Annotated in this window: 103 protein-coding genes, 2 tRNA genes and 2 pseudogenes (1 of these 107 cut by a window edge); 73 read left to right on the top strand and 34 right to left on the bottom strand. The window is 71.6% G+C overall.

From position 1 onward, the window contains the following. From ABZ956_RS04785 to ABZ956_RS04770, 4 genes are all read left to right on the top strand, one after another. Positions 1 to 58 (top strand) — tRNA-Leu (locus tag ABZ956_RS04785); it begins 29 nt to the left of the window's first position. Positions 59 to 308: 250 nt separating this feature from the next. Further along, positions 309 to 1,706 (top strand): DUF2252 domain-containing protein, encoded by a 1,398-nt coding sequence (locus tag ABZ956_RS04780; protein ID WP_361886991.1) that lies wholly within the window; start codon positions 309 to 311, stop codon positions 1,704 to 1,706. 132 nt (positions 1,707 to 1,838) lie between these two features. After that, a complete protein-coding gene (locus tag ABZ956_RS04775) occupies positions 1,839 to 2,648 on the top strand; it encodes a hypothetical protein (RefSeq protein WP_361886988.1) in 810 nt (269 codons plus the stop codon). 10 nt (positions 2,649 to 2,658) lie between these two features. Continuing rightward, positions 2,659 to 3,003: a rhodanese-like domain-containing protein gene (locus tag ABZ956_RS04770; RefSeq protein ID WP_361886985.1), complete on the top strand. Its 345-nt coding sequence runs from the start codon at positions 2,659 to 2,661 to the stop codon at positions 3,001 to 3,003. Positions 3,004 to 3,041: 38 nt separating this feature from the next. On the opposite strand, the gene ABZ956_RS04765 is transcribed toward ABZ956_RS04770, so the two are convergent. From ABZ956_RS04765 to paaA, 6 genes are all read right to left on the bottom strand, one after another. Then, entirely contained in the window at positions 3,042 to 4,175 is a 1,134-nt protein-coding gene (locus ABZ956_RS04765; RefSeq protein WP_361886982.1) for an acyl-CoA dehydrogenase family protein, read from the bottom strand. Between the two features lie 113 nt (positions 4,176 to 4,288). Next, positions 4,289 to 5,380 (bottom strand): 1,2-phenylacetyl-CoA epoxidase subunit PaaE, encoded by a 1,092-nt coding sequence (paaE, locus tag ABZ956_RS04760; protein ID WP_361886979.1) that lies wholly within the window; start codon positions 5,378 to 5,380, stop codon positions 4,289 to 4,291. Continuing rightward, the gene (gene paaD / locus ABZ956_RS04755; RefSeq protein ID WP_361886976.1) at positions 5,380 to 5,877 is read right to left on the bottom strand and encodes a 1,2-phenylacetyl-CoA epoxidase subunit PaaD; all 498 of its coding nucleotides are present in this window, start codon (positions 5,875 to 5,877) and stop codon (positions 5,380 to 5,382) included. The genes paaE and paaD overlap by 1 nt, the downstream gene beginning before the upstream one ends. After that, positions 5,871 to 6,572: a 1,2-phenylacetyl-CoA epoxidase subunit PaaC gene (paaC, locus tag ABZ956_RS04750; RefSeq protein WP_361886973.1), complete on the bottom strand. Its 702-nt coding sequence runs from the start codon at positions 6,570 to 6,572 to the stop codon at positions 5,871 to 5,873. Before paaC ends, paaD begins: the two co-directional genes overlap by 7 nt. After that, positions 6,569 to 6,856 (bottom strand): 1,2-phenylacetyl-CoA epoxidase subunit PaaB, encoded by a 288-nt coding sequence (gene paaB / locus ABZ956_RS04745; protein ID WP_361886970.1) that lies wholly within the window; start codon positions 6,854 to 6,856, stop codon positions 6,569 to 6,571. The genes paaC and paaB overlap by 4 nt, the downstream gene beginning before the upstream one ends. Continuing rightward, a complete protein-coding gene (paaA, locus tag ABZ956_RS04740) occupies positions 6,853 to 7,803 on the bottom strand; it encodes a 1,2-phenylacetyl-CoA epoxidase subunit PaaA (RefSeq protein ID WP_361886967.1) in 951 nt (316 codons plus the stop codon). The genes paaB and paaA overlap by 4 nt, the downstream gene beginning before the upstream one ends. A gap of 198 nt (positions 7,804 to 8,001) precedes the next feature. Between paaA and ABZ956_RS04735 the strand changes: the two genes are divergently transcribed. Genes ABZ956_RS04735 through ABZ956_RS04725 form a run of 3 tightly spaced genes read left to right on the top strand, consistent with a single transcriptional unit; the run spans position 8,002 to position 10,672 of the window. Further along, complete coding sequence (locus tag ABZ956_RS04735) at positions 8,002 to 8,679, top strand: DUF5819 family protein (RefSeq protein ID WP_361886964.1); 678 nt, start codon at positions 8,002 to 8,004, stop codon at positions 8,677 to 8,679. Then, entirely contained in the window at positions 8,676 to 9,905 is a 1,230-nt protein-coding gene (locus ABZ956_RS04730; protein ID WP_361886961.1) for an HTTM domain-containing protein, read from the top strand. Before ABZ956_RS04735 ends, ABZ956_RS04730 begins: the two co-directional genes overlap by 4 nt. A gap of 5 nt (positions 9,906 to 9,910) precedes the next feature. Then, positions 9,911 to 10,672, top strand: a complete 762-nt coding sequence (locus ABZ956_RS04725) for a TrmH family RNA methyltransferase (RefSeq protein ID WP_361886958.1) — start codon at positions 9,911 to 9,913, stop codon at positions 10,670 to 10,672. 5 nt (positions 10,673 to 10,677) lie between these two features. Here the strand turns inward: ABZ956_RS04725 and paaN are convergent, their stop codons facing one another. After that, on the bottom strand, positions 10,678 to 12,384 hold the full coding sequence (gene paaN / locus ABZ956_RS04720) for a phenylacetic acid degradation protein PaaN (protein ID WP_361886956.1): 1,707 nt from the start codon (positions 12,382 to 12,384) through the stop codon (positions 10,678 to 10,680). A 174-nt stretch (positions 12,385 to 12,558) separates the two neighbouring features. On the opposite strand from paaN, the gene ABZ956_RS04715 reads away from it, so the two are divergent. Together ABZ956_RS04715 and ABZ956_RS04710 are read left to right on the top strand one after the other, a co-directional pair. Further along, positions 12,559 to 14,082, top strand: coding sequence for a 3-hydroxyacyl-CoA dehydrogenase (locus ABZ956_RS04715; protein ID WP_361886953.1), 1,524 nt, complete (start codon positions 12,559 to 12,561; stop codon positions 14,080 to 14,082). Positions 14,083 to 14,084: 2 nt separating this feature from the next. Continuing rightward, positions 14,085 to 14,678 carry a TetR/AcrR family transcriptional regulator gene (locus ABZ956_RS04710; protein ID WP_361886950.1) on the top strand — a complete coding sequence of 198 codons (594 nt, stop codon included), beginning with the start codon at positions 14,085 to 14,087 and terminating at the stop codon, positions 14,676 to 14,678. Positions 14,679 to 14,731: 53 nt separating this feature from the next. Here the strand turns inward: ABZ956_RS04710 and ABZ956_RS04705 are convergent, their stop codons facing one another. Further along, positions 14,732 to 15,238 (bottom strand): Lrp/AsnC family transcriptional regulator, encoded by a 507-nt coding sequence (locus ABZ956_RS04705; RefSeq protein ID WP_361886947.1) that lies wholly within the window; start codon positions 15,236 to 15,238, stop codon positions 14,732 to 14,734. Positions 15,239 to 15,408: 170 nt separating this feature from the next. Between ABZ956_RS04705 and pdhA (ABZ956_RS04700) the strand changes: the two genes are divergently transcribed. The 9 genes from pdhA (ABZ956_RS04700) to ABZ956_RS04660 all read left to right on the top strand — a co-directional run bounded on the left by pdhA (ABZ956_RS04700) (position 15,409) and on the right by ABZ956_RS04660 (position 26,035). After that, positions 15,409 to 16,578 (top strand): pyruvate dehydrogenase (acetyl-transferring) E1 component subunit alpha, encoded by a 1,170-nt coding sequence (gene pdhA / locus ABZ956_RS04700; RefSeq protein WP_361886944.1) that lies wholly within the window; start codon positions 15,409 to 15,411, stop codon positions 16,576 to 16,578. Next, complete coding sequence (locus tag ABZ956_RS04695; protein WP_361886941.1) at positions 16,575 to 17,627, top strand: alpha-ketoacid dehydrogenase subunit beta; 1,053 nt, start codon at positions 16,575 to 16,577, stop codon at positions 17,625 to 17,627. The genes pdhA (ABZ956_RS04700) and ABZ956_RS04695 overlap by 4 nt, the downstream gene beginning before the upstream one ends. Continuing rightward, positions 17,627 to 19,117: a dihydrolipoamide acetyltransferase family protein gene (locus ABZ956_RS04690; protein WP_361886938.1), complete on the top strand. Its 1,491-nt coding sequence runs from the start codon at positions 17,627 to 17,629 to the stop codon at positions 19,115 to 19,117. Before ABZ956_RS04695 ends, ABZ956_RS04690 begins: the two co-directional genes overlap by 1 nt. Positions 19,118 to 19,154: 37 nt before the next feature. After that, the gene (locus tag ABZ956_RS04685) at positions 19,155 to 20,054 is read left to right on the top strand and encodes an NTP transferase domain-containing protein (RefSeq protein WP_361886935.1); all 900 of its coding nucleotides are present in this window, start codon (positions 19,155 to 19,157) and stop codon (positions 20,052 to 20,054) included. A 599-nt stretch (positions 20,055 to 20,653) separates the two neighbouring features. Next, on the top strand, positions 20,654 to 22,183 hold the full coding sequence (locus ABZ956_RS04680) for a molybdopterin molybdotransferase MoeA (protein WP_361888008.1): 1,530 nt from the start codon (positions 20,654 to 20,656) through the stop codon (positions 22,181 to 22,183). A 127-nt stretch (positions 22,184 to 22,310) separates the two neighbouring features. Further along, positions 22,311 to 23,384, top strand: coding sequence for a potassium channel family protein (locus tag ABZ956_RS04675; RefSeq protein WP_361886932.1), 1,074 nt, complete (start codon positions 22,311 to 22,313; stop codon positions 23,382 to 23,384). Positions 23,385 to 23,442: 58 nt separating this feature from the next. After that, on the top strand, positions 23,443 to 24,423 hold the full coding sequence (locus ABZ956_RS04670; RefSeq protein WP_361886929.1) for an NAD(P)H-quinone oxidoreductase: 981 nt from the start codon (positions 23,443 to 23,445) through the stop codon (positions 24,421 to 24,423). 252 nt (positions 24,424 to 24,675) lie between these two features. Then, positions 24,676 to 25,152, top strand: coding sequence for a hypothetical protein (locus ABZ956_RS04665; protein WP_361886926.1), 477 nt, complete (start codon positions 24,676 to 24,678; stop codon positions 25,150 to 25,152). 322 nt (positions 25,153 to 25,474) lie between these two features. Continuing rightward, on the top strand, positions 25,475 to 26,035 hold the full coding sequence (locus ABZ956_RS04660; protein WP_361886923.1) for a bacterial proteasome activator family protein: 561 nt from the start codon (positions 25,475 to 25,477) through the stop codon (positions 26,033 to 26,035). A gap of 91 nt (positions 26,036 to 26,126) precedes the next feature. Here the strand turns inward: ABZ956_RS04660 and ABZ956_RS04655 are convergent, their stop codons facing one another. Next, entirely contained in the window at positions 26,127 to 27,836 is a 1,710-nt protein-coding gene (locus ABZ956_RS04655; protein WP_361886920.1) for a protein kinase, read from the bottom strand. Between the two features lie 322 nt (positions 27,837 to 28,158). Here ABZ956_RS04655 and ABZ956_RS04650 point away from each other — a divergent pair, with 322 nt between their 5' ends. Continuing rightward, positions 28,159 to 29,763 (top strand): protein kinase, encoded by a 1,605-nt coding sequence (locus ABZ956_RS04650; protein ID WP_361886917.1) that lies wholly within the window; start codon positions 28,159 to 28,161, stop codon positions 29,761 to 29,763. 37 nt (positions 29,764 to 29,800) lie between these two features. On the opposite strand, the gene ABZ956_RS04645 is transcribed toward ABZ956_RS04650, so the two are convergent. The 3 genes from ABZ956_RS04645 to ABZ956_RS04635 form a co-directional block, all read right to left on the bottom strand. Then, complete coding sequence (locus ABZ956_RS04645; protein ID WP_361886914.1) at positions 29,801 to 30,937, bottom strand: phosphotransferase; 1,137 nt, start codon at positions 30,935 to 30,937, stop codon at positions 29,801 to 29,803. Between the two features lie 15 nt (positions 30,938 to 30,952). After that, positions 30,953 to 31,405 carry a pyridoxamine 5'-phosphate oxidase family protein gene (locus ABZ956_RS04640; RefSeq protein WP_361886912.1) on the bottom strand — a complete coding sequence of 151 codons (453 nt, stop codon included), beginning with the start codon at positions 31,403 to 31,405 and terminating at the stop codon, positions 30,953 to 30,955. Positions 31,406 to 31,496: 91 nt separating this feature from the next. Further along, entirely contained in the window at positions 31,497 to 32,156 is a 660-nt protein-coding gene (locus ABZ956_RS04635; protein WP_361886909.1) for a response regulator transcription factor, read from the bottom strand. Positions 32,157 to 32,516: 360 nt separating this feature from the next. Between ABZ956_RS04635 and pdhA (ABZ956_RS04630) the strand changes: the two genes are divergently transcribed. From pdhA (ABZ956_RS04630) to ABZ956_RS04605, 6 genes are all read left to right on the top strand, one after another. Then, positions 32,517 to 33,659 carry a pyruvate dehydrogenase (acetyl-transferring) E1 component subunit alpha gene (pdhA, locus tag ABZ956_RS04630; RefSeq protein ID WP_361886906.1) on the top strand — a complete coding sequence of 381 codons (1,143 nt, stop codon included), beginning with the start codon at positions 32,517 to 32,519 and terminating at the stop codon, positions 33,657 to 33,659. Between the two features lie 2 nt (positions 33,660 to 33,661). Then, entirely contained in the window at positions 33,662 to 34,642 is a 981-nt protein-coding gene (locus tag ABZ956_RS04625) for an alpha-ketoacid dehydrogenase subunit beta (protein WP_361886903.1), read from the top strand. Positions 34,643 to 34,664: 22 nt separating this feature from the next. Beyond that, entirely contained in the window at positions 34,665 to 36,176 is a 1,512-nt protein-coding gene (locus ABZ956_RS04620; RefSeq protein ID WP_361886900.1) for a dihydrolipoamide acetyltransferase family protein, read from the top strand. A gap of 239 nt (positions 36,177 to 36,415) precedes the next feature. After that, the gene (locus ABZ956_RS04615) at positions 36,416 to 37,216 is read left to right on the top strand and encodes a helix-turn-helix transcriptional regulator (protein ID WP_361886898.1); all 801 of its coding nucleotides are present in this window, start codon (positions 36,416 to 36,418) and stop codon (positions 37,214 to 37,216) included. A gap of 83 nt (positions 37,217 to 37,299) precedes the next feature. Beyond that, entirely contained in the window at positions 37,300 to 37,971 is a 672-nt protein-coding gene (locus ABZ956_RS04610; protein WP_361886895.1) for a GntR family transcriptional regulator, read from the top strand. Next, positions 37,968 to 39,296 (top strand): MFS transporter, encoded by a 1,329-nt coding sequence (locus ABZ956_RS04605; RefSeq protein ID WP_361886892.1) that lies wholly within the window; start codon positions 37,968 to 37,970, stop codon positions 39,294 to 39,296. The genes ABZ956_RS04610 and ABZ956_RS04605 overlap by 4 nt, the downstream gene beginning before the upstream one ends. On the opposite strand, the gene ABZ956_RS04600 is transcribed toward ABZ956_RS04605, so the two are convergent. Next, positions 39,286 to 40,116: a maleylpyruvate isomerase family mycothiol-dependent enzyme gene (locus tag ABZ956_RS04600; RefSeq protein ID WP_361886889.1), complete on the bottom strand. Its 831-nt coding sequence runs from the start codon at positions 40,114 to 40,116 to the stop codon at positions 39,286 to 39,288. The genes ABZ956_RS04605 and ABZ956_RS04600 overlap by 11 nt on opposite strands. A 149-nt stretch (positions 40,117 to 40,265) precedes the next feature. Between ABZ956_RS04600 and ABZ956_RS04595 the strand changes: the two genes are divergently transcribed. After that, positions 40,266 to 41,045 (top strand): carbon-nitrogen family hydrolase, encoded by a 780-nt coding sequence (locus ABZ956_RS04595; RefSeq protein WP_361886886.1) that lies wholly within the window; start codon positions 40,266 to 40,268, stop codon positions 41,043 to 41,045. A gap of 62 nt (positions 41,046 to 41,107) precedes the next feature. Then, positions 41,108 to 42,913, top strand: coding sequence for an NHL domain-containing thioredoxin family protein (locus tag ABZ956_RS04590; RefSeq protein WP_361886883.1), 1,806 nt, complete (start codon positions 41,108 to 41,110; stop codon positions 42,911 to 42,913). 30 nt (positions 42,914 to 42,943) lie between these two features. On the opposite strand, the gene ABZ956_RS04585 is transcribed toward ABZ956_RS04590, so the two are convergent. The 4 genes from ABZ956_RS04585 to ABZ956_RS04570 all read right to left on the bottom strand — a co-directional run bounded on the left by ABZ956_RS04585 (position 42,944) and on the right by ABZ956_RS04570 (position 47,161). Further along, the gene (locus ABZ956_RS04585) at positions 42,944 to 43,168 is read right to left on the bottom strand and encodes a DUF6458 family protein (protein WP_361886881.1); all 225 of its coding nucleotides are present in this window, start codon (positions 43,166 to 43,168) and stop codon (positions 42,944 to 42,946) included. A gap of 92 nt (positions 43,169 to 43,260) precedes the next feature. After that, positions 43,261 to 43,896 (bottom strand): DUF4232 domain-containing protein, encoded by a 636-nt coding sequence (locus ABZ956_RS04580; RefSeq protein ID WP_361886878.1) that lies wholly within the window; start codon positions 43,894 to 43,896, stop codon positions 43,261 to 43,263. A 53-nt stretch (positions 43,897 to 43,949) separates the two neighbouring features. Then, complete coding sequence (locus ABZ956_RS04575; RefSeq protein ID WP_361886875.1) at positions 43,950 to 45,248, bottom strand: M18 family aminopeptidase; 1,299 nt, start codon at positions 45,246 to 45,248, stop codon at positions 43,950 to 43,952. 86 nt (positions 45,249 to 45,334) lie between these two features. Further along, positions 45,335 to 47,161: an acyl-CoA dehydrogenase gene (locus tag ABZ956_RS04570; RefSeq protein ID WP_361886872.1), complete on the bottom strand. Its 1,827-nt coding sequence runs from the start codon at positions 47,159 to 47,161 to the stop codon at positions 45,335 to 45,337. Between the two features lie 130 nt (positions 47,162 to 47,291). Between ABZ956_RS04570 and ABZ956_RS04565 the strand changes: the two genes are divergently transcribed. Next, on the top strand, positions 47,292 to 47,744 hold the full coding sequence (locus ABZ956_RS04565; protein WP_361886869.1) for an SseB family protein: 453 nt from the start codon (positions 47,292 to 47,294) through the stop codon (positions 47,742 to 47,744). A 14-nt stretch (positions 47,745 to 47,758) separates the two neighbouring features. Here ABZ956_RS04565 and ABZ956_RS04560 read toward each other — a convergent pair whose 3' ends face one another. Then, positions 47,759 to 48,664 carry a trypsin-like peptidase domain-containing protein gene (locus tag ABZ956_RS04560; RefSeq protein WP_361886867.1) on the bottom strand — a complete coding sequence of 302 codons (906 nt, stop codon included), beginning with the start codon at positions 48,662 to 48,664 and terminating at the stop codon, positions 47,759 to 47,761. Between the two features lie 118 nt (positions 48,665 to 48,782). Here ABZ956_RS04560 and ABZ956_RS04555 point away from each other — a divergent pair, with 118 nt between their 5' ends. Then, positions 48,783 to 49,736, top strand: a complete 954-nt coding sequence (locus ABZ956_RS04555) for a pirin family protein (protein WP_361886864.1) — start codon at positions 48,783 to 48,785, stop codon at positions 49,734 to 49,736. Positions 49,737 to 49,754: 18 nt separating this feature from the next. On the opposite strand, the gene ABZ956_RS04550 is transcribed toward ABZ956_RS04555, so the two are convergent. Beyond that, positions 49,755 to 51,881: a SpoIIE family protein phosphatase gene (locus ABZ956_RS04550; RefSeq protein ID WP_361886861.1), complete on the bottom strand. Its 2,127-nt coding sequence runs from the start codon at positions 51,879 to 51,881 to the stop codon at positions 49,755 to 49,757. Positions 51,882 to 52,051: 170 nt separating this feature from the next. Between ABZ956_RS04550 and aspS the strand changes: the two genes are divergently transcribed. Continuing rightward, a complete protein-coding gene (gene aspS / locus ABZ956_RS04545; RefSeq protein WP_361888005.1) occupies positions 52,052 to 53,839 on the top strand; it encodes an aspartate--tRNA ligase in 1,788 nt (595 codons plus the stop codon). A gap of 66 nt (positions 53,840 to 53,905) precedes the next feature. Here aspS and ABZ956_RS04540 read toward each other — a convergent pair whose 3' ends face one another. Together ABZ956_RS04540 and metG are read right to left on the bottom strand one after the other, a co-directional pair. Next, positions 53,906 to 54,283: a DNA-binding response regulator gene (locus ABZ956_RS04540; protein WP_361886858.1), complete on the bottom strand. Its 378-nt coding sequence runs from the start codon at positions 54,281 to 54,283 to the stop codon at positions 53,906 to 53,908. Positions 54,284 to 54,426: 143 nt separating this feature from the next. Beyond that, the gene (gene metG, locus ABZ956_RS04535; protein WP_361886855.1) at positions 54,427 to 56,148 is read right to left on the bottom strand and encodes a methionine--tRNA ligase; all 1,722 of its coding nucleotides are present in this window, start codon (positions 56,146 to 56,148) and stop codon (positions 54,427 to 54,429) included. 221 nt (positions 56,149 to 56,369) lie between these two features. Here metG and ABZ956_RS04530 point away from each other — a divergent pair, with 221 nt between their 5' ends. From ABZ956_RS04530 to ABZ956_RS04485, 10 genes are all read left to right on the top strand, one after another. Further along, on the top strand, positions 56,370 to 57,185 hold the full coding sequence (locus ABZ956_RS04530; RefSeq protein ID WP_361886852.1) for a helix-turn-helix transcriptional regulator: 816 nt from the start codon (positions 56,370 to 56,372) through the stop codon (positions 57,183 to 57,185). Next, positions 57,182 to 57,484, top strand: a complete 303-nt coding sequence (locus ABZ956_RS04525) for a DUF397 domain-containing protein (RefSeq protein WP_361886849.1) — start codon at positions 57,182 to 57,184, stop codon at positions 57,482 to 57,484. Before ABZ956_RS04530 ends, ABZ956_RS04525 begins: the two co-directional genes overlap by 4 nt. A gap of 122 nt (positions 57,485 to 57,606) precedes the next feature. After that, positions 57,607 to 58,107: a DUF1203 domain-containing protein gene (locus ABZ956_RS04520; protein WP_361886846.1), complete on the top strand. Its 501-nt coding sequence runs from the start codon at positions 57,607 to 57,609 to the stop codon at positions 58,105 to 58,107. Positions 58,108 to 58,194: 87 nt separating this feature from the next. Then, positions 58,195 to 58,650 carry an RICIN domain-containing protein gene (locus ABZ956_RS04515; protein WP_361886843.1) on the top strand — a complete coding sequence of 152 codons (456 nt, stop codon included), beginning with the start codon at positions 58,195 to 58,197 and terminating at the stop codon, positions 58,648 to 58,650. Positions 58,651 to 58,995: 345 nt separating this feature from the next. Then, positions 58,996 to 59,532 carry a ricin-type beta-trefoil lectin domain protein gene (locus tag ABZ956_RS04510; RefSeq protein WP_361886840.1) on the top strand — a complete coding sequence of 179 codons (537 nt, stop codon included), beginning with the start codon at positions 58,996 to 58,998 and terminating at the stop codon, positions 59,530 to 59,532. A 264-nt stretch (positions 59,533 to 59,796) separates the two neighbouring features. Continuing rightward, positions 59,797 to 60,690, top strand: coding sequence for a hypothetical protein (locus ABZ956_RS04505; protein ID WP_361886837.1), 894 nt, complete (start codon positions 59,797 to 59,799; stop codon positions 60,688 to 60,690). Positions 60,691 to 60,749: 59 nt separating this feature from the next. Then, positions 60,750 to 61,328 carry a Uma2 family endonuclease gene (locus ABZ956_RS04500; RefSeq protein WP_361886834.1) on the top strand — a complete coding sequence of 193 codons (579 nt, stop codon included), beginning with the start codon at positions 60,750 to 60,752 and terminating at the stop codon, positions 61,326 to 61,328. Between the two features lie 29 nt (positions 61,329 to 61,357). After that, entirely contained in the window at positions 61,358 to 61,513 is a 156-nt protein-coding gene (locus tag ABZ956_RS04495; protein ID WP_361886831.1) for a hypothetical protein, read from the top strand. 101 nt (positions 61,514 to 61,614) lie between these two features. Beyond that, complete coding sequence (locus ABZ956_RS04490) at positions 61,615 to 62,268, top strand: response regulator transcription factor (protein ID WP_361888002.1); 654 nt, start codon at positions 61,615 to 61,617, stop codon at positions 62,266 to 62,268. Beyond that, the gene (locus ABZ956_RS04485) at positions 62,265 to 63,311 is read left to right on the top strand and encodes a HAMP domain-containing sensor histidine kinase (protein ID WP_361886829.1); all 1,047 of its coding nucleotides are present in this window, start codon (positions 62,265 to 62,267) and stop codon (positions 63,309 to 63,311) included. The genes ABZ956_RS04490 and ABZ956_RS04485 overlap by 4 nt, the downstream gene beginning before the upstream one ends. On the opposite strand, the gene ABZ956_RS04480 is transcribed toward ABZ956_RS04485, so the two are convergent. Together ABZ956_RS04480 and ABZ956_RS04475 are read right to left on the bottom strand one after the other, a co-directional pair. After that, positions 63,253 to 64,839 (bottom strand): VWA domain-containing protein, encoded by a 1,587-nt coding sequence (locus ABZ956_RS04480; RefSeq protein ID WP_361886826.1) that lies wholly within the window; start codon positions 64,837 to 64,839, stop codon positions 63,253 to 63,255. The two genes, ABZ956_RS04485 and ABZ956_RS04480, sit on opposite strands and share 59 nt — an antisense overlap. A gap of 152 nt (positions 64,840 to 64,991) precedes the next feature. Then, positions 64,992 to 66,374, bottom strand: coding sequence for a carotenoid oxygenase family protein (locus tag ABZ956_RS04475; protein ID WP_361886823.1), 1,383 nt, complete (start codon positions 66,372 to 66,374; stop codon positions 64,992 to 64,994). Positions 66,375 to 66,706: 332 nt separating this feature from the next. On the opposite strand from ABZ956_RS04475, the gene ABZ956_RS04470 reads away from it, so the two are divergent. Continuing rightward, positions 66,707 to 68,032 carry an alpha/beta hydrolase-fold protein gene (locus tag ABZ956_RS04470; protein ID WP_361886820.1) on the top strand — a complete coding sequence of 442 codons (1,326 nt, stop codon included), beginning with the start codon at positions 66,707 to 66,709 and terminating at the stop codon, positions 68,030 to 68,032. A 21-nt stretch (positions 68,033 to 68,053) separates the two neighbouring features. On the opposite strand, the gene ABZ956_RS04465 is transcribed toward ABZ956_RS04470, so the two are convergent. Next, positions 68,054 to 69,046: a ScbA/BarX family gamma-butyrolactone biosynthesis protein gene (locus tag ABZ956_RS04465; RefSeq protein WP_361886817.1), complete on the bottom strand. Its 993-nt coding sequence runs from the start codon at positions 69,044 to 69,046 to the stop codon at positions 68,054 to 68,056. A 144-nt stretch (positions 69,047 to 69,190) separates the two neighbouring features. Between ABZ956_RS04465 and ABZ956_RS04460 the strand changes: the two genes are divergently transcribed. The 4 genes from ABZ956_RS04460 to ABZ956_RS04445 all read left to right on the top strand — a co-directional run bounded on the left by ABZ956_RS04460 (position 69,191) and on the right by ABZ956_RS04445 (position 73,026). After that, positions 69,191 to 70,432, top strand: a complete 1,242-nt coding sequence (locus ABZ956_RS04460; RefSeq protein WP_361886814.1) for a cytochrome P450 — start codon at positions 69,191 to 69,193, stop codon at positions 70,430 to 70,432. Between the two features lie 167 nt (positions 70,433 to 70,599). Continuing rightward, positions 70,600 to 71,268: a ScbR family autoregulator-binding transcription factor gene (locus ABZ956_RS04455; protein ID WP_361886811.1), complete on the top strand. Its 669-nt coding sequence runs from the start codon at positions 70,600 to 70,602 to the stop codon at positions 71,266 to 71,268. 127 nt (positions 71,269 to 71,395) lie between these two features. Then, entirely contained in the window at positions 71,396 to 72,172 is a 777-nt protein-coding gene (locus ABZ956_RS04450) for an SDR family oxidoreductase (protein ID WP_361886808.1), read from the top strand. After that, positions 72,169 to 73,026 carry an NAD(P)H-binding protein gene (locus ABZ956_RS04445; RefSeq protein WP_361886806.1) on the top strand — a complete coding sequence of 286 codons (858 nt, stop codon included), beginning with the start codon at positions 72,169 to 72,171 and terminating at the stop codon, positions 73,024 to 73,026. The genes ABZ956_RS04450 and ABZ956_RS04445 overlap by 4 nt, the downstream gene beginning before the upstream one ends. 233 nt (positions 73,027 to 73,259) lie before the next feature. Here the strand turns inward: ABZ956_RS04445 and ABZ956_RS04440 are convergent, their stop codons facing one another. Beyond that, entirely contained in the window at positions 73,260 to 73,835 is a 576-nt protein-coding gene (locus tag ABZ956_RS04440) for a TetR/AcrR family transcriptional regulator (protein ID WP_361886804.1), read from the bottom strand. A 376-nt stretch (positions 73,836 to 74,211) separates the two neighbouring features. Here ABZ956_RS04440 and ABZ956_RS04435 point away from each other — a divergent pair, with 376 nt between their 5' ends. The 3 genes and pseudogenes from ABZ956_RS04435 to ABZ956_RS04425 all read left to right on the top strand — a co-directional run. After that, entirely contained in the window at positions 74,212 to 74,523 is a 312-nt protein-coding gene (locus tag ABZ956_RS04435) for a hypothetical protein (protein WP_361886802.1), read from the top strand. Positions 74,524 to 74,657: 134 nt separating this feature from the next. Then, positions 74,658 to 75,044, top strand: a pseudogene (locus ABZ956_RS04430) (rodlin); the annotation flags it as partial. Positions 75,045 to 75,348: 304 nt separating this feature from the next. Further along, a pseudogene (locus ABZ956_RS04425) lies at positions 75,349 to 75,750 on the top strand (rodlin); the annotation flags it as partial. A gap of 132 nt (positions 75,751 to 75,882) precedes the next feature. Here the strand turns inward: ABZ956_RS04425 and ABZ956_RS04420 are convergent. After that, entirely contained in the window at positions 75,883 to 76,149 is a 267-nt protein-coding gene (locus tag ABZ956_RS04420; RefSeq protein ID WP_361886801.1) for a hypothetical protein, read from the bottom strand. A gap of 154 nt (positions 76,150 to 76,303) precedes the next feature. After that, entirely contained in the window at positions 76,304 to 76,699 is a 396-nt protein-coding gene (locus tag ABZ956_RS04415) for a helix-turn-helix transcriptional regulator (protein WP_361886799.1), read from the bottom strand. A 213-nt stretch (positions 76,700 to 76,912) separates the two neighbouring features. On the opposite strand from ABZ956_RS04415, the gene ABZ956_RS04410 reads away from it, so the two are divergent. From ABZ956_RS04410 to ABZ956_RS04315, 20 genes are all read left to right on the top strand, one after another. Beyond that, on the top strand, positions 76,913 to 77,128 hold the full coding sequence (locus ABZ956_RS04410) for a hypothetical protein (RefSeq protein WP_361886797.1): 216 nt from the start codon (positions 76,913 to 76,915) through the stop codon (positions 77,126 to 77,128). Positions 77,129 to 77,171: 43 nt separating this feature from the next. Next, on the top strand, positions 77,172 to 77,390 hold the full coding sequence (locus tag ABZ956_RS04405; RefSeq protein ID WP_361886796.1) for a hypothetical protein: 219 nt from the start codon (positions 77,172 to 77,174) through the stop codon (positions 77,388 to 77,390). 98 nt (positions 77,391 to 77,488) lie between these two features. Continuing rightward, on the top strand, positions 77,489 to 79,600 hold the full coding sequence (locus tag ABZ956_RS04400) for a hypothetical protein (protein ID WP_361886793.1): 2,112 nt from the start codon (positions 77,489 to 77,491) through the stop codon (positions 79,598 to 79,600). A gap of 20 nt (positions 79,601 to 79,620) precedes the next feature. Next, the gene (locus tag ABZ956_RS04395) at positions 79,621 to 80,259 is read left to right on the top strand and encodes a hypothetical protein (RefSeq protein ID WP_361886790.1); all 639 of its coding nucleotides are present in this window, start codon (positions 79,621 to 79,623) and stop codon (positions 80,257 to 80,259) included. Between the two features lie 49 nt (positions 80,260 to 80,308). Further along, positions 80,309 to 81,064 carry a nucleotidyl transferase AbiEii/AbiGii toxin family protein gene (locus ABZ956_RS04390; protein ID WP_361886787.1) on the top strand — a complete coding sequence of 252 codons (756 nt, stop codon included), beginning with the start codon at positions 80,309 to 80,311 and terminating at the stop codon, positions 81,062 to 81,064. Between the two features lie 193 nt (positions 81,065 to 81,257). Further along, positions 81,258 to 82,325, top strand: coding sequence for a glucose-1-phosphate thymidylyltransferase (locus ABZ956_RS04385; protein ID WP_361886784.1), 1,068 nt, complete (start codon positions 81,258 to 81,260; stop codon positions 82,323 to 82,325). Next, entirely contained in the window at positions 82,322 to 83,305 is a 984-nt protein-coding gene (gene rfbB, locus ABZ956_RS04380) for a dTDP-glucose 4,6-dehydratase (RefSeq protein WP_361886781.1), read from the top strand. The genes ABZ956_RS04385 and rfbB overlap by 4 nt, the downstream gene beginning before the upstream one ends. Further along, positions 83,302 to 84,588 carry a nucleotide disphospho-sugar-binding domain-containing protein gene (locus ABZ956_RS04375; RefSeq protein ID WP_361886778.1) on the top strand — a complete coding sequence of 429 codons (1,287 nt, stop codon included), beginning with the start codon at positions 83,302 to 83,304 and terminating at the stop codon, positions 84,586 to 84,588. The genes rfbB and ABZ956_RS04375 overlap by 4 nt, the downstream gene beginning before the upstream one ends. A 32-nt stretch (positions 84,589 to 84,620) precedes the next feature. Continuing rightward, complete coding sequence (locus ABZ956_RS04370; protein WP_361886775.1) at positions 84,621 to 85,394, top strand: NAD-dependent epimerase/dehydratase family protein; 774 nt, start codon at positions 84,621 to 84,623, stop codon at positions 85,392 to 85,394. Between the two features lie 107 nt (positions 85,395 to 85,501). Continuing rightward, positions 85,502 to 86,845 (top strand): NDP-hexose 2,3-dehydratase family protein, encoded by a 1,344-nt coding sequence (locus tag ABZ956_RS04365; RefSeq protein ID WP_361888000.1) that lies wholly within the window; start codon positions 85,502 to 85,504, stop codon positions 86,843 to 86,845. A gap of 8 nt (positions 86,846 to 86,853) precedes the next feature. After that, complete coding sequence (locus tag ABZ956_RS04360) at positions 86,854 to 87,852, top strand: Gfo/Idh/MocA family oxidoreductase (protein ID WP_361887998.1); 999 nt, start codon at positions 86,854 to 86,856, stop codon at positions 87,850 to 87,852. Positions 87,853 to 87,864: 12 nt separating this feature from the next. Then, entirely contained in the window at positions 87,865 to 88,374 is a 510-nt protein-coding gene (locus tag ABZ956_RS04355) for a hypothetical protein (protein WP_361886773.1), read from the top strand. Positions 88,375 to 89,148: 774 nt separating this feature from the next. Next, entirely contained in the window at positions 89,149 to 89,289 is a 141-nt protein-coding gene (locus ABZ956_RS04350; protein WP_361886770.1) for a plantaricin C family lantibiotic, read from the top strand. Between the two features lie 40 nt (positions 89,290 to 89,329). Further along, positions 89,330 to 89,488, top strand: a complete 159-nt coding sequence (locus ABZ956_RS04345) for a class II lanthipeptide, LchA2/BrtA2 family (RefSeq protein WP_177338093.1) — start codon at positions 89,330 to 89,332, stop codon at positions 89,486 to 89,488. Positions 89,489 to 89,777: 289 nt separating this feature from the next. Then, a complete protein-coding gene (locus ABZ956_RS04340) occupies positions 89,778 to 92,651 on the top strand; it encodes a type 2 lanthipeptide synthetase LanM family protein (protein WP_361886767.1) in 2,874 nt (957 codons plus the stop codon). A gap of 1 nt (position 92,652) precedes the next feature. Continuing rightward, positions 92,653 to 94,836, top strand: a complete 2,184-nt coding sequence (locus ABZ956_RS04335) for a peptidase domain-containing ABC transporter (protein WP_361886764.1) — start codon at positions 92,653 to 92,655, stop codon at positions 94,834 to 94,836. A 2-nt stretch (positions 94,837 to 94,838) separates the two neighbouring features. Continuing rightward, on the top strand, positions 94,839 to 97,628 hold the full coding sequence (lanM, locus tag ABZ956_RS04330; protein ID WP_361886762.1) for a type 2 lanthipeptide synthetase LanM: 2,790 nt from the start codon (positions 94,839 to 94,841) through the stop codon (positions 97,626 to 97,628). A gap of 21 nt (positions 97,629 to 97,649) precedes the next feature. Further along, the gene (locus ABZ956_RS04325; RefSeq protein WP_361886759.1) at positions 97,650 to 98,603 is read left to right on the top strand and encodes an LLM class flavin-dependent oxidoreductase; all 954 of its coding nucleotides are present in this window, start codon (positions 97,650 to 97,652) and stop codon (positions 98,601 to 98,603) included. A 247-nt stretch (positions 98,604 to 98,850) separates the two neighbouring features. Beyond that, on the top strand, positions 98,851 to 99,765 hold the full coding sequence (locus ABZ956_RS04320; protein ID WP_361886756.1) for an ATP-binding cassette domain-containing protein: 915 nt from the start codon (positions 98,851 to 98,853) through the stop codon (positions 99,763 to 99,765). 2 nt (positions 99,766 to 99,767) lie between these two features. Further along, on the top strand, positions 99,768 to 100,538 hold the full coding sequence (locus tag ABZ956_RS04315; protein WP_361886753.1) for an ABC transporter permease subunit: 771 nt from the start codon (positions 99,768 to 99,770) through the stop codon (positions 100,536 to 100,538). Between the two features lie 60 nt (positions 100,539 to 100,598). Here ABZ956_RS04315 and ABZ956_RS04310 read toward each other — a convergent pair whose 3' ends face one another. Further along, complete coding sequence (locus ABZ956_RS04310; protein ID WP_361886751.1) at positions 100,599 to 101,930, bottom strand: helix-turn-helix transcriptional regulator; 1,332 nt, start codon at positions 101,928 to 101,930, stop codon at positions 100,599 to 100,601. 206 nt (positions 101,931 to 102,136) lie between these two features. Between ABZ956_RS04310 and ABZ956_RS04305 the strand changes: the two genes are divergently transcribed. Next, a complete protein-coding gene (locus tag ABZ956_RS04305; protein ID WP_361886748.1) occupies positions 102,137 to 102,796 on the top strand; it encodes a DUF4232 domain-containing protein in 660 nt (219 codons plus the stop codon). A 26-nt stretch (positions 102,797 to 102,822) separates the two neighbouring features. Here ABZ956_RS04305 and ABZ956_RS04300 read toward each other — a convergent pair whose 3' ends face one another. From ABZ956_RS04300 to ABZ956_RS04290, 3 genes are all read right to left on the bottom strand, one after another. After that, positions 102,823 to 104,499 (bottom strand): serine/threonine-protein kinase, encoded by a 1,677-nt coding sequence (locus ABZ956_RS04300; RefSeq protein WP_361886746.1) that lies wholly within the window; start codon positions 104,497 to 104,499, stop codon positions 102,823 to 102,825. A 100-nt stretch (positions 104,500 to 104,599) separates the two neighbouring features. After that, the gene (locus tag ABZ956_RS04295; protein WP_361886743.1) at positions 104,600 to 105,355 is read right to left on the bottom strand and encodes a CPBP family intramembrane glutamic endopeptidase; all 756 of its coding nucleotides are present in this window, start codon (positions 105,353 to 105,355) and stop codon (positions 104,600 to 104,602) included. 65 nt (positions 105,356 to 105,420) lie between these two features. After that, a tRNA-Gly gene (locus ABZ956_RS04290) sits at positions 105,421 to 105,491 on the bottom strand. A gap of 266 nt (positions 105,492 to 105,757) precedes the next feature. Between ABZ956_RS04290 and ABZ956_RS04285 the strand changes: the two genes are divergently transcribed. The 3 genes from ABZ956_RS04285 to ABZ956_RS04275 all read left to right on the top strand — a co-directional run bounded on the left by ABZ956_RS04285 (position 105,758) and on the right by ABZ956_RS04275 (position 107,123). Continuing rightward, positions 105,758 to 105,940: a hypothetical protein gene (locus ABZ956_RS04285; RefSeq protein WP_361886740.1), complete on the top strand. Its 183-nt coding sequence runs from the start codon at positions 105,758 to 105,760 to the stop codon at positions 105,938 to 105,940. Between the two features lie 84 nt (positions 105,941 to 106,024). Further along, positions 106,025 to 106,600, top strand: a complete 576-nt coding sequence (gene dcd, locus ABZ956_RS04280) for a dCTP deaminase (protein WP_361886738.1) — start codon at positions 106,025 to 106,027, stop codon at positions 106,598 to 106,600. A 25-nt stretch (positions 106,601 to 106,625) separates the two neighbouring features. Next, positions 106,626 to 107,123, top strand: a complete 498-nt coding sequence (locus ABZ956_RS04275) for a phosphoribosyltransferase (protein ID WP_361886735.1) — start codon at positions 106,626 to 106,628, stop codon at positions 107,121 to 107,123. A 76-nt stretch (positions 107,124 to 107,199) separates the two neighbouring features. Here the strand turns inward: ABZ956_RS04275 and ABZ956_RS04270 are convergent, their stop codons facing one another. The 3 genes from ABZ956_RS04270 to ABZ956_RS04260 form a co-directional block, all read right to left on the bottom strand. Then, positions 107,200 to 108,114 carry a Yip1 family protein gene (locus ABZ956_RS04270; RefSeq protein WP_361887995.1) on the bottom strand — a complete coding sequence of 305 codons (915 nt, stop codon included), beginning with the start codon at positions 108,112 to 108,114 and terminating at the stop codon, positions 107,200 to 107,202. 146 nt (positions 108,115 to 108,260) lie between these two features. After that, positions 108,261 to 108,764: a MarR family winged helix-turn-helix transcriptional regulator gene (locus ABZ956_RS04265; RefSeq protein ID WP_361886732.1), complete on the bottom strand. Its 504-nt coding sequence runs from the start codon at positions 108,762 to 108,764 to the stop codon at positions 108,261 to 108,263. A gap of 115 nt (positions 108,765 to 108,879) precedes the next feature. After that, a complete protein-coding gene (locus tag ABZ956_RS04260) occupies positions 108,880 to 111,150 on the bottom strand; it encodes a (Fe-S)-binding protein (RefSeq protein WP_361886729.1) in 2,271 nt (756 codons plus the stop codon). A gap of 308 nt (positions 111,151 to 111,458) precedes the next feature. Here ABZ956_RS04260 and dnaK point away from each other — a divergent pair. After that, a partial coding sequence (gene dnaK, locus ABZ956_RS04255; protein ID WP_361886726.1) for a molecular chaperone DnaK occupies positions 111,459 to 112,663 on the top strand: 1,205 nt, incomplete at its 3' end.

Below are 112,663 nucleotides of genomic sequence, written 5' to 3'. Positions count from 1 at the left end.
GGATTCAGGTTCCAGTGCCCGAAAGGGCGTGGGGGTTCAACTCCCCCCTCGCGCACCATCGCTCCCCAGGTCTTCGGACCTGGGGAGCTTTGTTTTTTCCGGTTGTACGTCCGGGCTGTGCGCCCGTGCCCGCTGCTCCCCGCCGGTTTCGCGGGCGTGTTCCGCGTGCGGCGTCTCACTTCTCGCGCCGTTCGCGCTGTGAGATGCGGCACCCGCGCCTCCTGCGCGCCGGGGGAGGCGACGGTACGGTCAGGCGCAGTTGACGCCCGCGCGAGGCCGCGCCGTGGTGAAGGGGAGGTGGCGCCGCGATGTCGCGACTGCCGTACGTACCGGGATTCGCCCGGCCGGTGGCCGAGGGGGAGAGCCGCAGGGCCGGCAAGGCCGCCGGGAAGGTGTTGCGGGAGCGGGTGCCGCGGTCCGCGCACGCGGACTGGAAGGCCGGGGCCGGCCGCCCCGGCGCGGTGGAATCGGTCGAGGCCGCGAATGCCGGCCGGCTGCCCGAGCTGACGCCGATCCGTATCGGCCGCATGGCGGCCTCCCCCTTCGCCTTCCTGCGCGGCTCGGCCGCTCTGATGGGCTACGACCTGGTGGACTCGCCCGTCACCGGCCTGGGCGCCCAGCTCTGCGGCGACGCGCACGCCGCCAACTTCGGCCTGTACGGCGATGCCCGCGGCGAGCTCGTCATCGACCTGAACGACTTCGACGAGACCCTCCACGGGCCGTGGGAGTGGGACGTGAAGCGGCTCGCCGCCTCGCTGGTGCTGGCCGGGCGGGAGGCGGGGGCGGACGAGGCCGGCTGCCGTGCCGCCGCGCGCGACGCGGTGGGCGCCTACCGGCACACGATGCGGCTGCTGGCCCGTATGCCGGCGGCCGCGGCGTGGAACGCCATCGCCGACGAGGAGCTCGTCTCCCACGCCGACGCCCACCAGCTGGTGGGCACGCTGGAGCGGGTCGCGGAGAAGGCCCGGCGGAACACGAGCGCGCGCTTCGCGGCGAAGGCGACCGAGCGGGACGGCCGGGGCGGCCGGCGGTTCGTGGACGCCCCGCCCGTGCTGCGCCGGGTGCCCGAGCGGGAGGCGGCGGCGGTGGCCCACGCGCTCGGCGAGTACCTGACCACGCTGCCCGTGGACCTGCTGCCGCTGCTGGCCCGGCACGAGATACAGGACGTGGCGTTCCGGGTGGTGGGCACGGGCAGCGTGGGGCTGCGCTCCTACGTGGTGCTGCTGCTCGACCACCGGGGCGAGGCGCTGGTGCTGCAGGTGAAGGAGGCGCGGCCCTCGGTCCTGCTGCCGTACGCGCGGAAGGCGGGCTTCACGGCGGAGGCCGCCGGGCACGAGGGGCGGCGTGTGGTGCTCGGGCAGAAGTCGATGCAGGTCGTCAGCGATGTGCTGCTGGGCTGGACGACGGTCGAGGGGCGGCCGTACCAGGTGCGGCAGTTCCGCAACCGCAAGGGCAGCGTCGACCCGGCGGCGCTGGCCCCCGGCGAGATCGACGACTACGGGCGGATGACGGGCGCGCTGCTGGCCCGGGCGCACGCGCACAGCGCGGATCCGCTGGTGATAGCCGGCTACTGCGGCAAGGGGGAGGAGCTGGACGAGGCCGTCGCCTCCTTCGCCATGGCCTACGCGGACCGCACGGAGGCGGATCACGCGGAGCTGGTCGCGGCGGTGCGCGGCGGGCGGCTGGCGGCGGAGACGGGGGTGTGAGCGGGGGGTTACCGGTCGCGGGGCAGGGCTTGGGCGCTGGAGGGGACTTTGCTGCCGGAAGGGCCGGAATTCGCCCCTCCGGTGATCGGGGAGCGTGCCTCGGGCCATCGGCCCACCTCGTACGCTGGGCGGGTGACGAATGCGGAAGCCGAACAGAGCCAGGCCGAGGATCCCGCCGCCGAGCGGCTCGCGCAGGCCGTGCGGACGGCGGAGCAGGCGCTGATCGAGTTCGAGATCGCGGTGGAGACCTTCCGGGTGGAGGTCGAGAACTTCTCCCGGCTGCACCACCAGCGCCTCGGCCCGATGTATGCCCGCCTCGACGAGCTGGAGGCGCTGATCGCGGAGGCGGTCGCGGCGCGCTCGGGCGACCCCGAGGACCTGCGGCGGGCCCGGGAGGCCCGGGGGCTGGTGCAGCCGATGCCGGAGGTGGAGCAGCTGTTCGGCGGCTGGATGGACGGCGAGGGCCTCTCCCCCGAGGCGACGGCGATGCTGACCGAGCGGCCGGTGCAGCCGCCCAAGCGGGTGCGGCCCAGCGACGAGGCCCGGCGCGCGTTCCGTGAGCTGGTCCGCAAGGCCCACCCCGACCTGGCGCACGACGAGGCCGACCGGCAGCGGCGCGAGGCGTTCATCGTGCGGGTGAACGCCGCGTACGGCGAGGGCAACGAGGCGCTGCTGCGGGAGCTGGCCGAGGAGTGGGCGGCGGGTCCGCTGCCCGCGCAGCGGCGCCCGAGCCGTGGCGAGGAGCTGTACGAACGGCTGGAGTGGCTGGCCGCGCGCAAGGAGCTGCTGGCGGCGGTGGCGGCCGAGCTGGAGGCGTCCGCGATCGGCGCGATGATCAAAATGGCGCCGGACGACCCGGACGGGCTGCTGGCGGAGATCGCCGACGGGCTGGTGGCGCAGATCGCCGAGCGGGAGGCCCGGCTGGCCTCGCTGGTCGGGTAGCGTCGGGGACATGTTTGGTTCCAGTGTCCCCACGGTCGGTGTCGATGCTCTCTCGGCCGATGATTTCCTGCTGGACGTCCGCGAGGACGACGAGTGGCAGGCAGGGCATGCCGAGGGCGCGCTGCACATCCCGATGAGCGATTTCGTGGCGCGCTTCGGTGACCTGCAGGAGAAGGCCCCCGAGGGCGGCCGGATCAACGTCATCTGCCGCTCCGGCGGCCGTTCGGCGCAGGTCACCGCGTATCTCATGCAGCAGGGCCTGGACGCGGTGAACGTCGCCGGCGGCATGCAGGACTGGGCCGCCGCGGGCCGCCCGGTCGTGACGGCCGACGGCGCCACGGGCACGGTCATCTAGCCTGCCGGCCGACTGCATGGGGGGCCTTGCCACAGGCCTCAGCTGAGCGGGTGGGCGGCCAGCAGGTCGCCCAGGGCCTCCTCGTGGGCGGCGGCCGGGCCCAGGGAGAGCTCCAGCTGCTTGGCCCAGGCGTGGTAGCGGTGCAGGGGGTAGTCGGTGTCCGCGCCGAAGCCGCCGTGCAGGTGCTGTGCGGTCTGCACGACGCGGCGCACTCCTTCCGAGGCCCAGATCTTGGCGACGGCGATGTCGGCGGCCGCCGGGAGCGCGCCGGGCGCGCCGGACTCGATGCGCCAGGCGGCCTGCCAGAGGGCGGCCTCCATCGCCTGAAGGTCGATGTAGCGGTCGGCGGCCTGGACCGCGACCGCCTGGAAGGTGGCGATGGGGTGGCCGAACTGCTCGCGCTTGCTCGCGTACGCGCTGGTCATCCGGGCGGCGGCCGTGCCGAGGCCGAGCGCCATGGCGCAGGTGCCGGTCGTCAGGACGCTGCGCAGCCACTCCCAGGCGCCCTCCGCGGTGATGACGTCGTCGCCGTCGACGCGCACGGAGTCCAGGCTGATCTCGGCGTAGCGCTCGCCGTTGGTGGAGACCTGGTCGGCGAGGGCGGTGCCGGGCAGGCCGGGGGGTAACAGGGCGAGCACGGTGCGGCCCGTGGCGGTGTGGGCGGGCAGCAGGACGCGGTCGGCGCCGCGCGCCCAGGGGACGGCGGTCTGGACGCCGTCGAGGAGCCAGTGTCCGTCGCTGTCGGGGCGGGCGGTGACGGCCAGTTCGGCCGCGTCATGCCCGGTGCGGCCACTGGAGGCCACGGTGACGACGAGCTCGCCCCGGCCGATCAGGGGCAGCAGCCGCCGCGTGGCGGGTGCGCCGTACTCGCGCAGGGTGAGGGCGGCGGCGCCCGTCTCCAGGAGCGGGACGCGGGCGAGGACCTGTCCGGCCTCGCGGAGCAGCAGGCACAGGGCGATCGGGCCGAGCCCCGCGCCGCCGTGCTCGGCCGGGAGCGGCAGGCTCAGCAGGTCGGCCTCGGCGAGCCGCCGCCACAGAGCGCGGTCGATGTCGTCGGCGACCGCACCCGGGACCAGGGCGGGGCTGGGCACTTCATCGGGAGCCACCCCGCTGAAGACGGCCCGGGCCGCCTCGACCACGGCCTGCTGTTCCTCGGTGAAGGTGAAGTCCACTGCCGCCCCTCTCGCCCGCTGCGCGCCCGTCCTATCTGACGAACCGTCAAGTTAAGGCAGCAGGCCGCGATTGGGAACAGGAGAACGGGCCGGGGAGCGGGAAGCGGGGGGAATCAGCGGTCGAAGTCCAGCTCCACCTTCTCCGTGACCGGATGCGACTGGCAGGCCAGCACATACCCGGCGTCCAGCTCCTCCTGCTCCAGGGCGAAGTTGCGGTCCATGCGCACCTCGCCCGAGACCAGATAGGCCCGGCACGTCCCGCACACCCCGCCCTTGCAGGCGTAGGGCGCGTCGGCCCGGTTGCGCAGCACCGTCTCCAGCAGCGACTCCCCGTCCCGCACCGGCCAGCTGCCGCCCCGGCCGTCCAGCTTCGCGGTCACCGTGCTGTGCGCGGGCGCCGCGGCCCTCGCGGCGGGGGCCTGTGCGCCGGGCGGGGCCTCCTCCACATGGAAGATCTCCTGGTGGATCCGGTCCCGGGTGACCCCGAGCCCGCGCAGCGCCCGCTCGGCGCCCCGCACCAGCCCGAAGGGCCCGCACAGGAACCAGCCGTCGATCGCCTCCACCGGCACCAGCGCGGGCAGCAGCCGGGCCAGCCGCTCCTCGTCCAGCCGCCCGGAGGCGGGGCCGGCCTGCTGCTCCTCACGGGAGAGGGTCTGTATGAGCTGGAACCGGTCCGGATAGCGGTCCTTGAGGTCGGCGACCTCGTCCAGGAACATCGTCGAGGCGCTGGTGCGGTCGCTGCGGATCAGACAGAACCGCGCCTGCGGCTCGCGTGCCAGCAGGGTCGAGACGATGGACAGCACCGGGGTGATGCCGCTGCCTCCGACGATGGCCGCGAAGTGCCCCGGGCGGGGCTCCAGCACGAACCTCCCGGCCGGCGCCATCACCTCCACCGTGTCCCCTGTGGCCAGCTCCTTGAGGGCATAGGTGGAGAACACCCCGCCGTCCACCAGCCGCACCGCCACCCGCAGCGTCCTCGGCCCGTCCGCGCCCGGTCCCGGTGCCTGTCCGCAGATGGAGTACGTGCGGCGTATCTCGGCCCCGTCCACGGTGCGGCGCAGGGCGAGGTGCTGGCCGGGTGCGTGGCGGAAGGTGTCGCGCAGCTCGGCGGGCACCGCGAGGGTGACGGCGACCGAGTCGTCGGTGAGCGGTTCGACGGCTGCCACCCGCAGGGGGTGGAAGGCGCCATGGTGGGCCGCTGCCATCACAACTCCTTGAAGTGGTCGAACGGTTCGCGGCATGCCTCGCAGCGGCGCAGCGCCTTGCAGGCGGTGGAGGAGAAGCGGCTCAGGAGCGTGGTGTCGGTGGAGCCGCAGTGGGGGCAGCGGATGCCCAGGCCGACCATGACCGGGCCGCCTCCGCCCGCCGGCCCCGGCGGCGCTATGCCGAACTCCTCCAGCTTGCGCCGCCCTTCGGCGGTGATGTCGTCCGTGGACCAGGCCGGGGCGAGGACCGTGCGCACCTCGACCTCGGGGATGCCGCGCTCGCGCAGCACCCGCTCGATGTCCGCCGACATCGCCTCTATCGCCGGGCAGCCGGTGTAGGTGGGGGTCAGCTCCACCTCCACATGGCCGGGGCCGGTGATGTGCAGGGCGCGCAGCACGCCCAGCTCGGCCAGGGTCAGGACCGGCAGCTCGGGGTCGGGGACGGCTCCGGCCAGGGCGCGGAGTTCCTCTTCGAGGGGGGTGGGCGCGCTCACCATGTCGCCCCCGGGTGGCTGCGGTGCAGATGCTGCATTTCCGCGAGCATCCGGCCGAACGGCTCGGTGTGGATGCCCTGCCGGCCCGCGCCGGCCGTCCACGCGCCCGCCTGTGGGCCGGCGGGGAGGGTCAGTGTGGCGCGCTCGACGACGTCCGTGACCCCGGTCAGCCAGCCGTCGCGCAGTGCGGCCCAGTCCACGGGCACGCCCTCGACCGGCTCGAACAGCTCGCCCGTGTACCGCCACAGGGCGTCCAGGCCGCGCTGCATCCGGGCGTGGCTCTCGTGCGTCCCGTCGCCGAGCCGCAGCGTCCAGTGCTCGGCGTGGTCGCGGTGGTAGGCGACCTCCTTGACGGCCTTGGCCGCCAGGGGGGCCAGCGGGTCGTCCGTGGCGGCCAGCTGTCCGTACAGCAGGTGTTGGTAGACGGAGAAGTACAGCTGCCGGGCCATGATGTGGGCGAAGTCGCCGTTGGGCTGCTCGACGAGCTGGACGTTGCGGAAGGCGCGCTCCTCGCGGAGGAAGGCCAGCTCGTCCTCGTCGCCGACGAGGGAGAGCAGGGTGCGTGCCTGGCCGAGGAGGTCCAGGGCGATGTTGGCGAGGGCGACGTCTTCCTCGAGCACGGGCGCGTGGCCGGCCCACTCGCCGAGCCGGTGGGAGAGCACCAGCGCGTCGTCGCCGAGAGCCAGTGCGGCGGTCACAGGTGCCGCACCCCCTCGGGGATGTCGTAGAAGGTGGGGTGCCGGTAGGGCTTGTCGGCGGCGGGATCGAAGAAGGGGTCCTTCTCGTCGGGCGAGGAGGCGGTGACCGCGGTGGAGGGCACCACCCAGATCGAGACGCCCTCGGAACGCCGGGTGTAGAGATCGCGGGCGTTGCGCAGGGCCATCTCCGCGTCCGGTGCGTGCAGGCTGCCGGCGTGGGTGTGCGACAGGCCCCGCCTGCTGCGCACGAACACCTCCCACAGCGGCCAGTCGGTGCCGGTCATGCCTTCGCCTCCCCATGCCTGGCCGCGTAAGCGGCGGCTGCCTCGCGCACCCAGGCGCCTTCCTCGTGCGCCTGGCGGCGCACGCTGATCCGCTGGTCGTTGCAGGGGCCGTTGCCCCGGAGCACCTCGTGGAACTCGTCCCAGTCGATGGCGCCGAAATCGTGGTGTCCGCGCTGCTCGTTCCACCGCAGGTCCGGGTCGGGGAGCGTCAGCCCCAGCGACTCGGCCTGGGGGACGCAGATGTCGACGAAGCGCTGGCGCAGCTCGTCGTTGGAGTGGCGCTTGATCTTCCAGGCCATGGACTGGGCGGAGTGCGCCGATTCGTCGTCGGGCGGGCCGAACATCATCAGGGAGGGCCACCACCAGCGGTCCACCGCGTCCTGCGCCATGGCGTGCTGGGCCTCGGTGCCCCTGCTCAGGGCCTGCAGGAGCTCATAGCCCTGGCGCTGGTGGAAGGACTCCTCCTTGCAGATGCGGATCATGGCGCGGGCGTAGGGCCCGTAGGAGCAGCGGCACAGCGGGACCTGGTTGGTGATGGCCGCGCCGTCCACGAGCCAGCCGATGGCGCCCACATCCGCCCAGGTGAGCGTGGGGTAGTTGAAGATCGAGGAATAGCGCTGGCGGCCCGCGTGCAGCTTGTCGAGCAGCTCGTCGCGGCTCGTGCCAAGGGTTTCGGCGGCGCTGTACAGGTACAGGCCGTGGCCCGCCTCGTCCTGGACCTTGGCCATGAGGATGGCCTTGCGCCGCAGCGAGGGCGCCCGAGTGATCCAGTTGGCCTCGGGCTGCATGCCGATGATCTCGGAGTGGGCGTGCTGGGCGATCTGGCGGACCAGGGTGGCGCGGTAGGCATCGGGCATCCAGTCGCGTGGCTCGATGCGCTCGTCGGCGGCCACGGCGGCTTCGAACACCGCCTCGGGTGTCCTTGCCTCCGGCGCAATCGTCGTCATGCCGTGCCCCCTCGCTTCTCCCGAATCTCCCTACCGACCGATCGTTCGGTTCAATGGTGGATCGGTGCCCGGGGCCTGTCAACCCTGTGGATAACCCGGGGGCGCTGTGCCGTGTGGGGCGGCGTCGGTACCGTTCGGGTGCACGCCGGACCCCCGGCGGCGAGACGGCATCGGTGCGGCAAGCGGAATCGGGGCGGTATGGAGAGGGACGACGGGCGCGAGAGGACCGGCGGCGACGCCGGACTGGAGGGGCTGTCCCTGCCGTCACGGATCGTCGTCGCGGCCGGCGTCGCGGTCGTGGGCCTGGCGGCGGCCGTACACCTGGGAATGATGTTCTTGCACGTCGCGCCGCCGAACACGGTCAGCAAGCAGCATGCGGCGGCGATCGACGACTACGTCTATCCGGAATACGAACAGAACTGGAAGTTCTTCGCCCCCAACCCCCTCCAGCAGAACATCGCCGTCCAGGCCCGTGCCGAGCTGCGCGGCCCCGACGGCCGGACGACCGTCACCCCCTGGACCGACCTCTCCGCCCGGGACGGCGCCGCCATCCTCCACAACCCGCTCCCCAGCCACACACGGCAGAACGAACTCCGCCGCGCCTGGGACTTCTACGCCAACACCCACGACGCCCGTGAGCAGCCCAACGGCCTGCGCGGCCGCCTCTCCGAGCAGTACATACGCCGCATCGTCGTCTCCCGGCTGGGCGCCGCGCAGGACGGCCGCCCGGTCGAGCGCGTGCAGGTGCGGTCCGTGACCACGGCCATCGCCCCGCCGCCGTGGAGCGACGAGAAGGCCGACACCAAGCCGGTGCACCGCGTGCTGAGCTGGTGGCCGGTCACCACCGCCGACGTCGCGGAGGTGAGCACCCGGTGATCAACTCCCTCACGCGGGGGCTCGCCCGCGCCACCGGCTCCTCACTCGGCCCGTACCAGACCGCCGTCATCCGCATCGGCCTCTCCTTCACCTGGCTGTGCTACCTGCTCCGCGAATGGCCCAACCGCCGTGAGCTCTACGGGCCCGACGCCCCCTGGAGCTGGGGGATGGCCCAGCAGCTGACCGCCGACAACCACGCCTTCACGGCGCTCCTGTGGACCGACAGCCCTGTGTGGTTCGAGGCCGTCTACGCGCTGGCCGTCATCTCCAGTGCCCTGCTGATGCTCGGGTGGCGCACACGGACCATGTCCGTGCTCTCCATGCTCGCGGTGCTGTCGCTGCAGAACCGCAGCGTCTTCATCGGCGACGGCGGCGACAACGTCATCCACCTGATGGCTCTCTACACCGTGCTCACACGCTGCGGCCAGGTCTGGTCCCTCGACGCCCGGCGCGCCGCCCGCCGGGCCGGCGGCCAGGACGACCGGGACGTGCCCGGCATCGTGCTGTGGACGGTCTGCGGCCTCGCGCTCGCCGCCGCGCAGGTGTTCGCCGGCACCGGCATGGCGTGGACGGACGAAGGGCCGCTGCCGGGCATCGGCTGGGCGACCGCGCTGTGGGGGCTGTGGCTGATCCACGGCCTGTGGTGGGCGGCGGGGCGCTACGCCCCCGGCGAGCCCCGGACAGTGCTGGACACGCTGGCCCATCTCGCCCACAACGCCGCCCTGTTGGTCATCATGGCGGAGGTCTGTCTGATCTACGCCACGGCCGGCTGGTACAAGATCCAGGGTTCGCGCTGGCAGGACGGCACCGCGCTGTACTACCCGATGCACATCGACTACTTCTCGCCGTGGCCCTGGCTCTCCCACGCCCTGGCCGCCAGCGGGATCATCGTGCTGCTGCTCAGCTACGGCACGGTGGCCGCGCAGGTCGCCTTCCCCTTCACGCTGCTGAACCGGCGGGTGAAGAACGTGCTGCTGGTGGTGATGATGGCCGAGCACGTGGGCATCGCGGTGCTGCTGGGACTGCCGTTCTTCTCGCTGGCGATGATCGTGGCCGACGCGGTGTTCCTGCCGACCTCCTTCCTGCAAAAGCTGGGGCGGGTGGTGAAGGTGAGGCGGAGTATTCCCCTGTCCCGCCCCTTCCCGAAGCCGGGGCTCCGCCCCGGACCCAGCTCCGCGAACGCCGGAAGCGCTGAGTCACTGCCCGAGGGGCGGATCGTAGGGTGAGGGGCATGACCCAGGACGACGCCGACGCCGCTGTACTGCGACGATGGGCCGCCGACGCACCCGACGCCGTGCTGCTCGACGGCTTTCACGCGCTCAAGCACGCCCTGCGCTTCGGGGCGGCCGTGGGCCCCGCCCTCACCAGTGACAAGACCTCCACCCTGGCGCTCGCGGCCGACCTGGCCGACGACCTGACGGACAGGCTCGACGATCTCCTGGTGGAGGTGCCCGCGCAGACGCTGCGCGGGCTGCTGCCCAGGGTGCACCCCACCGGGGTCGCCGCCCTGGCCGCCCGCCGCGACCGCCGGGCCAACCTCGACGCGCTGGCGCGCCTGCCCCGTACCTCGCCCGTCGTCGTCCTGGACAACCCCCGCAACCTCGGCAACGTCGGCGCCGTGATCCGTCTCGCCGCCGGATTCGGGGCCACCGGAGTGGTCACCACCGGCGACATCGACCCCTGGCACCCGAACGCCGTGCGGTCCGGCGCCGGGCTGCACTACGCCACGGCCGTCGAGCGGCTTCCCCTCGAGGAACTGCCGCCCGGGCCGCTGTACGTCCTCGACCCGGAGGGCGACGACATCCGGTCCGTGCCCGTCCCGGACGACGCGCTGATCGCCTTCGGCTCCGAGCGGCACGGCATCTCGCCTGAGCTGCGGGCCAGGGCGACCCGGCTGGTCGCCCTGCCCATGCGTCCCCAGGTCTCCAGTTACAACCTCGCCACCAGCGTCGCCATGACGCTCTTCCACTGGGGCGGCCCGGCTCCCGTCTGACGGGCTCAGGCCGGTCGGCGCACCTCCACCGTGCGGAAGCGGTTCGCGACGAACGCACCGTCGCACAGCACCGCGTTGGCCGCCGGGTTGCCGCCGGAGCCGTGGAAGTCGGAGAAGGCGGCCGTCTGGTTGACGTACACCCCGCCCGTCAGGTTGAGGGAGAGCTGGGCACACTCCTCCAGGCACGCCTCCTCGATCAGCTGCTCGACCTCTGCCGAGGTCGTGTAGGCACCGACCGTCATCGCGCCCTTCTCCCGCACCGTGCGGCGCAGCAGCTCCACGGCGTCGGCGGCCGAGTCGACGGCCACCGCGAACGCCACCGGTCCGAAGCACTCGGAGAGGTAGGCCGCTTCCGCGTCCGGCTTGGCTCCGTCGAGCTTGACGATCACGGGGGTGCGGACCGTGGCGCCGGGGAAGTCGGGGTTGGCCACGGAGCGGGAGGCCAGGGCGACCTCGCCCAGCTGTGCGGCGGCGTCGATACGGGCCTTGACCTGGTCGTTGACGATCGCGCCGAGCAGGGCGTTGGCCCGGGCGTCGTCGCCCAGCAGCTTGTCCACGGCGGTGGCCAGGTCGCTCACCACCTCGTCGTACGACTTGTGGCCGGCGTCGGTGGCGATGCCCTCGCGGGGGATCAGCAGGTTCTGCGGGGTGGTGCACATCTGGCCGCTGTACAGGGACAGGGAGAAAGCCAGGTTGGAGAGCATGCCCTTGTAATCGTCGGTCGAGTCGACGACGACCGTGTTGACCCCGGCCTTCTCGGTGAAGACCTCTGCCTGGCGGGCGTTGGCCTCCAGCCAGTCGCCGAAGGCCGTGGAGCCGGTGTAGTCGATGATGCGGATCTCCGGGCGCACCGCCAGGGCCTTGGCGATGCCCTCGTCCTGCCGCTCGGCGGCCAGGGCGACCAGGTCGGGGGAGAACCCGGCCTCGCTCAGCACCTCGCGCGCGATCCGAACGGTCAGCGCGAGCGGCAGCACCGCCCGGGGGTGGGGCTTGACCAGCACGGCGTTGCCGGTGGCGAGCGAGGCGAACAGGCCCGGGTAGCCGTTCCACGTGGGGAAGGTGTTGCAGCCGATGAGCAGCGAGACGCCGCGCGGTACGGCCGTGAACTCCTTGGTCAGCGCCAGGGGATCGCGCTTGCCCTGCGGCTTGACCCACTCCGCGGAGCCGGGGACGGCGGCCTGGGCGGCGTAGGCGTAGGCGACGGCCTCCAGGCCGCGGTCCTGGGCGTGCGGCCCGCCGGCCTGGAACGCCATCATGAACGCCTGACCACTGGTGTGCATGACCGTGTGGGCGATCTCGTGCGTCCGGGCGTTGATCCGGGCGAGGATCTCCAGACAGACCGCGGCCCGGGCCCGCGCTCCGGCCTTGCGCCACTCGGGCATGGCCGCGCGCAGGGCAGGCAGCAGGACATCGATGTCGGCGTGCGGATATTCGACGCCCAGCTCCAGGCCGTAGGGCGAGACCTCCGTGCCCGTCCAGCCGTCCGTGCCGGGCTGGTCCAGCTCGAAGCGCTTGCCGCGCAGGGCGTCGAAGGCCGCCTGGCCGCCGGCGGCGTCGAGGCTGCCGGGCACCCCCTGGCCGTCGCCGCCGTAGGCCTTCGGGTGCTCGGGGTACGGGGACCAGTAGGCGCGCGTACGGATGGCGTCCAGGGCCTGGTCGAGCGTGGGGAGATGCTTCTCGATCAACTGGGCGGTGGTGAGTGCGGCGGTCACGTCTGACCAACTCCTCGTCGAGCGGGGCTCTGACAGTGCGACTAGGGCGACAGGGATCGGGCGACAGCGTTCGGGGAGCCAGGAGCACTCCCGATGGATACAGTAACCGAACGATCGGTCGGGACAAGGGGGCCCGGCAAACCTGTGGACAACTCATCGGGGAGGATCACTGACATGACCCCAATCGACCCGGCACGCACCGTCGCCGTCGTCGGCACGGGCACCATGGGGCAGGGAATCGCCCAGGTCGCCCTGGTCGCCGGGCATCCCGTGCGGCTGTACGACGCCGCCCCCGGCCGGGCGGCGGAGGCGGCGCGGTCGATCGCCGCACGCCTCGGCCGGCTCGTGGACAAGGGCAGACTCGACGCGGCCGGCCGGGACGCGGCACTCGCCCGCCTGCGCCCTGCCGCACAGCTGACCGACCTCGCCGACTCCGCACTCGTCATCGAGGCGATTCTCGAGCAACTCACCGCCAAGCAGAAGCTGTTCGGTGAGCTGGAATCGGTCGTTCCCGACGACTGCGTACTCGCCACCAACACCTCCTCCCTGTCCGTGACCGCCGTCGCGGGCGCCCTCCGCCTGCCCGGCCGGTTCGTCGGCCTGCACTTCTTCAACCCCGCCCCACTCCTGCCGCTCGTGGAGGTCGTCCGGGGCCACGCCACGGACGCGGCGGTCGCCGAGCGCGCCCAGGCCACCGTGGCCGCCTGGGGCAAGACGCCCGTGAGCTGCGCCGACACCCCCGGTTTCCTCGTCAACCGCATCGCCCGGCCCTTCTACGCCGAGGCCTTCCGCGTGTACGAGGAGGGCGTCGCGGACCCCGCCACGATCGACGCCGTCCTGCGCGAGAGCGGCGGCTTCGCCATGGGCCCCTTCGAGCTGACCGACCTCATCGGCCAGGATGTGAACAACTCCGTCACCCGTTCGGTGTACGAGGCGTTTTTCCACCACCCGAAGTTCACGCCCTCGCTCGCCCAGCAGCGGCTCGTCGAGGCCGGCCTGCTCGGGCGGAAGACGGGCCGGGGGTGGTACGACCACGGCGAGGGCGCCGCCGCGCCCGTGCCGCACACGGCCGGGCCGTGCCGGGCGCCCGGGGCGGTCGGCTACCAGCTCAGGCTGTCCGGGCCCGCCGCCGTCCTGCCCGCGATGATCGAGGAAGCGGGCATCGAGGTGACCCGCGACAGCGGTGAGGGCACCTTCGACGGCTGCCTCGTACTGCCGGGCGGCACCCGGCTCGCCCTCGCCGACGGCCAGGGCCCCACCAACACCGCCTACCTGGGCCCGCGCATCGACTTCGACCTCGCCCTCGACTACCGCACCTGCACCCGCGTCGCCCTCGCGCCCTCCGCGACCGCGCCGAAGGAGGACGTCGAGGCGGCCATCGGGCTGTTCCAGGCCCTCGGCAAGAAGGTCAGCGTCATCGGGGACGCCCCCGGCATGATCGTCGCCCGGACGGTCGCCCTGCTCGCCGACTTCGCCGAGGACGCGGCCGGGCGCGGCGTGGCCAGCCGCGAGGACATCGACACCGCCATGCGCAAGGGCGTGAACTACCCCCTCGGCCCGCTGGAATGGAGCCGGGCCCTGGACACCGACTGGCTCGACCAGTTCCTGCGGAACATGGACCACGAGTACCCCGGCGGCCGCTACGCCGCCTGCCAGCCCCTCCGCCGTCGTGCGGCCGTCAAGGAGAGCCTGCTGTAATCATGACCATGGCCAAGCGCGACACCTACACGCCCGAATCGCTGCTCGCGGTCGCCGTCAAGGTGTTCAACGAGCGGGGCTACGACGGCACCTCCATGGAGCACCTCTCCAAGGCGGCCGGCATCTCCAAGTCCTCCATCTATCACCACGTCAAGGGCAAGGAAGAGCTGCTCCGGCTCGCCATAAGCCGTGCCCTGGACGAGCTCTTCGCCGTCCTGGACGAGCCCGGCGCCACCGACGGCAGGGCGATCGACCGGCTCGAGTACGTCACCCGCCGCACGGTCGAGGTGCTGATGGCCGAGCTGCCCTATGTGACGCTGCTGCTGCGCGTACGGGGCAACACGGATACCGAGCGCTGGGCGATGGAACGGCGTCGCGAGTTCGACCACCAGGTGGCCGAGCTGCTGAAGGAGGCCGCGGCGGACGGCGACCTCCGGGAGGACGTGGACATCCGGCTGGCGACCCGGCTGCTCTTCGGAATGATCAATTCCGTTGTGGAGTGGTACCGGCCGGAGCGCGGCGGGGCCGCCACCAGCGACGAGGTGGCCGACGCCGTGATCCACACGGCCTTCGCCGGCCTGCGCACGTACCGCTGACAGCGGTCTTCCGCACTCCGGCCGGGGTGCGGAAAACCGCTGTCCCCCGGACGCTACCGGCCCTCGTCGAGCGGGCGGTCCTCCTTGAGGTCCGTCTCCTCGAAGACCAGCAGCGTCCGGGTGCTGAGCACGTCGTCCATGGCCTGGATGCGGGTCAGGACGAGCTCCCGCAGGGCCCGGTTGTCCCTGGTGTGGACGAGCAGCAGGACGTCGAAATCCCCGCTCACCAGGGCCATGTGAGCCACCCCCGGCAGTTCCCGCAGCTCCTCGCGGACCGTGCGCCAGGAGTTCTGCACGATCTTCAGGGTGATGTAGGCCGAGGCGCCGTGCCCCGCCCGTTCCTGGTCGATCCGGGCGCCGAATCCCTTGATGACGCCGTCGTCGATGAGCCGGTTGATCCGGGCGTAGGCGTTGGCCCGTGAGACGTGCACACGTTCTGCCACCGACCGTATCGAGGCCCGCCCGTCGCTCTGCAGCATGCGCAGGATCGAGCGGTCGATGTCGTCGAGCGGGCGGGCGGCCGGTCTGCCGCCCGACGTGGCCATCTGTTCGTCCGGCATACCGCCATGCCTCCCCTTCATGGACGTCCTGTTCATATCTCAAGTTGTGGAGAACCGTTTGTCCACAGGCTCGGGCCGCCTGTAGCCAAAAAGTGCCATCGACCGAACAATCGGTAGGGAGAGCGCACGACGCTTTCCGGTCAAGCTCGTCCTAAGAGGAGGTGCTCGTCATGACGGTTCTGGAGCAGCCCGGCTCGTACCGGCCCAGCCCGCCCCCGGCCTGGCAACCCCGGACCGACCCCGCCCCGCTGCTGCCCGACGCGGAGCCGTACCGCCTGCTGGGTACCGACGCCGCCGACGGGCTCGACCCGGACCTCCTCAGGAGGCTGTACGGCCAGCTCGTGCGCGGCCGCCGCTACAACACCCAGGCCACCGCCCTCACCCGCCAGGGCCGGCTGGCCGTCTACCCCTCCTCCACCGGGCAGGAGGCCAGCGAGGTCGCCGCCGCGCTGGCGCTGGAGGAGCGCGACTGGCTCTTTCCCAGCTACCGCGACACCCTGGCCGCCGTGGTGCGGGGCCTGGACCCCGTGCAGGCCCTGACCCTGCTGCGCGGCGACTGGCACACCGGTTACGACCCGCACGAACACCGCGTCGCCCCCCTGTGCACCCCGCTGGCCACCCAGCTCCCCCACGCGGTCGGGCTGGCCCACGCCGCACGGCTCAAGGGCGACGACGTCGTCGCGCTCGCCATGGTCGGCGACGGGGGCACGAGCGAGGGCGACTTCCACGAGGCCCTCAACTTCGCCGCCGTGTGGCGGGCACCGGTCGTCTTCCTCGTGCAGAACAACGGCTTCGCCATCTCCGTCCCGCTCGCCAAGCAGACCGCCGCGCCCTCCCTCGCCCACAAGGCCGTCGGGTACGGCATGCCCGGCCGCCTTGTCGACGGCAACGACGCGGCAGCCGTCCACCAGGTCCTCACCGAGGCCGTGCGCCGGGCCCGGGCCGGCGGCGGGCCCACGCTGGTGGAGGCCGTCACCTACCGCGTCGACGCCCACACCAACGCCGACGACGCCACCCGCTACCGCAGCGACGCCGAGGTCGAGGCATGGCGCGCCCACGATCCGATCGCCCTGCTGGAGCGGGAGCTGACCGCACGCAAGCTGCTGGACGACGCGGCGATACGGGCCGAGCAGGAGGCCGCCGAGCGGATGGCCGCTGATCTGCGCGAGCGGATGAACCAGGACCCCGTGCTCGACCCGATGGAACTGTTCACACATGTTTACGCCGAACAGACTGCCCAACTGCGCGAGCAGGCAGCACAATTGCGTGCTGAGCTGACTGCCGCGGGGGAGCTCCCGGGCCCCCTGGAGGGCGGCCCCCAGGAAGGAAGGCAGCGATGACCACCGCGCCTGTCGAATCCGGTCCCAAGCCCGCCACCATGGCGCAGGCTCTCGGCCGGGCGCTGCGCGACGCCATGGCCGACGACCCGGCCGTCCACGTCCTCGGCGAGGACGTCGGCACGCTGGGCGGCGTCTTCCGGGTCACCGACGGCCTGGCCAAGGAGTTCGGCGAGGACCGCTGCACGGACACGCCGCTCGCCGAGGCGGGCATCCTCGGGACGGCCGTGGGCATGGCCATGTACGGGCTGCGGCCCGTGGTGGAGATGCAGTTCGACGCCTTCGCCTACCCCGCCTTCGAGCAGCTCATCAGCCACGTCTCGCGGATGCGCAACAGGACCCGCGGTGCGATGCCCATGCCGATCACCGTTCGCGTGCCCTACGGCGGTGGCATCGGCGGCGTCGAGCACCACAGCGACTCCTCCGAGGCCTACTACCTGGCCACCCCCGGCCTGCACGTCGTTGCCCCGGCGACCGTCGCCGACGCCTACGGGCTGCTGCGTGCCGCGATCGCCTCCGACGACCCGGTGATCTTCCTGGAGCCCAAGCGGCTGTACTGGTCCAAGGCGGGCTGGGACCCGGAGCGCCCCGAGCAGGTGCCGGGCATCGGCCGCGCGGTCGTCCGCAGGCCGGGCACGTCCGCGACGCTCATCACCTACGGACCGTCGGTGCCCGTCTGCATGGAGGCCGCCCAGGCGGCCACGGCCGAGGGCTGGGACCTGGAGGTCGTCGACCTGAGATCGCTGGTGCCGTTCGACGAGGAGACCGTCTGCGCGTCCGTACGGCGCACCGGGCGGGCCGTGGTCGTGCACGAGGCGACGGGCTTCGGCGGCCCGGGCGCGGAGATCGCGGCCCGGATCACCGAGCGCTGTTTCCACCATCTGGAGGCGCCTGTGCTGCGGGTCGCGGGGTTCGACATCCCGTACCCGCCGCCGATGCTGGAGAAGCACCACCTGCCGGGCGTGGACCGGGTCCTGGACGCGGTGGCGCGACTGCAGTGGGAAGCGGAATGGACCTCTGACGACAACCAATATGGAAGTGGTGCGCGCTGATGGCGGTGGTGCGCGAGTTCACGCTGCCCGACCTGGGCGAGGGGCTCACGGAGGCACAGGTCGTCCGCTGGCTGGTGAGCGTCGGCGACGTCGTCGCCGTCGACCAGCCGGTGGTCGAGGTCGAGACGGCGAAGGCGATGGTGGAGGTCCCCTGCCCCTACGGGGGCGTGGTGACCGCCCGCTTCGGCGAGGAGGGTGCGGAACTGCCGGTCGGCGCGCCGCTGCTGACGGTGGCGGTGGGCGAGTCCGGGGCCACCGGGGGCTCGGCGCCCGCCTCCGGGGGCGGTGGCTCGGCTGCGCGGTCGGGAGGGGGCTCCGGGGAGCGGGCCGGTTCCGGGGACGTGTCCGGGGACGCGTCCGGGGGTGGGGCTCAACGGGGTGCCGGTGCTGGTGCCGAGGCTGATTCCGGGGCTGATTCCGGTTCCGGGGGTGGGGGTGAGGGCTCGGGCAATGTGCTGGTCGGTTACGGGACGCAGGCGCCCTCGGCGCGGCGCCGCCGGGTCCGTCCCCCGGTCCGCGAGGTGGGTCAGCCCGCCGAGCGGACGCCCGTACCGGGCACTGTCGCGGTCATCTCCCCGCTCGTACGGCGCCTCGCGCGGGAGCGCGGCGTGGATCTCTCCCTGGTGCGCGGTACGGGGCCGGACGGGCTGATCACCCGTGCCGATGTCGAAGCGGCGGCCCACGAGACCCAGGAGGCACGGGCGGCGGCAGCCGTCGCCGGCACCGGCGCTCAGGCCGGCCAGACCGCCCGCCCCGCCGCCCGGGCCGGCCGCCGTGTGGCGGGAGGCCGGCGGGTGTCGGACGGTCTGCGCGTACCGCTGCGCGGGGTGCGCGGAGCCGTCGCGGAGAAACTCAGCCGCAGCCGCCGCGAGATCCCGGACGCCACGTGCTGGGTGGACGCGGACGCCACCGAGCTGATGGCCGCCCGCCGGGCGATGAACGCCTCCGGCGGGGCCAAGGTGTCGCTCCTCGCCCTGCTGGCACGGATCTGTACGGCGGCGCTCGCGAAGTACCCCGAGCTGAACGCGACGGTCGACACCGAGGCCCAGGAGATCGTCACGCTGCCGGACGTCCATCTGGGCTTCGCCGCCCAGACCGAGCGCGGCCTGGTCGTGCCCGTCGTGCGGGACGCCAACGCGCGCAACGCCGTCGAGCTGTCGGTCGAGATGGCCCGGCTCACCGAGGCCGCGCGGGCGGGCAAGCTCAGCCCGGCCGAGCTGACCGGTGGCACGTTCACCCTCAACAACTACGGGGTGTTCGGCGTCGACGGATCCACCCCGATCCTCAACCATCCCGAGGCCGCGATGCTCGGCGTCGGCCGAATATCGCCCAAGCCGTGGGTGCATGAGGGGGAGCTGGCCGTACGGCAGGTGGTGCAGCTGTCCTTCACCTTCGACCACCGGGTGTGCGACGGGGGCACGGCGGGCGGCTTCCTGCGCTACGTGGCCGACTGCGTCGAGCAGCCGGCGGTGCTGTTGCGGTCCCTCTGAACGATCGCGTCCGCGCCGGCCTCGCCATACTCGACGGGTGACGGTTTACGACGCGGTGGTACTGGCCGGGGGCGCGGCACGGCGGCTGGGCGGGGCGGACAAGCCCGCGGTGCGGGTCGGCGGGCGGTCGCTGCTCGACCGCGTGCTGGGTGCCTGCGGCGATGCGGGGCGGACGGTCGTGGTCGGCCCGCGCCGCCCCACGGTACGGCCGGTGACCTGGGCGCGCGAGGAGCCACCGGGGGGTGGGCCACTGGCCGGGCTGGCCGCCGGGTTGCGGCATGTCCGGGCCGAGCGGGTGCTCGTTCTCTCCGCCGATCTGCCGTTCTTGGGGGCTGACGTGGTGGGGGCGTTGCTGGCGGGGCTTGAGGGGTCCGAGGGGGCCGAGGGGACCGTTCCGTCTGACGGGGGGCCGGCGGGCGCTGGTGGCGTCGACGGGGTGGTGATCGTCGACGGCGACGGGCGGGAGCAGCCGCTCGTGGGGGCGTACCGCGTGGAGCCGCTGCTGCGCGAGCTGGGGCTGCTCGTCGCGGAGTACGGCACGCTCAGTGGTCTGCCGCTGCGCCTGCTCACCACCGAGCTGACGCTCGGCCGTCTGCACCACGACACCGCGTCCTTCGACTGCGACACCTGGGAGGACATCGGCACGGCCCGCGCGCGCATCAGGGACGATGGGAGCGTGCTGGATGAATGGATTGCCGCCGCCAAGGCCGAGCTGGGCGTCGAACTCGATGTCGACACGGCCGGCCTCCTCGACCTCGCGCGCGACGCCGCGCACGGCGTGGCGCGCCCTGCCGCGCCCCTGACGACCTTCCTGGTCGGGTACGCCGCCGCACAGCGCGGCGGCGGCCCGGAGGCGGTGGCCGAGGCGGCCCGCAAGGCGGTGGCGCTGGCCGCGCGCTGGGCCGAGGAAGCCCGGACGCCTGACGAGTCGTCATGAGGGGGAGGGAGCGGGGGCGGCCGGAGGGGGATCCGGGGCTGGATCCGGCGCTGGATCCGGAGCGGGACCCGGGGCTGGATCTTGGCTTGGATCTCGGCCTGGAGCTGTCGGCGGAGCCGTCGTCGGAGCGGGACGGTGACGCCGCGTTGGACCGGGCCACGGATGAGGCGCTGGCGTTGCTCGCCGATGAGCGGGGGGTGACCGTGCCGGCACCGGCGCCGGCCGTTCCGGGGCCGCCTGCGGCGGTGGCCGGGCGGGGGTACTTCTCGTTCGACTTCGTTCGGGACCCGTTTGAGGAGTGCGGCGCGGGGGCGGTTGGTTCGGCGGATGCGGGCGCGGGTGCGGATGCGGATGCGGACGGGGATCCGGACGCGGGGGCTTTGGGGGGCTCGGCTGGGGAGCTGGATGTTCCGTTCGCGGGGGTGCGGTTTTACGACACGATGCGGCGGGGGGAGGGGGAGTTTTCCCCAGTCCCGCCCCTTCCCGAAACCGGGGCTCTGCCCCGGACCCCGGTCCTCAAACGCCGGACGGGCTGGAATGGCGAACCCGGCGACGCCGAGGGGGCGGGCCCGGACGGGGAGCCCGGCGGAGAGGGCTCGCTGGACGGGCCTGGCGACGTGGACGGCGCCCGGTCGCTGAAAACCGCTGCGGCTGCGGCTGCGGCTGTCACTGGCCCGGCCGGCGGTTCGGGTTCGCGGGACTCTGCCGGTGGTGGTCGGGCCTCCTCTGCTGATACGGATCGGACGGGCGCCTCTGACGGTTCCGCCGGTGGTGGTGGCGGTGGCGGTGGTGCGGGTGCTTCCGGCAGTTCCGCCGGCTCCGCCGGTGCGGATACCCCCGCCAGCTCCGCCAGCGCCCGTCCCACCGGAGCCGGTTCCGCCGAACCCGGCCGCCCTCCGCGTGGTTCAGGTACCGATGCCCCGGGCACCCCCTGGCCCGTCGCCCGGCTCATCGCCGGCCGTGCGGCCGAGCCCCTGCCTCCCCGTATGCGGGCCCTCGACGAGGCCCTCGGGCATACGCTCGCCGGGCGGTTGACCGCGCTGACCGATCTGCCGTCCTTCGATACCTCCGCCATGGACGGTTGGGCCGTCGCCGGGCCCGGGCCCTGGCGGTTGCCCGAAGGGGACGACGCCGGCATCCTGGCCGGCTGTTCCGAGGTCGTGCCGTTGCACGACGGCGAGGCCGTGCGCATCGCCACCGGGGCTCGGGTACCGCCCGGCGCCACGGCCGTCCTGCGCACCGAGCACGGCACCGTACGCCCCCAGGGCGAGCTGTATGCGAGCCGGCACCTGACGCAGGGGCAGGACATCCGGCCCCGGGGGCAGGAGTGCCAGTCCGGCGACGGGCTGCTGGCCGCCGGGACGTTCGTGACCCCGGCCGTCCTCGGGCTGGCCGCCGCCACCGGGTACGACCAGCTGAAGGTCACGCCCCGGCCCCGGGCCGAGGTGCTCGTGCTCGGCGACGAGCTGTTGCGGGAGGGGCTGCCGCACGACGGGCGGATCCGGGACGCGCTCGGGCCCATGCTCGGGCCCTGGCTGCGGGCGCTCGGGGCCGAGGTGGCCGGGATCCGCCGACTGGGGGACGACGCGACCGCCTTGCGCGCCGCCCTGGAGGCATCCGACGCGGATCTGGTGCTCACCACCGGTGGCACCGCCGGGGGGCCGGTCGACCATGTGCACCCCACCCTGCGCCACCTCGGCGCGGAGTTGCTGGTCGACGGCGTCGCCGTCCGGCCTGGGCATCCGATGCTGCTCGCCCGCCTCACGCCCGGCCGGCACCTGGTCGGCCTCCCCGGCAACCCGTTGGCGGCCGTCGCCGGCCTGCTCACGCTCGCCGAGCCCCTGCTGCGGTCGCTCTCGGGCCGGGCGGCGCCCGAGCCGTACCGTGCCGTGCTCGGCGAGGACGCGCCCGGGCACCCCGCCGACACCCGGCTGGTCCCCGTCGCCCGTGAGGACGGCGGCCGGGTCCGGCCGCTCCGGTTCCACGGGCCCGCCATGCTGCGTGGCCTCGCGGCCGCCGACGCCCTGGCCGTCGTCCCGCCCGGCGGTACGGGCCGTGGCGGCGAGGTGGAGTTGTTGTGCCTGCCGTGGGCGGCGCAGGACGGTTTCCCGGGAGGCGACACCCGGTGATCCCGCCCAGCCCCCACGCTGTCCTCCGCCGCGCCCCGGCCGTCCTCCCGTCCACCCCGACCGCCCCGACCGATCCGCCCCGCCCGCCCCGGGCAGCCGCGCATGACGCCCTTCCCGGAGGCACCCCGTGATTCTTCCCAGCCACGACGCCGCCGCCCGCGACGCGCAGCACGAGGCCGACTTCCGGGTTTTGCTGCCGCGCTACACCGTGGCGCCGATACGCCAGGTCGGCCGGCGGATCCTCATCGCGCTGCTGGTCATGGTCGCCACGGTCCTCATCGTCTACGTGGACCGCGCCGGCTACCACGACAACGCCGACGGCACCGTCGACTTCCTCGACGCCGTCTACTACTCCACCGTCACCCTGTCCACCACCGGATACGGCGACATCGTCCCGTACAGCGACAGCGCCCGTCTGACCAATGTGCTGCTCGTGACGCCCCTCCGTGTCCTGTTCCTGATCATCCTGGTCGGCACCACCCTCGAGGTCCTCACCGAGCGCACCCGCGAGCAATGGCGTTTGACCCGTTGGAGGTCCACCTTGCGCGATCACACCGTCGTCGTCGGCTTCGGCACCAAGGGTCGCTCGGCCGTGCAGACCATCTGCGCGGCGTCCGGCAATCCGCGCGAGAAGGAGAAGGTCGTCGTCGTCGACCCCAACCCCAAGGTCGTCGAGTCGGCCACCGCGCACGGCTACGCGGGTGTCATCGGCGACGCCACCCGCAGCGATGTCCTGCTCCGTGCCGAGTTGCAGAAGGCCCGTCAGATCATCGTCGCCACCCAGCGCGACGACACCGCCGTGCTCGTCACGCTCACCGCCCGCCAGCTCAACCGCGGCGCGAAGATCGTCGCGGCGGTGCGGGAGGAGGAGAACGCCCCGCTGCTGCGGCAGTCCGGTGCCGACGCGGTCATCACGAGCGCCAGCGCCGCCGGCCGGCTGCTGGGGCTGTCCGTCCTCAGCCCCAGTGCCGGCACGGTCATGGAGGACCTCATCCAGCAGGGCAGCGGCCTCGACATCGTCGAACGGCCCGTGGTCAAGGCCGAGGTGGGGCGCGGCGTGCGCGACGTGGACGACCTGGTCGTGTCCGTGCTGCGCGGTCACCGGCTGCTCGGGTACGACGATCCGGAGGCGAGCCCCCTGAAGGCCACGGACCGGCTGATCACCATCGTCCGGGCGCGCCCGGCGGCCGCCGCGGAGTAGCCGGGCGCTACTCGTGCAGTAGCACGCGCGCTCGTACGCACGGGAGTAGCCTCGCGGCATGTATGCGATCACCATTCCCGTACCCGGCGGACCCGAGGCCCTGGTCTGGGACGAGGTCCCCGATCCCGTGCCCGGCGCGGGAGAGGTCCTGGTCGAGGTCGTGGCCAGTGGCGTCAACCGCGCCGACCTGCTGCAGCGGCAGGGTTTCTACGACCCGCCGCCCGGCGCCTCCCCCTACCCCGGTCTCGAGGTCTCCGGCCGCATCGGTGCGCTCGGCCCCGGTGTGAGCGGCTGGGCCGTCGGCGACGAAGTGTGCGCGCTGCTGGCCGGCGGCGGCTACGCGGAGAAAGTCTGCGTCCCGGTGGGGCAGTTGCTGCCCGTACCCGACGGCATGGACGTCGTCTCGGCAGCGGCGCTGCCGGAGGTGACCGCGACGGTCTGGTCGAACGTGTTCATGGTGGCCCACCTTCGGCCCGGTGAGACCTTCCTGGTGCACGGCGGCGGCAGCGGCATCGGCACCATGGCCGTGCAGCTCGCCAAGGCGGTCGGCGCGCGCGTGGCGGTCACGGCCGGCGGCGCCGACAAGCTGGAGCGCTGCCGCGAGCTGGGCGCGGACATCCTCGTCGACTACCGCGAGCAGGACTTCGTCGAGGAACTGCACAAGGTCACGGGCGGCGTCGGCGCCGACGTCATCCTCGACATCATCGGCGCGAAATACCTGGCCCGGAACCTCGATGCCCTCGCCGTCAACGGCCGGCTCGCCGTCATCGGCCTCCAGGGCGGCCGCAAGGGCGAACTCGACCTCGGCAAGCTGCTCACCAAGCGCGCCGCGGTCACGGCGACCTCGCTGCGCGCCCGGCCCCTCGAGGAGAAGGCGGCCATCGTCGCCGCCGTGCGCGAGCACGTCTGGCCGCTGATCGCCGGCGGGCGGGTACGGGCGGTCGTCGACCGCACCCTGCCGATGCGGGACGCGGCGACCGCCCACCGCGTCGTGGAGGACAGTGCCCACGTCGGCAAGGTCCTCCTCACCACCGGCTGATCACTCGGCGCGCACCTGCCGCCGACACACCTGCCGACACGCCTGTCGGCGAGCACTTGCCGGCGCGCACCTGCCGGCACCCCTGCTGAGCCGTCCGGCGACACGCCCGTCGATCCCTCCGCCGACACGCCCGCCGCCCCTCCCCGGCCACCCGCCACCGTCACCCGACCGGCCGCTCAGCGCGCCCGGCGGCAGGGGCCGTGTGAGGGTTGGGGTGTCCGTAGGGGGGTGACTCTTGCGGAGGGTGGCGACATGCGCAACGGATCGCGGACGGGGACCCTGCTCGGACTGGTCGTGTCGGCGGTGCTCATAGCCCCGTGGCCGGCGTGGGCCGAGGAGCCGGAGCCGACCTCTCCGGCGCCGTCGGTGCCCGTGACGGCCACGACGTCGACCACCGTCTTCCCCTCCTCGCCGCCGTCCCCCGGCGCCGGGCAGCTGGCCGGCACGGTGGCGGGCGAGGGGCGCCGGCACCCCGGCCGGCCGGAGTCGCCGCCGGCCGAGCCGCCCCGGTCCCGGCCGCGGCCCTCGCCCGGCGCGGGCGCGCCCGACGCGGCGGAGGCCGGCCAACCGGCGCAACCGGTCGTCCAGGCCCCGCCCTCGCGCACCCCCGGCTCCGAACAGGGCGCGGAACCCGCGGACCGCGTGATGCGCGTGCTCCCCCTGGGCACCGGGATGACCCTGACGGGCCTGGGGCTGGGATTCCTCGCCCTCCGCCTACGCCGCCGCTAGCGCCGCCCCCGCCGCCGTACGGCTCCCCCGGCGGCCCCGCGCCACGCCGCTCCCGCCGCCGTACGGTTTGCCCGCCGGCGCCCGCCCCCGCCGCCGTACGGCCCCACCCCCGCGCCCGGGCCCCCGGAGCTCGCCCCCTTCCGCCGTACAGCCCCGCCCCCCGCCCCACCCCCCACCCCCCACAGCCCCCGCCCCGCGCCCTCCGGCGCCCCCGGTAGGCGTACGCCCGGGCGTCGTGTGCGCCCCCGCGCGCCCCCACGGTGGATCAGGCGTGTACGGGGGCATCAACAGGGGGAAATCACATGTGCGAGAGAATGGCGGCATGGATATGCCGAGGAATGAACGGTCGCAGGAGAGCCCGCACGTCCTGGTCGTGGGACCGGACGGCATGGCTCTCGGCAGCGCCAGCCCCGGCGGCGGGGAGGGCGACGACGAGCCGCGCGAGGTCCCGGTGACGGAGATGGTGGAACAGCCCGCCAAGGTCATGCGCATCGGAAGCATGATCAAGCAGCTGCTCGAGGAAGTGCGCGCCGCGCCTCTGGACGAGGCGAGCAGGGTCCGGCTCAAGGAGATCCACCACAGCTCGGTCAAGGAGCTGGAGGACGGTCTCGCCCCGGAGCTGGTGGAGGAGCTGGAGCGCCTCTCCCTGCCCTTCACCGACGAGACGATCCCCACCGAGGCCGAACTGCGCATCGCACAGGCACAGTTGGTCGGCTGGCTGGAAGGGCTCTTCCACGGCATCCAGACCGCGCTGTTCGCCCAGCAGATGGCCGCCCGGGCCCAGTTGGAGCAGATGCGCCGGGCACTGCCCGCCGGCGTGATGAGCGACGACGAGCACGAGGGCCAGCAGCACGGCGGTGCCCGTTCGGGGCCCTATCTGTAAGCCGTAAGCCGTAAGTGTCCTGTACGGAGAAGGCCGGTTGTCGACTGCGACAACCGGCCTTCTCTGTCGTACGTCCACCCCACAAAACGCTTTACGAAGCCGCCTCGCCCGTCGAGACCGTCAGCACGAACTCGCCGTTCTTCGGGTCGAACGGGTCACCGGTCTCGGGCATCTGCGTCATCACGGTGCCCTTGCCCCAGGTGTTCTCGTTCACCGGGTCAACCCGGTACTTCCAGCCCGCGGCCTGCAGGCATTCCTTCACCGAGTCGATGTAGATGTACTTGAAGTCCGGCGCGCTCTTCTTCGACTTGTCCCGGTAGTTGTCGTAGGCCTTGGTGCACTTCTCGCGCGGGACGATCTTGGACTTGTCGCCTTCCTTGGCCTTCGCCTGCGTGCCGCCGGTGCCACCGCCCGTGCCGCCGCCCGTGGCGCCCGCGGTGACGCTGCCGCCGCCGCCCGGGGTGGCCACGGACGGGTTCGGCGAGGGCTTGCCGTCGGCCTCGTCCTTCGAGCCGCCGCCCTGCAGCGCGATGGCGGCGATGACGCCGATGACCGCGAGCACCGCGACGACGCCCGAGCCGATGATGACCGGCCTGTTGTTCTTGCCCGAGGACCCGGAAGACCCACCTGGCCCACCGTTGCCGCCCGAGGCGCCCACGGGCCCCGACGCGGCCGCGTACGGCGCCGCCGGGGTGCTGGGGCCGGCCTGGTACGCCGGAGCGGGCGTCTGGTAGCCCTGGGGGCCTGCGGGGCCCGTCTGGGCGTAGCCGCCGTTGTAGGGGTTCTGGTAGGGCGTCTGGACGCTCTGCGGGCCCGGGGCGGGGGTCTGGCCGTCGACCGGCGGGAAGACGGCGGAGCTGACGCCCGCGCCGCTGCGGGCCGGCGGGCCGCCCGAGATGATGATCGGCGAGGGTGCGGCCTGGGCCGTGCCCGCCACCCGGGCGCACTCGTCGCGCATGGCCTCGGCGCTCGGGAAACGCTCGTTCGGGTTCTTCTTCAGGGCGCGGGCGACCAGCGCGTCGACGGCCGGCGGGATCGATTTGTTGATCGTCGAGGGCGCGACCGGCTCTTCCTGGACGTGCGCGTAGGCGATGGCCAGCGGCGAGTCCGCGTCGAAGGGCAGCCGGCCGGTCAGCAGCTCGAAGAGCATGATGCCGACCGAATACAGGTCGGAACGGGCGTCGACGCCGCGCCCCAGCGCCTGCTCGGGGGAGAGGTACTGAGGGGTGCCGACGACCATGCCGGTCTGGGTCATCGAGGTGACGCCGGACTGCATGGCGCGGGCGATGCCGAAGTCCATGACCTTGACCACGTTGCGCTTGGTCATCATCACGTTGCCGGGCTTGATGTCGCGGTGGACCAGGCCCATCTCGTGGCTGACCTCGAGCGCCGCCAGCACATCGGCTGTGATCTTGAGCGCCTTGTCGGCGGGCATCGCGCCGTACTGGGCGACGTCCGCGTCGAGCACGGAGCGCAGCGGCTGGCCCTCGACGTACTCCATGACGATGTACGGCATCGTCGAGCCGTCGAGGTCGTCCTCGCCCGTGTCGAACACCGAGACGATGTTGGTGTGCGTGAGCTTCGCCACCGACTGGGCCTCGCGGCGGAAGCGCTCGCGGAAGGATGCCTCGCGGCCCAGCTCGGTGTGCAGGGTCTTGATCGCCACGTGGCGGTCGAGGACCGAGTCGTAGGCCAGGTGCACGGACGCCATGCCGCCCTCGCCGAGCAGGTCGCGCAGCTGGTAGCGGCCGCCGCCCACAGCTCGTCCCGCGTAGCGGCCCCGTGCGCCGTCCTGGCTCATGGTGTTACTTCCCCCTCGGCGCACTGCCTGGTGTGGCGACGACCCGGCCACAGGCCCGATCCGGCTGTTCTTCGACGTATCCCGGCCAAGTCTGCCCGAGGCACCGGGCACGTCAAGCCGCGTGCCCGTTCCGTGACCGGATGCGCGACAAGCCGTCACGGGATTTGCCTTGCTCGTACCGGTACGGGTTTGATAGCCGGTCCATCCCGGACCGGCGCACGGTGCAAAGCCTGTAGCGTGCCCTAGCGGAAGGCTGTTTCAGCGAGTTTCCCGCGCGATTCGCCTCCCACGCGAAGCGGACCAGACACGACGGCGAGGACTGATGGCACAGACTGCGAGCGCCCAGGGTCCATCCGACCCTGACGCCAACGGGGGCGGCATGCCCGATGTGCCTGAAATGTGGGGCAATGGCGGGCTGGTCGGGGACGGCCGCTACCGCCTGACCCACCGGCTGGGCCGCGGCGGCATGGCCGAGGTCTTCGCCGCGGAGGACGTGCGCCTGGGCCGGACGGTCGCGGTCAAGCTGCTGCGCGCCGACCTCGCCGAGGACCCGGTCTCCAAGGCCCGCTTCACCCGCGAGGCGCAGTCCGTCGCCGGCCTGAACCACCACGCCGTGGTCGCCGTGTACGACTCGGGCGAGGACACCGTCGGCCGCAACGTCGTGCCGTACATCGTCATGGAGTTGGTTGAAGGCCGCACTATTCGCGACCTGTTGCTCAACGCCGAGGCCCCGCCGCCCGAGCAGGCGCTGATCATCGTCTCGGGCGTGCTGGAGGCGCTGGCCTACAGCCACCAGCACGGCATCGTGCACCGTGACATCAAGCCCGCCAACGTGATCATCACGAACACGGGCGCGGTCAAGGTCATGGACTTCGGCATCGCCCGTGCCCTGCACGGCGCGGCGTCCACCATGACCCAGACCGGCATGGTCATGGGCACGCCGCAGTACCTCTCCCCCGAGCAGGCACTCGGCAAGACCGTCGACGCCCGCTCGGACCTCTACGCGACCGGCTGCCTGCTGTACGAACTGCTGGCGCTGCGTCCCCCGTTCACCGGTGAGACCCCGCTGTCGGTGGTCTACCAGCACGTCCAGGACACCCCCGTGGCGCCGTCCCAGGTGCTGGAGACGGTGCCGCCGGAGCTGGACGGGCTCGTCATGCGCTCCCTCGCCAAGGACCCGGACGACCGGTTCCAGAGCGCGGAGGAGATGCGCGGGCTGGTCCAGTACGCGCTGCAGATGCTGCACGACGCCGGCAGCCACACGGGCGTGTGGAACACCGGCCCGATCGACCACGCCAACGCCTCCACGCAGGTCCTGGGCGGCATGGGCGGCGGCATGGGCGCCACCACGGCCATGCAGCACCCGCAGCACGGCGACACCTCCCAGCAGCCGATCCTGCCCCGCCGCGGCGGTGGCGGGGACGACGGCGGCTTCGACGGCTACAACCGCGGCCGTGGCGGCCGGGGCGCGGGCGGCGGCAAGAGCCGGCTGGTGCTGTTCGCCGCGCTGGCGGCGATCGTCGCCACGGTGGGCATCGTGGTCGCGCTCAAGCTGGGCAACACCAGCAACGGCGCCGAGCAGAAGACCACGGACAAGCAGTCCACCAGCCCCAAGGCCCCCACCCCCAGCACCGGCAAGAGCCCGTCCAAGCACACGGGCCCCGTGCCGGGCCAGGGCGGCACCGCGGACAGTGACGACGACGACTACCCCGCGCCCGAGCGGCCGCGCGAGCCGTCCGACGACTACACCAGGCGCCCGTCCCACCAGCCGAGCCAGGGCACGTCGGGCCAGCCGACGCCGCCGCAGCCCTCGAACCAGCAGCCGAGCAACCCGGTGACGGACGACCCGAAGCCGCCGAGCCCGAACGCGCCGAGCCCCGGCGCCAACACCGGCGGTACCACCTCCCTGGGCACCACGGGCGGCTGACCCGCACCGGGCCGGGCGGCCCCGCCGCCGGCCCGGCTCAGTCGGTGAACGCGTCGCGCACGGACTCGTACGCGCCCGTCCACCACACCGCCAGCGCCGCCGACGCCGGGAAACCGGGGTCGGCGCGGTGGTCGCCCAGCTGGTAGCGCCAGCGCAGCATCCAGAAGTCGTTGAGCCGCTCCCACCACACGCGGTGCACGGCCGCGGCCAGCTCCGCCTCGTCCGCCCCCGCCGCACCGCGGTAGGCGCGGGCGTACGGTCGTATCTTCGCCAGGTCCAGCGTGCCGTCGGGCCGCAGGAAGAAGATCACCGCGGCCCGTACGGCCTCCTCGGCGCGGGGCTGGACGCCCAGGCGGTCCCAGTCGACGATCGCCGCCGGCTCACCGCCCCGGTAGAGCAGGTTGAGCGGGTGGAAGTCGCCGTGCACCCAGCCCCGGGCCGGGGTGGCGGCCGCGGGCGGCCGGCGGTGGGCGTGGCGCTCCAGCAGCGCCCGGCGCTCGACGAGGCGGTGTTCCGCCAGCTCGTCGAAGGAATCGCGGGGGCGCCTTCCCCTGGTTTCTCTGGTTCCCCTGGTCCCCCCGCTTCCCCCGGGCCCTCCCGTCCCCCCGGTCTCCTCGGTCCCCCCGCCGGTGCGGACCAGAGCCAGGAGCTCCTCGATGAGGGCGAAGGTGTCCTCGGGGCGGGCGGCGGTGTCCGAGGGCGCCCACGGGCCCGTAGCGGCCCCCTGGGGGCCCTTCATGACCTCTTCCAGGCATGTGTGCACATGGCCCAGCAGCCGGCCCAGACAGCGCGACTGGGCCACGGTGAGCTCGCCGCCGTCGCGGTGGCGGCCCTCGATCCAGGGGTGCAGGGCGTAGCAGCGGCCGCCCAGGACGGTGACGGTGCTGCCCTCGGCGGTGGGCACGGGCGGGGCCACGGGCAGGCCCAGGGCGCCCAGGCGGCGGGTGACGTCGTGCTGGCGCGCGATGGCGTCGTGATCGCCGTCGAGGTGGTGCTTGAGGAAGAAGCGGCCACGGGTGGTGGAGAGGCGGTAGCCGCGGTTGAGGAGCCCCTCGGTCAGCGTTTCGCAGGAGACGGGTTCGCCGGCGCGGTCGTAGCGGCGCAACAGTGTGCGCAGGGTGCCGATGTCAGGTCCGGTGTCGGGTGGGGCATCGGTGACAAGTGAGCGCGGCACGTCCCAAATGTTAATTCACGCGGAGTGCGCGGCTCGTCGCGCGGGTACGCCTTCGAGGTGGTGCAAGGTGATGAACTGAGGTTCTATGCACAGGTATTCGGGAATGAAGGGCGCGCCGTCCGCGGAATGCGGAGGGCGGCCGAAGAGCTCGAGTTCGGCGGGGCTCGGGCGAAACACGCGGGCCATGCCGACGAATTGCACGGTCCACACCGACTCGTCGCCCTCGCGCCGGTCGGCGAGGTTGTCGGCGCCGTAGGCCACCACGGTGCCGTCGCATGCCTGGGCGTAGCCGAAGCCGCCGTGCAGGCGGAGCAGGACGTGCGCGGGGGAGCCGGCGGGGCCGTCGACGACGATGTGCCGGGCCACGGTGACGAAGGGCAGGGCGCGCATGCTGACGGACACCCTTCCGTAGGGCGTACCGGCGAGCAGTTCGAGTGCCCGGAATTCGTCGTGCGGCGTCGTTGGCATGGGCACCACTCTGCCGTGCCGCCGTGCGCCGCCCTAGGGGCACCCGCCCCTGATGGGAGGGGCCGTAAGTCCCTAAGTCCCTGCCGCGGGCCTAGCGCTTCTCGGCCTGCAGGCGGGCGACGTAGGCGGCGGCCTGGGAGCGGCGCTCCATGCCCAGCTTGGAGAGCAGGCTGGAGACGTAGTTCTTGATGGTCTTCTCGGCGAGGTGCAGCCGCTCGCCGATGGCGCGGTTGGTCAGGCCCTCGCCGATCAGGTCGAGGATGCGGCGCTCCTGCTCGGTGAGGGAGGCGAGCCGGTCGTCGCCCTTGGAGTCCTTGCCGTCGCGCAGCCGCTCCAGCACCCGGGCGGTCGCCACGGGGTCCAGCAACGATTTGCCGGCCGCCACGTCCCGTACGGCCGAGAGCAGCTCATTGCCGCGAATGGCCTTGAGGACATACCCGGCCGCGCCCGCCATGATGGCGTCGAACAGCGCTTCGTCATCGGCGTAGGAGGTGAGCATCAGGCATTTGATGTTTTCGTCCTGCGAACGGATCTCACGGCATACTTCGACTCCGCTGCCATCCGGAAGCCGGACGTCCAGTACGGCCACGTCCGGACGGGTGGCGGGAATGCGCACGAGTGCGTCCGCGGCGGTACCGGCCTCGCCGACCACCTCGATGTCCTGCTCGACCGAGAGCAGCTCATGGACGCCGCGACGTACGACTTCATGGTCGTCAAGCAGAAATACCGTGATTTTTCGTTGTTCGCGCACGGTGCCAGTTTCACACATCAAGTCTTCCCCTGCTCTTGTCCTCCGGGATAACGTGCCCCCGTTCCGGCGGCCCGCAAGGCGCTGACCAGTGGATTGGCACCCGCATTGGCCGAGCTTTCTCGATTTACTTGGAAATCCAAGCAAAATCGCAGGTCAGGCGGGGTTTCGCAGGAATGCCGCCCACTGGGTAACGTGCATATTGCAGGCCATTCGCCGGGGCACCTGTCACGCCCGGTTCCGGCCTCGGCACACCCACCCCGTGTGCCGTCGGGGATCGAGCGAGCCTCTTTGCGCCTCACGGCGCAGGGAACCCCTCTGGCCGCCGGCGACCCCGGGGGCCGGACAGACGGAGGAGCACACGTGACCGTGGACAGCACTGCCGCGCGCAAGCCGCGGCGCAGCAGCAAGCGGGCCGGAGCCAAGAAGGCCGCCGGTGAGCCCGAACTCGTACAGCTGCTGACGCCGGAAGGCGAGCGGGTCGAGCACCCCGACTACTCCATCGACCTGTCGCCCGGGGAACTGCGGGGTCTGTACCGGGACATGGTCCTGACCCGCCGCTTCGACGGCGAGGCGACGACGCTGCAGCGCCAGGGCGAACTGGGCCTGTGGGCCTCGCTGCTGGGCCAGGAGGCCGCGCAGATCGGCTCCGGCCGGGCGACCCGCGACGACGACTACGTCTTCCCGACCTACCGCGAGCACGGCGTGGCCTGGTGCCGCGGGGTCGACCCGACGAACCTGCTGGGCATGTTCCGCGGCGTCAACCACGGTGGCTGGGATCCCAACGAGAACAACTTCCACCTGTACACGATCGTCATCGGCTCGCAGGCGCTGCACGCGACCGGCTACGCCATGGGCATCGCCAAGGACGGCGCCGACTCCGCCGTCATCGCCTACTTCGGCGATGGCGCCTCCAGCCAGGGCGACGTGGCCGAGGCCTTCACCTTCGCCGCCGTGTACAACGCGCCGGTCGTCTTCTTCTGCCAGAACAACCAGTGGGCGATCTCCGAGCCCACCGAGCGCCAGACCCGCGTCCCCCTCTACCAGCGCGCCCAGGGCTACGGCTTCCCCGGCGTGCGGGTCGACGGCAACGACGTGCTGGCCGTGCTCGCCGTGACCCGGGCCGCGCTGGAGCGCGCCCGCACCGGCGAGGGCCCGATGCTCGTCGAGGCGTTCACCTACCGCATGGGCGCCCACACCACCTCCGACGACCCCACGCGCTACCGCCTGGACGAGGAGCGGGAGCTGTGGGAGGCCAAGGACCCGATCCTGCGCCTGCGCGCCTACCTGGAGAAGCAGGGCCTGGCGGATGAGGAGTTCTTCGCCGCGCTGGAGAAGGAGAGCGACGCGCTCGCCAAGCGGGTACGGGACACCGTGCGCACCATGCCCGACCCCGACGACATGGCGATGTTCGAGCACACCTACGCCGACGGGCACGCGCTCGTCGACGAGGAGCGCGCGCAGTTCGCGGCGTACCAGGCTTCGTTCGCAGAGGAGACCAACTGACCATGAGCACCGAGAAGCTCACGATCGCCAAGGCGATCAACGCCTCCCTGCGCACCGCCCTGGAGACCGACCCCAAGGTCCTCGTCATGGGTGAGGACGTCGGCAAGCTCGGCGGCGTCTTCCGCGTCACCGACGGACTGCAGAAGGACTTCGGCGAGGAGCGGGTCATCGACACCCCGCTGGCCGAGTCCGGCATCGTCGGCACCGCCATCGGCCTGGCGCTGCGCGGCTACCGCCCGGTGGTGGAGATCCAGTTCGACGGGTTCGTCTTCCCGGCCTACGACCAGATCGTCACGCAGCTGGCGAAGATGCACGCCCGGGCGCTGGGCAAGATCAAGCTGCCCGTCGTCATCCGCATCCCCTACGGCGGCGCCATCGGCGCGGTCGAGCACCACAGCGAGTCCCCCGAGGCGCTGTTCGCGCACGTCGCGGGCCTGAAGGTGATCTCGCCGTCGAACGCCGCCGACGCGTACTGGATGATGCAGCAGGCCATCCAGAGCGACGACCCGGTCATCTACTTCGAGCCCAAGCGCCGCTACCACGACCGCGGCGAGGTCGACACGACCGCGATCCCGGGCCCGCTGCACGCCGCCCGCACGGTCCGCGAGGGCACCGACCTGACGCTGGTCGCCTACGGCCCGATGGTCAAGACGTGTCTGGAGGCCGCGGCGGCGGCCCAGGAGGAGGGCAAGTCCCTGGAGGTCCTGGACCTGCGCTCGGTCTCGCCCATCGACTTCGACGCGATCCAGCGGTCGGTGGAGAAGACCGGCCGCCTGGTCGTCGTCCACGAGGCCCCCGTGTTCTTCGGCTCGGGCGCCGAGATCGCCGCCCGGATCACCGAGCGCTGCTTCTACCACCTCGAGGCCCCCGTCCTGCGGGTCGGCGGCTACCACGCCCCCTACCCGCCGTCCCGGCTGGAGGACGAGTACCTGCCCGGCCTGGACCGGGTACTCGACTCCGTCGACCGCGCGCTGGCCTACTAGGGACCGAGGGAGAGTCGTGACGATGACAAGCACCGCCAGCACCGGCCAGCGGTTCCGCGAGTTCAAGATGCCCGACGTGGGCGAAGGACTCACCGAGGCCGAGATCCTCAAGTGGTACGTGAACGTCGGCGACACCGTCACCGACGGACAGGTGGTCTGCGAGGTCGAGACCGCCAAGGCGGCCGTCGAGCTGCCGATCCCCTTCGACGGCGTGGTGCACGAGCTGCGCTTCGGCGAGGGCACGACGGTCGACGTCGGCCAGGTGATCATTTCCGTGGACACCCAGCCCGGCGCGGGGCCCGCGGAGGAAGCCCCGGCCTCGACCGCCGCCCACGCGGAGCGGAGCGCGGCCTCGGCGCTCGCCGAGGAGGCCGAGCCGGAGCAGCAGGGCCGCCAGGCCGTGCTCGTCGGCTACGGCGCCGCCCCCTCCTCGACCAAGCGCCGCCCCCGCAAGACGACCCCGCAGGCCGGTACGGGCCAGGGCGTGCCGGCGCAGGCGGGCACCTGTGCCGCGGCGCCCCAGGCGTCCTTCGCCGCCGCCCTCCAGGGCGAGCTCAACGGGCACGCCGCCCCCGCCCCGGCCCCGGCCGTAGCCCCCGCGCCGGCCGTCGGCCCCGGCGCGCCGGCCGCCACCGGAGCCCGGCCGCTGGCCAAGCCCCCGGTGCGCAAGCTCGCCAAGGACCTCGGCATCGACCTGCGGGCCGTCGCCGCCACGGGTGCGGACGGTGTCATCACCCGTGAGGACGTGTATGCGGCGGCGAGCGCCACCGCAGCGCCCGAGCCGACGGCGGCGCCCGAGCAGCCGGCCCCGGCCGCCGCGCCCGCCTTCGCCGCACGCGAGACCCGCATCCCGGTCAAGGGCGTCCGCAAGGCCACCGCCCAGGCCATGGTGGCCAGCGCCTTCACCGCGCCGCACGTGACGGAGTTCGTCACCGTCGACGTCACGCGCACGATGAAGCTCGTCCAGAAGCTCAAGGACGACCCGGACATGGCGGGCCTGCGGGTCAACCCGCTGCTGCTGATCGCCAAGGCGCTGCTGGTGGCCGTCCGGCGCAACCCGGACGTCAACGCCGCCTGGGACGAGGAGAACCAGGAGATCGTCCGCAAGGACTACGTGAACCTGGGCATCGCCGCCGCCACCCCGCGCGGCCTGATCGTGCCGAACATCAAGGAGGCCCAGGCCAAGACGCTCCCCGAGCTGTCGCAGGCCCTGGCCGACCTGGTGGCCACCGCCCGCGAGGGCCGCACGAGCCCGGCGGACATGTCCGGCGGCACCCTCACGATCACCAACGTCGGGGTCTTCGGCGTCGACACCGGCACGCCCATCATCAACCCGGGCGAGTCCGCGATCCTGGCCGTCGGCGCGATCAAGCTCCAGCCGTGGGTCCACAAGGGCAAGGTCAAGCCCCGCCAGGTCACCACGCTGGCGCTCTCCTTCGACCACCGTCTGATCGACGGGGAGCTGGGCTCCCGCTTCCTCGCCGACATCGCGGCCGTCCTGGAGAACCCCCAGCGGCTGATCACCTGGGCGTAGCGCTCCGGCTACGCGGCCCGCACCCCCGTGACGGGCCGCGTAGGACGAAGGGCCCGGACGTCCCTCCTCACCCCCCTCCAGTGAGGAGAGAGCGACTGTCCGGGCCCTCTGTCTGTTGTACGGAGCGGCCTCGGGATACACCCCACCCCTGGTCGGGAGGTGGAATGGCCCGTGCTGCGCAATTTACTTAACATTGACCGACACTTGCAGTGTCGGAATTGGAGGCCGCGGTGGACCGCGTGGATGGCGAATCCATCAGCCGCCTGCTCCGTGCCTGGCGTGGCCGGATCGATGCCCGAACCGTCCCCGAGCTGCGGGGGCTCTTCCCGCGCCCAGGACGGCGGCTCTCCCAGGCGCATGTCGCCCGGATGACGGGCGTCAGCGAGGGCTGGTACCGCGCGCTGGAGGCCGGCCGGCGCCAGGACTTCTCCGAAAGCTTTCTGCTGAGGGTCGCGCAGGCCCTGCGGCTGAGCGAGGCCGAGACGCTCACCCTCTTCCTCGCCGTCTGCGGCCGCAGGCCCCCCGAGACGGGCCGGGACCACAGCGACCTGCCGCGCGGCGTCAAGGCGTTGCTGGAACAGCAGGTCTCCTACCCCGCCTACCTCTCCGACGTCGCCTGGAACGTGGTCGCGGCCAACTCCCTCATGGGCGAGTGGTTCCCCTGGGTGCGCCGCCCCCGGCCCAACCTCATGCGCTGGACGCTGCTGCACCCCGAGGCCCGCGAGCAGATGCTCGACTGGGAGGACAGCTGCGCCCGCATCTACCTCGCCATGCTCCGCGTCGCCGCCAACTCCAACCCCGGCAACGGGGAACTGCGCGCCCTCGTCGAGGAGATCCTCGACAGCGACGCGGACTGCCGGCGCATATGGGCCGAGGAGTTCGACGTGGTCGAGCACCGCGACGGCCATGTCTTCCGGCTGCGCCTGCCGTACCACGGCAGCGCCGAGATACGTGTGACGAGCCACGTCCTGCTGCCCATACAGCGGCCGGATCTGCGGTTCGTCTTCATCACCCCGGCAGACGGCTGGGCGGGCGTGTAGCCCGCAGCCGGCAGTACCGCCGCGATCGTCCGGATCGCGGACAGGGGCTCATCAGGCATCTGTCTTGTATCTATGCTGTGCGCATGCCATCCGCGCCCGCCGTCCCCTCCCTCCAGGGCAGAACGCCCGCCGCCGCCGAGCGTGTGTACGCACACGTCAAGGACGCCGTACTGCACCGGCGTTACGAGGGCGGCACCCTGCTGACCGAAGGCGACCTGGCCGAGGCCGTAGGGGTCTCCCGCACCCCCGTCCGCGAGGCGCTGCTGCGCCTGGAGGCGGAGGGGCTGCTCAAGCTCTACCCCAAGAAGGGCGCGCTCGTCCTCGCCGTGTCCGCGCAGGAGATCGCGGACGTCGTGGAGACGCGGCTGCTGGTGGAGAAGTACGCGGCCGGCAAGGCCGTGCCCGCCGCACCGGCGCTCCTGGCCCGGCTGGAGGAACTCGTCGACGACATGCGGCGGCAGGCCGCCGCCGGTGACCTCGCCGCGGTCTCCCGCAGCGACCGCGCCTTCCACGCCGAGATCGTGCGCAGCGCCGGCAACCAGATCCTCTCGGGCCTCTACGAACAGCTGCGCGACCGCCAGTTGCGCATGGGCGTGGCCGTGATGCACGCCCACCCCGACCGCATCGCCAAGAACATCGCCGAACACACCGAGATCCTGGAGGCCCTGCGCTCCGGGGACGCCGCGGCGGCGACCGACGTCGTCGACCGGCACGTCAGTTGGGTACGCAATCTGGCCCGGGGGGACACTCGATGAGCCCATGCTCCACGGCACTGCCCGGCGACCCTCCCGGCGGCCGCCGGGCGATCGGCGTCTGGGGGACCGGCGTCGCCGTGTACTTCGTCGCCATCATCTTCCGCACCAGCCTCGGCGTCGCCGGCATCGACGCCACCGAGCGCTTCCACATCGGCGCCTCGGCCCTGTCGACCTTCTCCATACTCCAACTGCTCGTCTACGCGGGCATGCAGATACCCGTCGGCCTGCTGGTCGACCGGCTGGGCACCAAGAAGGTGCTCGCCCTGGGCACCGTCCTGTTCACCACCGGCCAGTTCGGCTTCGCCCTCTCCCACTCCTACGGCATGGCCCTGGCCTGCCGCGCCCTGCTGGGCTGCGGCGACGCGATGACGTTCATCAGCGTGCTGCGCCTGGGCGCCCGCTGGTTCCCCGCCCGCAACGGCCCGATGATCGCGCAGGTCGCGGCCCTGTTCGGGATGGCGGGCAACCTCGTCTCGACCATCGTGCTGGCCCGGCTGCTCCAGCAGGCCGGCTGGACCCGGACGTTCGCGGGCAGCGCGCTTGCCGGCCTGCTCGTCCTCGTGCTGATGCTGGTCTTCCTCAAGGACCACCCCGCCGGCAGCGCGCCCGCCGCCGGCCCCCGCCCCGGCAGGGACTCCGCCCGGCGGCAGATCGCCCGGGCCTGGCGCGAACCTGGCACCCGGCTGGGGATGTGGGTCCACTTCACCACCCAGTTCCCCGCGATGGTCTTCCTCCTGCTGTGGGGCATGCCCTTCCTGGTCGAGGCGCAAGGACTCAGCCGCGGGACGGCCGGCTCCCTGCTGACGCTCGTCGTCCTGGTCAACATGGCCGTCGGGCTCGTCTACGGGCAGATCATCGGCCGCCATCACGACGCCCGGCTGCCGCTCGCGCTCGGCACGCTCGGGGCCACCGCCCTGCTGTGGGCCCTGGCCATCGGCTGGCCCGGGGCACACGCCCCCCTGTGGCTGCTCGTCACGCTCTGCGCGGTCCTGGGCGCCTGCGGCCCCGCCTCGATGATCGGCTTCGACTTCGCCCGCCCCGCCAACCCGCCCGAGCGGCAGGGCACCGCCTCCGGCATCGTCAACATGGGCGGCTTCATCGCCTCCATCACCACGCTGCTGGCCGTCGGCCTCCTGCTGGACGCCACGCACGACGACTACCGGGTGGCCTTCGCCTCCGTGTTCGTCCTGCAGGCGCTGGGGCTGTCACAGATCCTGCGCCTGCGGGGCCGCACCGAGCGGCGCGAACGGGAACGGATCGTCGCCTCCCGCGTGGCGAGCGTGCACGTACCGGTGCGCCCGGGCGGCGGCGGCCTCAGGGCGTGACCGCGAACTCCCGCAGGACCGCGTCCGCCAGCTCACGGTCGCCCTCGACCTTGATCCGGTCCGCGACCGCCTCGGGCCGCACCCGCCCGCACGCCAGGCGGGCGTACGTCTCCCAGTCCAGCGCGAACGTCACCGTGGGCCCCAGCGAGACGCTGCTGTCGAGCGTCCCCTTGCCCTGCGGCCCCACCCGCACGGTCCGCAGGAACTCCAGCGGCCCGTGCACGTCGAAGACCACCGTCGAACCCGGCCGCGCCCCCGCGTCCTGCGCCACCACCTTGGGCAGCGCGAGCAGCAGGAAGTCCCGGCTCAGGGCCGCGGCCGGCGAGTCGAGGTTGCCCGGCATGCCCAGGGCCCGGCGCAGGTCCTGCTCGTGCGTCCACACGTCGAACGCCCGCAGCGTCAGCATCCGCTCCAACGTCCGCTCGGCGGTGGTGCCCAGCGGCCAGCGCACCGGGGTCTGCGGGGAACGGTGCTCGTTGCGCAGCTGCCGCGAGCGCCGGATGATCGTGTAGTCGAGCTCCGAGCTCATCTCCAGCGCGGTGTGACAGCGCCGCACGTCGACCTGCACCTCGATGTAGCGCGAGAACTCGTCGGTGACGTGCCGCAGATCGCGCGGCAGCGTGTGGATCGGCCGTGGCTCGCCCAGCATTTCGCACTCCACCCCGATGATGTGCGAGACCACATCGCGCACCGACCAGCCCGGGCACTCGGTGGCGCGGTTCCAGTCGCTCTCGGCGAGGAGTCTCACCAACTCGTTGACGGATTCGATGGAGTGGGTCCAGGCGTCGATCGCCGGCTGAAGGCTGGGGTGGACTGTCACGGGCTGATCCCTCGGGCGTTGCTGGCGGCAGGGCGGATGCGTACGTGCGAGCGAGGCAAGTGCTGTCTGGGGCCTATGCCGTTAAGTTACGCTGCGGACGGTCGCCTCGGCAGAGGTTTCGTGTGAGGGATGCGGAGAGTGGTGGTACTGTGCGCGCCTCGTTGATCCAGTTCAGCGTGGACCCGGACGAGGGCGTCGACGCCCGGCGCGCCCGCGCGGCGCGGCTCGTGCGTGAACAGCGGGGCAGCGACCTCGTGATCCTGCCGGAGCTCTGGCCGGTCGGTGCCTTCGCCTACGAGTCCTTCGCCGCCGAGGCCGAGCCCCTGGACGGCCCCACCGCCGACGCCATGGCGCGGGCCGCCCGCGACGCGGGCGTCTGGCTGCACGCCGGCTCCATCGTCGAACGGGACCCCAGCGGCCCGATCTACAACACCTCCCTCGTCTTCTCCCCCTCCGGCGACCTCGCCCACACCTACCGCAAGATCCACCGCTTCGGCTTCGACCGGGGCGAGGCCGTCCTGATGGGCGCCGGCACCGAGCCCGTCACCGTGCGCCTGCCCGACACCACCCTGGGCCTGGCGACCTGCTACGACCTGCGCTTCCCCGAGCTGTTCCGCGCCCTCGTCGACGCCGGCGCACAGCTCTTCACCGTCCCCGCCGGCTGGCCGGCCCGGCGCCGCGAGCACTGGACGCTGCTGGCCCGGGCCCGGGCGGTGGAGAACCAGGCGTACGTCCTGGCCTGCGGCACCGCCGGCACGAACGGCGGCGTGGAACAGGCCGGCCACAGCATCGTCGTCGACCCCTGGGGCGAGGTCCTCGCCGAGGCCGGCCCGGACGAGCAGGTGCTGACCGTGGACCTGGACCTCGCACGCGTGGCCAAGACCCGCGAGGACTTCCCGGCCCTGAAGGACAGGGTGCTGGGACGTTAACGCCGTATGTCCGTTCCCGGCCGGGGGAATGCGACTGAGCGTGCGTGTTGTTGGATGGGGGCATGGCCCCTCGAGCACGTGTCCGCGCCCCCGAACTCATCGGCACCGGCGGCTGGCTGAACACCGGCGACAACGACCTCACCCTCGCTGACCTGCGAGGACGCATCGTCATCCTGGACTTCTGGACGTTCTGCTGTGTGAACTGCCTGCACGTCCTGGACGAGCTGCGCGAGCTCGAGGAGAAGCACCGCGACACCCTGGTGATCATCGGCGTGCACTCGCCGAAGTTCGTCCACGAGGCGGACCACCAGGCCGTCGTCGACGCCGTCGAGCGCTACGGCGTCCACCACCCCGTCCTCGACGACCCCGACCTCGCGACCTGGAAGCAGTACGCCGTCCGCGCCTGGCCCACGCTCGTCGTCATCGACCCCGAGGGCTACATCGTCGCCCAGCACGCCGGCGAGGGCCACGCCCACGCCCTGGCGACGCTCGTCGCCGAGCTCGAGGCCGAGCACGGGCCCAAGGGCACCCTGCGGCGCGGCGACGGGCCCTACGTCGCCCCCGAGCCCGTCGCCACCGACCTGCGCTTCCCCGGCAAGGCGCTGCGGCTGCCCTCCGGCAACCTCCTCGTCACCGACACCACCCGGCACCAGCTGGTCGAGCTGGAGGCCGACGGGGAGAGCGTCGTGCGCCGCGTGGGCAGCGGTGAGCGCGGCTTCACCGACACTCCCGCGAGCTTCAACGAGCCGCAGGGCCTCACCCTGCTGCCCGACGGCACGGTCGTCGTCGCCGACACCGTCAACCACGCCCTGCGCGTCTACGACCCGGCCACGGGCGCGGTCACGACCGTCGCCGGCACCGGCCGGCAGTGGATGCAGGGCTCGCCCACCTCCGGCCCGGCTTTCGACGTGGCGCTCTCCTCGCCCTGGGACGTGGCCTGGTTCGCGGACCGCGTGTGGATCGCCATGGCGGGCGTCCACCAGCTGTGGACGTACGACCCGGCGACCCGGACGGTCGAGGCGGCGGCCGGCACCACCAACGAGGGCCTGGTGGACGGGCCCGCGGCCGAGGCGTGGTTCGCCCAGCCGTCCGGCCTGGCCGCGACGGAGGACCGGCTGTGGCTGGCCGACGCCGAGACCTCGGCGCTGCGCTGGGTCGAGCGCGACGGCGACGTGTTCGCCGTCCGTACGGCCGTGGGCACCGGGCTCTTCGACTTCGGGCACCGCGACGGCGACGCCGCCCAGGCGCTGCTGCAGCACCCGCTCGGCGTCACCGTCCTGCCCGACGGCTCGGTGGCCGTCTGCGACACCTACAACCACGCGCTGCGCCGCTACGACCCGGCGACGGGCGAGGTGACCACGCTCGCCACCGACCTGCGCGAACCCTCGGACGCCGTCCTCGTGGACGACGACATCGTCGTGGTCGAGTCCGCCCGGCACCGGCTGACGCGGCTGCGGCTGCCGGAGGAGGCGGTACGGGTGGAGTCCGTGGCGCACCGCACGCGGCGCGAGGCGACGGACGTCGCGCCCGGGACGCTGCTGCTGGACGTGGTCTTCCAGGCCCCGGCCGGGCAGAAGCTGGACACCCGCTACGGTCCCTCCACGCGGCTGATCGTCAGCTCCACGCCGCCCGGCCTGCTCGCCCAGGGTGCGGGCCAGGGGACGGATCTGCGCCGGGAGCTGGTGCTGGCGGACGGGGAGAGCGAGGGTGTGCTGCACGTCTCCGCGATGGCCGCCTCCTGCGACGACGACCCGGCCAACGAGTACCCGGCCTGCCATGTGCACCAGCAGGACTGGGGTGTTCCGGTGCGGGTGGTGGCCGGCGGCGCCGGCCGGCTGCCGCTGGTGCTGGCGGGCTTCGACGGCTGAGCCGCCGGGCCGCGCGGGCCCGGCGGCCGCTCAGCGCACGTACCGGTGTTCCTCCTCGACGACGGGGGCCGCCGGGGGCGGCGGCTGCACCCTGCGCCGCTTGAAGATGCTCACGTAGGCGCACAGGCCGAGGATCCCGGCCGCCATCAGAATGAGGCCCACGAGGGTGAGGTTCATCCCCTGCACGTGCCAGTCGACCGCGAACGTGAGGATGCCTCCCGCCGCGATCAGAGCGATGCACCATCCCATGCCCATGGGGAAACGCCTCCCAAGGTGATCGGCCGTGCCGGGGGCCGTGGGCCCGCCGGCTGGGCATGGAGGCGGGTACCCCGGCCGGGGCCCGCGAATCACATGGCGGGCCTGGCGGTGTCGCCGCGGGGGACCACCCACTCCTGGGCGGTGGCCTCGTCGTACATCCAGTACGTCGTGCGGACCGTGTCGTCGACGTGCAGCTTGCCGTCCGGCAGGGCCGGCCGGGCGGGGGCGCCCGGGAGGGGATCGGGCTTGAGGCGGTCGGGGCCCTGGAAGGTGACCGAGAGCCGGGTGACGTCGCGGCCCTTGCCGCCGGCGGAGGTCAGGACCGCGGCGTAGGCGGACTTGCCGGGGCGGATCCCGATCCGGTCCTGGGGCGCGCTCTCCTCGACGGGGGCGACCGTGGCCTGGTCCTGGTCGAAGCGCAGGTACGGGAAGCCGTCGACGAGGCAGAGCTTGTCGGAGGTGTTGGTCGCCACCAGCAGGGTGTGCGGGGCAGGGGACTTCGCCGTCCTGACCTCGACCTTGAGGGCGCCGTCGCAGGGGTTCTCGGGCGAGGGGACGGCGGGCTCCGCGGCGGCGGACGCCGGTGCGCCGGAGGCCGGCGCGGCCTTGTCCGCCTTCTCGCCCTTGTCGGCGGCGGTGCCCTCACCGCCGCTGTCGCAGGCGGTGAGGGTCAGGGCGGCCACGGCGGCGAGCGCGGCGGCGATCCGCAGGTTACGGCTGGTCATGCTGGTTCCCCCGGTGGGACGTTCGCGTGGTGATGCGTCTCGGGGGGTGTATATCAGCCTTCCAGGAAGGCGGTCAGCGCGGAGGCCAGCAGGTAGGGGTCCTCGGCACCGCACAGCTCGCGCGCGGAGTGCATCGACAGGATCGCCACGCCGATGTCGACCGTGGTGATGCCGTGCCGGGCGGCGGTGATGGGGCCGATGGTGGTGCCGCAGGCCACCGCGTTGTTGGAGACGAAGTGCTGCATCGGCACGCCCGCCCGCTCGCAGGCGGCGGCGAACACGGCCCGCCCGCCGCCGTCGGTGGCGTAGCGCTGGTTGACGTTGACCTTGAGGATCGGGCCGCCGTTGGGCATCGGGTGGTGGCCGGGGTCGTGCCGCTCGGGGTAGTTGGGGTGCACGGCGTGACCGGTGTCGGAGGACAGGCAGACGGTGGCGGCGAAGGCGCGGGCGCGGTCCTCGTACGTACCGCCGCGGGCGAAGACGGAGCGCTCCAGGACGTTGCCGAGGAGGGGGCCCTCGGCGCCGGTGTCGGACTGGCTGCCGTTCTCCTCGTGGTCGAAGGCGGCCAGCACCGGGATGGCGGTGAGGTCGGTGGGGGAGGTGGACGCGGCGGCGGTGAGGGCGGCGAGACCGGCGTGCACGGACAGCAGGTTGTCCATGCGCGGGCCGGCCAGCAGCTCGCGGTCGCGCCCGAGGTAGGCGGGCGCCTCGACGCTGTGGACCATCAGGTCCCAGCCGCTGATCTCCCCGGCGTCCAGCCCGGCCTCCTGGGCGACGAAGCGGATCAGGTCGCCCTCGGCCACCTCGCCCAGGCCCCAGATGGGCGTCATGTGGCGCTGCTTGTCGAGCTTGAGGCCGTCCTGGTTGACGCCGCGGTCGAGGTGGACGGCCAGCTGCGGCACGCGCAGCAGCGGCCGGTCGACGTTGACGAGGTGGTGGCTGCCGTCCCGCAGGGTGACCCGCCCGGACAGGCCCAGGTCGCGGTCGAGCCAGGTGTTGAGCAGGGTGCCGCCGTAGAGCTCCACGGCCACCTGCCGCCAGCCGTGCGCCCCGGTGTCCGGCAGCGGCTTGACGCGCAGGTTGGGCGAGTCGGTGTGCGCCCCGATGACGCGGAACGGAGTGGCGGGGCCCGCGCCTTCGGGCACGTACCAGGCGATGACGGCACCGCCGCGCAGCACGTACTTGCCGCCGGCCTGCCCGTCCCAGGCGTCGGTCTCCGCGACCTGGCGGAAGCCGGCCTTCTCCAGCCGCTCGGCGGAGTTCGCCACCGCGTGGTACGGCGAGGGGCTGGCCGCGAGGAAGGTCATCAGGTCGTCGGTGTGGCCGCGGTCGAAGCGGTGCGCAGAGCTCATGGCCTCAGGATAAGGATCGGGGCAAGAGCCGGGCGGCCTTTCGGCGCCCGGCTCTTGCCCCTGTCGAACGGTGTGCTCGGGTCCGCTTAGAACGCGGCCTCGTCGAGCTCCATCAGGGAGTTGTCGACGGCCTCGGCGAGCGAGCGCTCGACGGAGACGCGCGGCAGGACGTCGGTCGTGAAGAACTTCGCCGCCGCGATCTTGCCGGTGTAGAACGCCTTGTCCTTGGGGGAGGCGTCGGCGAGCTTCTCGGCGGCCACGGCCGCGCCCTTGAGCAGCAGGTAGGCGACGACGACGTCACCGGAGGCCAGCAGCAGGCGGGTGGTGTTCAGGCCGACCTTGTAGATGTTCTTGACGTCCTCGCCGGTGGCGGTGAGATCGGTGATCATCTTGCCGACGATCGCCTCCAGGTCCACCGCGGCCTGGGCGAGAGCGCCGCGGGCGCCGGCCAGGTCCTCGCCGCCGGCCTCGGTGGCCAGGAACTTCTTGATCTCCTCGGAGAGGGTGTTCAGGGCCTGGCCCTGGTCGCGGACGATCTTCCGGAAGAAGAAGTCCTGGCCCTGGATCGCCGTGGTGCCCTCGTAGAGGGTGTCGATCTTCGCGTCGCGGATGTACTGCTCGATCGGGTATTCCTGCAGGTACCCGGAGCCGCCGAAGGTCTGGAGCGACTGGGCGAGCTGCTCGTAGGACTTCTCGGAGCCGTAGCCCTTGACGATCGGCAGGAGCAGGTCGTTGAGGCCGTGCAGCGCCTTGGAGTCCTCGCCCGCGGCCTCCTTGACCATGATCTCGTCCTGGATGGAGGCGGTGTAGAGCACCAGGGCGCGCATGCCCTCCGCGTACGCCTTCTGCGTCATCAGCGAGCGGCGCACGTCGGGGTGGTGGGTGATGGTGACCTTGGGCGCGGTCTTGTCCATGAAGTTGGCCAGGTCCGGGCCCTGCACGCGCTCCTTGGCGTACTCCAGCGCGTTGAGGTAGCCGGTGGAGAGGGTGGCGATCGCCTTCGTGCCGACCATCATGCGGGCGAACTCGATGATCATGAACATCTGGCGGATGCCGTCGTGCTTCTCGCCGATGAGCCAGCCCTTGGCGGGGTGCTTGTCGCCGAAGGTCATCTCGCACGTGTTGGAGGCCTTCAGGCCCATCTTGTGCTCGACGTTGGTGGCGTAGACGCCGTTGCGCTCGCCCAGCTCGCCGGTCTCGAAGTCGAACTCGTACTTCGGCACGAGGAAGAGGGACAGGCCCTTGGTGCCCGGGCCGGCGCCCTCGGGGCGGGCGAGGACGTAGTGGAGGATGTTCTCCGCCATGTCGTGCTCACCCGAGGTGATGAAGCGCTTCACGCCCTCGATGTGCCAGGAGCCGTCCTCCTGCTTGACGGCCTTCGTGCGGCCGGCGCCCACGTCCGAGCCGGCGTCCGGCTCGGTGAGCACCATGGTGGAGCCCCACTGCTTCTCCACCGCGATCTTCGCGATGTGCTTCTGCTGCTCGGTGCCCTCGTCGAAGAGGATGCCGGCGAAGGCCGGGCCCGAGGAGTACATCCAGATGGCCGGGTTGGAACCCAGGATGGACTCGGCGTAGGCCCAGATCAGCGAGCGCGGGGCGGTGGTGCCGCCGATCTCCTCCGGGATGCCCAGGCGCCACCACTCGGCGTCCATGTACGCCTGGTAGCTCTTCTTGAAGGTGTCCGGAACCGGGGCGGTGTTGGTCTCGGGGTCGAAGACCGGGGGGTTGCGGTCGGCGTCGGCGAAGGAGTCGGCCAGCTCGTTCTCCGAGAGGCGCGTGATCTCCGCCAGGATGTCCTTGGCGGTCTCGACGTCCATCTCCGCGAACGGACCGGAGCCGTACAGCTTGTCGCGGCCGAGAACCTCGAAGAGGTTGAACTCGATATCGCGGAGATTCGACTTGTAGTGGCCCATGACAGACGGCTCCGTAGGTGACGGGAGGGCGATCCTCTGTGCGTACCGGTCAGTAAGCTCCATGATGCTACCGGCCGGTAATAAGACGCAAGACCTGATCGCCCAACTGTGACTCGTTACTCTTCAGGGCATGTACGGCTACGACCAGAACGCGGCACAGCAGGGCTACGTCCCCCCGCAGCAGCAGGGCGGCTACGGCGAACAGCCGCTCTACCCCGAGCCGTCGCCCCCGTCCCTCGCGGACGCGGTCCGTGCGTTCACCACGGGCCAGATGTCCGCCGAGGACTTCCAGACGATCTTCTCCAACTCCAAGGTCTACTGCCCGCGCGGTGACAATCCCGGCTTCCTGGCCCTGCACAACACCCAGCAGCCGGTGATCCCGATGTTCACCTCGCTCAAGGAGCTGCGCCGGTACGCGGGCAAGGAGTCCAAGTACTTCGTGATCACGGGTGCCGAGGTCATAGACCTGCTGCCGACGGGCTACGGCTTCGTCCTGGACATGGAGGGCGACCACCGCATCGTCTTCGACGCGAAGTCGGTGGAGCAGATGGTCGACTTCGCCATGCGGCGGATGTACGGCTAGCCGGTGCCGGTGCCTCAGCGCGTCGTCGCGCGCCGGTAGAGCCGCTCGATCGCGTCCCCGAAGTACGGGCTGTACGAGGTCTCCTCGTCGCCGCCCTCGTCCTTGCCGCCCAGGACCCCCACGAGCGTGCCCAGGCCCGTGGCCGGGTCCACGTCCGTCAGGAACGGGCTGCCGCTCGTGCCGTTCGGCAGCCCCTCGCACGCGAAGCGCAGCTGGGTGCGGCTCTCGGACTCCGTGGCGTTCTCGCAGGCCACCGGCCGTTCTCCGGCGTTCGGGTAGCCCAGTACCCGGGCCGGCAGCGCCGCCGGGGAGCCGAAGCGGACGCGCTGCGCGCCGGTGACCCGCTCGAGCGGGGTGTTCCCGGTCGCGGGGCGGACCCGCAGGAACGCCACGTCGTGGTCCGGGTCCCGGTTCTCGGCCCATTCCGGGGCGACGTCGATCGAGGTCGGCACCCACACCCCGTACGGCGCCGTCCCGTCCTGGTAGCCGGGCACGAACGCCAGGTCCGTGCGGAAGCCGTCCATGTACACGCAGTGCGCGGCGGTGACGACCAGGTCCTGCCCGGGGCTGTGCACCACGCTCGCGGTGCAGCCGTGGGCCGGGGCGCCCTGGGCGGTGTAGAACAGCGGTCCCACGGCCGCCGAGGGGGCCGCCTCCGCCGCGACGGGCGGCCGCGAGGCACGCAGGGCCTCGGGGCGGCCGGCGCCGTCCGCCCGGCGCCCGGGGGCGGTCACGCTCCGCACGACCTCCGCCATGGCCTCCGCGGCGGCGTCGCCCACCTCCCGCGGCTCCTTGTAGTGCCCCGTCGCGTCGCCGTCCGCCAGCGGTGCGTCCGTGGCCAGGCCCCGGTTGGCCACGAGCAGGCCGGCGACGGCCAGGGCCAGCACGGACGCGAGGAGGGCGGCGTATTTCAGGCGCATTGATCAAGTGTCCACCCTGAGAGCGGAATGGTGTGTTCCGTGTCGGGGAATGGACTCGGCCTTGTGGGTTGTTCACTCTTCAACTAAATTGAACGCGGACAGACCGAGGAGGCTCACCATGCCCGCAGTGACCGTCGACAATCCGCTGACCCTGCCGCGCGTGGCCGCGCCCGCCGGTGGCACCCAGCGACCGGTGCTGCACGTCGGCACCGCTCCGGGCGGCTTCGAGGGCGAGGGCTTCCCGGTGCGCCGGGCCTTCGCGGGGATCGATTACACCCACCTCGACCCGTTCATCATGATGGATCAGATGGGTGAGGTGGAGTACGCGCCGGGCGAGCCGAAGGGCACCCCGTGGCACCCGCACCGCGGCTTCGAGACCGTCACCTACCTGATCGACGGAACGTTCGTCCACCGCGACTCCCACGGGGGCGGCGGCACCATCACCGACGGCGACACCCAGTGGATGACCGCGGGCTCCGGCCTGCTGCACATCGAGGCGCCGCCGGAGGCGCTCGTCGTCAGCGGCGGGCTCTTCCACGGCCTCCAGCTGTGGGTGAACCTGCCGAAGAAGGACAAGATGATGCCGCCGCGCTACCAGGACATCGGCGGCGGCAAGGTCACGCTGCTCACCTCGTCCGACGGCGGCGCGCTGCTGCGGCTGATCGCCGGCGACATCGACGGGCACCAGGGCCCGGGCATCACCCACACGCCCATCACGATGATGCACGTGTCCCTGAACCCCGGCGCCGAGCTCACCCTCCCCTGGCGCCCGGACTTCAACGCCCTGGCCTACGGGCTCGCCGGGCGCGGCACGGCGGGCGCCGGGCAGCGGCCGTTCCGCAGCGGGCAGACCGTGGTCTTCGGCGCCGGCGACGCGCTCACGCTCCGGGCGGACGCGACGCAGGAGTCCCGCAGCCCGAACTTCGAGGTCGTGCTGCTGGGCGGGCGGCCGATCCGGGAGCCGATGCGGCACTACGGGCCGTTCGTGATGAACACCCACGCCGAGCTGGCCCAGGCATTCGAGGACTTCCAGGCGGGCCGGCTGGGCACCGTTCCGGCCGATCACGCCTAGGCGCCGGGCGCCCGCGCGCTAGGTGATCGCCTCGAAGCCCGCGTCCGAGTCCGCCTCGTACAGCTCGAACCAGATGTTCTTGCCCTCGCCACGCGGGTCGACGCCCCACGCCCCGGCCAGGATCTCCATCAGGACCAGGCCGCGCCCGGAGGAGGCCATCTCCCCCGGGTGACGCCGGTGCGGCAGCTCGTCGCTGGCGTCGGCGACGTCGACGCGCACCCGGCGCCCGCCCGGGCGGCCCGATATCTCCGCGGTCAGCACCGCGTCGCCGTCGGTGTGGACCAGCACGTTGGTGACCATCTCGGAGACCATCAGCACCGCCGAGTCGGTCTGGTCCCCGTCGGGCCAGTCGTGCATGAGCTCGCGGATCTGCTGCCGGGCCTCCGCGATGCGCTCGGGCTCGGCCTGGGCGATGGTCAGGACCGTGCGCCGGGCCGGGCGGGCCGGGGCGGCGGGGGCGCCCAGCGCGGCGGGGGCGGGCGCCTCCCGGCGGAGCAGCAGCAGGGCGATGTCGTCCTCGCGGCGGTCGATGAGCGGACCGGTGGTGTAGTGCGACGGCGGGCCGTGCACGGCCTGGACGAGGGCGTCGGCCAGCGTCTCCAGGTTGCCGTCCTCGCGGTCGAGGGGGTGGTCCTCGATGATCTCCCGCAGCCGGGCCCAGCCGGTCTCCAGGTCGTGGCCGCCGGTCTCGATGAGGCCGTCGGTGCACACGAGCATCGTCTCGCCGGGTTCGAGGACGACACGGCTGGTGGGGTAGTCGGTGTCGGGGATGATCCCGAGCGGCAGCCCGCCGACCGTGGGCCGCACGAGCAGGGTGCCGTCGCTGAGCCGGATCGCGGGGTCGGGGTGGCCGGCGCGGGCGATGACCAGCAGCCCGCTGGCGGGGCAGACCTCGATGTACAGGCACGTGGCGAAGCGCTGGTCCGCGCCGCCGTCGCCCTCGCCGTTGATCCCGGCCAGGAAGCGGGAGGCCCGGGAGAGGACCGCGTCCGGGTGGTGGCCCTCGGACGCGTAGGCGCGCAGGGCGATCCGCAGCTGGCCCATGAGCCCGGCGGCCCGTACGTCGTGGCCCTGGACGTCGCCGATGACCAGGGCGATCTTCCCCGAGGGCAGCGGGATCATGTCGTACCAGTCGCCGCCGACCTCCAGGCCGCCGCCGGTGGGCACGTAGCGGGCCGCGACCGACATGCCGGGGATGTCGGGCTGGACGGTGGGCATCATCGTGCGCTGCAGGCCGACCGACAGCTCCTTCTCCGACTCCGTGACGCTGGCGCGGCCCAGGGCCTGGGCGAGCATCCGGGCGACGGTGGTGAGCACCGAGCGCTCGTCGGGGGTGAAGGTGACCGGGGCGCTGAAGCCGGCCATCCAGGCGCCGATGGTGCGGCCGGCGTTGATCAGCGGCAGGAACGCCCAGGACGTGCGGCCGAAGTGGGCGACCTTCCGGTAGGCGTCGGGGAAGCGGCGCCGGTAGTCCTCGGGCGCGGGGAGATAGATCGCCCGGCCTGTGCGGATGACCTCGGCGGCCGGGTAGGCGGCGTCCAGCGGCTGGTCGAGGAAGGGTTCGGCCTCGCCGGGGCCGTAGCCGTGGTGGCCGATGACCTTCACCCGGCCGGCTTCCCCGACGAAGACGGCCAGCCCCGAGGGCTCGAAGCCCGGCATCGACAGCCGGGCCGCCACCCGGAGCACCTCGACCGTGGAGTGCGCCTCGGCCAGCGCGCGGCCGGCGTCCAGCAGGAACGCCTCGCGGTTGCGGTGCCAGTCGGCCACGACGGGCAGCCGGACGGTGGAGGTGCCCTCCAGCGCCTCGGGGACCTCTTCGACGGTGCCGAGCATGAGGTGGTCGAAGCCGCCCCGCGTCGGCCGGGTGCGCAGCCGTACGGTCCGTAGCGTCCTGCCCGCGTCGTCGACCACGCGCATGCGGAGCTCGCCGAGCGTGCCCTCGGCGGCGGAGAGGGCGAGGACGCCCCGGAATTCCAGCCAGTCGACCGCGTGGAAGCGGGCGCGGACGGCGCTCTCGGTCAGCTCCACGTGGTCGCTCAGGCCCAGCAGCCGCCTGGCCTCGGCGTCGAGGGTGACGGCTCCGGCGGCGTTGTCCCAGGTCCACAGGCCGGTGGCCAGGGCAGCCAGAACGTCCTCGGTGCGCATTGTCCCACTTTATGCAGGTGTGCCAGGTGTGTGCAGCGGAGACCACCGATGCCGGGTGGGGCGATACCCTTGCCTGGTGCTGTACGCACACTGACCGCACGCTAACCCAGGCCGACGGTCTTCTGCAGCGCGACCCCGATCAACGGCCACGACCACGACTTGGATGAATGATGCATCGGTACCGGTCCCACAACTGCGGCGAGCTCCGTGCGGCTGACGTCGACACCGACGTGCGACTGAGTGGCTGGCTGCACAATCGGCGTGACCTGGGCGGCATCCTCTTCATCGACCTGCGCGACCACCACGGTCTGGTCCAGCTCGTGGCCCGCCCCGGCACCCAGGCCAACGAGGCGCTCAGCCACCTGACCAAGGAGACCGTCGTCCGCGTCGACGGCAAGGTCATGAGCCGCGGCGCCGAGAACGTCAACCCCGAGCTGCCCACCGGCGAGATCGAGGTCGAGGTCACCGAGGTGGAGGTGCTGGGCGCCGCCGAGCAGATCCCCTTCACGATCAACGCCGATGACGGGGTGAACGAGGAGCGCCGCCTGGAGTACCGCTTCCTCGACCTGCGCCGCGAGCGCATGCACCGCAACATCATGCTGCGCTCGGCCGTCATCTCCTCCATCCGCGAGAAGATGACCGGCCTCGGCTTCAACGAGCTGGCCACCCCGATCCTGTCCGCGACCTCCCCCGAGGGCGCGCGCGACTTCCTGGTGCCCTCGCGGCTGCACGCCGGCAAGTTCTACGCACTGCCGCAGGCCCCGCAGCAGTTCAAGCAGCTGCTGATGATCGCGGGCTTCGACCGCTACTTCCAGATCGCCCCGTGCTTCCGCGACGAGGACGCCCGCGCCGACCGCTCGCCGGGCGAGTTCTACCAGCTCGACATGGAGATGTCCTTCGTCGAGCAGGAGGACGTCTTCCAGGTCATCGAGAAGGTCATGACCGACCTCTTCGAGGAGTTCGGCAACGGCCGCCACGTCACCTCGCCGTTCCCGCGCATCCCCTTCCGCGAGGCGATGCTCAAGTACGGCTCCGACAAGCCGGACCTGCGCGCCAAGCTGGAGCTCGTGGACGTCACCGACGTCTTCGAGGGCTCGGAGTTCAAGGCGTTCGCCGGCAAGCACGTCCGGGCGCTGGCGGTGCCGGCCCTGCAGGACCAGACGCGCAAGTTCTTCGACGGCCTCGGCGACTACGCGGTCGAGCAGGGCGCGAAGGGCCTGGCCTGGGTCCGCGTGGGCGAGGGCAACGCGCTGACCGGCCCGATCGCCAAGTTCCTCACGGAGGAGAACGTCAAGGCCCTCGCCGAGCGTCTGGGTCTCGAGCCCGGCCACGCCGTGTTCTTCGGCGCCGGTGAGTTCGACGAGGTCTCCAAGATCATGGGCGCGGTCCGCGTCGAGGCCGCCAAGCGTGCCGGCCAGTTCGAGGAGAACGTCTTCCGCTTCTGCTGGATCGTCGACTTCCCGATGTTCGAGAAGGACGAGGAGACCGGCAAGATCGAGTTCTCGCACAACCCCTTCTCCATGCCCCAGGGCGGCCTCGAGGCCCTGGAGACGATGGACCCGCTGGACATCCTGGCCTGGCAGTACGACATCGTCTGCAACGGCACGGAGCTGTCCTCCGGCGCCATCCGTAACCACGAGCCCGAGGTCATGTACAAGGCCTTCGAGATCGCCGGTTACTCGAAGGAAGAGGTCGAGAAGGAGTTCGGCGGCATGCTGCGCGCCTTCAAGTTCGGCGCCCCGCCGCACGGCGGCATCGCCCCGGGCGTCGACCGCATCGTGATGCTGCTGGCCGACGAGCCGAACATCCGCGAGACCATCGCGTTCCCGCTCAACGGCAACGCGCAGGACCTGCTGATGGGCGCGCCGAGCGAGGTCGACGACGCGCGGCTGAAGGAGCTCCACCTGAGCATCTACAAGGGCCCGGCCAAGCCGACGCCGTACAAGCCGACGAAGTAGTCGAAGCAGACGCGTGACGAAGGGGCCCGGCGCTAGCGCCGGGCCCCTTCGCGTCGCGCCGCCGGCTCATATCAGGGCCGCGCCTATGGGCACTCTCGGGCAGCAGCCGGCCGCGTTGTGCACGGCCCGCTGCAGGCGCCCCGGAGTGAGCCGGTGGCGGTACAGCACCGACCGGACGCCGTACTCCGCGATGGCCATCAGCTCGGTCTCGCCGAGCTCGTCGGCCACGACGACGAGCGGTGCCCGGCCGGCGCGGGCCATGCGCCGCAGCTTCCCCGCGGCGTCGGCGTCGTGCCGCCCCATGACCAGGACGTCGACGGTGGCGCCCGCGCCGTTGCGGGAGGCGACATGGATGCCGGGCAGCACGCGGAGCTGCCGGACGAGCCGGTGACGGCCCAGCTCGTCGTCGGCATGGACGCTTACGGTGATGCGTTTTTCGAACACGGCTCTTCCTCGTCTCCCCCGCGTACCCGACGCCTACAGCGTGCCGGGGCGGGCTCAACGAACGATTACCGAACGATCAACGCAAGGGCGAAGGGCCCGGAACCATGAGGTTCCGGGCCCTTCGCACGGGGTCGTACGGGCCTTTAGCCGGCCGTCTCCTCGCCACCGCCGAAGCGCTCGCGGTACGCGGCCAGGTCGTCCTCGGTGATCTTCGCGAAGAGCACCGGCGGCACGGTGAACGGGGTGCCCGCCGGGATGAACGACAGGGACTTGGCCTCGTCCTGGGTGACCCAGGTGGCGCTGTCGTCAGCGAGCTGGAAAGCCGATCGCATGGCCGCCGCCGAGGCCGGGATGAACGGCTCGGAGACGATCGCGTAGAGGTGGATGAGGTTCATGGCCGTGCGCAGGGTCAGCGCCGCGCCCTCGGGGTCGGTCTTGATCTCCAGCCAGGGGGCCTTGGCCTCCAGGTAGGAGTTGCCCGCGCTCCACAGGGCGCGCAGCGCCTGCGCCGCCTTGCGGAACTGCATCTCCTCCATGTGCCGCTCGTACTCGGCGAGCAGGTCCGCGACCTGGCGGCCCAGCTCCGACTCGGCCGCGCCCGCCTCGTTGCCGGCCGGGACGTCGTCGCCGAAGCGCTTGCGGGAGAAGGACAGGACGCGGTTGACGAAGTTGCCCAGGACGTCGGCGAGGTCCTTGTTGACCGTGGAGGAGAACAGCTCCCAGGTGAACGACGTGTCGTCCGACTCGGGGGCGTTGGCCATCATGAAGTAGCGCCAGTAGTCGGCGGGCAGCAGCTCCAGGGCGTCGTGCGTGAAGACGCCGCGCTTCTGGGACGTGGAGAACTTGCCGCCGTAGTAGTTGAGCCAGTTGAAGGCCTTGACGTAGTCGACCTTCTTCCACGGCTCGCGCGTGCCGAGCTGCGTGGCCGGGAACATCACCGTGTGGAAGGGGACGTTGTCCTTGCCCATGAACTGGGTGTAGCGCACGTCGTCGGCCTCGTACCACCACGACTTCCAGTCGCGGTTCTCCGGGTCCTGGTCCGCCCACTCCTTGGTGGCGCCGATGTACTCGATCGGCGCGTCGAACCACACGTAGAAGACCTTGCCCTCGGCCGCCAGCTCCGGCCACGTGTCGGCCGGGACCGGGACGCCCCAGTCCAGGTCACGCGTGATGGCACGGTCGTTCAGGCCCTCGGTCAGCCACTTGCGGGCGATGGAGGAGGCCAGCACCGGCCAGTCCTTGCCGTGCTCGTCGATCCACGCCTCGACCTCGCCCTGCAGCTTCGACTGCAGGAGGAAGAGGTGCTTGGTCTCGCGCACCTCCAGGTCGCTGCTGCCGCTGATGGCGGAACGGGCGTCGATCAGGTCCGTCGGGTCCAGGACACGGGTGCAGTTCTCGCACTGGTCGCCGCGCGCCTTGTCGTAGCCGCAGTGCGGGCACGTGCCGACGATGTACCGGTCGGGCAGGAAGCGGCCGTCGGCCAGCGAGTAGACCTGGCGGATCGCCCGCTCCTCGATGAACCCGTTCTTCTGCAGCTGACGCGCGAAGTGCTGGGTGATCTCGCGGTTCTCGGGCGAGGAGCTGCGGCCGAAGTAGTCGAAGGACAGCCCGAAGCCCTCGTAAATGGCCTTCTGCGCGTCGTGCTGCTGGGCGCAGAACGTGTCGACGGGCAGACCGCGCTCCTTGGCGCCGAGCTCGGCGGGCGTGCCGTGCTCGTCGGTCGCGCAGATGTAGAGCGTCTCGCGGCCGGTCTGCCGCAGGAAGCGGGCGTACACGTCCGCCGGAAGCATGGACCCCACCATGTTGCCCAGGTGCTTGATCCCGTTGATATACGGAAGGGCGCTGGTGATGAGGTGTCGAGCCATTGCGGCTGCTCCCTGGTCGGTGTGTGTTTGGGGTTTAGGTGCACCTTTAGCGTATCCGAGCGCCAGGGGGGTGCCGCGCGGTGTTTATGACGGCTGTGTCAAGCGTTCGCGCCCTTTGCGGGCCCGTCGGGCCCTAACCTGATCCGTTACCGAACGGCCACGCAGAGTGGTGTACGGACCTGTGGCCAAGGGGTACCCACTCGGTTAGGAGAGGGGAACCCATGCTCGAAAAGAGCGCTCACCTTCCGGTCAACCATCGCTACTTCGGAAGCCAGTTCCAACTGTGGCGGCACGAGGCGGGCGTCAGCCGCGAGGAGCTGGCGGAGGCCGTGCAGTACTCGGTGGAGCTGATCAAGTCGGTCGAGCAGGGGCGCAGGCGGGTGCCGCCGCGGGTGGCGGAGATCGCGGATGAGATGTTCGGGGCCAGGGGGAAGCTGAAGGCGGGCCTGTCCTATCTGACGAAGGAGTCGTTGCCCATGCGGGCGCACGACTTCATGCAGCGCGAGAGCGAGGCGGTGATGCACAGCTCGTACGAGACCGTCCTCATCCCGGGGCTGCTGCAGACAGAGCCGTACGCTCGGGCGTTGCTCGGCGGTACGTGGCCGCCGGTGGAGCAGGACGTGGTGAACGCACGACTTGCCACCCGGCTGAGCAGGCAGGCGCTCCTCACCCGCACGCCACTGATCCCCTTCACGTTCGTCGTGTACGAGGCCGCGCTGCGGAGCCCCGTGGCAGGCAACGAGGTGCAGAAGCAGCAACTGCTGCACCTTCTGACGGCCGGGCGGCAGTGCAACGTCACCCTGCAGGTTCTGCCCTACGACCGGGTCACGCCGTCCGCGCTGAGCGGTGCGCTGATGATTCTCGAGTCCGAGGACCACGAACGCTTGGGGTTCGTGATGGGCCAGCAGACGAGCCGCCTCGTCACCGAGCGGGCCGAAGTGAGCGCGCTGGACCAGCGCTTCGGCAGGATCTGCGCGCAGGCGTTGGACCCGGAGAACTCTGCACGTTTCATCGAGCGGATTGCGGATGAGCTATGAGCGGTGAACTGGTGTGGCGCAAGTCGAGCTACAGCGACGACGAGGGCGTCGCGTGCGTCGAGGTGGCTGTTTCCTGGCGGAAGTCCCGTCACAGCGACGGTGAAGGCGCTGCTTGCGTCGAGGTGGCCGCCTCCTGGCGCAAGTCCAGCCACAGTGATCCCCAAGGCAGCAACTGCCTGGAGGTGGCGACGGCCCCCCGGGCCGTCCACGTCCGGGACTCGAAGCGGCCCCACGGCCCCCGAATACGCTTCGGCACCGCCGCCTGGGCGGCGTTCCTGACCGGCACGGTCACGGCCTAGCTCGGGGTCCGGGGCGGAGCCCCGGTTTCGGGAAGGGGCGGGATTGGGGAAAGGCTCCCGCCCGAACCCCACGTCCGATACCCGCCAGCACCGCACCCGCACCCCGGCGAATGCTGGACGGCATGACGACGACCACGGTCACCCACCGCGCCCACCCCATCCCCCCGCCCGTCCTCCGGCAACTGCGCGAGCGCGACGACGCCGGCGTCAGGCGCCACCCCGTCACGGACGGGAACGGCGGCGCTCCCCTCCGCTGCTGCCTGCGCCACAGCAGGCCGGGCGAGCGGATCGTGCTCGTCTCGTACGCCCCGCTGCACCGCTGGGCGAAGGAGACGGGGGCGGACCCGGGTCCGTACGACGAGCGGGGTCCGGTCTTCATTCACGCCGAGGAGTGCGAGGGCCGGAGCCCGGGCTCCGGGTACCCGCAGGCGATGCACGGCGCCCGACGCGTACTGCGCGCGTACGACGCGCAGGGGCGCATCCTGGGCGGCACGCTCGTGGAGATACCGGCGGCAGAGGTGGACGCGGCGCTGAGCGAGGTGTTCGAGAACCCCGACGTGGCGCTGGTGCATGTGCGCGCGGTGGAGTTCGGCTGCTTCATGGTGGAGGTCCGGCGGGGCTGAGGGCGTGACCAAGTGATCGGCGATTCCTTTCCAAGTCGTGGCGTCGGCCGCATAATGCGCTGACGATCACCAGGGGAGGAGATGATCATGGGGATGCGTATCAAGTGGGGTGTCGGTGTGGCGGCGGGACTGGCCGCCGTCTTCGCCGGGGTCCAGCCGGCGTCGGCCGCCGAGGCGTCGCCGTACAGCTTCGTCAACGAGGCGACGGGCCGCTGCCTGGACGGCGGGTCGATGACCGCCACGCGTCCGTGCGACGGCGGTTCGGACCAGAAGTGGCTGGTCACGGTGAGCGGCGGGGACAACCCCGTCTACTCGCTGAAAAACGCCGCACACGGCCGCTGCCTTGAGATCCGCGCGGGGCGCGTGCTGTCGTCGACCCAGTGCATGCCGGCGGCCGACCAGCAGTGGAAGATGCTGCCGGGCCGGGCCACCCTGCTGAGGGACGTGGCCTCGGGCCACTGCGTCGAGGACACCGGGACGACGCTGCGCGTCGCCGGGTGCGGCGGCGGGCCGGCCCAGCGGTGGGTGAAGCAGGCCCGCTGACTTCCGGGGCTCTGCCCGAACGCCCCCGATGAAGGGGCGCACGGGCGGGGCCGCCGCCTATTCCGTGGGTGGGGAGTCGGAGTCGTAGCCCACGGTGTTGGTGGCCAACTCCTCCGGCGTGATCTCGGTTGCCCAACCCTCCGGGGGTTCCAGATAGGGGCTGCACGTCCCGCAGTTGGAACACGTCCACCGGCCGTGGATGCCTTGCACGACCGATCCACAACCACTGCATGTGTCAGTCGTGAAGTACGGCTTCCCGGGGAGGGCGGCATGCGAACGCCATGACTGCTCATCCATGTCACTCAGATTGCCACCCGGCGGCGCGGATCCGCACGATGTCGCGAAGTGGGCTTCCCCGACGGCTTCGTCAGCCGCATGATGCGCAGACGTCCACCGGAGGAGGAGACGCACGTGGGGGTACGCATCAAGGGCGGCGGCGTGGGCCTGGCGGCCGGTCTGGTCTGTGTTCTCGCCGGAGTCCAGCCGGCGTCGGCCGCCGAAGCCGAAGCCGACGCCGACACGTACAGCTTCGTCAACGAGGCCACGGGCCGCTGCCTCGACGCCCGGTCCCTGACCGGCACCCTGCCCTGTGACGGCGGGGACGCCCAGAAGTGGGTGGTGTCGACGGGCAGCGGGCCGAGCCCCGTCTCCATGCTGAGAAACGCCGCCGTGGGCGGCTGCCTTTCCGTGCGCGGCTGGCGTGGGTTGTCGATGGCGCCCTGCGACGGAGTGGTGTTCCAGCAATGGAAGCTGTCGTCGACGGGTTCCACGTCGCTGAAGAACATGGGAGTGGGGCTCTGCGTCGACGACGTCACGGGCACCTTGACCATGGATGCCTGCGGCGCCGGCAAGGCGGGCCAGCGGTGGGCGAAGCGATCGTGATTCCCACGTGATTCCCACCGGATTCGTGCTCTGAGCTCCGGGCCCCGGGGGTCGAGCCCTGTTTCTGATGAAGGGGTGGGTTGGTACAACCCACCCACCCTCCCCTGTGACGCCAAGTGCCGCGATACCACAGGGAGATGACTTTTCGTGATCGGGTTGCGACGGCGCGTCGCCAAGCCCTAGCGTGCGCAGCAACAAACAACCCCGGCAGGGTGCTAGCAACACCATGCCGGGGTCTCACCAACAAGATCTCCAGAGGATCCTGTGGCTTACGAAGACTCTAGCGCCGCCCCGCACGCGGCCGCATCCGTCATGGCCAACCCGGGCTACGGCAAGCGCCTCGCCCCCGGCCAAACGCCTCGCCGTAAAGGCGACTTCGCATACCTGCCCAGGCGCGAGGCAGCCATCGCCGCACTCATCGACGCCCTTCCCGAGGGTGCCGCGATGGACGCGAAGACCCTCGCCAAACTGAGCCCCGACTACGGCCAGGCCGCGTGCCGCACCGCGCTCAACCGGCTCCATACTGCCGGTCACCTGCGGCGTTTCCGCGAACGGGCGGCGGCCGAGGACGGCGGGATGCGGTGGGTGACCCACACGTACTTCTCGCGGACGGCGCGGGACGACGGGTGGTGGGAACGGTTCTGGGCGGGAGACGTCGTCGAGGAAGGGGCGGCGGCCCCGCCGCCGAAAGCGCCCGTCGCCTGTCCCGCACGTTCGCGGGCGTACGCCGCGCTGGCCGCGTTGACCCGCGCCGATGACCGACTGGCGCTGAGCGCGGCGGACTGCGCCGCGCTCGAAGGGCTGGCGGCGGAGTGGTTCGCGCGCGGTGCCGATGAATCGCAGCTGGTCAGGGCGCTGACGGCCGGGCTGCCGCCGCAGGTGCACGCCCCGGCGGCGCTGATGCGCATCCGGCTGGCCGAGAAGCTGCCGCCCGAGCGCGAGCCCGAACCGGAGGCCCGCCGGGTGCCCCTCCGCATCATGGAGTGCGCCGTGTGCGGCGTGCCGGGGCGACCGGAGGCCCTGCCCGGCGGCCTGTGCCGCGACTGCCGCGGCGAACCCCGTCCAGCCCTGTCGCCGTGCCTGCCGCCCGCCGATGTCCGCGCCCGCGTCGCCGAACTGCGGGCGGCTGCCCGCGTACCTGAAAGGAGCCGCACGTGACCCTGTTGCGCGACGCGCCTGCCGACGTCGGGGCACCATGTAGGGGAGGAGGCGACGCCATGACCCCCAACACCGCTGACCGCCCTCTGATCCTCGTCGAGGACTTCGAGGAGCTCGCACGTGTGGCCCCCGAGACCGTACGGCTGGAGCTCATCAGTGGAAAGATCGAGGTCAAGCCGGTGCCCGACGGCAATCACGGTCAGATTTTCATGTGGCTGCTCAAGCGGTGCATGCAGCAGCGCCCCGAGCTGTCACTCTTTCCGGAACAGGGGCTGAAGGTCGAGGCGTATCGCAAGGGGCGGGCACGCCCCGACGGGGCGCTTGCGCTTGACGAGTATTTCCTCGGCCAGGGCGAGTGGGCGAACCCCGACGGCGTGCTGATGACCGTCGAGATCACCTCGAACGACCCGGACACGGACCGGCGTGATCGTCATGAGAAGCGCGACGGGTATGCGGCTGCCGAGATCCCGGTCTACCTCCTCGTCGACAGGGAAGCGTGCAAGCTCGTCGTGTACAGCGAGCCGGACTGTGGCAAGTACTGCAAGCGCGTTTCATGGCGGTTCGGCGACGTCGTCGAGCTCCCCGCTCCCGTCGGCATCACGCTCAGAACCGAGAAGCTGAAGGACTACGCCGACTAGCCGACCAGCCGGCTGGCTAGCATGGCGGGATGAGCGACGACTCGTCCGACGACTACAACGCTGGCCGATCACCGGGCTCCCGGTCCGGGAGACCCGGATCGCTGCGGACGCTCAGGCGTGCGACCCGGTGGGAGACATTCGCGATTCTCGTCGTGCTGCTCGTCCTCGTCTTCGCCTTCGCCTAGGACGTGCCCGCCCGCACCCGTGGAGACATTCGCGAAACATCTCCTCTGGTACACCCGCATTCTGGAAGGAAGGGGGCGTGCCGGACGAGAGGAACGACGTCATGCGGGTGCTGGTCGCCGAGGACGAGGAAGTGCTGGCCGAGCTCGTGGCCACCGGGCTGCGGCGGGCCGGGTTCGCCGTGGACACCGTCTACAGCGGGGACGCCGCGCTCGCCTACCTCGGGCTGCACGACTACGACGTGGTCGTCCTCGACCGTGATCTGCCCCGCGTGCACGGCGACGACGTCACCCGGCGCCTCGTCGCCGCCGGCTCCCGGACCCGCATCCTGATGCTCACCGCCGCCGGCTCCATGGAGGACCGCGTCGCCGGGCTCGACCTGGGCGCGGACGACTATCTCCCCAAGCCGTTCGAGTTCCCCGAGCTCGTCTCGCGGGTACGCGCGCTGCGCCGCCGCAGCGCACGGCCCGCGCCGCCGCTGCTCCAGAAGGCGGGGCTGCGGCTCGACACCGTGCGGCGCACGGCCGAGCGGGACGGGCAGGGGCTGGACCTCTCGCCCAAGGAGTTCGCCGTGCTGCAGATCCTTCTCGAGGCGGACGGCGCCGTCGTCAGCGCCGAGGAACTGCTGGAACGGGCCTGGGACGCGCACGCCGACCCCTTCACCGGCGCGGTGCGCGTGGCGATGAGCAAACTGCGCGGCAAACTCGGCGACCCACCCCTGATCCGTACCGTGCAGGGCGTCGGGTACGCCCTGTGAGACGGCCCGTACTGACCGCACGGGCCCGCATCGCCGTCGCGTTCGGCGCGGTCTTCGCCGTGCTCGGCACCGGGCTGCTCGTCACCGTCAACGTCCTCTCGCGCGTGGGCACGCAGGAGCGGGCCACGCGGATCGCGCGGACCGTCGTGCCGGCGGAGGCCCGGCCGCCGTACGAGACCGTGACCGTCACGACCCTCCACCGGCTCTCCGGCGACGTCAGCGCCGCCGCCTCCCACGAGCTGATCACCTGGTCGGCGGTGGCGCTGCTGGTGACCGCGCTGCTCGCGCTCGGCGTGGGCTGGTGGACGGCCGGCCTCTTCCTGCGGCCCGTGCAGGGCGCCTTCGACAGCCAGCGGCGGTTCATCGCCAACGCCTCGCACGAATTGCGCACGCCGCTGGCCACCCAGCGGGCCGCGATCCAGATCGGGCTGGAGGGCCACCCCTCGCCCGAGGACCTCGCCCGCACCAAGGCCACGCTGCTGCAGACGAACCGGCACTCCGAGCGGCTCATCGACGGCCTGCTCCTGCTCGCCCGCAGCGAGCGCGGCCTCGACAGCCGCGAACCGTTCGACCTCGCCGAGGTCGTGGACGCGGAGGTCCACTCCCTGGCCGCGAGCGCGCGGCGCGAGGGCGTACGGATCCGCCTGGACGCGGCGGCCTCCCCGCTCACCGGCAACCGGCTCCTGCTCGCCCAGCTCACCGGCAATCTGCTGCGCAACGCGGTCGGCTACAACCACCCGGGCGGGAGCGTCGACGTCCGTGTCCGCTCCGGCCGGCTGACCGTCGTCAACACCGGGCCGGTCGTGCCCGCCGCCGACGTCGGCACGCTCTTCGAACCCTTCCGCCGGGGCGCCGGCCGCGAACGGCTCGGCGGCGGGGCCGGGCTCGGGCTGTCCATCGTGCGGTCGATCGCCCGCGCCCACGGCGGTACGGCGAAGGCCGCCCCCCGTCCCGGGGGCGGCCTCCGCGTGGTCGTGGAACTGCCTACCGGACGATCCCGGCGGCCCTGGCCTCGGCCAGCCATTCGGGGAACTCGACCATGAGCTCCGCGTAGAGCGTGTCGTCCGACAGCGCCTTCGGCTCGCGGCCGGCGTGGAAGAACCCCGCGTTGTCGACGACGCGCCGCTCCGGCACCGGCAGGTCGTCGAGCTTGCGCAGGAAGTCGAAGCCCTTGCCCTCCGGGTCGCCGAAGCCCACGAACTGCCAGAAGATCGGCAGCTTCGCCGCCTCGCACAGCGCCTTCTCGGCGGCGGACTTGCTGTAGGGCGCGCCGTCGGTCTGGAAGATGACGAAGGCGGGGTCCGTGCTGCCGGACTTCGTGTAGTGGTCGATGACGGCCTCGATGGCCCAGTGGTAGTTCGTCCGGCCCATGTGGCCGTAGGACTCGTGCAGTTCCTGGATGCGGCCGCGGTGCCGGGCGAGGTCGATCTCGGCCGTGCCGTCGACGTCCGTGGAGAAGAAGACGACGGGCACGACGCCGTCGTCGTCGAGGTGGGCGGCCAGGCCGAGGGCCTGCTCGGCGAGGTGCTGGACCGTGCCGTCCTTGTAGTAGGGCCGCATGGAGCCCGACCGGTCGAGGACGAGGTAGACGGCCGCCCGCTGCCCGGCGAGCCCCTGCTTGCGCAGCGAGACACCGGCCGCCTTGTAGAGGCTGACGAGCGCGGGGGCGGTCGCCTGCACCTTTTCGAGACTGATGGCAGGGGCGTCGGCGTCAGCCGGTGCGGCCGACATCGCGGGCGAGGGCTCCGGGTCGGGGCCGGGCGCCGGCTCCGGCACCGGGTGCGGCTCGGGCTGCGGCACCGGCTCCGGCTCGGGGATGGGCTTCGGCGACGGCATCGGCGTCGGCTCGGGCTCGGGCTGCGGCACCGGCTCGGGCCGGTGCGGCCCAGGCGTGGGAATCGGCCCCAACGGCCCCGGATCGGGAACCCGCTCGCCGCCGGGCGCGGCGACGGGTGCGCCGACGGGTGCGGCCAGGGGCTCGGCGACGGTCTCGGCTGCCGGTTCGCTTACGAGGTCGGCCACGGGCGCGACGGCGGGCTCGACTACGGGCGCGGCCAGGGGCTCGGAGACCGGCTCGTTGACGGCCTCGGGCGCGCGCTCGACGGCCGGCTTGCTCACGGTCTCGCCGACCGGCTCGCTCACGAGGTCGGCCGCAGGCTCGGCGACGGGCGCGGCCACGGGCTCGACGACGGCCTCGGCTGCCGGTTCGCTCACGAGGTCGGCCACGGGCTCGGCGACGGGCGCGGCCATGGGCTCGGCGACCGGCTCGCTGGCGGCCTCGGGCGCGCGCTCGACGGACGGCTCGCTCACGGCCCCGCCGACCGGCTCGGCGCCCCGGTTGGCGACCGGCTCGGCCACGCGCTCGGCGGCCCGGTCGGCGACCGGCTCGCCCGCCCGGTCCGCCGTTTCCGCGGTCGGCTGGGCCGGCACGATCACGGTGTTGGGGGCCTCGGCAGAGGGGGTCGGTGCGGTGTTGTCGGGCCCCGCGTTCTGCTGGGGCAGGCTGGGTTCGTCACGTTCGGCCGTCCTGGTCCGGGCGAACGCGTTCCGCAGCAGACTCCGAATGCCCATGGGGAGATGTCCTTCATGTGTCTCGGGTGCAGATGAAATGTCCGTACTGCGGGGAAAAGTCCCCAGTCTTGACGACTACGTAAGGCTAGCCGTCAAGCCCGCTCCAGTACGTTCACACCCGACACGCCGGGTGCGCGTGTCCCCGTCGTACATCAGTGGTGGTCGGGAATCCAGTTCCCATGGAAACCCAGCGGCACCCGTACCGGCAGATGGACGCGGGCCACGGGCCCGGCCGCGAAGTCCTGTGCCGCCAGCACCACCAGGTCCGTGGCCTCGCGCGCGGGGTCGTAGGCGAAGGCCAGGACCCAGCCGTCGTCCTCCGCCGCGTCCGGGGCGGCCGGTACGAACACCCCCTCGCCCACGTCGCCGCCCGCCGGCACCCGGAACTCCGCGACCGTGCCGCGCTCCAGGTCGTACTTCAGCAGCCCGGTGTCCCGCCCCGGTTCCCGCTCGCGCATCGCGTAGCCGAAGCGGTGCGGGCCGGTCAGCCGGCGCGGGTCGACGCGGGGGTACTCCACCGGGCGGTCGTCCAGCCGCTCCCGCCGCACGGTCCCGGCGGCCAGGTCGACCGTCCAGCGTTCGAGGCAGGCGAGGTGTTCGCCGGGGGCCGGGTGTCCGGCGGCGGCCGGGTCGAAGAAGCGGTCGTAGCGGACGAGATGGACGGTGATGAAGCGGCCGCCGTGCTCGTAGGCGTTCATGGGGTGGAAGACGAAGCACGGCTCGATCTCCAGCCAGCGCACCTCGTCCGCCCCGCCCTCCCTCGGCAGTACCCCGAGCCGGGCCGGCCGGGCCGGGTCCCAGGCCGGGTGCGGGGTGCCGCCGGGCCGGCTCCTGGTGAAGACGACCGGCAGGTCGTACAGCAGCACGTACCGCTCGGTGAGGGAGAAGTCGTGCATCATCGGCCGGCCCACGACCGGGATGTCGACATGGCGGCGCACCCGCCCGTCCGTACCGGCGACGACGTACTGCACGTACGGCCAGGCCGGGCAGTACGCCACCGCGTGCAGCTCACCGCTGCGCGGATCGACGACCGGATGCGCGGACAGCCCGCCGGGCAGCGTGCCGTGGAAGTCGAACGGGCCGATCGTGTACAGCTCGGGATCGAGCTCGTACGGCAGCGTCCCGCCCTCGACGAGCGCGAGGCAGTGCCCGGCGAAGAGCTGGACGTGGGTGTTGGGCGCGAAGTCCATGTCCAGGTGGCGCGGCCCGTGCAGCAGCTTCTCGCCGAGCCGCCCGGCCACCGCGTCGGAGCGCACCCAGCGGTTGCGGTACCACTCGGCGCGTCCGTCGCGCAGGCGCACGCCGTGGACCATGCCCTCGCCGCTGAACCAGTGGTAGGCGGCCGGGTCCTCGACGTGCAGGGGATTGGGGCCGTTGCGCAGGTAGCGGCCCCGCAGGGATTCGGGGATCCGGCCGGTCACGGGCAGGTCGACGGCGATGATCTCGTCGTGGACGGGTGCGAAGAGGCCCCGCAGGTAAGGGTTCGGTTCCGGGTGCGTCCGGTTCCGCGCACGGCCTGTGCTCGCGTCGGTCATGTCGCCCACCTCCCCACCGGCCCTGCCCCGGCTTCCGCCGGGCGGTGTTCCCCCACCGCGAGGCCGCCTTTCCACCATCCAGCGGAAGGCAGGGTTCGGCCAGCCTCCACCTGGGCGTCGGCGAGGTGTCATCCGGTGCGGGTATCTCATGGAGCTTCGGCGTCCGTTTCGGCGCCGGGAACTTCCGGAGAAGCGCGGAACACGCACAGGACAAGAGCAGGGCAATAAATGGATGCAGGGCAACCCTGTACACCCGTTCCCGCCTCTTTATCGGTGACTATTGCCGGACCGAACATGAGTACCCACCACGGGGGCAGGGAGTTGAGAGGCGCATGGGCCTGACCAGCCGGTCACTCTTGTACACGGTGGTGTTCGTCGCCGTTGTGTGCGTGGGCCTCACGATATGGCTCTGGCCACGGCTCTCCGGACGCGGTCCGCTGCCCGTACTGGGGCGGCTCGGATCGATCCTGGTGACCCAGTTGACCATCATGTCCGCGGTGCTGCTGGCGGTGAATTCCGCCAATAGCTTCTACGGCACCTGGGGCGAGCTGATCGGTAAGTACGACCGCTCGCCCGGCCAGGTCACGCAGGTGACCGAACCCGGCCCGCACGCCAAGGTCGAGGCCGGCAAGGGCGGTCTGGTGCGGTCCGCCGGCTCCGAGGGCCTGGACAAGGCGGGGCTGCCGAAGGGGCCGAAGGACAAGGTCGGCGCGGTGGAGTCCGTACGCCTGGTCGCGCGCCGCGCGAATGTCGTCGAGCCGGCGATCGTCTATCTCCCGCCGCAGTATTTCCAGAAGCAGTACGAGCGTCAGCGCTTCCCCGTGATCGTGGCCATCAGCGGTTATCCCGGCGGAATCACCAACCTCACGCAGTATCTCCAGGTGCCGCGGACGGCGAGCACGCTGATCTCCGAGAACCGGATGCAGCCCACGGTGATCGTGATGGTCCGGCCGACCATCGCCCCGCCGCGCGACACCGAGTGCGTCGACGTGCCCGACGGCCCCCAGGCGGAGACCTATTTCTCCAAGGACCTGCCCGACGCCGTCAAGAGCGCCTACCGGGTCGGTCACGCCGCCAGCGCCTGGGGCGTCATGGGCTACTCCTCGGGCGGCACGTGCGCCCTCGAACTGGCGATGCGCCAGCCCGGTACGTACCCGGTGGCCGGCGCCCTGTCCGCCGACTACAGGATCAAGAACGACCTCACCACCGGCAACCTCTTCGGCAGCGGCCCGGACGCCGCCCGGCGGCAGCGCGAGCACGACCTGATCTGGCGCCTGCGCAACCTGCCCGCTCCCCATGTCTCGGTGCTCGTCACCAGCAGCGAGAAGGGCGAGAAGAACTACGCGGAGACGCAGAAGTTCCTCAAGGCCGTCAAGGAGCCCATGACCGCGGCGAAGATCATCCTTCCGGCGGGCAGCCACAACTTCACCACCTGGCGGCGGGAGATCGGCCCGACGCTGGAGTGGATGAGCAAGCAGCTGACCTTCCCCCAGGACACGGCCGACAAGCCCAAGCCGCCCGCGTCGTCCGACTGGAAGGCGGAGGAGGAACGTAGGCGGCGCGCCGAGGAGGAGAAGCGCGCCGAGGAGGAGAAGCGCGAGGACGAGGACCGGGCCCCCGACGAGGCCGGGGTCTCCGAGGGCGCGGACGAGGAGTGAGCGAAGCGAGCGGTGCGGCCCTCAGGCCGCGACCGTGGGGCGCAGGCGGACGGCCGCGTCGGCGAGGGTGCAGGTGAAGACCGGCTCGCCGTCCTGGGTGCCGGTCACCTCCGTGGTGAGCCCGTCGGCGGGCCGGCCCGGCTCCGCCCGGGCCGCCGTCACGTCGATGGTGCAGGGGCTGTCCAGCTCCGCGTACCGGTGGAAGGTGACGGCCACCCGGGACGGCCGCGCCCGGCGCGGCCGCAGCGTGCCGTAGGCGGCCTGGCGGGCCGCCTCCACCAGGACCATGCCGGGGATGTGGTCGCAGGGGTGGTCGAAGAGGGTCGCGTGACGCAGGTCCGGGTTGAGCACCCAGCGGTCGCGGCGGGCGGTGGGGGAGAGGACGACGTCCCGGGGGGTCTCCCTGCCGACGTCGTACGGTTCGGCCCGCGTCGGGAGCACCACCGGCAGCGGGTCGGCGGTGCTGCCGCGCCGGCCGCGCATGCGGCGGTAGAGCCCGGGCGGTATGCAGGTGAAGCGGCCGCCGCCGCTGGCCACGGTCTCGTCCCCGCGCCGGATGGTGATGTCCATCCGGAAGGCGAAGCGGCGTTCCCTGTGGTCGAGGATCACGCAGGCCGCGGCGATGGTCAGATCCGTGGGGGCGTTCCCGATCTCGAGCCGGTCCTCATGGGTCGTGAATTCCATTTCCTGAAGCAGAAAATGATGACCCATCGGAACATTCAATTCCGTGTGGGCGAGGAACAGTCCGGTCTGTCGAATCGTTTCCGCCGCCAGTAACGGATCATGTCGGGTGCCCCCGTCGGCCGTGAAGAACGCATGGGCCCGGGGCCATTGGGCGGTGAGCGAGAAATGCGTCTCGTCCACCCCCGCACACCCCGTCAGGAACACCTCGGCGATGGCCGCGCGATGGACGAACTCCCGGGGAACCGTGCTGGTCAGCGTGGGTGCGACGGCGGGCGGGCGCGGCGCGTTGCTCCCGTTCGCAGTGGTTGGCTGATGCACGGAACTCTCCATGGAACCCGATGTGAGCACGAGTCAAGAAACCTGGAATTCTTGTCCTGTTCTAAGATAACGGTTGGCCGGTTTTCTTCAAGGCCCGAGGCCCCACGAGGACGGCCCCGCGCGGTCGTTGCGCGCTGAACCACCAATGGAGAGCTGATGCGGCACCAGTCCTGCCCCGTAGTCCTCGACCCGTCCGGACGGGACGTCCGCGGCGAGGCGGCCAGATTGAGCGAACGGGGCCCGGCCGTCCGGGTGGAGCTCCCCGGCGGGGTCGCGGCATGGGCGATCACCAGCCATGAGCTCGCCACCCGGCTCATGCTGGACCCCCGCGTCTCCAAGGACGCCTACCGGCACTGGCCCGCCTGGCGCGACGGCGAGCTCGACGACAGCTGGCCCATGGCGATGTGGGTCTCGGTCCGCAACATGCTGACGGCGTACGGCGAGGAGCACCGGCGCCTGCGCAAGCTGGTGGCCAAGGCCTTCACCGCCCGCCGCACCGCCGCCCTGCGCCCACGCGTCGAGCGCCACGTCGCCACCCTCGTCGACGCCCTGACCGCCCTCCCGGCCGGGCAGGTCGTCGACCTGCGCGAGCACTTCGCCCTGCCGCTGCCGATCCAGGTGATCTGCGAGATGCTCGGCATACCCGAGGAGGTGCGGGAGGACCTGAACCGGGTCGTCGACACCACCTTCCGCACCTCCACCACCCCCGAGGAGGCGCAGGCCAACCAGTACGAGCTCTACACCCTGCTGTCCTCGCTCATCGCGGCGAAGCGGGCCGCCCCGGCCGCGGACATGACGAGCGATCTGATCGCCGCCCGCGACGACATCGAGGGGCAGCTGTCGGAGAAGGAGCTCCTGGACTCCCTGCTGCTCATCATCGGCGCGGGGCACGAGACCACCGTCAACCTCCTCGAACAAGCCGTTTTCGCCCTGCTCACGCACCCGGACCAGCTGGAGCTGGTGCGCCGCGGCGCGGCCTCCTGGGACGACGTGATCGAGGAGACGCTGCGGGCGCGCGGTCCGGTGGCCACCATCCCGATGCGCTTCGCGATCGAGGACATCGAGGCCGGCGGACAGCTCATCGCCGCCGGCGACGCCATCGTGATCTCCGTGAGCGCCACGGGGATCGACCCCGAGCGGCACGGGCCGGACGCGGACCGCTTCGACATCACCCGGCCCACCCGGCGCGATCACCTCGCCTTCGGGCACGGCGTCCACCACTGCATCGGCGCCCCGCTCGCCCGGCTCGAGGCGTCCCTCGCCCTGCCCGCGCTCTTCGACCGCTTTCCGGAACTCGCGCTCGCCGTACCGGCGGAGGACCTTCAGCCGCTGGAGTCCTTCATTTCCCATGGTCACCGAAGCCTGCCCGTGACACTGGGACCGGCCCGGATTAAATGACCGAATAACGCCTCTCGCCTTTGCCGCGTGGCGAGTTCGGGAATGCGCCGGCGGGTAAAATGCGTCGCGTTCGGTTTGGTTTCCCCCAAGGGGTCTCGTCTCCTGACCCGGCGTGGCGTCACCGCTGCCGGAAGGCTGAGCGGGATGACACGGCTGGAGGTCGCGGAGTGGCGCAGCAGGAGCGTGGGATCAGAACTCGCCGGGCAGCGCTGGAGGCGGCTGCCGCGCTCTTCGCCGAGCGCGGCTACGAGGCCTGCACGATCTCGGAGGTCCTGGCCCGGGCCGGGGTGACCAAGGGCGCGCTGTACTTCCACTTCGACTCCAAGGAGTCGCTGGCGCGCGGGGTGCTGGAGGAACAGGTCTCCCTGGAGGGCGTGGCGCCGCAGGCGTCGAAGCTCCAGGAGTGGGTGGATGTGGGCATGGCGCTGGCCCACCGGCTGCCGGACGAGCCCCTGCTGCGCGCCGGCGCCCGGCTGGCCACGGACCCGCACATGCAGAAGCTGGTGAGCACGGGGCCCTGGGCCACCTGGAGCGATGTGTCGGCCCAGCTGCTGGCCGAGGCCAAGGCGCTGGGCGAGGTGCTGCCCCACGTCGAGCCGGAGGCGACCGCACGGTTCGTGATCAGCGCGTGGACGGGCGTCCTGCTGGTCTCGCAGGTCACCACGGGGCTGACGGACCTGGAGGAGCAGATCTCCGTGCTCTTCCGGCACATCCTGCCGGCCCTGGCGACCCCCGCGATCCTGGTGCAGCTGGACACCTCCCCCGACCGCGGGGCCCGGGTCGTCGCCGAGGGGCGCCGGCTGAAGGAGGAGGCGGCCGCCGTCGCGGCGGGGTGAAGCCGATACCCTGACCGGAACCGGGGATTCAGCTTTTTCCGGCGCCACGTGGCGGTCCGCTTTCACCTTGCTTCCGCTTTGCGCGCCGGGTGATGATCACGCCATGAATGACGCCAGAAATCACGCCATGAATGGTCGGCAGGGAATGCTCGCGGGCAAGACGGTAATGATTACGGGGGCCTCCAGCGGTATCGGTGCGGCCGCGGCGCGGCTGTTCACCGCCGAAGGGGCCGCGGTGATTCTGCTGGCCCGCCGCACGAAGCTGCTGGAGCAGCTGGCCGGTGAGCTGAACGCGGCCGGCGGCGCGGCGACCGCGGTGACCGGTGACGTGACCGTGGCGGCGGACGTCGCCCGGGCGGTGGCGGTGGCCGTCGAGACCCACGGCCGGCTCGACGCCGCCTTCAACAACGCCGGCTGGGGCACCGCCCGCGAGCCGATGCACCTGATGGACGACGCCGATTACGACCGCATCATGGACGTCAACGTCCGTGGTGTGTGGAACTGCATGCGGCAGCAGATACCCGTGATGCTCGAGAACCCCGGCGGCGGCGCGATCGTCAACACCTCCAGCACCGCGGGCCTGGTGGCCCCGGGCGTGCCCTCCGCCCCGTACATCGCGGCCAAGCACGCGGTGATCGGCCTGACCAAGGCCGCGGCCGACGAGTACGGCACCCAGGGCATCCGTGTGAACACCCTCGCCGTCGGCGTGACCCGGACCGAGCTGATGCAGCAGGGCTTCGACGAGAACCCGGGCGTCGAGGCCCTCCTGACCGGAGCCTCCATGCTGCCCCGCGTCGCCGACCCGGTGGAGATCGCCCACGCCGCGGCCTGGCTCTGCGCCGACCACTCCTCCTTCGTCACCGGCGCCACCGTTCCGGTGGACGGCGGATTCACCGCCCGGTGAGCGCCCGCATCCTGGTCACCGGCGCGAGCGGCACGGTGGGCGGGGCCACGGCCCGGCTGCTGACCGCGAGCGGCCACGCGGTGCGGCTGCTGGGCCGCGACGCCGCGCGCCTGCCGGACCTGGGGCCGCGGGCCGAGGCCGTGACGGGCGACTTCGCGGACGTCGCGGCGCTGCGGTCGGCGATGACCGGGATCCACGCGGTCCTGGTCGTCACCGGTGACCCGCGCCTGCCGGGCCACGACGCCAACGTGGTGCGCGCCGCCCAGGACGCGGGCGTGCGCCACCTGGTCAAGCTCTCCGCCCTGGCCGTCACCGACCCCGGCGCCCAGGACCTCATCACGTGCTGGCAGCGCGCGGCCGAGGAGCGCGTACGCGCCTCGGGGCTGGGCTGGACGCTGCTGCGGCCCCGGGCGTTCATGACCAACACGCTGGCGTGGGCCGACGGCATCCGTGGGTCCGGCACGGTACGCGCCTGGCCGGCGGACGCCTCGAACGCCTGCGTGGACCCCCGCGACGTCGCCCACGTCGCGGCCCGGGCCCTGACCGAGGACGGCCACGCCGGGCAGGCGTACGCGCTGACCGGGCCCGCGGCGGTGACGGCACGTCAGCAGGCGGAGCTGCTGGGCCGGGCGCTCGGCAGGCCGCTGGCCTTCGAGGAGCTCGCCCCGGAGCAGGTGCGCCGGGCGGCCGAGGCCCGCTACGGCGCCGAGGTCGCCCAGGCGCTGCTGGAGAGCGCCGAGCGCCAGGTCCAGGGGGCGAAGAGCCGGGTGGACCCGGCACTGGAGCACCTGCTGGGGCGCCCGGGGCGGACCTTTGAGGAGTGGGCCCGCGAGCACGCGTCGCTCTTCGGCTGAGCCGAGCGGACGGGTGCCGGCGAGGGCGCCGGGCGCGTGCGTTAAAAACCGCACATACGGTTCGGCCGGGGTCCTCGCCCGCCGTGCCGGGCGCGGGGCCGGGACCGGCAGCGGAGTCCCGGCTTCCCCTCGCGCCTCAGCAGAAAACGGACCGCGTCCGGGAAGAGGGGCGGGATCCGGCCAGGGAGCAACCCTTCCGGGTGACGTCCGCGTCAGCCACAGGCTGACGGCGGTCAGCCGGCCGGTGCGGTGGAGTCGATGATCTCCAGGGCGACGTCGAGGAGCGCGGTGCGCTTCTCCTCGGGGTCGCCCTGCAGCGTCTCCAGGGCCAGGGCCCCGAAGTGGACGGTCAGCATGGCGCTGGAGTAGCGGACCTGGGTGGCGACCGGGGTCTCCCCCGCCTGGATCAGCCGCGAGAAGGCGACCACACGGTCCTTGAGCCGCTCGCCCACGGCCAGCTCGCGCAGGGTCGCCTGGTTCTCCTGCAGGATGCGGTAGAGCGGGGCCGCCTCCTTGAGCACCGCGCTGTAGCGGCGCAGCAGTTCACGCTTGGTCTCCAGTGTCGGTGGCTGACTCCTGCCCCAGGCGATGAGCTCGTCGACGGGCTCTCCCAGCTGGTCGGAGAGCGCGGTGAGGATGTCCTCCTTCGTCTTGAAGTGGTAGTACAGCGCGGCCTTGGTGACGCCGAGCTCCTCGGCGATCTCCCGCAGCGAGGTCTTCTCGTAGCCGCGCGAGACGAAGAGGTCCAGGGCCGTCTTCTGAATGCGCTCGCGGGTGTTGCTCCTGCGGGCCTTGGGGGTGCTGGCCATGGTGTGTCTCCCGCTCTCCGTCTTTCCGTCGTGAACCGGCCGCCCCGGCCGGTGCCTCGTGGCTCCGGCCGGGGCGGCCTCCCTGCTCCGTGCTCTGTCGGACTTTAACTAGCTAGTCGGCAAGTCAGTTTCCCGGCGGCGTCCCGATATCGCCCGTCGGCAGCCGGCACGGGCCCGTCGGCGGTGCCGCCGGATTTCCCCGCACACGGTAGGGGGCGTGGCGGATCCGTGTCGGCGGCCACCGGGGCGGGCGGCCGGGCGCGCGCAATACCGTACTTGACGCCCGGCAAGGGAGTGCATACTCTTCCCGCTGAAGTAACTAGCCTGGCGGCAAGTACGTAAATGCGACTGGACCGAGGGGATGGTGCGCGTCGACATGGCACGACACGCTGGTGCCGCGATCGACTACTACGCCGCACACGACTACGGCGCGGTGGGCGGTCACGCGGTGGACGACCGCTCGGTGGACGACCCCTCCATGAGCGGCTGGGCGGTGGCCGAGGAGCCGCTGCCCGAGGTCTTCGAAGGGCTGAGCGTCCCCGTGCGGACGGCGGCCTCCCTGCTGGGGCTCTCCCCATGGACCGTCGCCCATCTGATCGAGCGCGGTGAATTGCGCAGCGAACGTGGCGGGCAATATCGCTATGTCACGCTGACCAGCATTTTTTCTTATCGGCGACTGACCCGTTGATGCCGATTTCGCGGTAGCGCTCCCACTGGCTCGAATGAGTGAAAGCCCGATGAATGCCCGGAACTTCCCGAATGGGCCGGAGTTATTCAGAACGCTTTCTCAGTGGGGGCGCTACTCGATCGAAAGGCATAGACGTGCTCAAGAAGGTTCTCGCCACGGCCGCCCTGTCGGCTTCCGCGGTCGGCGCCATCGCCTCGCCCGCGATGGCCATCGAAAACGACCAGGATGTCTTCAACGCCAATGGTGCGAAGACCGGTTACGGCAACACCAAGACCGGTGGCAAGCAAAGCCCCCAGATGAGCCTCATCCAGGGCACGCTGAACAAGCCTTGCATCGGCATCGGGAAGCTCGGCGTCCAGTCCATCCTCGCGCTGATCAACATCGGCATCCAGGACATTCCGATCCTCACGTCGCAGCAGCAGCAGCAGTGCACGGACAACTCCACGATCAACGACGGCGACGACCCGCTGTCGCACATCCTCGACGAGATCCCGATCCTGTCGGGCAACGGCTCGGGCAACGAGGGCGGCCTCTTCCCGAACCAGGGCCAGGGCTTCCGTGGTCACGAGCACCACGAGCACCACGAGCACGGCCACGAGAACGGCCACGGCCACTGATCCCACGCGTCGAGCGTGCGAGGAAATCCCCCTGCGGCGGGTGTGCGGGACCCGCTGCCGGGGGATTTCCCCTGTCCGGACCGCATGCCGGTCTTCTTCTGATCATTTCGCGGTCCTGGGCCGAAAGAATGAAGGCCGATAACCTTCGCGCACGCTCCGAGTTATGCAGGTAGTTCTTGTGAATTCGTCGACCGGAGCTGAGGAAAACGTGATCAAGAAGGTTGTGGCCACGGCCGTGCTGGCGGTTTCCGCGGTCGGCGGCACCGCGGTTCCCGCGCTGGCGTACAGCAGCCCCCGAGGGGGCGAGAGCCAGGACGTCGGCAATGCGAACGGCGCCATGCAGATGTATGGCAACACCTACACCAGCGGCTATATGAGCCCGCAAATGGGCCTGATCAACGGCTCGTTCAACAAGCCGTGCATCGCCATCGGCAAGCTCGGCGCCCAGTCGCTCCTCGCGCTGATCAACGTCGGGATCCAGGACGTGCCGATCCTGTCCTCGCAGCAACAGCAGCAGTGCACCGAGAACTCCACGATCAACGACGGCGACGACCCGCTGTCGCACATCCTGGACGACATTCCGATCCTGTCGGGCAACGGCTCGGGCAACGAGGGCGGCCTCTTCGGCGGCCGCCACGGCGGCGACAAGCACGGCGGCGGCAAGCACGGCGGCCACGGCCACCACTGACCGGGGCGCGCCCCGCATTGAGAGAGCCGCCCCCGGCGATCCCGGGGGCGGCTCTCAGGTCTCGTAGTAGACGGTGAGCACGGCGCCGCCGACCTCGACCCGCCGCCGGCCCAGCCGCTCGCCGCGGCGCAGCGCCCGCAGGCAGTCGCGGAACATGCCCATTTCGTCGTCGGTCAGCACGGCGGCCGCCAGATCGAGGAGTTCGGCGACGCTCCGGTCGGTGAGCACGTCGGGCAGGTCTCCGGAGAGCAGGACCACCGATTCCCCGGTGCGTCCCCTGACGACGGCGTTGGACGTCGAGCCACCACTGACAACGAGCACTCATTCCCCCTGGCTTCGGGCAGATCGAGACGATAGCCGGGAAGGGGCTCGTTACTCGGCCGGACGGGAATATTCGCCGGATTCAACTGTTCCGTGGAACCGGCCGGGCCCGGCCGTGCGTCCGGTACCCAACAGCCCTGTTCACGGGGCCCGTTCAGCCCTCTTCCGGGTCTTCCTTCGGGGCCCGTTCGAGCAGCGATTCGACGAGCGCCGCCACGTGTCTGCGGTCGTCGGAGGAGAGCCGCTGGACGCTCGCGATCAGCAGGTCCACCTCCGGGTCCGGCGGGGTGCCCGGGGCGTCCTCCGCCGTCGGGTAGAGGTGGATGCCGCAGGCCTCGGCGGCGGCCCGGCGCACGGTGTCCAGGGGCAGTTCGAGCCCGCGGGAGAGTCCTTCGAGCGTGGCGGGCTGGGGCATGCGCACCAGGCGGTCGGTGGTGGCCAGGTGATGCACGGTCGAGCGGGGGATGCCGCCCCTGCGAGCGACGTCACCGTAGGACCAGCCCTGGCGGTCCAGGCGCTGTCTCATGATCTGCTGCAGTGCGTTGGCCACTGACGGTCGCTTCCTGCTCTCGGCTGGCTCGGTTCCGCTCGGGTGAACCGATTCTACGGGGGGTGTCCACCGGAACCGCTTGCGCGGTGCCGACGGACGCCACTACTGTCCAATCTCGTTGGACAGCTCGTCCGACAGCGTCGGACGCGGGCTGGGGGGTCCTGCCCGTGCCCGGACGTTTTCATTCGCACCACCATTCCCGGAGGGGGAACCATGCTCGACGCGCATGAGCTCGAGGCCGAGTCCGCCGAACTGCTGCCCGGCCGTGAGGCGCTGGGCAAGCTGAAGTTCAGCTTCAGCCGGACGACCAACGTCACCAAGCACGTCGCCGACGTCTCGGCGCACAACACCTCGTCGGCGCTCAACATCTGCTCGCCGGACGCCGTCGCGCAGTCCGCGGCCGGCCAGTCCATCGCCATCCAGCAGTAGCCGACCCGTCGACCAGCGCAGTCCTGACCCGAAAGGCCCAGCCATGAGCATGAACCCGCATGAGCTCGACGCCGAGTCCGCCGAACTGCTGCCCGGCCGTGAGGCGCTCGGGAAGCTGAAGTTCAGCTTCTCCCGCACCACGAACGTCACCAAGCACGTGGCCACCGTCCACGCGCACAACGAGTCCCTGGCCGTCAACCAGAGCTCGCCGTTCGCGGTCGCGCAGTCCGAGGCGACCCAGGTCATCTCCATCAAGCAGTAGGCGCCCGGCCCACGCACTCGGCGGACCGCGTCCAGGGGAAGGCGCGGTCCGCCGGAACAAGGGGGGGAACAGCGGTCTCGTCGAGGGGGAGGAACCAGATGACGGTGGTCGGAGACCACGAGGCCGGCCGCAGCCGCCATCGCAGCATCGACGAGACCGCGACCATCCGGATGGACACCGTGGCACCCGGCGCCGGGCAAGGGGACGCCGGCGCCCCGGTGCCCGGACCCGGCGGCTTCCCGTACACCGTCGCGGAGGAGTACGGGCCTGGGGAGGAATCCGCCGGAACCCTGCGGCTGCCGGTGGCACGGCAGCCCGAACCGCAGCCGCGCAGCGAAGCGGAAGCTCTCGTTCCGAGGCTTGCCGCCGGACTGCGCCTGCACGGCGAGTACCAGGGCTCGGGGTTCAACGAGCCCAAGTACATCGCCCGCCGTGGCGACGGCCAGGTGGTCCAGCTCTCCCGGCTGCTCCACCTGGTCGCCTCCGCCATCGACGGCGTCCGCGACCTGCGGGCCGTCGCCCGCGAGGTCAGCGCCGGATTCGGCCGGGAGGTCAGCGCCGACAACGTCGCCTACCTCGTGGAGAACAAGCTCGAACCCCTCGGCATCACCGTGCCGCCGGGCCAGGAGAGCGACGAGGTCCACGGCCCCCGCTCCGACCTGCTGCTCGCCCTCAAGGGACACAAGGTCATCTTCGACGAGCGCCGGGTGGCCGTCATCGCCCGCGCGCTGGCCTGGCTGCACCGCCCGCCCGTCGTGGCCCTCGTCCTGCTGCTGGCCGTGGCCATGGACGTCTGGCTGTTCGCCGTCCACGGCGCGATGACGCCCGTACTGAGCGTCCTCGACCAGCCCCTGCTGCTGCTCGCCGTCTTCGGGCTGACCGTCGCCTCCCTCGTCTTCCACGAGTTCGGGCACGCCTCGGCCTGCAGATACGACGGCGCCCGGCCCGGCAGCATCGGCTGCGGGATCTTCCTGATCTGGCCGTCCATGTACACCGACGTCACCGACGTCTACCGGCTCGGGCGCGCCGGACGGATCCGCACCGACCTCGGCGGGGTCTACTTCAACGTCGTCTTCATGCTGCTGCTGACCGGCGCCTACTTCGTCACCGGGCAGCCGTTCCTGCTCTGCGCCGTCTACCTGGGCCACTTCGAGGTGCTGGAACAGCTGATGCCGGCCGTCCGCCTCGACGGCTACTTCATCCTCGGCGACCTCGCCGGAGTGCCGGACCTCTACGGCAAGATCAAGCCGATCCTGCTCAGCATGGTCCCGCGCCGCAAGCCCGACCCGGCCGTCGCCGACCTCAAGCGCAAGACCCGCGTCATCGTCACCACCTGGGTGCTGACCATGGTCCCGCTGCTGGTCGGCGAGCTCTGCTACGCGCTGTGGAACCTGCCCCGCCTCGTCGCCACCGGCGTGCGCTCGCTCACCGGGCAACTGACCGGCACCTACGAGGCGTTCGCCGCCGGCGAGATCCCGGCCGGGCTGGCCGGCGTGCTCGGCAGCCTCATGCTGATCGTCCCGCTGGGCGGCATGACGTACCTGTCCATCCGGCTGACCGGGCGGCTGGGCCGCAACGCCCTGCGCGCCACCGCCGACCGGCCCCGCCTGCGGGTCGGGCTCGTCCTGGGGGTCGCGGCCGTCGCCACCACCCTGGCCTACGCCTGGACCAGCGGGGTCACGCCCAAGCCGCTGCCGCCCGAGCCCCCGATCGCCCCGATCCTGCAGCCCCATGTGCCGACCGTGCCGCCGGCCCCCAGCCACCCGCCGCTGACCGGCCGTGACCCGGCCGAGGCCCGGACGCCGGGGACCTGGAGCCCCGACGCCGCCGCGCCGGACCTCGCGCCGCTGCCCTGGCGCACCCCGCCGGCCGCGCCGGGCCTGCCGACGCCCGCGGCCGTGCCCCCGCTCGTCCCCGTGGCCGCACCGCCCGGCGACCGCGCACCGCAGGCCACGCCCTCCGCCGCGCCGGTGCCCGTCGTCCTGCCGCCCACGCTGCCGCCCGCCCTGCCGCCGGCGCTGCCGCCCGCCGCCCCGCCCAAGCCGGCACCGGCGCCGGCCCCCGCACCCGCCACCACGACGGCACCCCCGACCGCGGCGCCCGCGACGACCGCCCCGGCCCCGGCCCCCGCCCCCGCGACCACGCCGCCCCCGGAGCCCACCGCCCCCGCTCCGACGGCCCCGGCCGCGTCCCCGACACCGTCACCGTGAGAACACCCAAGGAGCAGACCGTGAAAAGCCCTTACTCCCGGCACTTCCTGCGGCTGGGCCTGCTGGCCGCAGGCGTGGCCACGGCCGTCACCGGCGGCCCCGCCCAGGCCGCGGGAGGCGTGGCCGTCACCATGGACAGCGTCCGCACCACCGCCAACCAGCGCCACCACACGCAGTACCGCGACAGCTTCACCGTCCACCAGCTCGGCACGGTCACCGCCGCCCGCGTCAGCAACCGGGCGAACGCCACCTCCTCCGGCTGCACCGCCGACGACGCGTGCCGCTCGGTGGCGCTGTCCTTCCAGATCGTCACCCTCTCGGGTCAGAACGTGCGCCTGAGCGCCATCAACAAGGGCCGCGCCGTCAACGACCACTGCACCGGCTGCCAGACCCTCGCCGGCGCCTACCAGTTCGTCGTCTCCACGCCCAAGGCCACCCGCCTCACCCCCGCCGCACAGCGCGAACTGGCCGACATCCACCGCCGGCTCGACGCCCTCGGCGGCTCCCGCCTGCCCGCCACCGAGCTCAAGCACAAGGCCGACTCCCTCGCCGCGGAGGTCAGCGCCCTCCTCGCCCGGCCCACCTCCACCACCGCGGCCACCACCACCCGGCCGGCGGTCAAGGTGCACCGCCATCTGGACGGCTGGCCGGGCCGCTGAACGCCCGTGGCGCGGCGGGCCCGGTAGCCCCCGCGCCATAATCACGACCATGGAAGCGGACGCCGGCACGCGGCTCACCGGGCTCCAGCGGCGGCTGCTCGCCGACCTGGTGGACCTCGGCGCGCCCTATCCGCTCGTGGTCACCGGCGGGGTCGCCGTACGGGCGCACGGGCTGGTGGACCGGCCCGTACGGGACCTCGCCCTCGCCACCGACAGCCCGGTGCCCATGGCGGACATCGCGTCCGCCCTGCGCACCGGGCTCGAGGCACGGGGCCTGCGGGTGCGCCACGCGCACACCGACCCGCTGTCCGCCCGTTTCCTGGTCACCGACCCGGAGACGGACGACGCGTGCGAGGTCCACCTCCTCAAGGAGACGATGTGGGGCCCGCCCGTCCCCTCCGCGTACGGGCCCGTCCTGGCCGCCGAGGACGTGGCCGGCACCAAGATGCGGGCCCTCGCCGACCGGGGACTTGCCCGCGACCTCGTCGACGCGTACGCCGCCGCCGGCCGCTGGTCACACGCCGAGCTGGAGGAGTTCGGCCGCCGGCACGCCCGGGACGCCTTCGACCTCGCCGACCTGCGGGCACGGCTCGAAGGGACCGACTGGATCGACGACCGCGAGTTCGCCGCGCACGGGCTGGACGCCGGCCGCACCGCCGAACTGCGGCGCTGGGCGCAGGCGTGGGCGGACGACATCGGCGAGCGGCTGCTCGAAGAAGCCCCCTATGAAGAAGAGGGCGCAGAGGGCGCAGAGGGCGCAGAGGGCGCAGAGGGCGTGGACGGCGCGGACCGCGAGGACCGGTAGCAGGGCGCGACACGCTCGCTGTCTCGTGTGATTTTCCGCAACTCGTACGACCCTTTGTGCTAGGGGAATCCCTCGTGGAGCTCGTCGAGACTAAGCGTGTGGCGCGTGCACTCATCTCCCGGTGGCCCGGGGGCCTCCGGACCCGCCCGCAAGCACGACCCGCGTCAGCGTCCGAGCTCCGTAAGGAATTGCCATGAAGGCTCTCGTGCTCTCCGGTGGGAACGGCACCCGCCTGCGACCATTCAGCCACTCGATGCCCAAACAGCTCATCCCGATCGCCAACAAGCCCGTGCTCGAGCACGTGCTGGCCAACATCCGGGACCTGGGCATCACCGACGTCGGCGTGGTCGTCGGGACCCGGCTGCACGACATCTCCGCGGCGCTGGGCGACGGTTCGGCCCTCGGGCTGCGCCTGACGTACCTGCCGCAGGACGAGCCGCTGGGCCTGGCCCACTGCGTACGGCTGGCCCGCGACTTCCTCGGCGACGACGACTTCGTGATGTACCTCGGCGACAACATGCTCCCCGGCGGCGTGCGGGACCTCGCCGAGCGTTTCCGCGCCACCCGCCCCGCCGCCCAGGTGGTCGTCCACAAGGTGCCCGACCCGTCCGCCTGCGGAGTCGCCGAGGTCGCCGCGGACGGCACGGTGCTGCGGCTGGAGGAGAAGCCCGAGCGCCCCGGCAGCGACCTGGCCATGGTCGGCGTCTACTTCTTCACGCCCGCCGTCCACGAGGCCGTCGCCGCCATCGGGCCCAGCCCCCGCGGCGAGCTGGAGATCACCGACGCCGTCCAGTGGATGGTCGAGCGCGGCGACGACGTCAGGGCCGTCGAGTACACCGGCTACTGGATGGACACCGGCCGCATCGAGGACGTCCTTGCGTGCAACCGTGAGCTGCTGCGCGCCCTGCGGCCCTCGGTGGCCGGACAGGTCGACGCGCACAGCGAGATCACCGGAGCCGTCGTCATCGAGGCCGGCGCGCGCGTGGTGCGCTCGCACATCGAGGGGCCCGCCGTCATCGGCGCCGGCACCCTCGTCGAGGACAGCCACGTCGGACCGCACGCCTCGATCGGCGCCGACTGCGTGCTGCGCGCCACGGACATGGCCGACTCCATCGTCCTGGACGGCGCGTCCGTGTGCCGCGTCCGCGGCGTGCGCGGCTCGGTCATCGGCCGCTCCGCCGACGTCGGCGGAGCGGCCCGCGGCACCACCCACCACCGGCTGGTCGTGGGCGACCACACCCGGATAGAGGTGGCGGCATGAGGCTGCTGGTCACCGGAGGCGCCGGCTTCATCGGCTCCCGGTACGTCCGCGGCCTCCTGGACGGCAGCCTGGCCGTGTCCGGCGGGGTACGGGTCACCGTCCTCGACAAGCTCACCTACGCCGGGCACCGCGCCAGCCTCCCGGACCGCGACCCGCGCCTGGACTTCGTCCGCGGCGACATCTGCGACCTGCCGCTGCTGCTCGACCTGCTGCCCGGCCACGACGCCGTCGTGCACTTCGCCGCCGAGTCGCACGTCGACCGCGCCCTGGACGCGGCCCCCGACTTCGTCCGCACCAACGCCTACGGCACCCAGGTCCTCCTCGACGCCTGCCGGCGCAGCGGCGTCGGACGCGTCGTGCACATCTCCACCGACGAGGTCTACGGCTCCATCGACGAAGGCGCCTGGACCGAGGAGTGGCCGCTGCGGCCCAACTCCCCGTACGCCGCGTCCAAGGCCGCCTCCGACCTGATCGCGCTGGCTGCCCACCGCACCCACGGACTGGACGTCAGCGTCACTCGGTGCTCCAACAACTACGGCCCGTACCAGCACCCCGAGAAGCTGATACCGCTGTTCGTCACCAACCTCCTCGAGGGAATACCGGTACCGCTGTACGGCGACGGCTCCAACCGGCGCGAATGGACGCACGTCGACGACCACTGCGAGGCCGTCCACCTGGTGCTCGCCCGCGGCCGGGCCGGGGAGATCTACAACGTCGGCGGCGGCACGGAGCACACCAACGCCGCCGTCACCGAGCGACTGCTCCGGCTGTGCGGCGCCGACGCCCGCATGGTGCGCAAGGTCGCCGACCGCAAGGGCCACGACCTGCGCTACGCCCTCGACGGCCGCAAGCTCCGCGACGAGCTCGGCTACGCGCCGCGGATCCCCTTCGAGGAGGGCCTGGCCGCCACGGTCGCCTGGTACCGCGACAACCCCGACTGGTGGAAGACCGCCAAATACCCGAAGGAGGGCCGGCCATGAGCCCGGCAGTCCCCGCAGGCGCGATGCGCGTGCTGTTCGTCGTCTCCCACTCGCCCGGCAACTGGTCGTCGATGGTCCCGCTCGGCTGGGCCCTGCGCGCCTTCGGCCACGAGGTCCGGGTCGTCTGCGCCCCGGCCCAGTCGGAGCCGGTCTCCCGCACGGGCCTGACGCCCGTGCCCGTCCTGGAGGCGGAGCGCGAGGACGTCATGCTGCGCGCCGTGAACTGCGTGCAGGCCCAGCGCGGCCAGTGGCGCTTCGCCGAGCCGCCCCCGCACCCGGAGACGGGCGTCCCGCTCGCGTCGGCCGACGCCTTCGACGCGATGGGCTGGTACCAGCAGAACTGGCCGCGCCTGGCGGAGCTCTCCCGGCGCGGATCGGACGCGGCGGTGGAGTTCGCCCGCTGGTGGCGGCCGCAGCTGGTGGTGCACGACCTGATGAGCGTGGAAGGCCCGCTGATCGGGAAGGTGCTGGACGTCCCCGCCCTGCTGCACCTGTGGGGACCGGTCGCCCCGCACGACGGGGCCGGCCAGGGAGGGCCGAATCCCTTCCTGCCCATCGACTTCAGCCAGGCATTCGCCCGCCACGGCCTGGCCGACCTGTCGGCCGACACGTACGAGCACATGATCAACCCCTGCCCGCCCGCGGTGTCGGCGCCGGTGCCCGTCCACCACCACCCGGTGCGGCATGTGCCCTACAACGGCTCCGGCGCCATGCCGCCCTGGCGGCCGGAGGCCCGGGACGGCGCGGCGCGGCCCCGGGTCGGGGTGGTGTGGAGCACCTCGGCGACCGAGACGTTCGGGCCGGTGTCCTTCGCCGTGCCCAAGGTCGTCGAGGCGCTGGCCGGGCTCGACGTCGACGTCGTCCTCACCCTCACCCCCGGCGACCGGCAGCGCGTGGACGAACTGCCCCCGCACATGCTGGCGTTGGAGAACGTGCCGCTGCACCTGCTGCTGCCCGAGTGCGACGTCATCGTCCACCACGGCGGCGCCGGCTGCACCATGACCGCCCTCGCCGCCGGCACCCCGCAGCTGATCCTGCCCAACGGCTGGGATCAGGAGCTCATGTCCGAGCGCGTCGCCGGGGCCGGTGCCGCACTGGCCGTGCACAACGCGACCGCGGACGCGGCGGACGTGCGCTCGGCCGTGACCCGGCTGCTGGGCGACGACGGACACCGCGCGGCCGCCGCGCGCCTGCGCCGCGAGATGGAGGACCTGCCCGACCCCGTCGCGCTGGTCGCCGCTCTCGAGGAGCTCGCCGCGGGCGCCCCGCTCGTGGCCAACTGACGGCCATACGCCCTTTCGACGGGAACCCCGGCATGGACATTGTGGGAAACGGATTCCTCGCCCGGAACCTGCGGCCGCTGGCCGCCCGGCACCCGGACACGGTGGTCCTGGCCGCCGGGGTCTCCTCGGCCGGCGGCACCTCCTGGGAGGCGTTCGCGCGCGAGACGGCACTGCTCACCGAGGTGGCCGCCCGGTGCCGGGCCACCGGGCGGCGGCTGCTGTTCTTCTCGACCGCCTCCACCGGCATGTACGGCGCCGGGCCGGGGCCGGGCACCGAGGACCGGCCCGTCACCCCCTGCACCCCGTACGGCGTGCACAAGCTCTCCCTGGAGGAGCGGCTGCGCGACAGCGGGGCCGAGCACCTGGTGCTGCGGCTGAGCCATGTCGTGGGCCCGGGCCAGCCGCCGCACCAGCTGCTGCCGGGCCTGGTGCGGCAGCTGCGGGAGGGCATGGTCCGCGTCCACCGGGGGGCCGCGCGCGACCTGATCGCCGTCGCCGACGTCGTCACGATCGTCGACCGGCTGCTCACGCTGGGCCTGCGCGGCCAGACCGTCAACGTGGCGTCCGGCGAGGCCGTCCCGGTGGACCTGATCGTCGACCACCTTCAGCGGCGCCTGGGCCTGGCGGCCCGCAGGGAGCACCAGGACCCGGGCGGCCCGCCGGTCTCCACCGGCATCTGCACCCGGAAGCTGCGCCGCCTGGTGCCGGAGACCGCCGGCATGAGCTTCGGGCCCGCCTACTACCGCCGGGTGCTGGACGGCTTCCTCGACCACCCCGACGAGCGCCCCGCCCCGGCGCGGGCCTGAGCCGTCGTACCCGTCCCCAACCGAGGAGGCAGCCCGCCTTGCCGAACGTCCCCCCACCCACCGTCCCCGTCGCGCCGCCCGCCCTGCGCGAGCGCGAGGACACCGCCCTGCCCGGCAGGCTCGCCCTCTCGGCCGCCGCCACCGACGGCGTCCACCTGCGGACGGAGGAGGTCGGCGACTGGCTCGCCGAGCGCGCCCGCGCGCACCGCTTCCGCGTCGAGCGCGTTCCCTTCGCCGCGCTGGACGGCTGGTCCTTCGAGGACGGCACCGGCAACCTCGTCCACCGCAGCGGCCGCTTCTTCAGCGTCGAAGGGCTGCGCGTCAGCACCGGCAGCGAGCCGCACCGCCTCTGGCACCAGCCCATCATCAAACAGCCGGAAGTCGGCATCCTCGGCATCCTGGCCAAGGAGTTCGACGGCGTCCTGCACTTTCTGATGCAGGCCAAGATGGAGCCGGGCAACCCCAACCTGCTGCAACTGTCCCCCACGGTGCAGGCCACCCGCAGCAACTACACCAAGGTCCACCGGGGCGCCGACGTGAAGTACCTGGAGTACTTCACCCGGCCCGGGCGGGGCCGCGTCCTCGCCGACGTCCTGCAGTCGGAGCACGGCTCCTGGTTCTACCGGAAGGCCAACCGCAATGTCGTCGTCGAGGCGCTCGACGACGTACCGCCGGCGGACGACTTCCGCTGGCTCACCCTGGGCCAGCTCGGCGAGCTGCTGCACCGGGACCTGACCGTCAACATGGACGCCCGCACGGTGCTGTCCTGCCTGCCGGACCACGGCCGCCCCACCGGCGCCCTGCACTCCGACACGGAGGTGCTGTCGTGGTTCACGGGCGAACGCTCCCGGCACGACGTGCACGCCGAGCGCGTCCCGCTCGCCACCCTGCCCGGCTGGGTGCGCGGGCCCGAGTCCATCGCCCGCGAGGACGGCCGTTACTTCCGCGTCGTGGCCGTGTCGGTGGAGGCCGACAGCCGCGAGGTCCCGCACTGGACCCAGCCGCTCATCGAACCGGTGGCGCCCGGCGTCACGGCCTTCGTGGCCCGCCGCATCCACGGCGTGCTGCACGTCCTCGCGCACGCGCGCGTGGAGGGCGGTTTCCTCGACACCGTCGAGCTGGGCCCCACCGTCCAGTACACGCCCGCCAACTACGCGCACCTCGCCCCCGCCGACCGGCCTCCCTTCCTCGACCTGGTCCTGAACGCCACCCCGGGGCAGGTGCGGTACGAGGCCACGCACTCGGAGGAAGGCGGACGGTTCCTGAACGCCGTCGGCCGCACCCTGGTCGTCGAGGCCGACGCCGCCGACGCCCCCCTCGACCCGCCCCCCGGCTACCGCTGGGTCACCCCGGGCCAGCTGCGCTCCCTCGTCCGCCACGGCCACTACCTCAACGTCCAGGCCCGCACCCTGCTCGCCTGCCTCGGCGCGATGGGGGAGGAGGGCCGGTGACCCTGCGCATGGGCGTCCTGGGCTGCGCCGACATCGCCCGCCGCCGCCTGCTGCCCGCCCTGGCGGCCGCACCGGACGTCGACCTCGTCGCCGTCGCGAGCCGCGACGCCGCCACGGCCGGGGCGACGGCACGGCCGTACGGCTGCCGGGCGGTGACCGGCTACGCCGAACTGCTCGCCATGGACGACATCGACGCGGTGTACGTGCCGCTGCCGAACGCCCTGCACGCCCCCTGGGTGGAGGCCGCGCTGCGGACGGGCCGGCACGTCCTGGCCGAGAAGCCGCTGACGTGCGCGTACGCCGACACTGTCCACCTGCTGGAGCTCGCCCGTGAGCGTCGCCTGGTGCTGATGGAGAACATGATGTTCGTCCACCACCGCCAGCACGAGGCCGTCCGCGCCGCCGTCGCCGACGGCGCCATCGGCGAACTGCGCGCCGTGCACGCCGCCTTCACCATCCCCGAGCGCCCCGACGGCGACGTCCGCCACCGCCCCGACCTGGGCGGCGGCGCCCTCCTCGACGTGGGCGTCTACCCCCTGCGCGCGGCCCTGCACTTCCTCGGCACGGATCTACGCGTCGCCGGCGCCCACCTCGGCAGTGGCCCCGGCCGCACGGTCGACACCGCGGGCGCCGCCCTGCTGACCACCCCCGGCGGGGTCACCGCCCAGCTGACCTTCGGCATGGCGCACGCCTACCGCTCCGCGTACGAACTGTGGGGCAGCCACGGCCGCATCACCGTGGAACGCGCCTTCACCCCGCCCGCCGACGCGCCGCCGGCCGTGCGCCTGGAGACCGCCGACGGCGTCGGCGAGCTGCCCGCGGGCGGCGCGCAGGACCAAGTGGCGGCGACGGTGGCGGCTTTCGCCCGCGCCGTGCGCGAGGGCGCGGTACCGGACGGGCAGACGGCCGCGGTGCTGCGACAGGCGGCGCTGCTGGAGGAGATCCGAGCCGCCGCCGGCGCGGAGCCGGGCGGTCCGGAGGCCGTGGTCAGCCCGGAAAGCGGCTGACATGATCTTGGGATGAATCATCGATCTCGCGCTCGGGTCCGGCGACGGCTGCGGTCGCTGGCTCTTCTGGAGCTGATCAACATCCCTCTCCAGGCCGCCATCTGGTTCGGTGAGCTCGGCTTCCCGGTGACCGCGGCGAACGCCGCCGGCTTCGCGCTGTTCTCGCTCCTCCTCCTGGAGGGGGCCGCGTACTGGTGGGCCAAGCTCCGTCAGATGGAGGTCCCCCGGGCGCCGCTGCCCGGCGCCAGGGCCTTCGCGGCTCTGCGCGTCCTCAACATCCCGGTGCTGCTCGCCGGAGTGGCGTTCACCGTCTGGGCGGTGGCCGGCGACCCCGGGCGCGGCACCATCCCGGGCGCCGGCTTCGCGCTGTTCGCGGTGCTCGAGCACGTGAACTACTTCCACACGCAGCTCATGTACGACAACCGCGCCGACCGTCGGCGCCTGCGCCGGCACGGTCTGCGGCCCGCGCACCTCGCCCGCGACCTGGCCCTGGCGGGCGCACGGGGAGGCGGCCCCACCTGACGCCCGCCGCTGCCCGGACCGCCCGGCCCCCTCGCAATTCGCCGAGGGGGCCGGGTTTTTGGCATGTACGGAACCTTTAACAGGTACGTCTTCGGAGCTCTCGGCCCGGACGCCGCCTTCGTGATTCATATCGGGCTTTCTGGGGGCACCTCCTGATATTCATGGACGCTACAGTTGAACGAGAGGGGCTCGGATTTCGCCGGTACGCGGCCACGGATGGTCCATTACCGGCCATCCGCAATGTGGCCGCAATACTCCGCAGGGGAACCGGACTTGGCCCGTCCGCTGCTTGACATGTCCGGGCCGTCGTCGCAGTTGATCCGTCCGCGCCGGCGGCCGGGCCGGCGGTCACGGCCGCCGACAGCGGGCGGCCTGGACCGCCCAACTGGCCCCTACCAGCGGTAATGTCACGGACCGTCAGGTGGGAGCGGGCCGCTGCGGAGTGCCGCTGCTCCGGATGGGAATCCCGCTCCGTGTGGCGAGAGTGGAACGTTCCATTCCTTACTGATGGCTGCGGTGTCAGGTACTTGGAAAGCGACCGGATCGACTCTCGACAGCATTCGGAATGGCCTATTCCCCGTTCAATGTGACGTGGGCCACGTGAAAGCCGGTTGTAGGCCCCGGGGCGGACTCATAAAGTCATGATCGTTCCACCGGGGGGTGTTGAACTCCGAAAGCGGGAGTTGCAGTAGGAACATCTTTCGGTGGGTGTGTAGTGATTCAGTCCACCCATACGAAGGCGGTATTCCCGTGTACAAGGGCGATGTTTCGCTGGTGGAAGAGATTGCCGAGCAGGACTTCGACGGTGTCGCGTACGGCGCGTGCACCACGAACACCTTCTCGCTGAGCAACAAGGTCGGCAACAACGGTGGCTGGTGCACCATCACCAAGGAATGCACCAACGCCTGTAACTGACCCTAAGCAGCAACCCACTCACACTGGAAAGAGGTACATCATGGAGATGAACCAGGACGTTCTCGGCCGCTTCGACGAGGCCGAGCTCATCGAGCTCAGCGACGCCGACGCCTTCGGTGGCACCGGCCCGTGGTGCGCCGCGTCCGCCGTGATCAGCACCGCGTTCTGCCCGACGACCAAGTGCACCAGCAAGTGCTGATTGTCGTCGCCTGATTTGGTGAACGTGTAGCACGGTATGGCGGAATGGGGGTCCGCCACTGGGCCTCCATTCCGCATGCCCGGCTTCGGCCAGTTTTACGACATCGCGCGAAAATGGAGCAACGACCGACGTGATATCTCCAGAAAAGTACTACCCTGAGTTCGACAGCGCCGAAGTCGCAGAAACGATCCTGCCCCTGGCGCGGTTCGACGAGGATATCGTCGGTGTGCTTCAGACGGGCGAAACGGAAAAAGCCTCTTCCACGGCGCGTGACATCACGCGTGCGACCGTGGCGGCATGGCTTGACGGGCCGGAGCAGTACCCTTTCCAGGGCATTATCAAGAACCTCGCCGCGACCGTTGTGGACGCGGACCCCATCGCTCCATTCGAGGAACTGTTCCACGAGCCCCAGGCCATCGTGACGCAGCTGCTCGAGCGGACCGAATCCCGGTTGCGCGAGGTCTACCCCCGGCCGCTGGTGGCCGCCATCAACCACGCCCGTGAGAACGGCAAGTTGAAGGGCGCCGACCCGGCCGAGCGGTACACATACTTCGTCGAGCAGTCGAAGCGCACGTCGTTCGAGGACGTGAGCGGACTGTCCTTCCCGGTTCTGCGCGACATCACGCGCACGGTGCTGCGCCACGAAGTGGAGAGCATGGTCGAACTGTGCGGCCGGCTGGTGGCCGACCGCGAGGCCATCGAGGCCACCTTCGGCATCGAGGCGACCGACCCGGTCGTCTCCTGCGGCTTCTCCGAAGGCGACGTGCACAACCACGGCCGCAGCGTCTCGGTGCTCGAGTTCCGTTCCGGCAAGCGGCTGGCGTACAAGCCCCGCGACGTGTCCTGCGAGGCCGCGTACGGGATCATCGTGCAGGAGCTCAACAGCAGCCTGGACATGTCCCTGGTCGCCGCGAAGGTCCTCGAGAGGGACCACTACGGCTATGTGGAGTTCATCCAGGCGGAGGACGTCTCGGACATGTCCGAGGAGTTCATGTACGCCAGCGGCGAGCTCGCCGCGGTGTTCTACCTGCTGAACGCGCGGGACATGCACTTCGAGAACATCGTCCCGACCCGCCGCGGCCCGGTCCCCATCGACCTGGAGACCATCCTCCACCCCGCGCGGATCCACCGCGGGGCCCGGCCCGAGGCCCCGGCGAACGCCTACGACACCATCGGCCAGTCGATCTACGGAATCGGGATCCTGCCGCTGGTCATGGTCGGCAAGGACCAGGACGCCGGCCACATCGACCTCGGGTTCCTCGGGGACGCCGGCCGTGGCACCTCGCCCTTCAAGTCGCTGCGGTTCCAGGAGCCGTACACCGACCGCATCCACGTGGTGCTCAAGGCGCAGGACACGCAGGAGCGGCAGACGGTCGTCAACGCCCTGTCCGAGGAGGAGATCCACCAGCTCGGCGAGCGGATGGCCGCCGGGTTCACGAAGGTCTTCCGCGCGGTGATGGCCGACCGGGACGGCTGGCACGCGCTGCTGCGCAAGACGGTCTCCGGGGTGCGTGTGCGCTACGTGCACAACCCGACGGCCCTGTACTCGCAGACGCTGCGGATGACCTCCGGCCCCGGTGCCGTGGACGACTACTCGACCTATGTGGCGCTGCTGAAGCGGATCGCGATCGCCAGCAAGACCTCGTCCCAGGACCTCATCGGCTCCGAGCTGAAGCAGCTCGCGGCCCGGGACGTCCCCTACTTCACCGTCGCCAGCACGAGCGTGGTCCTGGAGGACGGCGACGGCGTCGCGGTGGGCGCGGACTTCGACGAGTCGCCGCTCGACCGCGCGGTGGCCAAGACCACGAACATGAGCGAGTTCGAGCTCGAGGAGCAGCTCATGCTCCTCTACTCGGCCTTCGCCTCCCGCTTCCCCGACAACCACCTGGGCGCCGCGGGCGGCCAGGAGGACGTCACGGCCGCCACCGCGCCGGCCCCGCGGTCGGAGGGAGGGTCCGGGGACTCGCTGAGCGAGCTCGTCATCCGTCTCTCGGACAAGCTGGTCGCGACCTCGCTGCCCGACAAGTTCGCGCACCTGCCGCGGACCTGGATCGGCCCGCTCGCCTCCGCCCAGGCCAACCGGCCCTGGCCGCCGGGCGTGCTGGGATACGACCTGTACACCGGACGCGTCGGCCCCGCGCTGGCCCTGGCCTCGGCCGGGCGGGTGCTGGACAACGCCGAGTACCGCGACCTGGCCGCGCAGATCTTCTCCACCACCGCGGACATCCTCGCCGGTGAGCGCTACGAGATGCGCAGCATCCACGAGGCCGGCTGGGGCGGCTACACCGGTATGGCGGGCATCCTGTTCGCCCTGGCCACGGCAGGCCGGCTGCTCGACGAGGACGCCTGGGTCACCGCCGCGCAGGGCGCGCTCCCGCTGGTACTGGGCCAGGTGCGGAACATGTCACCGGCCGAGCTGCCGCTGGACGTGATCAGCGGTGTCGCCGGCGTGATGTCGTGTGTCACGGCGATCGGCGGTCCGGACGCCGACAGCTCCCTCGCGGCCCTGACCTCCCTGCTCACCGGCGCGCTGAGCGGCACCGGCCACCAGCCCGTGCTCGACCAGTCCGGGTTCGCGCACGGAGTCGCGGGACTCATCCACGCGCTGAGCAACGCGCACGCCCGGGTGTCGCCCGAGCAGCAGGACGTCGTCGCCACCACGCTGTCGGGCCTGGTGGAGCGGCTGGAGGGGTTCTACGACCCCAAGGAGGACAACTGGTTCTCCAACTCCGCCACCCCCTGGAACTTCGCGACGGGCTGGTGCCACGGCTCCGGCGGCATCGCCCAGGCTCTGCAGGCGTACAGCGCGCTGTGCGACGACGAGGCCGTGCTGCGCATGCGTGACCTGGCGGTCCGCAACACCCTCGGCATCGGCTTCGGCCGCAACCTCACCTGGTGCCACGGCGACCTGGGCAACCACGACGTCCTGGCCGGCATCGCCGCCGCCACCGGCGACGCCTCGCTGCGCGAGGAGATCGCCAAGGTCGAGCAGCGGTGGCTGACGCCGGAGATCTTCGAGCGGAAGATCGCCGACATGCGCAGCCGCTACTCCCACACCAACAGCGCCATGGTCGGCACCTCCGGCATCGTCCTGCACCTGCTCAACCGCATCGACCCGGGCATGAGCGTCTCCCCGATCAACCTCGCAGTCGAGAGTCGGTGACATGAGTTCCACAACCGGCCGTCGCACGGCGCGCCGCGTACCGACCCTCACCCAGGTCACCCAGACCGAGTGCGGCCTGTGCTGCTGCGTCTCCCTGCTGCGTTACTACGGACGTGCGGAGGAGTTCTCCACCGCACGTGACGACATGGAGGCCGGCCGCGACGGTCTGAGCGCCGGCCAGCTGGCCCGGTTCCTGCGTACGCGGGGCATGGAAGCGAAGCTGTACCGCGTCAAGGACGTGTCCGTCCTCGCGAAGTTCTCCTCGCCGACGATCCTGTACTGGGAGGACTACCACTTCGTCATCCTGGAGAAGTTCGACGGCGACAAGGCCGTCGTCATGGACCCGGCCGTGGGCCGCCGGCGCCTGAGCCGCGCGGAGCTGGAAGAGGGCTTCAGCGGCATCGTGATCTCCGCCGACGTCGGCCCCGACTTCGAGCGGACGCGGCAGAAGCCGTTCGCCGAGTGGCGCAGCACCCCCCTCCTCGCCGAGGGCTCGCGCAAGCGGATGGCGCTGGTCGGGCTGCTCTCGCTCAGCGGGTACGGCGCGGTGCTCGGCATCCCGATGCTGACCGAGTGGGCGGTCGACCGGTACGCGCGCTGGCAGGGCGTGGACGACCTGTTCCTGATGATCATGCTGATCACGGGTGTGGCGGCCGGTTACTTCGTGCTGCACCTCGTCAGGGTCCTCGTGCTGTCGTCGCTGGTGGCGCTCCTCGGCAAACACCTGATGACGCACACCTTCACCAAGCTGCTGTCCCTGCCGTACAAGTTCTTCACCACGCGACAACCGGGCGAGCTGCTGTTCCGGCTGAACACCGTGAACTCCATCAGGGACCTGCTGTCCTCCCGGGTGGCGCAGGGCATCCTCGACGTCGGAACGCTCGCGTGCGTGACCGTGTACCTGCTCGTCATCGAGTGGCGGCTGGGCCTCATAGCGATCTGCCTGTTCCTGCTGAACGCGGCCTATCTGCTCAAGACGCGCGTCCGGGTGCTGGAAGCCGTCGACGCCGAGCTCGCCCAGCTCAGCCGGAGCCAGTCCACGCAGCTCGACGCGATCGTCTCCATCCCGACGATCAAGATGGGCGGCTACGCCCGGGAGTTCCTCGACAGCTGGCACAAGGTGTACGCCTCGTCGCTGGACGCGATGAAGTCCCGCATGCGCCTGCAGCAGGGCCGGATCTCGGGCGTGACGACCACGACCCAGATGTTCGGCCCGATCATCCTGCTGCTCGCCAGCCTGTACTTCGTCAGCCGCGGTCAGATATCCCTGGGCGCGGCGATCGGCGTCCAGGCGGTGTCGGCGACCTACTTCGCGCTGTCGACCTCGGTGTTCCAGACCTACACCGAGTTCGCCGAGGCGTCCCGGTACATGGCCAGGCTGAACGACATCGGCAACACGCCCTCCGAGACGTCCGGCGGCGCGCTGACGGAGGTTCCGGAGACCTCGATCCGGCTGGAGGGCGTCAGCTTCCAGTACACCAAGCACAGTGACTTCGTGGTGCGCGACGTCTCCCTGGAGATCCCGGCCGGCTCGAAGGTCGCGCTGGTGGGTTCCTCGGGTTCGGGCAAGAGCACCCTGGGGCGCATCATCTGCGGCCTCTACGAGCCGACCGTCGGATCCGTCCGGTTCGGCGGGCACGACATCGCCGAGTACGACAAGGATTCGCTGCGCCGGCTGATCGGCTACATCCCCCAGGAAGTGCACCTGCACAACCGCACGATCCTGGAGAACCTGACGCTGGGGCAGGACATCCCCGAGCAGGAAGTGCGGGAGTTCTGCGCGAGCGTGGGCATCCTCGACTTCCTCGAGGACCTGCCCATGGGGCTGAAGACCCTGGTGTCGGAGATGGGCGCGAACTTCTCGGGCGGCCAGCGCCAGCGGCTCGCCATCGCGCGTGCCCTCCTGCAGCGTCCCCGGATCATCGTGATGGACGAGGCGACCGCGTCGCTGGACACCATCAACGAGCGGCGGGTGACCGAGCTCATCCAGGAGATCGGCGCCACGCAGGTGATCATGGCGCACCGCCTGGCCACGATTAAGTCGGCGGACCGTATCTACGTGCTGGACAACGGCCGGGTCGCCGAGCAGGGAACCCACGCGGAGCTGCTGAACGGCGGAACGCTGTACCGGGAGCTGTACGCCGAGAAGACCGCCGATGCCGAAGTCCTTGTTGGAGGCGAGTGAGTATGACCGAACCGAACGTGTCCATGCCGGACTTCCTGCCCTTCTACCAGCACCTGGCCCCCAGGAGCGCCGTCGACGCCGCACTGCGTGACCTCGTGACCGCGGTCACCGAGCCGGAGCGCGTCGAGGAGGTGCTGTTCGACATCTGGGAAGCGCTCGTCTCCCTCGTCGAGGCCCACTCCTTCCGGATGATGATCGGCGAGTTCCACGCCTTCCGGGAGGGCCTCGGCCTGCCCATGACCATCGAAGGCGACCGGGCACTGCGGCAGTTCCGGCCGCACCTGGAGCAGGACGGCTCCTGCCAGGAGATCGCCGAGAAGTACCCGGTGCTCAAGGGGCGGCTCGAGTCCATCCTGCGCAACTCGCTCGAGGCGTTCGCCGAGTTGTTCGCCGCGTACGCCGAGGACCGGCCGGCCCTGCGGGCCGCCGGCCTGCTGGGCGCGCCGGGGGACGACGACCGCATCTCGACGATCTTCATCTCCGGCTCGGACCTGCACAACGACAACCGTCAGGTCATCGGGGTGCGGCTGGCCGGCGGCGCCCGGATGATGTTCAAGCCGCGCGCCCTGACCTCGGACAGCTTCGTCCAGGACCTCTACACGGCGGCCGACGCCCATCTGACGTACTCGCTGCGGGACTGCATACCGCTGTCCGTGACGATCGGCTCCCACGGCTGGCAGCAGTTCGTCACCCCGATGGCCATGGACGCGCCGGACCAGCCGGCCCGGTACTTCTACCGCTTCGGTGCCCTGTGCGCCATCCTCGGCTCGATCGGCGCGTCCGACCTCCACGACGAGAACGTGCTGGCCCACGGCGAGCACCCGTGCGTGATCGACACCGAGACCGTCATGCGGCCCGACGCCGGCGTGGACAACGACACGCTGCCGCACACGCTGATCAACCACGCGAAGCTCTCCGTGGTCTCCACCATGCTCGTCCCGGTGATCAACCGCTCCTCGACCATCGACGTGCTCATGGCCGGGGTGGGCGTGGGCGGCGACCAGAAGTCGAACATCACCAGGACGGTCATCCAGCACATCGGCACGGACGGCCTCTCCGTCGGCCGCGAGGCCATCACGTACACGCACAAGGACAACGTGCCGCGCCTGGGCGAGACGCAGCTGTCGGCGACGGACCACTACGCCGACATCCTGCGGGGCTACTTCGACGGGCTCGGCTTCGTCCGCGGCGACGGCGTCCTGAAGGTCCTCGACGCCTACCCGGACATGCCCGTGCGGATCCTCCTGCGGGCGACGATGGTCTACAACCGCTTCGTCGACGCGGCCACGCACCCGGACTACCTGGCCCGCCCCGAGGAAGCGCAGCGGATCTTCACGCTGCTCAAGCACTTCCCCGACTACCTCTCGCCCGAGGGCATCGAGTACGTCGCCGCCCAGGAGCGCGCCTCCCTGCACCGCGGTGACATCCCCTACTTCGTCTCGCGCAGCGGCTCGACGGAACTCGCCACGCACACCACCAGCCTGTCGGGCGTGTACAAGAAGACCCCGGCCGACTTCGCGCGTGCGGGCGTGCGTTCCAACTCCGAGCGCCCCGACCTCTACCACCGCTTCCTGCTGGAGGAGTGCTTCAGCGAGCTGTCCGGCGAGGAGGCCCCGGCGGGCCTGTCCTCGCAGAGCCTGTTCAAGGACACCTTCGCCGCGGCCCGCCCCGGAACGTGGTGGCCGGAGATCGCCCGCAAGATCGCCGCCGTCGGTGTGCCCTTCGACGGTCCGGACGGGCAGGAGCTCGGCTGGGTGTGCGGCATCGGCCCCATGGGCGAGGCACCGACCATCACCCCGGGCAACTTCGTCTCGTTCCACGACATGGGCGGCACCGTCGCCTTCCTGGGCCGCGCGGGACGCCACGACAGCGAGATCCGGCCCTGGTCCCTCAGCGCGGACCGCGGCCTGACCTCGCTGGTGGCGGAGTACGACAAGGGCCTGCTGGGCATCGCCGAGTCCGCGATCTCGGGCGCTTCCTCCCTGCTGCTCACCCGGCCCGCCGGCGTGGACGCGGAGTGGATGGACAAGATCTTCGACAGGATCGCCGAGCGCTCCGCGGCGGGCGAGCTGGACACCGACCTGGGCAACGGCCCCGCCGGCCTGCTCATGACGCTGCTGTCCCGTATCGAGGCGGGCGCGACGCCCGCGGGCTGCGGCGAGGAGCGGCTCGCGATGCTGCGCGACATGGTCCTCGCCGATCTGGCGAAGCCCAGGGACGCCCGGTGGTTCGACGTGGCACACGGCGAACTGGGACTGCGCTGGGCCTGCTCGCGCATCGGCCGGGTCCTCGGCGACGACGCCCTGGTGCGGCAGTCCGCGGACTGGCTCCTCGACCGTCTCGCCTCGGACGACCAGACCCCCGCCGTCGGATGGTGCAACGGCGCCGCCGGCCTGCTGCTGTCCTCGGCGGAGATCCTCGCCTCGGCCGGCCGCCAGGAGTGGCTGTCCGGCGGGCGGCTGGAGGCCATGGCCGACAAGGCGACGCGGCTCGCCGCCGACCGCCCGGTCGACCTGTCGGTCTGCCACGGCAGCAGCGGCGTCATCCAGTCGCTGATCGGCGCCGGCCGCACCCTGGGCGACGCGTCCCTGGTGCGCCGGGCGCACGAGCACCAGGAGAACGTCCTGGCCGCGATCCGTGCGAACGGCTTCTTCACCGGCTCGGCGGGCCGCACGGCCCTCGTGGGCTACATGCTCGGCTGGGCCGGCGTCGGGGACACCGACCTCCTGCTGCACTCCGTCCTGAACGGCTCGGGGACCGGCGAGCACGCCGTCCCGGTCGCGTTCGCGTAGCGATTGAAGGGAAGACACGGGGTGCAGTACTCGATTCTCCTCCCCCTCGGCCCCACCCGGCCCGAGCAAGTGGTGACGTTCGCCAACCTGGTGAAGTGGACCCGCGCCGAACGGCTGTGGCAGGGCCAGGGGCAACTGCTCGACAGCCACCACGTGGCCAACTGGCTCGCCGGCATCGGCATCAGGATCCCCACCGGGTTCGGCGTGTCCCTGATGCCGCTGCGCTCCCCGTACCAGGCGGCGCTGGAGGCCCGCTCCGTCGCCGTCGCGACGGGGCAGCCCGTCGTCGCCGGATTCGGCCCGGGGGCACTGGAGTTCCAGGCGGCCGTCATGGGCAAGCCCTACGCCAGCCAGATCGGCGCGTGCCGGGAGTACGTCCGCATCGTGCGCGGCCTGGTGAACCGGGAAGAGGTCGACGTCGCGGGCCGGCACTTCGCCGTCGAGGCCAAGTTGTTCGACTATCACCAGATGCCGGTGACCGTGGGCCTGGGCGTGCTCCGCGAGAAGATGGCGGCCCTGGCCGGTGAGGTCGCCGACGTGGCCATCACCTGGCTCGGCTCCGCCTCCTACGTGGGCGATGTCCTGATGCCGGCCATCCGGGGCGCGAAGCGCGAGCTGGACGCGCCGGCGAAGGTCACCGCCATCGTGCCCGTCGCCCTGTCCGGCCCCGGCCGCGACGTCACCGCTCTGGCCGCCGCCTCGTGCGGCATGCACATCCAGGCGCCCCACTATCAGGACGCCCTGCGCAAGGCCGGCATCGTGGTGGCCGGCGACGCCGGTCCCGAGGACGCCCGAAAGCTCGTCGACGGGGGCGTGTTCCTCTACGGGACGCCTGCGGAGATCCACGAGCGGCTGGCCGAGTACCGGGCGATCGGGGTGGACGAGGTGGTGCTGAACACCTCGGGCGTCGCCAACTCCCTCGGCCCGCGCGCCGCCGCCCAGGACCTCCTGGACATCCTGAACGCCGCGCCCTGACCGGCACCGCATCCGGCCCTCTCCCGCGCGCAGTTGACCGTCCGCTGCGGTGAACTCCCTTTGTCACCGCACGATTCAAGCCACCCCGGCTGGTTTCCCCCCGGCCGGCCGGGGTCCCCTGGACCCGCACCGCCGTACTCACGGCGGTGCGGGTCGCCGTCCCCCCACGCGGCCTCGCGGCCGGCCCGGAGGATGTCATTCCTCAGGTTGATGTGCGCGGCTGCCGGTGTAAACAAAGGTGAGAGGCATGATCGAGGTACAGGAACTGACCAAACGCTATGGGACGACGCTCGCGGTCGACAGACTCTCCTTCCGTGTCGAGCCGGGCCGGGTGACCGGATTCCTCGGGCCGAACGGCGCCGGGAAGTCCACGACGATGCGGGCCATGGTCGGCCTGGACCGGCCGACGTCCGGCCAAGTCCTCATCGACGGCAAGCGTTACGAGGACCTGTCGCGCCCCTTGACCAAGGTCGGTGCGCTGCTGGAGGCCAAGGCACTGCACGGCGGGCGTACGGGCCGCGGCCACCTGCTGGGCCTGGCGCGCAGCAACCGCATCCCCGACCGGCGCGTCGACGAGGTCCTGGACCTCGTCGGGCTGAGCAGCGCGGCGGGCAAGCGGGCCAAGGGGCTGTCGCTGGGCATGGGGCAGCGCCTCGGCGTGGCCGCCGCGCTGCTCGGCGACCCGCAGGTGGTGCTCTTCGACGAGCCGGTCAACGGCCTCGACCCCGAAGGCATCCTCTGGATCCGGGGACTGATGAAGAACCTGGCGGCCGAGGGCCGTACGGTCTTCGTCTCCAGCCACCTGATGAGCGAAATGGCGCTGACCGCCGAGCACTTGATCGTCATCGGTCAGGGCCGGCTCCTCGCGGACACCTCGGTCGAGGACTTCATCGCCCGCAACTCCCGTTCGTACATCCTGGTCCGGACCCCCGAGCCGGAGCGGATGCGCGACCTGCTCGCCGCCGAGGGCATCCAGGTCGACGACGGCCCCGACGGAGCGCTGGAGGCCGTCGGCACCACCCTGGAGGTGGTGGGCGGCCTGGCCGCGAAGAACCAGGTGACCGTCTACGAGATCAGCCCCCGCACGGCCTCCCTCGAAGAGGCGTTCATGCAGCTCACCGCCGATTCGGTGGACTACCGCGCTCGCCAGGAGGTGCGTTGACGATGGCGGACACCACCGCGGCCATGCGTTTCGAATGGACCAAGATCCGGACGCTCCGCTCCACCCTGTGGAGCCTGGCCGTCTACTTCCTGATCAGCGTGACCTTCGCCTACCTCGCCGGTCACTTCCTGCGGGGCTCGTACAAGGACATGAGCGCCGAGAACAAGGCGGACTTCGACGCCGTCGCCGCCGGCTTCCACGGACTGAAGCTCGGCATGGTCGTGCTCGTCGTCTTCGGCGTGCTGGCCGTGAGCAGCGAGTACTCGACGGGCACGATCCGCAGCTCGCTGACGGCGGTGCCGCGACGCGGCGTCTTCTACGGGGCGAAGCTGCTCACCGGTGCCGCGACGGCCCTGGTCACGTCCGTCGTCGTCGTGGGCGTCAGCTTCTTCGCCACGCAGATGGCCATGGGCGGCCCGCAGAGCGTCTCGCTCTCCGACGACGGGGTGCTGCGAGCGCTGGCCGGAGGGGTCCTCTACACGACCCTGATCTGCGTGTTCTCCATGGGCCTGGCGAGTGTCCTGCGCAGCTCCGCGCTCACCATAGGCATCCTGGTACCGCTGTTCTTCATGGTTTCGGCCATCCTCAACAGCATTCCCGGTGTGCAGAAGGCGGCACAGTTCCTGCCCGACGTGGCCGGCGGGCTCATCCTCCAGAGCGGCCGGCCGGAGGGCACCGTCCTCACGGCCTGGACCGGCATGGCCGTGCTCGTGGCCTGGACCGCTCTCTCCGTGACCGCGGGCTACCTGGCGATGCGCCGCCGCGACGCCTGACGTACGGATCCGATGTGACGCGAACCCCCGGGACGCCCGTCCCGGGGGTTCGCCCGTCCCTCAGGCCGGGGGAAACGGTTCCCACCCTCGTGTCGAGCCCAGCGGCTGGGCGTAGACGGGCCTGCCCTCGGCGCCACTGGTGCGGAAGGGCCTGCCCCGGTCGTCCAGGCGCAGCACTCCGCGCCGGCCGCCGCTGGACCACCGCAGCTCCAGGTCCCACGACACGTCGTGCCGCTTGACGCCCGCCTTGACGTAGAAGACCTCGGGGTCGCTCTCGCTCACCTTGTACGGGAAGTCGCGCTGCCCGGCCACGGGGGTCACGACGGGCCGCGGGGAGTCCAGGTCGACGCCGAAGGACTTCGTCGACACATCGCCGCCGCAACCCACGCCCATGACGTAGGAGTTCCAGGCGAGCGGCGCCTTCGTGCCCCGCACCCGGACGTCCAGCCCTTCGAGGACGACGGTGTCCTTGCCGGTGCCCTGCAGGGTGATCTCGAGGAACTGCTCGCCGGCCGCGACGCCGCCGAGCGTGGACACCCAGCCGGGCGCGTCCTGCTCCGTAGGAGGCGGGGTGACGTCGCGGGGGGCTCGGTCGACGAGATAACGCTGGGAGCAGGGGTCTTCGAAGGCGTACGGGCGAACGTGGGCGGTCAGCGGAGTGCCGGCCTTCGCCTCGCTGCCCGGCCGGTCCGCGGGAGGCGTCGCGGACGCGGTGGGCCCGCCGCTCGCCCTCTCCCCGCTCCCGTCCTGCTCCGCCTTCTGCGCGTCCTTGTTGTCGCCGTTCTCGCTCTTCTGCGGGCCGGGCGAGGACGGCGTGCCGGACGGCTTGCCGCCCGTACCCCGCTGCCCGGGAGTCGGCGTCTTTCCTCCGGGGGACGAGGCGGCGCCCACGGGCCGTCCCGTCGCGTCCTCGCCGGGGTCCCCGCCGAGGAGAGGGGTGCTGAGCGCGGCGACGCCCAGCACGGTGACCGCGGCGACGGCGGAGAGGGCGGTGATCAGAACCTTCCGGGGCGGCCGCCCTCGCCGTGGCCGGACGGGCGGGGGCGGGGCGGTCGTGGTCTCGGGAGGCACCGGCGGAGTCAGTGGCTCCGCTTGCGTCTCTGCTTCCGTCTCTGATTCCGGCGGTGACTGCGGCGGTGACTGCGGCTTACGTCCGCGCGTCGCGTCCGCGACGATCCACCGCCGGTGGACCTCCATCAACTCCTGCGGCGTGGCCTTGCACAGCCGCGCCAACCGCTCCACCGGGGCGAACTCCGTGGGCACGGCCGACCCGTTGCAATAGCGGTGCAGCGTCGACGTACTGACGTGCAGTCGCTTGGCCAGTGCTCCGTAACTCAGCCCCGACCGCTCCTTCAGCGACCGCAGCAGCTCAGCGAGATCCCCCGCCCCCACGCCACCCCTCCATCCCACGTCCCCGTTCCAGGCGACGGTCATTCCCCCAGGTCAGAGCCGGTGCGATCGTTCCGGCGTCCCCGATTCGCCGGTCACTCTGGCGCCCGGGACGGGGCACCGCACAAGCTTTCGCCATCAAAGCACGCCGTTCCCGGATCCGGTCGAGCGGCACTCCGCTGACCCTCCGTGAGGAAAAGAGATCCGCCATGCGCGCCACCGTTCGCCGGCCCCGTCTGCTCGCCGTCACCTGCGCTGTCGCCGCACTCGCTCTGACGGGGTGTTCCCGTGCCGAGGGGGTGCGCTCGGAAGGCGTCGCCTCGGTGCCCTCCGAGGAGACCCGGGACGAACCGGCCCCGGCCCCTGTCGCGCCGTCCGCCGCGTCCGCCGCGTCCGCCGCGTCCGCCGCGCCCGCCGCGCCCGGCGGAGCGAAGCCGGCGGGTGGCGCACACGCCCCGGAGGGCCGCAGGACCTGCACTGCCGGGACCACCAAGGTCGTCGCCGCGCCGGTGCCCCGCCCGGTCGGCCACATGCTGCTCACGGTCACCAACACGGGCGCCAAGCCGTGCGACCTGAAGGGCTATCCCATCGTGAAGTTCGAGGGCGCCCAGTCCGTCCCGCCGGTCAGGGCGGAAACCAAGCCGCATGCGGTCATCTCGCTCCCGCCCGGCGGGAAGGGCTACGCGGGCGTGATCCTGGCCGCGGCCGACGGCAGCGGCGGCGAGGGCTACACCGCACGGAGCCTCGAGATCGGCTTCCAGGGCCGCGACGCGATGACCGGGGTGGCCCTCCCGCCCGGCGGCGTGCACGTCGACGACTCCCTGCGCGTCACGTACTGGCTGACCACGCCCGAGGACGCCCTGTCCTGACGACGACGAGCCGGCCGGCCCCCGCGCTAACAGCGGACGGGCTGGCCGGTCTGGCGGATGATGTTGTCGGCGGACATCCAGCCGGCGGTCTTCGTCCCGTCGACGCGGACGTAAATCCACTTGTGGCCGTAGGAGTTCTCGACGGAGCAGTGGAACCACAGCTTCGCGCCGGACTTGGCCGGGGCCACGGAGGCGCAGACCTTGTAGGGCCCGTTCACGATGTGCTTGTCGCCGGTCAGGTATCCGTACGTGCCCGGCTTCGGGTCGTGGTGGCTCCAGCCGCTGCACGTCGTGGGCACCGAACTGGTCCTGGCCGGCGTGGCACTGGGCTTGGCCGTCGGGGAGGCCGCCGAGGGCGAGGGCGCGGTGGACGGCGTCTGGGAGGCGCTCGCGGACGGGGAGGGGCTCGGGGAGCTCGTGCCGGGGGTCGTCGGGGCCGCGCTCGGCTGACCGCCGGCCGTCGGGGAGCCGGTCCCTTGCGGCGCGGCCTGTGCCTCGTCGCTCTTCGTACCGCCGTCCTTGCCGACCAGGGCGTACGCGAGGCCGCCTCCGGCGAGCACCACGACGGCGGCCGCCGCCGCGATGACGGTACGGCCGCGGCGCCGTCCGCGGTCGGCGGCGGGAGCGGGAGCGGGAGGGGCGGCCGGCGCCGGGGACTGCGGGAAGGCGTGCGGCGGGTAGGGGGTGGCCGGAGGCTGCGGGGACGGCTGGTGGAACGGCGGCGCGGCACCGAATCCGGGCGGCGGCGCCGGGGCCACGGCCGGCGTCGGCGTGGGTGCCGGCGGCGGCGTGACGGCGGGCTGGGACGGTCCGGGCGCGGGGGCCGGCGGCGCGGGGTCCGGCGCCCGGTGCGCGGCCACCCGCTCCAGCATCTCGCGCGCCTGCTCGGCGGTCGGCCGGCTCTCCGGCTCCTTCGCCATCAGCGCCCGCAGCACCGGCGTGAGCGGTCCGGCCCGCCGGGGCTCCGGCAGGGGCTCGGTGACGATCGCCGACAAGGTGGACCACACGGACGTGCGGCGGAACGGCGACGTGCCTTCCACCGCCGCGTACAGCGTCATGCCGAGCGACCAGATGTCGGAGGCGGGGCCGGGCTCCCTGCCCTGCGCACGCTCCGGCGGGAGATAGTCGAGGGAGCCGACGAGCTGACCGCTCTGGGTCAGCTTGGCCATGGCCTCGTCGCCGGTGGCCTCCATGCTGGCGATGCCGAAGTCGGTGAGCACCACCCTCCCGCCCTGCTCCAGCAGCACGTTGCCGGGCTTGACGTCCCGGTGCAGGACGCCGGCCCGGTGCGCGGCGTCGAGCGCGTCCATCAGCCGGGCGCCGATCGCCGCGGCCTCGTGCGGCTCCAGCGTGCCGCGCTCGGCGAGGACGTCGTCGAGCGAGGGCCCGTCGACGAGCTCCATGACGATGACCGGCAGGCCCTGCTCCTCGGTCACGTCGTGCACGGTGACCACGCCGCTGTGCCGGATGCGGGCGGCGGCCTGCGCCTCCCGCTGCATCCGGGTCCGCAGATCGAGCAGTTCGGGCTGGGAGGCGTCGGTGAAGGCCCGCAGGACCTTGACGGCGACCTCGCGGTTCAGCAGTTCGTCCACCGCCCGGGCGACCACTCCCATGCCGCCGCGCCCGATCGTCGCGGTCACCCGGTAGCGCCCGCCGAGCACCTTGCCTATCAGCTCGTCGCCGTTCGCTTCCCCCGTCGTCACAGCATGCTCCGTTCCGTCACCGCTCGTCGTCCGCCGCCACCTGGCGGGCCCCAGAGTAGTAGGGGTGCCTCGCGGGGCGGCCGGTGCTACCGGTCCCGGATCAACGGGCGGCGCGGGCCTGCCTGACCAGGACGGTGAGGGTGATGACTCCGCCCAGCCAGAAGGCGAGGCCGAGCAGGGGCCGCAGCCCGGACGGCACATAGTCGGCGTGGGCGGAGTTGTAGACGAAGTGGGCCAGCATGAACGGCCATACGAGCTGGGTGCGCCGGTAGACGAGGACGTAGCCGCCCATCCAGATCAGGCAGAGGGCGAACGCGCCCCACCCGTAATAGAGGTGGAAGGGGACCCGCAGCGCGACCAGGACCGCGAGCTGCGCCTGCCAGGACCAGCGCAGCCGCGTCATCACCGCCATGGGCAGGGCGAGCAGCAGGGTCTCCTCGACGAGGCCGCTGTGGAGGTTGCCCAGCAGCTGCTCGCCGGCGTCCGTGCGGCCGGTGGGGGCGTATCCGGGGGAGGGGAAGAGCCGCATCACCTCGAAGCCGACCCACATGCCGAGGTAGGCCACCGCCGCGGCGCCCGGGCCGCCGTACGGGAACCGCTCCCGGGGCCGGGCCGCCAGCCCCAGGTCCCGGGCGCGGTACCCCAGCCCGCGGTGGGCGATCAGCAGCGCGGCCGCGGCGACCAGGAAGCCGGCCTTCATGCCGGGGAGGTGGCGTACCGCCCCGTCGGGAAGATCGATGCGCCCGGTCAGCAGGATCTGCACGGCGACGACGCTCGTCAGCCCGAAGGCGAGCAGGAACCCGGCGGCGACCAGGCACCAGTCACGGGCGGCGGGCGGGGGAGAAGTGCGGGGCATCGGACACGTCATTCTCGGGACAACAGAGAAACCCCCAGATCCACTGATCTGAGGGTTCTTGTAAGAGCGGGCGACGAGAATCGAACTCGCGCTCTGAGCTTGGGAAGCTCATGTTCTACCATTAAACTACGCCCGCGCGAAGGTGCCCATCGGGGCATCGCATCGTCGCACACTCTACCCCATCGAAGGCCCCCGGTGTACTCGCCGCGGTGGCCTTCCGTCGTGTGAGGGGGGTGTGGCGGCCCTGGGGATGCGGGCGTGGGGGGCGGGAGTTGGGGCGTACCGTGGGGGTGCGGCAAACGCCGGGGGCTGCCGGGGTGCCGCGTTAAGTTCGACCTGATCCATCCCCTAATGTGGCTTTTGTCTTTCATGTCGTGCCGGAGGCACGTAGTCAGTGCCGCCATGGGGAAAGGGAGCTCGATGGAGCGCACCGTCGTTCGTTGTGCCGAAGGGCACGTGTTCAGCACCGCTTCGTTCCCGATGCAGAACCTCGGTCCCGGCCGGATCGGCCCCGGGCGGCTCCTGCGCTGCCCGCGCTGCGCCCGCCTGCGGCACTCCGTGCCGGTGGGCACCGAGAAGCGGTGAGCCCGGTGCGGGCCCGGGCCGGAGTCGATCTTCGCCCGGGCCCGCGTTGTCAGGTTGTCCGGCTTCTTTGCGTATCCTCGAGGCGTGCTTCTCTCAGACAAGGACATCCGGGCCGAGATCGATGCCGGCCGTGTGCGGATCGACCCGTTCGACGAATCGATGGTGCAGCCGTCGAGCATCGATGTGCGGCTCGACCGCTACTTCCGGGTGTTCGAGAACCACCGGTACCCGCACATCGACCCCGCGGTCGAGCAGGCGGACCTCACGCGTGAGGTGGTGCCGGAGGGCGACGAGGCGTTCATCCTGCACCCGGGCGAGTTCGTGCTGGCCTCGACGTACGAAGTGATCTCGCTCCCCGACGACGTCGCCTCGCGGCTGGAGGGCAAGTCCAGCCTCGGCCGGCTCGGCCTGCTGACGCACTCGACGGCCGGCTTCATCGACCCGGGCTTCTCCGGGCACGTGACGCTGGAGCTGTCCAACATGGCGACGCTGCCGATCAAGCTGTGGCCGGGGATGAAGATCGGCCAGCTGTGCATGTTCCGGCTGACCTCCCCCGTCGAGCATCCTTACGGGTCCGCGAAGCACGGCTCCCGCTACCAGGGCCAGCGTGGGCCGACGCCCTCGCGGTCCTTCCAGAATTTCCACCGCACCCAGGTCTGAGCAGAGCAAAAGGCGAAGAGCAACAGTGAGTGACATCCGCGAGAACCTGACCTACCCGATCTTCGGGCAGGCGATCCGTGAGCTGGCGCAGACCATCGCGGACGACGGCTACGAGCCGGACATCATCCTGTCCATCGCACGCGGTGGCGTCTTCGTCGCGGGCGGCCTCGCCTACGCGCTGGACTGCAAGAACATCCACCTGGTGAACGTCGAGTTCTACACCGGTGTGGGCACCACCCTCGAGATGCCGGTGATGCTGTCCCCCGTCCCGAACGCGATCGACTTCTCCAACAAGAAGGTGCTCATCGCCGACGACGTCGCGGACACCGGCAAGACGCTCAAGCTCGTCCACGACTTCTGCCTCGACCACGTCGCCGAGGTGCGCAGCGCGGTCATCTACGAGAAGAGCCACTCGCTGGTGAAGTGCGAGTACGTCTGGAAGAAGACCGACGAGTGGATCAACTTCCCCTGGTCCGTCGAGCCGCCGGTGGTGCGGCGTGAGGGCCAGGTCCTCGACGCGTAGCTCTCCAGAGGCACGTACACACACGGAAGGGCCCGTTTAGACCTCATCGAGGATCTAAACGGGCCCTTCCGTGTGACTAGAGCGTGCCCAGCTTGATGAGCGACAGCAGCGCGACGAGCTGGATCGCCGAGGCGCCGAGCGCCTTGGGCCAGGGCAGGTCGTGGGACTTGCCCACCATCGAGGTCAGCAGCGCGCCGCCCGCCAGCCAGGTGGCCCAGCCCAGCACCTGGACGAGGGGGCTGTCGCCGCCCAGGAACATCGCGAACAGCAGCCGGGGCGCGTCCGAGATCGACATGATCAGCATCGACAGCCCGACCGTCGGCTGCCATATGCCGTCGCCCCCGAGCTGCCGGGCCAGGGTGTGGGTGACGGCGCCGAGGATCAGCCCGGCCATCACCATGACGACACCGGTGATCAGCACGGCCGGCAGGACCTGGGAGAGCGAGGCGTTGAGGACGTCCTCGCGGGCCTTGTCGAAGCCGAAGACGGCGAGCAGGCCGTAGACGAAGGTGACGATCAGCGCCGGCGCCCACACCTGGTGGTCCCGCATCTGCCAGAAGGTGGCCGAGGGGCGCAGCACGATGCCGCTCAGCAGCTCCTTCCAGTGCAGCCGGGGCCCGGCGGGCGGGGCAGGCGCCGGGGCGGCGTAGGAGCCGTCACCGCCGTCGTACTGCCCGTACGCGTCCGGGGCCTCGCCGAGGCTGAACTGCTGCGTGTGGCCCGGGTTGTCGGCGGTCCGCCCGTAGTACGGGTCCTGCCCGCCGTACTGCTGCTGCCCGTAGCCCGGCTGGGGCTGGGGCGGCTGCGGCGGATGCCCGCCGCCGAAGTACTCCGGCTCGTCGTACCCGCCGGGCTGCTGCCACTGCTGCTGCCCGCCGCCGTAGCCGCCGGGCATGCCGGGTTGCCCCGGCGCGCCCTGGCCGCCGTACGGAGCCTGCTGCTGTCCTTGCCGCGCGGGGTCGGCACCGTGCGGGTCCCGCCCGCGTCCCATCCTGAATCCAGCCACGCCTTCGAACGTACCCGCTCCGGCGAGGTCCCCGCGCCGCGCCCGGGGGGACGGGCCCGGCATTGCGGCCGAGCTGTGACATCCCTTAGGGGAAAGCCCAGGGTCGCCCGGTGTTTGTGGTGCCCGTGAGGTCAACGGAGCGCGGGCTGCCCGCCGCCGACATTCTCGATCATGCGCTGCAGGACGCGCAGGGCGGTCACGTACTCCTCGTCCGTGATGCCGTCGTGGATCTCCCCGCGCACCCGGGTGACGACCTCCTTGGTGCGGGCCCTGGCCTCCCGGCCGGCGTCGGTGAGGTGCAGGAAGCCCTCCTCGTCGGCGGCCAGCCAGCCCCGGGCGAGCAGGCTGTCGGTCGACTGGGCGATCGTGTCCGCGCCGACGTCCAGCACGGGGCAGAGGTTGTCGCGGATCTGCTCCCGGGTCAGACCCGTGCCGGCGGCGGCGTCGGCCTGGTTGAGGATCCACCACTGGAACTGCGTGATGTCGACCCGCGCCATCGCCCCCCGGATGTGCTGGATGACGGCTTTGTGGGCGACCCAGCTCCAGTAGCCGATGGGCTGGGCGGCGAGCGAGGCGAAGTCGGTGGGGGTGTTCGGGTCGGCGGGGGCGGGTGCGGTCTGCGGTGTCGTCGTCATGGGAACGACGCTAGGACCTCAAGCGCGCTTGAGATCAAGTGTGTTGGGGGTCACGACAACGGCCGGGCCCCGCGAACAGTCGCGGGGCCCGGCCGTATGCGCTCGTACGGACCGCCTACTTCACCGGCTCCGGGTCCGGCGTCGGGGCGTTCGCCGGCTCGCCGTCGTCCTCCGGCTCGGCCGGCGTCTTGACGGACTCCAGCAGCAGCTGGGCCACGTCGACGACCTGGATGGACTCCTTGGCCTTGCCGTCGTTCTTCTTGCCGTTGACCGAGTCGGTCAGCATGACGAGGCAGAACGGGCAGGCGGTGGAGACGATGTCCGGGTTGAGGGACAGCGCCTCGTCGACGCGCTCGTTGTTGATGCGCTTGCCGATGCGCTCTTCCATCCACATGCGCGCGCCGCCGGCGCCGCAGCAGAAGCCGCGCTCCTTGTGGCGGTGCATCTCCTCGTTGCGCAGGCCCGGCACCTTGGCGATGATCTCGCGCGGCGGGGTGTAGACCTTGTTGTGACGGCCCAGGTAGCAGGGGTCGTGGTAGGTGATCAGGCCCTCGACCGGGGTGACGGGGACCAGCCTGCCCTCGTCGATGAGGTGCTGCAGCAGCTGTGTGTGGTGGATGACCTCGTACTCGCCGCCCAGCTGCGGGTACTCGTTGGCGATGGTGTTGAAGCAGTGCGGGCAGGTCGCGACGATCTTCTTCTTCGCCTTCTCGACCTTGACGCCCTCCTCCGCGTCCTCGCCGAACGCCATGTTCAGCATCTCGACGTTCTGCTGACCGAGCTGCTGGAAGAGGAACTCGTTGCCCAGGCGGCGGGCCGAGTCACCGGTGCACGCCTCGTCGCCGCCCATGATGGCGAACTTCACGCCCGCCATGTGGAGCAGCTCGGCGAACGCCTTCGTCGTCTTCTTGGCGCGGTCCTCCAGGGCGCCGGCGCAGCCGACCCAGTAGAGGTAGTCGACCTCGGTGAGGTCCTCGATGTCCTTGCCGACGACCGGGACCTCGAAGTCGACCTCCTTGGTCCACGCCAGGCGCTGCTTCTTGGCCAGGCCCCAGGGGTTGCCCTTCTTCTCCAGGTTCTTGAGCATCGTGCCCGCCTCGGACGGGAAGGAGCTCTCGATCATCACCTGGTAGCGGCGCATGTCGACGATGTGGTCGACGTGCTCGATGTCGACCGGGCACTGCTCGACGCAGGCGCCGCACGTGGTGCAGGACCACAGCACGTCCGGGTCGATGACGCCGTTCTCCTCGAGCGTGCCGATCAGCGGGCGTTCGGCCTCGGCCAGCGCCGCCGCCGGGACGTCCTTCAGCTGTTCCGCGGTCGCCTTCTCCGCGCCCTCGGCATCCTTGCCGCCGCCGGCGAGCAGGTACGGCGCCTTGGCGTGTGCGTGGTCGCGCAGCGCCATGATGAGCAGCTTCGGCGACAGCGGCTTGCCGGTGTTCCAGGCGGGGCACTGCGACTGGCAGCGGCCGCACTCGGTGCAGGTGGAGAAGTCGAGGATGCCCTTCCAGGAGAACTCCTCAACCTTGGAGACGCCGAAGACGTCGTCCTCGCCCGGGTCCTCGAAGTCGATCGGCTTGCCGCCGCTCGTCATCGGCGGCAGCGCGCCGAGGGCGACGTCGCCGCTCGCCTCACGCTTGAACCAGATGTTCGGGAAGGCCAGGAAGCGGTGCCAGGCCACGCCCATGTCCGTCTTCAGCGAGACCGTGATCATCCAGATGAACGACGTCGCGATCTTCAGGCCCGCGAAGAAGTAGGTGAGGTTCTGGAGCGTGGAGAGGTCCATCCCCTGCAGCCACGAGACGACCGGGTACGAGATGAAGAACGAGGCCTCGTAGCTGTCCACGTGGTGCTGGGCGCCTTCGAGCGCGTGCAGCATGAAGATGCAGATGCCGACGATGAGGATGACGGACTCGACGAAGTACGCCTGGCCGGTGTTGGAGCCGGCGAAGCGGGACTTGCGGCCCGGCTTGCCCGGCCGGTTCAGCTGCCGGACGACGATGAGGGTCAGGATGCCGAGCGCGGTCATCGTGCCGAGGAACTCGACGAAGACGTTGTACGGGGCCCAGTCGCCGATGACCGGCAGGATCCAGTCGGACTGGAACAGCTGGCCGATGGCGTTGACGATCGTCAGCAGCAGCGAGAAGAAGCCCACCGCGACGAACCAGTGCGCCACACCGACGACGCCCCAGCGGTTCATCCTCGTGTGGCCGAGGAACTCCTTGGCGACGGTGAGGGTGCGCTGCGCGGGGTCGTCCGTGCGGGAACCGGCGGGTACGGGCTGGCCTAGCCGTACGAAGCGGTAGATCTGCAGGATGGCACGGCCGAACAGCGCGACGCCGACCGCGATTAGGACCAGCGACACGATGATCGCGGCGAGTTGCATGGGTGGGCTCCTCGAACCTGCGAGAGCGGGATTACTAGGCGGTAACTTATCCAGTCCGTACGAGACTACTCACTCTCCCGCGCGCGATATAGCGGCATCGCCGGTGATCTGTGTCGCGAAGGCAACCCTTACGGACGCTCCGTGCGGGATGCTGGGGTGCCGTCGGAAGCTTGCGCTCCGCTTTTCGCCGGCGACTGACTGTAAGACTGACATAAAAGTTGAGCGGGCCCGACTCAGGTCCGTTGACAGGTTTGCGGTCGTGCTGCACTCTTGAGTCTGTTCCACTCAAGTCAGCTGGAGGAATCGACATGGCACGTGCGGTCGGCATCGACCTGGGTACGACGAACTCCGTCGTCAGTGTTCTCGAGGGCGGTGAGCCCACCGTCATCACCAACGCCGAGGGCGCCAGGACCACGCCGTCCGTCGTCGCCTTCGCGAAGAACGGCGAGGTTCTGGTCGGCGAGGTCGCCAAGCGGCAGGCCGTCACCAACGTCGATCGGACGATCCGCTCGGTCAAGCGCCACATGGGCACTGACTGGAAGATCAACATCGATGGCAAGGACTTCAACCCGCAGCAGATGAGCGCCTTCATCCTGCAGAAGCTCAAGCGGGATGCCGAGGCCTACCTGGGCGAGAAGGTCGTCGACGCGGTCATCACCGTCCCGGCGTACTTCAACGACTCCGAGCGCCAGGCCACCAAGGAGGCCGGTGAGATCGCGGGTCTGAACGTCCTGCGCATCGTCAACGAGCCTACTGCGGCCGCCCTCGCCTACGGCCTCGACAAGGACGACCAGACCATTCTCGTCTTCGACCTCGGTGGCGGCACCTTCGACGTCTCGCTGCTCGAGATCGGCGACGGCGTCGTCGAGGTGAAGGCCACCAACGGTGACAACCACCTCGGTGGTGACGACTGGGACCAGCGCGTCGTCGACTACCTGGTCAAGCAGTTCGCCAACGGCCACGGCGTCGACCTGTCCAAGGACAAGATGGCGCTGCAGCGTCTGCGCGAGGCCGCCGAGAAGGCGAAGATCGAGCTGTCCTCGTCCACCGAGACCTCGATCAACCTGCCCTACATCACGGCGTCCGCCGAGGGCCCGCTGCACCTGGACGAGAAGCTCACCCGCGCCCAGTTCCAGCAGCTGACCGCGGACCTGCTCGAGCGCTGCAAGACCCCGTTCCACAACGTCATCAAGGACGCGGGCATCAGCCTGTCCGAGATCGACCACGTGGTCCTGGTCGGCGGTTCCACCCGTATGCCCGCCGTCGCCGAGCTCGTCAAGGAGCTGACCGGCGGCAAGGAGGCCAACAAGGGTGTGAACCCGGACGAGGTCGTCGCCATCGGCGCCTCGCTCCAGGCCGGTGTCCTCAAGGGTGAGGTCAAGGACGTCCTGCTCCTCGACGTGACCCCGCTGTCCCTCGGTATCGAGACCAAGGGCGGCATCATGACCAAGCTGATCGAGCGCAACACCACGATCCCGACCAAGCGGTCGGAGATCTTCACGACGGCCGAGGA

The organism is Streptomyces sp. NPDC046261 (genome assembly GCF_040646235.1).
Lineage (GTDB): Bacteria > Actinomycetota > Actinomycetes > Streptomycetales > Streptomycetaceae > Streptomyces.
The sequence above is the reverse complement of the archived record's forward strand: the minus strand, read 5'-3'. Positions and strand labels throughout refer to the sequence as shown.

Excerpts from the sequence above, each read along its gene's own strand:
- ABZ956_RS04780 (WP_361886991.1), top strand. The coding sequence starts at position 309 with ATGTCGCGACTGCCGTACGTACCGGGATTCGCCCGGCCGGTGGCCGAG.
- ABZ956_RS04770 (WP_361886985.1), top strand. The coding sequence starts at position 2,659 with ATGTTTGGTTCCAGTGTCCCCACGGTCGGTGTCGATGCTCTCTCGGCC.
- paaE (WP_361886979.1), bottom strand. The coding sequence starts at position 5,380 with ATGGCAGCGGCCCACCATGGCGCCTTCCACCCCCTGCGGGTGGCAGCC.
- paaD (WP_361886976.1), bottom strand. The coding sequence starts at position 5,877 with ATGGTGAGCGCGCCCACCCCCCTCGAAGAGGAACTCCGCGCCCTGGCC.
- paaB (WP_361886970.1), bottom strand. The coding sequence starts at position 6,856 with ATGACCGGCACCGACTGGCCGCTGTGGGAGGTGTTCGTGCGCAGCAGG.
- paaA (WP_361886967.1), bottom strand. The coding sequence starts at position 7,803 with ATGACGACGATTGCGCCGGAGGCAAGGACACCCGAGGCGGTGTTCGAA.
- ABZ956_RS04735 (WP_361886964.1), top strand. The coding sequence starts at position 8,002 with ATGGAGAGGGACGACGGGCGCGAGAGGACCGGCGGCGACGCCGGACTG.
- ABZ956_RS04725 (WP_361886958.1), top strand. The coding sequence starts at position 9,911 with ATGACCCAGGACGACGCCGACGCCGCTGTACTGCGACGATGGGCCGCC.
- ABZ956_RS04715 (WP_361886953.1), top strand. The coding sequence starts at position 12,559 with ATGACCCCAATCGACCCGGCACGCACCGTCGCCGTCGTCGGCACGGGC.
- ABZ956_RS04710 (WP_361886950.1), top strand. The coding sequence starts at position 14,085 with ATGACCATGGCCAAGCGCGACACCTACACGCCCGAATCGCTGCTCGCG.
- ABZ956_RS04705 (WP_361886947.1), bottom strand. The coding sequence starts at position 15,238 with ATGCCGGACGAACAGATGGCCACGTCGGGCGGCAGACCGGCCGCCCGC.
- pdhA (WP_361886944.1), top strand. The coding sequence starts at position 15,409 with ATGACGGTTCTGGAGCAGCCCGGCTCGTACCGGCCCAGCCCGCCCCCG.
- ABZ956_RS04695 (WP_361886941.1), top strand. The coding sequence starts at position 16,575 with ATGACCACCGCGCCTGTCGAATCCGGTCCCAAGCCCGCCACCATGGCG.
- ABZ956_RS04690 (WP_361886938.1), top strand. The coding sequence starts at position 17,627 with ATGGCGGTGGTGCGCGAGTTCACGCTGCCCGACCTGGGCGAGGGGCTC.
- ABZ956_RS04670 (WP_361886929.1), top strand. The coding sequence starts at position 23,443 with ATGTATGCGATCACCATTCCCGTACCCGGCGGACCCGAGGCCCTGGTC.
- ABZ956_RS04665 (WP_361886926.1), top strand. The coding sequence starts at position 24,676 with ATGCGCAACGGATCGCGGACGGGGACCCTGCTCGGACTGGTCGTGTCG.
- ABZ956_RS04660 (WP_361886923.1), top strand. The coding sequence starts at position 25,475 with ATGGATATGCCGAGGAATGAACGGTCGCAGGAGAGCCCGCACGTCCTG.
- ABZ956_RS04655 (WP_361886920.1), bottom strand. The coding sequence starts at position 27,836 with ATGAGCCAGGACGGCGCACGGGGCCGCTACGCGGGACGAGCTGTGGGC.
- ABZ956_RS04650 (WP_361886917.1), top strand. The coding sequence starts at position 28,159 with ATGGCACAGACTGCGAGCGCCCAGGGTCCATCCGACCCTGACGCCAAC.
- ABZ956_RS04640 (WP_361886912.1), bottom strand. The coding sequence starts at position 31,405 with ATGCCAACGACGCCGCACGACGAATTCCGGGCACTCGAACTGCTCGCC.
- ABZ956_RS04625 (WP_361886903.1), top strand. The coding sequence starts at position 33,662 with ATGAGCACCGAGAAGCTCACGATCGCCAAGGCGATCAACGCCTCCCTG.
- ABZ956_RS04620 (WP_361886900.1), top strand. The coding sequence starts at position 34,665 with ATGACAAGCACCGCCAGCACCGGCCAGCGGTTCCGCGAGTTCAAGATG.
- ABZ956_RS04610 (WP_361886895.1), top strand. The coding sequence starts at position 37,300 with ATGCCATCCGCGCCCGCCGTCCCCTCCCTCCAGGGCAGAACGCCCGCC.
- ABZ956_RS04605 (WP_361886892.1), top strand. The coding sequence starts at position 37,968 with ATGAGCCCATGCTCCACGGCACTGCCCGGCGACCCTCCCGGCGGCCGC.
- ABZ956_RS04590 (WP_361886883.1), top strand. The coding sequence starts at position 41,108 with ATGGCCCCTCGAGCACGTGTCCGCGCCCCCGAACTCATCGGCACCGGC.
- ABZ956_RS04585 (WP_361886881.1), bottom strand. The coding sequence starts at position 43,168 with ATGGGCATGGGATGGTGCATCGCTCTGATCGCGGCGGGAGGCATCCTC.
- ABZ956_RS04580 (WP_361886878.1), bottom strand. The coding sequence starts at position 43,896 with ATGACCAGCCGTAACCTGCGGATCGCCGCCGCGCTCGCCGCCGTGGCC.
- ABZ956_RS04575 (WP_361886875.1), bottom strand. The coding sequence starts at position 45,248 with ATGAGCTCTGCGCACCGCTTCGACCGCGGCCACACCGACGACCTGATG.
- ABZ956_RS04570 (WP_361886872.1), bottom strand. The coding sequence starts at position 47,161 with ATGGGCCACTACAAGTCGAATCTCCGCGATATCGAGTTCAACCTCTTC.
- ABZ956_RS04565 (WP_361886869.1), top strand. The coding sequence starts at position 47,292 with ATGTACGGCTACGACCAGAACGCGGCACAGCAGGGCTACGTCCCCCCG.
- ABZ956_RS04560 (WP_361886867.1), bottom strand. The coding sequence starts at position 48,664 with ATGCGCCTGAAATACGCCGCCCTCCTCGCGTCCGTGCTGGCCCTGGCC.
- ABZ956_RS04555 (WP_361886864.1), top strand. The coding sequence starts at position 48,783 with ATGCCCGCAGTGACCGTCGACAATCCGCTGACCCTGCCGCGCGTGGCC.
- ABZ956_RS04550 (WP_361886861.1), bottom strand. The coding sequence starts at position 51,881 with ATGCGCACCGAGGACGTTCTGGCTGCCCTGGCCACCGGCCTGTGGACC.
- aspS (WP_361888005.1), top strand. The coding sequence starts at position 52,052 with ATGCATCGGTACCGGTCCCACAACTGCGGCGAGCTCCGTGCGGCTGAC.
- metG (WP_361886855.1), bottom strand. The coding sequence starts at position 56,148 with ATGGCTCGACACCTCATCACCAGCGCCCTTCCGTATATCAACGGGATC.
- ABZ956_RS04530 (WP_361886852.1), top strand. The coding sequence starts at position 56,370 with ATGCTCGAAAAGAGCGCTCACCTTCCGGTCAACCATCGCTACTTCGGA.
- ABZ956_RS04525 (WP_361886849.1), top strand. The coding sequence starts at position 57,182 with ATGAGCGGTGAACTGGTGTGGCGCAAGTCGAGCTACAGCGACGACGAG.
- ABZ956_RS04520 (WP_361886846.1), top strand. The coding sequence starts at position 57,607 with ATGACGACGACCACGGTCACCCACCGCGCCCACCCCATCCCCCCGCCC.
- ABZ956_RS04515 (WP_361886843.1), top strand. The coding sequence starts at position 58,195 with ATGGGGATGCGTATCAAGTGGGGTGTCGGTGTGGCGGCGGGACTGGCC.
- ABZ956_RS04500 (WP_361886834.1), top strand. The coding sequence starts at position 60,750 with ATGACCCCCAACACCGCTGACCGCCCTCTGATCCTCGTCGAGGACTTC.
- ABZ956_RS04495 (WP_361886831.1), top strand. The coding sequence starts at position 61,358 with ATGAGCGACGACTCGTCCGACGACTACAACGCTGGCCGATCACCGGGC.
- ABZ956_RS04490 (WP_361888002.1), top strand. The coding sequence starts at position 61,615 with ATGCGGGTGCTGGTCGCCGAGGACGAGGAAGTGCTGGCCGAGCTCGTG.
- ABZ956_RS04480 (WP_361886826.1), bottom strand. The coding sequence starts at position 64,839 with ATGGGCATTCGGAGTCTGCTGCGGAACGCGTTCGCCCGGACCAGGACG.
- ABZ956_RS04475 (WP_361886823.1), bottom strand. The coding sequence starts at position 66,374 with ATGACCGACGCGAGCACAGGCCGTGCGCGGAACCGGACGCACCCGGAA.
- ABZ956_RS04470 (WP_361886820.1), top strand. The coding sequence starts at position 66,707 with ATGGGCCTGACCAGCCGGTCACTCTTGTACACGGTGGTGTTCGTCGCC.
- ABZ956_RS04465 (WP_361886817.1), bottom strand. The coding sequence starts at position 69,046 with ATGGAGAGTTCCGTGCATCAGCCAACCACTGCGAACGGGAGCAACGCG.
- ABZ956_RS04460 (WP_361886814.1), top strand. The coding sequence starts at position 69,191 with ATGCGGCACCAGTCCTGCCCCGTAGTCCTCGACCCGTCCGGACGGGAC.
- ABZ956_RS04450 (WP_361886808.1), top strand. The coding sequence starts at position 71,396 with ATGAATGGTCGGCAGGGAATGCTCGCGGGCAAGACGGTAATGATTACG.
- ABZ956_RS04440 (WP_361886804.1), bottom strand. The coding sequence starts at position 73,835 with ATGGCCAGCACCCCCAAGGCCCGCAGGAGCAACACCCGCGAGCGCATT.
- ABZ956_RS04435 (WP_361886802.1), top strand. The coding sequence starts at position 74,212 with ATGGCACGACACGCTGGTGCCGCGATCGACTACTACGCCGCACACGAC.
- ABZ956_RS04410 (WP_361886797.1), top strand. The coding sequence starts at position 76,913 with ATGCTCGACGCGCATGAGCTCGAGGCCGAGTCCGCCGAACTGCTGCCC.
- ABZ956_RS04405 (WP_361886796.1), top strand. The coding sequence starts at position 77,172 with ATGAGCATGAACCCGCATGAGCTCGACGCCGAGTCCGCCGAACTGCTG.
- ABZ956_RS04400 (WP_361886793.1), top strand. The coding sequence starts at position 77,489 with ATGACGGTGGTCGGAGACCACGAGGCCGGCCGCAGCCGCCATCGCAGC.
- ABZ956_RS04390 (WP_361886787.1), top strand. The coding sequence starts at position 80,309 with ATGGAAGCGGACGCCGGCACGCGGCTCACCGGGCTCCAGCGGCGGCTG.
- ABZ956_RS04385 (WP_361886784.1), top strand. The coding sequence starts at position 81,258 with ATGAAGGCTCTCGTGCTCTCCGGTGGGAACGGCACCCGCCTGCGACCA.
- rfbB (WP_361886781.1), top strand. The coding sequence starts at position 82,322 with ATGAGGCTGCTGGTCACCGGAGGCGCCGGCTTCATCGGCTCCCGGTAC.
- ABZ956_RS04375 (WP_361886778.1), top strand. The coding sequence starts at position 83,302 with ATGAGCCCGGCAGTCCCCGCAGGCGCGATGCGCGTGCTGTTCGTCGTC.
- ABZ956_RS04370 (WP_361886775.1), top strand. The coding sequence starts at position 84,621 with ATGGACATTGTGGGAAACGGATTCCTCGCCCGGAACCTGCGGCCGCTG.
- ABZ956_RS04360 (WP_361887998.1), top strand. The coding sequence starts at position 86,854 with ATGGGCGTCCTGGGCTGCGCCGACATCGCCCGCCGCCGCCTGCTGCCC.
- ABZ956_RS04355 (WP_361886773.1), top strand. The coding sequence starts at position 87,865 with ATGAATCATCGATCTCGCGCTCGGGTCCGGCGACGGCTGCGGTCGCTG.
- ABZ956_RS04345 (WP_177338093.1), top strand. The coding sequence starts at position 89,330 with ATGGAGATGAACCAGGACGTTCTCGGCCGCTTCGACGAGGCCGAGCTC.
- ABZ956_RS04335 (WP_361886764.1), top strand. The coding sequence starts at position 92,653 with ATGAGTTCCACAACCGGCCGTCGCACGGCGCGCCGCGTACCGACCCTC.
- lanM (WP_361886762.1), top strand. The coding sequence starts at position 94,839 with ATGACCGAACCGAACGTGTCCATGCCGGACTTCCTGCCCTTCTACCAG.
- ABZ956_RS04320 (WP_361886756.1), top strand. The coding sequence starts at position 98,851 with ATGATCGAGGTACAGGAACTGACCAAACGCTATGGGACGACGCTCGCG.
- ABZ956_RS04315 (WP_361886753.1), top strand. The coding sequence starts at position 99,768 with ATGGCGGACACCACCGCGGCCATGCGTTTCGAATGGACCAAGATCCGG.
- ABZ956_RS04305 (WP_361886748.1), top strand. The coding sequence starts at position 102,137 with ATGCGCGCCACCGTTCGCCGGCCCCGTCTGCTCGCCGTCACCTGCGCT.
- ABZ956_RS04295 (WP_361886743.1), bottom strand. The coding sequence starts at position 105,355 with ATGCCCCGCACTTCTCCCCCGCCCGCCGCCCGTGACTGGTGCCTGGTC.
- ABZ956_RS04285 (WP_361886740.1), top strand. The coding sequence starts at position 105,758 with ATGGGGAAAGGGAGCTCGATGGAGCGCACCGTCGTTCGTTGTGCCGAA.
- ABZ956_RS04270 (WP_361887995.1), bottom strand. The coding sequence starts at position 108,114 with ATGGGACGCGGGCGGGACCCGCACGGTGCCGACCCCGCGCGGCAAGGA.
- ABZ956_RS04265 (WP_361886732.1), bottom strand. The coding sequence starts at position 108,764 with ATGACGACGACACCGCAGACCGCACCCGCCCCCGCCGACCCGAACACC.
- ABZ956_RS04260 (WP_361886729.1), bottom strand. The coding sequence starts at position 111,150 with ATGCAACTCGCCGCGATCATCGTGTCGCTGGTCCTAATCGCGGTCGGC.